Source organism: Oceanobacter sp. 3_MG-2023 (assembly GCF_030688925.1).
Taxonomy (GTDB): Bacteria; Pseudomonadota; Gammaproteobacteria; order Pseudomonadales; family Oceanobacteraceae; genus Oceanobacter.
Genome location: NZ_JAUYVX010000001.1, coordinates 345,470 through 437,624, shown reverse-complemented (window position 1 = coordinate 437,624; position 92,155 = coordinate 345,470). Strand labels below are relative to the sequence as shown.

Here is a 92,155-nt window from a genome sequence, read left to right as displayed (position 1 = left end):
GGCGTGTTTACTCGGCTGTTCGACAGCAGTGGCAACGCCGTCAGCGGCGATGTGCAGGTCAATACCACCACCAGTGGCTATCAGGATCACTCCTCCATCGCCGCCATGGATGACGGCGGCTTTGCCGTGGTGTGGACATCAGACAGCGATCAGGATGGTGACGGCAGCGGCATCTTCTTACGGTTGTTCGACAGCAGTGCCAGCGCCATCACGGCCGAAATCCAGGTCAACAGCTACACCACGGGTGCTCAATTCGATGCCAACGTCACCGTGCTGGACAACGGCAACCTGTTGGTGAGCTGGACCTCAGACAACCAGGATGGCTCCGAAGGGGGCGTTTACGGCCAGACCTTCGATACCGATGGCAATGCCATTGGCAGCGAGTTCCTGATTAACAGCAGCACCGATGGCAACCAAAACGAATCCGACAGCAGCGCTCTCGCGCTTCTGAGTATCGACGAAAACAGCGGTACCGGGCAGGTGGTGTATACCGCCACAGCCACTGATACCGGCGATATCTCCGATGGCGTGACTTTCTCGCTCTCGGGCGATGATGCCGCCCTGTTCAGCATCGACAGCAGCACCGGCGAAGTGACTCTGTTGGCCGATCCCGACTACGAAACCCAATCCAGCTACAGCTTTACCGTCACCGCTACCGATGGAGCCGGTAACCATACCGACCAAGCGGTTACCCTTGATGTCAACGATCTGGACGAAATAGCCCCTGAAGCCAGTATTGTGTTATCGCCCGCGACAGCACAGCTGGAAGCGCTGGGTAATACCACTGGGGATGATAAGTATCCTCAAATCACTGCCGTGGGTAGCGATGGTGCCTATGTGGTGACCTGGTACGGGGCCGATAGTGGCGGTGATGATTCGATCTTTGTGCAAGCGTTTAACGCTGATGGCTCCTTCAATGGCACCAGGGTACAGCTGGAAGCACTGGGTAATACCACCAGTAGTGATCAGTACCCTCAAATCACCGCGGTGGGCAGTGATGGTGCCTATGTGGTGACCTGGTCCGGGACTGATGGCGGCGGTGATGAGTCGATCTTTGTTCAAGCCTTTGATGCTGACGGTTCCTTCAATGGCACCAGGGTACAGCTGGAAGCACTGAATAATACCACTGGTCATGACTATGAACCGCAAATCACCGCGGTAGGCACTGATGGCGCCTATGTGGTGATCTGGTACGGATTTGATAGCGACGGTGATTTGTCGATCTTTGTGCAGGCGTTTGATGCTTACGGCTCCTTCAACGGTGACACAGTACAGCTGGAAGCGCCGGGTAATACCACCGGTGATGACTATGATCCGCAAATCATCGCCGTGGGCAGTGATGGCGACTATGTAGTGACCTGGTACGGAAGGGATAGCGGCGGTGATAATTCGATTTTTGTTCAAGCCTTTAACGCCGATGGTTCCGTCAATAGTGACACAGTACGGCTGGGTGCTGGTCTGAACCCTCAAATCACCGCGGTGGGCACTGATGGCGACTATGTAGTGACCTGGTACGGAGCCAGCGGCGGTGATTGGTCTATCTTTGTGCAAGCCATTAATGCCGATGGTTCCGTCAACGGCACCACGGTACAGCTGGAAGAGCCAGGTCATGACAGAAGAAGTCCCCAAATCACCGCCGTGGGCAGTGCTGGCGCCTATGTGGTGACCTGGTACGGTGATGATAGCGACGGTGACTATTCGATCTTTGTGCAAGCGTTTAATGCCAATGGTTCCTTCAACGGTGACACAGTACAGCTGGAAGCGCCGGGTCATACCACTGGTTATGACTATCTTCCTCAAATCACCGCCGTGGGCACTGATGGTGCCTATGTGGTGACCTGGTTCGGTGATGATAGCGACGGTGATTTTTCGATCTTTGTGCAAGCGTTTAACGCCGATGGTTCTTTCAACGGTGACACAGTACAGCTGGAAGCGCTGGGTAAGACCAGTGGGTATGATGAGTTTCCTCAAATCACTGCCGTGGGCACTGATGGCGCCTATGTGGTGACCTGGTACGGTGATGATAGTGACGGTGACACTTCGATCTTTGTGCAGGCATTTAATGCCGATGGCACACTGGTGATGGATAGCACCTATGAAACAGGGGAGTTGATCACACTACAAAGCAATGAAGCGGGTACGGTGTATTTGGTGAGCGATACAGTGGCCGTGGCCACTGAGGCCGATATTCTTTCTGCAGACGGTAGTTTGTGGACCCAGGCCGTTGCCACGGCTGATGCCAGTGTAGCGGTTGATAGCAGTGGCCTGGCTGGCGGCAATTATACGGCCTATGCCGTCGACAGTGCCGGTAACATATCGCAGGCCGCGGATGAAACCGTCACTCTGGTTGATACCAGTACGGTGGTGTTTGATCTGGTAAACGGCAGTTCGTCAGATCACAGTGGCCGGACGTTTGAGGAAGATACCAGCTATACCATTTACATCCGGGTGGATTCTTCGACAGAGGTCTTGAATACCGATTCAAGTGAGTGGGGCAGCTGGGCCAATGCAGAGGCTCTTGGCAGTGATGATCAGGTGGTCTTGGTCGGGTCGGGGATTGCGGTACTGGGTGCTAATAATTCGGCGGTTGCTTCTTTCAGTTCTCCCGGAGATAGCATGGCGGTGTGGGGGTCGGCTTTCTCATTGCAGGAGTCGGGTTTTGTTTTCCGCTGGGCGGACCATGCATTATCCGGTTCGGTATCGTTGTGGGATGGAAGGTGGAGTGATCTGAATGAGGGGCGGTCTCTGAATGAAGTCTACCTGACGACCATGCCAATGAGCGTTATGACATCACAGGGGTTGGTCTGATGCTGACAGGACATTCGTTAGCAGATGCGGGTGATGGCGCAGCCATTGCCCGGCTTCGGGCTTTGGTTGACGATCAGCACTATGAGCACCTGCTGCAACAGGTTAAGGGCTTGTTACTGCAGGCACCGGACGATGATGCCTTGCAAGTACTGCAGGCGCTGGCCTATGCACAACTGGGGAATCACTCCGAGGCGGAGCGTTTGATCGCTGGCCCGGCTGCTCGTGTTGCGAGTTTGACGGAGGATGTTCAAACGGACCTGGCGGCAGTGTGGTTGCTGTTGGGCCATATTGAGGTTGCTTGTGAACGTCTGGAGTCAGTGCTTGAGCAAGAACCACAACAGGATCTGGCATTGGCCCGGCTGGCCTTTGGTCGGGTTCAGCAAGGTCGTATGGAAGATGCCATTGCGTATTATCGGCAATCATTGCTGCTCAAACCTGAGCGTTTTTCGTTATGTCAGGCACTGGCCTCGTTGTATTTGCAACAACAACAGTGGCCGGAAGCCCAGCAGATGCTGGATCAGGCCATTGCCGGATTACAGGCCGCTTGTGAGCGCTTGCCGGATAGCGCTCTGCATGGCACAACAGCCCGTTTGCGAGGGCTTCAGCTTGAGCTGTGGCTGGCCAGTGGTGAGCCACAGCGAGCCGAGGCCTGGCTGCAACAGGCGGGACAGGATCTGTCGGAATCAGAATGGCTGGTGCTGGTATCGGGCTATGCCCGTTTATTGGCTGGTCAAGAACGCCATGATGATGCCGAAGCCCAGTTACGTTTGGGGCTGAAAGTTTATCCTGAAGCGTTGACACTGGTGTCGCAATTGGCGGAACTGCTCTGTGTGCGGGGGCGTATTGCCCAGGCCGGATGGCTGCTGCAGAAGGCGTTGCGGGTGGCGGCGGACAAGCAGTTACCACGGGCGGGGTTGTGGGTTCAGCTGGGGCAAACCCTGTTGATGACGGCGCCGGAGAAAGCACATGAAGCGGCCACTAAAGCTCTGGAACTAGTGGCCGTGGAAGAGCCAACCGAGTGGTTAACTGAGGTGGACGGGGCCGTCGAGTCGTTGCATCACACGGCATTACACTGGCGAATTCCCTTGATGGGACGTGCCCGTCATTTGCAGGCGATGGCAGATTTACAGCGGCAGCATTATGACGAGGCAGAACATGCGTTGCGCCAATTGTTGCTGGATTTTCCAGACTACACTGCGGCCATGCAAGGGTTGGCGCAGCTGGCGATGCAATTAGGGCGGGTCGATGATGCCATTGACTGGTATGAGCGTATCCAGCGGTTTGACCCGGCTGCGGGTTTTGCCGGGCTGGTCAATGCCCACCGTTTCCCTGAAGACGAGAACACCTTGCATCGGCTGGAGAAGCTGGCACAGCGGCCCGGTCTGTCTGGGTCGGTATCAACGTCCTTGTTGTTCCAGCTGGCTACGGCCTGGGAAAAACGGGGTAATTACGACAAGGCATTGGCGTTGGTTCGACAGGCCAACGAAGCCAGCAAGCTGCATATTCCTTACGACCCGGTTGCCCATCGGCAGCAGTGCGCACGTATTCGTTACGCTTTTTCGCGCAGTTTTTTCCAGCATCGGCAGTTGTATGGTGGTCAGCCTTATGGGCACCCCTCTTCGGCGCCGGTGTTTGTGGTCGGTATGCCGCGCTCTGGTACCACTCTGGTTGAGCAGATGCTGGCCAGCCATAGTGAAATCTGGGGGGCGGGTGAGTTGGGGGTTATTCCCCAGCGTATCCGGGGGCTGAATAATTGGGAGCGTCATATCGGTTCTGGCAGGCGCTATCCGGATTGTGTTGATGATCTGACGCCTTATGTTTGCCATGGTATTGCCGAGGGTATTTTGCAAGAACTGTTCGATCTGGCTCAGGCTGACAAGCCGGATGCCCGGTTTGTGATCGATAAATTGCCACATAATTTTGAACATATTGGTCTGATCAAATTCCTTTTCCCTAACGCCCGTATTATTTCGGTACGACGAGACCCGCGTGATATTGCTCTGTCCAACTATTTTATTGATTTCCAGGCCAAGCACGGTGGTATGGGCTTCGCCTATGACCTGCGTTGGATTGGCGAGCAACTGGCAGACCATAACCTGCTGATGCAGCACTGGCATGGGCTGTTTGGAGATGGCATTCTGGAGCTGCAATACGAACAGCTGTTGCAGGACCCGGAAGGACAGGCGCGGCGAATGCTGGAATATATTGGTGTGGCGTGGGAGCCACAAGTGCTGGCGTACAGTGATCTCGAACGGCCGGTGAAAACCGCCAGTGTATGGCAAGTACGGCAACCGATTTATCAGACCTCAAAAGCCAAATGGAAACATTACGCCAATCAGCTTGGGCCTTTGACTGAAGGCACCAATGCCAAAATCATCTGGGATGAGATTTCGATGCTGTCGTTGCCGGAGCCGGGCTTTTTGAGCGCGGCAGTGGCGTTGTATCACGCAGATGATCTGGATGGCGCAGAAAGGAGCTGCAAAAAAATGCTGTACCATAATCCACAACATGCGGCCTGCCAGTACCTGGTGGGGCTGATTTATTGCCGCAAGGGCCATCTTCAGGACGGTATCGGTCTGATGCGTCAGGCGTTACAGCGGGTGCCATGGCAGCGAGCCTGGCAACATAACCTGGTTCTGGCGCTGATGTTGTCGGGCCAGAAAGAAGAAGCGGCTGCTATCCGTGAACAGCTGGGGCGTCGCTCATTGTCGCCGTTTGGTCCGTTGGATGAACCCCAGGACTGGGTTGATGGCGATTTGCCGGAACAGGCTTGGTAATGGCGGATACATTCAGAAAATATCGTGCCCTTTTACTGATTTGCAGTGGGCTGTTGTTCGCCGTTACGCATTCCGTGGCGGCCGAAACCAGCCAGTATCGCGGTATTTGGGGGGCGATTGAAGCGGCGCTGAAATTTCATCCGGCCATTGCCGGTCAACAAGCCTCGCTGGAAGCCAGCAGCTGGGGTGAGCAAGCGGCCAGGTCCGGGCGCTTACCCAACCTGTCGCTTTCGGCCGATAACCTCTATGACGATGATCTGGCCACGGTGACGCTCCAGCAGCCGTTGCTGACTTTTGGCAAGTTGAGCAGTGCCATTGAGCTGGCGCAGGCCGAAAGGCGAGCTGAGGATGTTGGCCTGTTGCAGATTCGTCGAGATCTGGTTGAAGCAACCAGTCAGGCTTATATTGCGATTGATGCCTTGCGTCGGCAGTTGCACATTGCCCAGCAGAACACCCGAGATCATCAGCAGCTGTACGACCGTATTGAACGACGTCGCGATGGCGGTCTGGCATCGGATGCCGATGTGCAGCTGGCGTTGGGACGTTTGTTGTGGGCGCAGTCGACGGAGCAGAATTATCAGGGGCAGCTGGCCGTTGCGGAGACGTCATTGCTGGCATTGACCCAGGTGCCGGTAGATTCGACGGAGGCGGTACCGGAACAGGGCTGGCTGCCAGGGAATGAGCAGCAGATCCAGTACGATGCCTTACAAACCAGTGCCGATCTGCAGTACCAGAGAGAGCAGGTTGTGATTGCGGACAAGACAGCCAATCAGCAACGATACAGCTCGATGCCGACCTTGTACCTTCAGCTTGAGCGCGATATGCCTAACCAGACCAGCGATGAAGATGATGACCAGATGCGCTCGGGGTTATCGCTGGAAGCCAGTTTTGCCGGTCTGGGGGTCAGCAATTATGCCCAGACCAAAGCGGCGGTGGCCAGTAAACGGGCGGCCGAACAGTCATTGTATGTGACCGAAGTGAATTTGCGCCAGCAGGTGAGCTCGCTGCTGCTGAACCGGCAAATGCAGCAGCTTTTGCAGCATTCTCAAGAGCTGACGGTCGATGCGTTGAAACAAACTCTGGATTCTTTTGTGCGTCAGTACGAAACCGGTCGCAAGACCTGGCTGGAAGTGCTTAACGCCCAGCGGGAATGGGTTTATGGGCAGCTGGAGCTGGCAACCATTAAATCGACCTTGCTTGATGCATCACTGCAGCTGGCCAGTATGGCGGGTTATCTGGATGAGCGTAGCGGGGTTCCTGCTCTGGCACCAGAGCCCGTCACGCCGGTACCGAAACCGATGCCAATCAATAGATACCACTGATTTGTTTCAGACTGCTCTGAGGGCAGCCCGGAATGCCAAAACATTTGAAAATAACGCGTGGACACGATGTCAGATATTGAACAATCTACAGGGCCTTCTGCGGAGGACGATATAGGCAAATCCTTGCCTCTCAGTCTGTTGCAACGGCTGTTGTTGTTAATCCAGGTCAGTGTTGCACCGGGGAAGCTGGAGCAGGCCTGGAGTGCCAATACACAGGGCATCATGGGGCCGGTGTCGCTACCTCAGCGCATTCAGTTGTTGGCGCAAGCATTACAACTACGAGGGTTGCGGGTGGCGCAATTACGCTGGGCGCGGATGGATCAGCGGCGGCTGCCGGCCTTGATGCATTGGCAAGGAGAATGGTGGCTGGCAGAACGCCAGTTGCTGGAACAGCCAACCACCAGCGCATCGTCTCAGGCAGAGGATTCCGCTCCGGTCGACTGGCCAGAGGATGGTGTGGTACCGGCAAGCCATGAGATTTCTCTGACCGGTGTGGACGGTGTGGCGCATTTGCATGCACCGGAGGTGCTGGAAGACGGGGTGGTGCTCTGGCTGGACAATCCCGCCGCCAAGGCGCAAGAAAAAATCTCGCTGACGGGGAGTCGGTCCATCCGTCTGGTGGTGGCGGCGCTGTTGCGCCGTCGTCGCTGGATTGGTCATGTGGTGGTTGCCACTCTGGTAATCAATCTGATGGCGGTTGCGACATCTCTGTTTGCCATGCAGGTGTATGACCGGGTGGTACCGACCCTGGCCTGGGCTACCTTGTGGACTCTGGTGGTCGGGATGGTGATTGTGCTGTTGCTGGACTGGGGCTTGAAAATTTTGCGTGGACGGGTGCTCGACAGCGTCGCCTGTGAGGTCGATCAGAGGGTCAGTCAACAGGTGTTTGATCACCTTTTACACTTGCAGATGGATACCCGGCCACGCAGCTTGGGAACCATCGCTGCGCAAGTCAGTGGCCTGGAGTCGGTGCGTCATTTCTTTTCATCCGGGGTGTTTTTTACCCTGGTTGATACGCCGTTTGCACTGCTGTTTATAGTGTTTATCGCCATGATTGGTGGTCCTGTAGCCTGGGTGTATACGGCGCTGTTACCGGTGGCGGTGTTACTGGGCTGGCTGGGTCAACGCAGCATGCGGCGCTTGATGAAAGACGAAATGCAGCGCAGTAATGAGCGTCAGGGGCTGCTGGTCGATAGCATTCAGGGAGCCGAGACCATTCGGGCTGCGAATGCCAGTTGGCGTTTTTCTGAAATCTGGCAATCCATCAGTGAAACCGTGGCCGGGTTTGGTATTCAGCATAAAGCGCTGAATAACCTGATCCAGCTGACGACTGCCAGTCTGTCACAAGTCGCTTATGTGGCGGCTGTTGTGGTCGGGGTTTATGAAGTGGCTGAGGGACATATGACGATCGGGGCGATGATCGCATGCAGTATTCTGGGCGGGCGGGTGATTGCTCCGGTCAGTCAGGCGGTGCGTTATATGGCGCAGTGGGAAAATGTGCAGCAGTCGCTGAAAATGGTGGATCAGGTGCTGGATCTGGATACCGAGCGACGGGCAGAGCAATCGCTGCTGATGCCGTCGGAGCCTCCGGCGGAGATCGCGTTGCAAGCGGTGAGTTTTTCTTATCCGGATTCGCCGGTGTTGCAACTGGATGTCGGCTCATTGTCGCTCAAGGCCGGGGATCGGGTGGCGGTGGTGGGTCAAATCGGTTCGGGCAAGTCGACCTTGCTGAAAATACTGGCCGGTCTTTATCGGCCGTCCGCTGGTCGGGTGCGGCTGGGGCAAGGTGATCTGTGGGAAATGGACCCGGCGATTGTTGCCCAACAGGTCGGGTATTTGCCGCAGTCGGTGCATTTGTTCAAGGGGTCTTTGCGTTCCAATCTGATATTGGGTGGTGCCATCGCCGATGGTCATTTATTGGAAGTGGCCCAGCAACTGGGGATTGATCGTATTGCCGCCGATAGCCCCTACAGTATGGACTTGCCGATCAGTGAAGGTGGCGATGGTCTGTCGGGAGGTCAGAAGCAGCTGGTCGGTATGGCCCGGGTGGTGTTGGCCCGGCCAACCATCTGGTTGCTGGATGAGCCGACGGCGTCGCTGGATCCGGATACCGAACAACAGGTATTAACAGCGCTGGAATCCCATCTCAAGCCTTCTGATATTCTGGTGGTATCGACGCACAAGCCAGCATTGGCCTCACGGCTGGCGCGTCGCGTGTTGCTGATGCAGCAGGGTCGGATTGTCCGGGATGACAGCCCGGAAGCTATTTTCCAGCGCCAGCGAGCGCCATCCGGTACGGCTCGTCGACCACCGGCAGGAGGCCCGATCAATGTTATCTGATAGCTTGATGGACGATCGTGATGCCAGTCGTGCCCAGCGGCTGGCGCGTTATCACCTGGATCGTAGTGGCTGGATCGTTTGGTTGATTGCGGCCACCTTTGTGGTGTTTATTGGTTGGGCCATTGAATTCCAGATCGATGAGGTGACCCGTGCGAATGGCGAGGTGATTGCCTCCAGCCGGGTACAAATTATCCAGTCGGTTGATGGTGGTGTGATCCGCAGCATCCAGGTGCGTGAAGGTGACCGGGTTCAGGCTGGCCAGGTGATTGCCGAGCTGGACGAAACCCGGGTTCGGGCCAGTGTGGGGGAAATGCGGGCACGGCTGGCGGGCTTGTTGGCCAAAGCAACCCGGTTGCGGGCAGAAGTGACCGGGAAACCTGAATTGGTCTTCCCACCGTTTCTGGAAATGTTTGATGAACAGAAACAGGTTGAACTGGCATTGTTTGAGCAGCGTCGTGATGGCCTGAAAGCCGAACTCGCCAACCTGACCCGGGCAGTGGAGCTGGCACAGGAAGATGCAGCTCTGGTGGCTAGGCTGCAGCACAGTGGTGATGTAAACCGCTCCGAGGTGATCCGCACCCAGCGTGCAATCAACGAGGCAGAGAACAAATTGCTCAGTCGTCGTAATCGCTTTTTTGAAGATGCCAGCGAAGAGTTGACGACTGCCGAGGACGAAATGGCACAAACCTCCGAAGTGCTGACCCAGCGACAACAGCAGTTGAATGACAGTGTGTTTCGGTCCAAGGTCGACGGTATCGTCAAAAACGTACGGGTCACTACCATCGGTGGTGTGTTGCGCGCCGGTGAGGAGTTGATGCAAATCGTTCCGGTGAATGACGAACTGATTGTGGAAGCCAAGATCAGTCCGACCGATATTTCCCGCGTTGAAATAGGGCAGCTGGCGACGGTGCGGTTTGATCCGTTTGATTACACGATTTACGGCGGCGTTGAAGGCAGCGTGGTGTATGTCAGTGCGGATACCCTCAAGGAAGAAAGCGGTGATAACGTTGATATTTATTATCGGGTGCATGTGCGTTTGGCAATGCATGACGGCAAGGTGCGCAGTTTGATTGGGCGGCAGTTGGAAATTCTGCCAGGCATGACTGCTCGCGTGGATATTCGTGCGGGTGAACGCAGTCTGATGGAATACTTGCTGAAGCCGTTGCGTAAAACCTTGACCGAATCCCTGGGTGAGCGGTGATTCGCCATTGGAATGGGAACGGATAGCCTTGATGGCCAGCCTGCATCGCCCGGCTGCTTTGCAGTGATCAACCACAGTTTGGTACGCAGGGTGCCACTCGGTCACTGTCTATTGATTTAAAAAACTGAATAAAAGTTTTGAATAATTGATTTAAAAAATCAAAAGACTTGATACAAACTGCAAATCTACCCATAAATAATCGAACATGACAGCAGAGGCAGTGCATGATTATGCTCTGCTGCCGTGGTTATCGATGCATTGCCCGGCCACTTCCCAACGATGAAGCAAGGAGAAAATAATAATGGCAGGTTTCGATAAAGTCGTAGGCAGCTACGAAGAAGCAATGGCAGGGCTCGAAGATGGCATGACCATCATCGCCGGTGGTTTTGGTTTGTGTGGCATCCCTGAAAACCTGATTGCGGAAGTCAAACGCAAAGGCAGCCGTCATCTGACCATCGTCTCCAATAACTGTGGGGTCGACGGATTTGGTCTGGGTGTGTTGCTGGAAGACAAGCAGGTCAAAAAAATGATCTCGTCATACGTTGGCGAAAACGCCATGTTTGAACAGCAGTTGCTGAACGGCGAGCTGGAGGTTGAGCTGACGCCACAAGGTACATTGGCTGAAAAAATGCGTGCCGGTGGGGCTGGTATTCCGGCGTTTTATACGGCTACCGGGGTGGGTACTCCAGTAGCCGAAGGCAAGGAAGTGCGTGAGTTTAATGGCCGTGAATATTTGTTGGAAGAATCCATTCGCGGCGATTTTGCCATCGTCAAAGGCTGGAAAGCCGACCGTTATGGCAATGTGATGTACCGTCATACTGCACAGAACTTTAATCCGATGGCAGCCACTGCGGGAAAGATCACTGTGGTTGAAGTCGAGGAATTGGTAGAAGTGGGTGAGCTGGAGCCTTCGCAGATACATACACCGGGTATTTATGTGAATCGTCTGATTGTTGGCAGCTTTGAAAAACGTATCGAAAAACGAACGCTATCTGACAGCTGATTCGACGACTTAACCCATTAATAACAGGTGATGATCATGGCCCTTACTCGTGAACAAATGGCACAGCGTGTAGCCCGCGAATTGCAAGATGGATTTTATGTCAACCTGGGCATCGGCATTCCGACGCTGGTGGCCAACTATGTCCCAGATGGGATGGAAGTGATGCTGCAATCCGAAAATGGCTTGCTGGGCATGGGACGCTTTCCGACCGAAGCCGAGCTGGATGCGGATATGATCAATGCCGGGAAACAAACGGTAACGGCGGCGCCCGGGGCGTCTATTTTCAGCTCGGCGGAATCCTTTGCCATGATCCGTGGTGGTCATGTGGATTTGACGGTGCTGGGGGCTTTTGAAGTGGATATCAATGGCAATATTGCTTCCTGGATGATCCCCGGCAAGCTGATCAAGGGAATGGGGGGTGCGATGGATCTGGTGGCTGGTGCGGATAACATCATTGTTACCATGACCCATGCTTCCAAACATGGTGAGTCCAAGTTATTGCCTGCGTGCAGCTTGCCGCTGACGGGCAAGGGGTGCATCAAAAAAGTACTGACTGACCTGGCCTGGCTTGAAATTGAAGACGGAGCCTTTCATTTGAAAGAGCGTGCCCCTGGCGTGTCGGTAGAAGAAATTGTTGAGAAAACGGCGGGCAAGCTGGTTGTACCAGACGACGTGCCGGAAATGCAGTTTTAGGCACTGCCGGATTCTGGCTGGAGCGAACCGGCTGGCCGGTCTGTGACGATCATCCGTATCACTGCTATCAGTAGTAACACCCAGCCCGGCATATGACCGGGCTGGGTGCGTATAGACATTGCTGTCTCTGCCGGGTATTAACTGACGGCCAGAATCACACTGTCGGGGCTGAAGGTTGCATAAACCGGCAGGTTCATGGCCAGTGCCAGGTCGTCAGCCTGCTGGTTGCTGACGGCGGCAACCACACTTTTTCCACTGGGTAAATCAACCCGGACTTCCGTACTTTGTTCTCCGCGGATCAGATCTGCTACCACCCCGGCAAAACAGTTGCGCTGCTCGACAGATTGGGTGTGAACACTGGCATAGGAGGTTTTGACCAGTGCAAACAATTCGAGACCAAGCCGCAAGTCGAGGTTTTCTGCACTTTCGTTGGTAACGATGGCGACGATCTCGGTGTGATCGTCAAGTCTCATCCGCACTTCACAATTAACCATCCCTTGTATCAAGGCTGTTACGACGCCATGAAACTGGTTGCGGGCACTGGTGCGCATCGAGAAACGGTTCATCATGCGGTGAAACTGCTGCATATCGCCAAGGCTGTTGTTCATCCGATCCAGCAGGCTCTGGTACTCGGCTTCAACAGTGCGATAGAGCGTGATTAATGCACGACCTTGTTCGGTCAAATGGCTACCACCACCACGACGGCCACCCACCTCCCGAATAACCAGAGGTTCATCGCACAGGTTATTCATGGCATTGACAGCATCCCATGCTCCTTTGTATGACAACCCCATTTCCTGGGCGGCTTTTTGAATTGTTCCATGGCGAGCAATGGCCTCGAGCAATATCACTCGTTTTTCTGCCAATAACGAGCCTTCATCAGTATCAAGCAGGATTCGTCCAACCAGTTGCATGCTGGATCTCCTTGTCATTTGTATGGTTATTTCTCGAGTATACCTCTGACGGAAAAGAAAAGGAGTGCCGTTGTAACACGGATGCCACTTTTAGTGGCAGTGATGGCTAGATTGAGGGGATGTTTGATTCCGTTAGGTAGCTTGTCTATATACTGACACAGTCAGTACCAGGCTCAAGCTGTGAGTTTTCCGCCCTTACCCCGCATGTTGAGCGCTAGCGGCCGTTCTTGCCGTCGATATCAAACCAACCACTGACTGTTACTGGCTTTTTGTTGATTTTGTTTTATATAAAAAATCATAGTGTATATTTTTCAAGTTATTGATTTTAAATGTAATTATTTGTTGTTGATATTTTTATATGGTTTTGAACTATTGATTACAATTGTCAGCTATTGAACAACCATGACGTTTTGAAGTCGGCTGCTGTGAGCTGTTGCTATCTGAGTGATTTTGAGAAATATCTTTAAAATCAAATAGTTATGCTTGGCGTTGAAGGATGGCTCGTTCTGCTTTTCTCTGGTACGTGCATTGCTCCTGGTTTTCGTTGTGTAGTTTTAGGTTATTTATTGTATCCGGTGCTGACTTTGCTGATTATTTTTCAATTTTCGTGATGTGTATGGGGATGCCAATGGTGTCCCTGGGCGAGAACCTGGTTCTGTTTGGCTGTCGGCATCTGGTTTGGCGATAGATCCCTGATGCGACTTTTTCACAGTGATTAATCAGGAGTCATAAGATGAATGTTTCAGATGGCAGTACGTGTTTTTATCGTGTTACCAGCCCGGTGTCGGTACCGCTTGCACCGCTGACCTGGGCTGTACTGATGGTGCTTTCAACCCGGTGTGCTCTGGTGGTGGCAGAAGATAAAACAACCGTGGATACCCACTTGCCGACTGAAGTTGAAGACGCGATTGTGGTTGTGGGGCAACAGGAGGCCGCTATGTGGTATCCGTCAGATCAGGCGGCATCACAACGAACCGTAAGCCAAGAGGAGCTGGATATGTTTGCCGCACCGGGGGCAGGCAGCCCTTACAGTGCTGTGTCGGCATTGCCGGGAGTACAGGCAGAAACCGTCGACCCTTTTGGCTTTGGCAATCTGATGGGCGGGAACAAGGGGTTAAGGGTGCGCGGGGTGAATGCCTCTCATGGTGCCAATGGTACCGTCGAGGGAGTGGCGGTGACCGGCATGGGACCTGGACCTGGTTACTTGTGGATGTTCGAGCAGGAAAATATCGCCAGTGTGTCGCTGCACCAGGGGCCGGTACCTGCCGATCAGGTCGATCTGTTTAATAATTTTGGGGCGCTGGATACCCGGCTGTATTGGCCCAATATCGATCCTGAGGTGCAACTGTCCTACAGTGCCGGTAGTGACGATCTGGTGCGCTGGTTTGCTCGGGCAGACTCGGGTGCCATGAATTTTGGTGGCCGGGTGATGGCATCGCTATCAAAATCCAGTGCTGATCAATGGCGAGGCCCAGGTCAGGCTGCTGACCAGAATAATATCAGTCTGGCCGGAGAGCAGCAGTTTGGGGCCTTGACTGCCCGGCTGTGGTACACCCGGAGTGAGGGAGAGCAACATGCTTACCGGGCCTTGAGTGCTGAGCAGGCGAATGATTTGGAGCAGTGGTATGACTATGCCTATAGCTCGGACCCGGAAGACCTGCATCTTTATTACGATCATAACCGTCAGCAGTTCAACAGCGACCTGTGGTTGCTGGAGGCTCGTTATCAGCTGTCTGACCAGAGTTATATCAGTGTCCAGCCTTATCAGAGTAACGAAGAGGGTGATTATTGGTCGGCGACCAGCTCCGGCATGATCCGGAACTGGTCGATTGATCATAAGGCCCGCGGGGTGCGGACAGAGTGGGTCCGCGAGGTGAAGGATACGCGTCTGAGTGTGGGGCACTGGTATATGACAATGGAACCGCCAGGGCCGCCAACAGCCTGGAAAATGTACCAGCCACAAGCGGATGGCAGTCTGATGTTTAGCAAGTGGTCTCTATTGGCCAAGGTGACGAATGAGCACCAGATGAACAGTGTTTGGACTCAGCTGGATCGCTCGCTGGGGAGTTGGCACTGGTCAGCCGGGCTGCGCTATGTGCGTGAAACCCTGGTCAGCCTGGATTACTACAATACCGATGGTCTTGGGGATGTGTCTTATGCAGCAGCGCTGCAACAATCGAGTGGCCCGATGGCGGATCGTAGTGTTGATGGTTTTGATCTGGATGTCTGGTTGCCTGTAGCCGGATTGAGTTATCGCTGGAATGACGACTGGTTATCGAGAATTCATGTTGGCCGTTCGATGGGAGCGCCGTCGTTTTCATCCTGGAATCAATTCCAGTCCAATTATTCCACTTTTGCTGCCGCGGGGTTGACGGCCCAGGACGTGATGGATAAGCAGCGTATCGAAACCCAGGACGGGATTGATCTGGGGCTGACCTGGACGTCGCGGTTTCACTATATGGATCTGACGGTGTATTACGCCCGCTTCCGCAATAAAGGCATCAGCTATTACGACCCGGATGTAGCTGTTGTGTATTCGCAGAATGTGGGGGATGGGCATCAGCAAGGATTGCAGTTCGCCGGTGGTCTGGAAGTGACACCAGAGTTGAATTTGTTGGCCAATCTGGCCTGGACACACGCCGTTCTTGATAAGGATGTGCTGGGCAGTGGCGGCACGGTGATGGATGTGTCGGGTAACCAGTTGCCCGATGTACCGGTATGGACTGGTGCACTGGGCGCCCGTTGGGAGCAAGACCGCTGGTTTGCGACATCGATGCTACGTTATGTCGGCCAGCGTTATGCTGATTCCGGTCATGAAGAGTCGGTGCCCGGTTATGCCCGTGTCGATATGGGTGCTGGTTATCAGTTGCCATTGGCCAGTGGTGATCTGTCGGTGGATGTAAATGTGGTCAATCTGACGGACAAGCGCTATATCGGCCGGATTAATGCCTCGGATGTGCAAAGTACTGGCTCATATACCTATTACTCTGGTGCGCCGCGTTCATATCTGATGACGTTGGCTTATATCTGGTAATTACTGGCAATAGCGGATCTGGCTGGCTGTCTTTGGATGGCTGGCCAGAGAGGCCTGGTGGCTGTTTCAGGTATTGCCCCAGGCCATGATGATAATGCGGCTTGCTGGTTAGCAAACAAGTGTATTGTGGTGTTTGGTTTATTCTCGTTAGGTGGTTTGTCTATATGATTACAGGTGGTGGGTTTTGTCACAGAACACCTTGGGTCATCGAGTTTATAAAATAAATAAAAATCAATAGCTTAGTATTTTTTCCATGATGGTATCAGCCTTGCTCTGTCTTTATATATGAAGTTTGTATTAATATAAACATGAGCAGTAGGATGACCAGTGTCTCACCTCTTGTGGGCTGGCTTCTTGGTGTTCTGACAGGAGGCAAGCGATGAATAAACAAAGTGTTGACCAGGCCGTCTCGCTGATGGCTGACCGGGTAGTGGCCATCCATCATGATCAATGCAATATCAGCTGGCTGGCCAGTAATGATGGATGTTGGTTAGAGCAACAGGTATTGGCAGGGAAATGGTCGATGTCTCAGAGCAGCCAGCCTTGCAGTCATCAGTCTGTCTGTGTACGGAGTGATCTGGTGGCACGCTGGACCGACGTTTTTTTCTGAGGCCAGCATATCGGGATCTTGCTAACCGTGACGTTGGGTTGGCGGAGTGACCAGGGTGAGCGATAGCGCTGTTACCGGTCTGCTGTGATGGTCTGGTTGTTGATGGTTCGTGACATTTTCAGGTGTTGGTCATAGCATGCCTTGGCATTGACGCGAGGGCTGAATGTCACAACTTACTGATTATCAACAACAGGTTGTTCAACACGTCGACGGCCACGCCCGAGTGGTGGCCGTTGCGGGTGCGGGTAAAACCACCACACTGACGCATTTTATTGCTGCGCGATTACAGGCCGGCGTATCGTCTCGCCGTATGCTGGTGCTGATGTATAACAAGGCGGCCCAGCAGGAGTTCCAACAGCGTTTATTTCGCCGTTTACCGGATCAAGCGGTACCGGAAGTACGCACTTTTCACTCGTTGGGATTGCGTATTTATCACAAGTTGATTGAACTGGAACAGTTGCCTGCTTTTGAGCGTAAATTGTTGGGAGATAGCGAAGTTGAAGGTCAGGTGTGGCGTTTGTTACAGCAATTGGCCGACGGCGACACCCGGCAGGAAATCCTGTCGCAACGAAAAAAATGGGTTGAGCCAGCGGTCGGTTTTATCGACCTGGTGAAATCCGGGCTGGCGCCTCCTCAGGCGGTTTATGAAGAGCTCGATTTACCCCCTCAGTGTCGTATGTTTATTGAGTTGTTTGAACGTTTTGAAGACTGGCGCAAACAGCAACGGCGTATTGGATTTTCCGACATGCTGTACGACCCGGTGATGCATCTGCGGCAAAATCCGGAAGCGGCGCGTTATTTTGGCGGCCATATGCAATGGATTCTGGTGGACGAATACCAGGATATCAACGGTATTCAGCAGCATTTGCTGGAACTGCTCCATGCTGGCCGGGGGTCGATGATGGTTATTGGTGATCCAGACCAGACGATTTATGAATTTCGTGGCTCACGGCCAGAATTTATTGTCAGTGGCTTTGCTAGCCAGTTGGGAAACGTCACTACGTATCAGTTACCGGAAACCTTTCGGTATGGACATCGGCTGTCGTTGATGGCGAATCATCTGATTCACCATAACCGGCAGCGAGACCCGGTGATGGGATTGTCCCACATATCCACTCCGGCCACCCAGGTACAGTTGCACAGCTGCTCTGCCAATGCGGAAGCGCATCAGGTTCTGACGCTGGTGCGGCAGTGCCTGGAAACCATGCCAGCCCATCAGATTGCTGTGATCCATCGTCTTTGGGCCTTGTGTGCGCCGATTGAACTGGCCTTGTTGCAGGCGGGTATTCCCTATCAGCTGGATCATTCTCTCTCGGTACTGGAGCGCTGGGAGCTGGAAATCTTCTGGCTGTTACTGGAAATTGCCGCAGGCCGTTTTGGGGATCGCAGCCGGGAGCAGCGCCGCTCGGGCTGGTTGCAGATACTGACTACGCCGTTTCCCAAGGTACGCAGGGCGGTTCTGGAAGATATGGCCGATACGCTGGCGACGCACCGCGAGCACTTTGGCATTGCGTTACAGCAAGCGATTCCCGATACCCTGAGTCACTGGCAAAAAGCGCAGCTGCACGCACGGGCCGAGGTGCTCGACAGTGCCGAGCATGTGGTGGTACCGGTGCAGCGATTGCTGAACGCTTATATCGATACGACTGAATTGGAAAAAGGCATTGAAGACAGTGCTTTTTCTGCTCAACAGGTGGAAGACCGGTTACAAACCATCCGGGCGTTTGTGCGTTTTATGGCCGACTCCGGCGTGAACTCGAACGAAGCCCTGGAATTGCTGTTGGAACTGAGGGATCGCGCCCGGGCCCAGTCCCGTGAGCGACACGCCGGGGTCAGGCTGACGTCTATCCATAAAAGCAAGGGGCTGGAATGGCCGGTGGTGATTATTCCCGGCCTGAATGGCCATTACTTCCCGTACCGGCCAGAAGGCGAATTCAGCACTCCGGCCAGCGAGGAAAGTGAGCGGCGGCTGTTGTATGTCGCCATGACCCGCGCCATTCATCAATTACATCTGCTGGTGCCACTGCGATTGGTGCCGTCATCTTCGGGGCGTAAAGGGTCAGATGAGCGCCCTTCGTTACGGGAAAAGCCCAGCCCTTTTACGAGTGAACTGAATGTCAGTCGCAGTGATCAAGTGGCCAGTGCCCTGGAGCAAGGGCAATCCCGCCTGGTGTTGGAAGGCGAGGTAGCCAGCTGGCTGCCGGCGTATCTGGCAGCACAACCGGCGCCGGTTGTGCTGGAGGTGAAGCCGTCCCGGGTACAGCCTGGGGTTCGCGGTGGTAACCGGTCGTTGCGCGATCCGGCCAAACCCACTGTGACCGGACAGCCACTGCCACGACTGGTGCATGCCCGCCTGGGAGCCGGTACGGTGATGGAGCAGGATGAACAGTATCTGATTATTCAGTTTGATGGCGAACGGACAACTCGGCGCCTGGATCGGGTATTTGCCGAGCCGCATATCCAGTGGTTGCATTGATAATCAGATCCGTCGGGTGGCGTTGCGGGCTGATGGAATCTGTGCTTTTGGCGGCCGCACCCGTCACCGACTGGCACTCAGCGGGGCAGTTGTTATACTGGGGGCCCATTTCGTAGAGAACGACTTTGGTCGCCGCTGGTTTCCAACGTCGCATCCTGTCGCCTTTGCGTAGAATTCACTGCCCTTAATCAGGGACAAAAAACGGACAATCATCATGACAATTGCCCAGCACAAAGTCGTTTCCATTCATTATAAAGTGGTTGACGTTGCTTCTGGAGAAACTATTGATTCTTCTGAAGGCGCAGCGCCAATGACTTACCTTCACGGTGCCCAGAACATCATTCCTGGCCTGGAAGCGGCGTTGGACGGCAAAAAAGTCGGCGACGAACTGGAAGTCACCGTAGAAGCCGCTAATGCTTACGGTGAATACAGCGAAGACCGTGTGCAGAAAGTTCCGCGTGATGCTTTTACCGGTGTTGATCAAATTGAACCTGGCATGGCATTTACAGCACAAACTGCACAAGGCCCGGTTAATCTGATTGTTACTGAAGTGGAAGAAGCAGAAGTAACGGTTGATGCCAACCACCCGCTGGCAGGCAAGGACCTGGCGTTCAGCGTAACGGTTGAATCCGTACGTGATGCCAGTGAAGAAGAACTGGAACATGGCCATGTACATGGCGCAGAAGGCCACCAGCACTAAGCTGATGCATTCTGCAACATAAAAACGGGCTGCCTTGGCAGCCCGTTTTGCTTTTCTGCTTTTTTCCTTCCTGGTATTGCCTGGCCTAGCGAGTCAATGCAGTCGACATGGAAAAGTCGAGCGGTTCGGGTGACCAGATCGCCAGCTCTGGCGCATAGTCCAGGGTACCGGCAACGCCGATATCAACCGCTTCCTTGCTGGTCAGCAAAGACATCAGGCTGCTGGCCATATCCGCAAAGCTCAGTGACAGTGGAATAACCAACTGCTGCTGACTGTTTTTTTCCAGGTTGGCTGGCTGCACCGAGCCGGATGCCAATGCGCTGTTGGCGGCAGTTACCTGATAATCCAGCCCTTTCAGATCAATCCCGAAGCCATTGGGGTTTTCAACATCAACGGTCAGTTGCAGCTCCATGCCACGCCAGCTCAAATCCGCAACACTGGCGCTGGCCAGGCTGATTTTAGGACGTTGCGGGATCGGCAGGGTCGTGGTGTAGCTGGCGGGCAGGCTGATGTCTCCCAGTACCGGCAAATTAAACAGCAGGGCAGTATCAATTTGACAGGTTACTTCATCCTGGTCGGCAACCGCTTTGACAGCGTTATAAAGATCGCTGTAGCTGAAGCTGATGGGGAGCTGGGTGGTTGTGGTTTCGTTGGCGCTCAGGGTGAGGTCGGTGTCAGTTTGGTTGACGGTGGCCAAAGCATGATCTTCTACCGACATGGTCATGGTCAGACCGCTGGCGGGAATTGAAAAGCTGTTCGGGTTGGTAACATCCAGCGAGACCAGCAAGTCGGCTTGTTCCAGCCCCAAGGACTGGATCGACAGGCCACTGATCGTGGCGCTGGGTTTGTCGGCGGCGGTCAAGCTCTCTTTCAGAGCGGCACAGCCACTTAGCAGAATCAGGCCAGTGGCGGTCAGCGTAGGTAAAATCGGGTTCATAGGCACTCCAGTCTGCACATATTCAAGAGGTGCAGTGTAAGGCAAACCGGCGGTTAATGCAGGATCCCGATAGCTTTATGTGCTCTGGGGTATGATCGAAAGCAAATCAGAGGCAGTGTGAATAAAAATCACCTGAAAAAATGCTGATTGTTTTGTTGATAGGCTTGGTGAATGACAACGGAGCTGCGACAATAACCGGTCATTTGCTGCCGGATTGCTGTCGTGAACCTTGATCGCATAGATTTGAACCTGCTGGTGTATCTGGATGTACTGCTGCGTGAGGGCAGTGTGACCCGGGCGGCGCAACAGCTTGGTATTACTCAGCCAGCCATGTCCAATGGTCTGCGCCGCCTGCGTGATCTGTTTAGTGATCCGTTGCTGGTGCGTACTTCCGATGGTATGACGGCAACGGAACGGGCTCGTGAGCTGCAGCCGATGATCCGCAAAGCGCTGGCGGAACTGGAAGCTGCGCTGCAACCGCTGGGCGAATTTGATGCCCACAGCAGTAATCGGGTTTTTCGCCTGATGGTCAGTGATTATGCAGAGTCAACGCTGATTCCTGAGCTGGTCAAGCGCCTGCGGGAAGTAGCCCCGAACGTGATTCTTGATGTGTTGACGCCATCGGATGTGACCTTCAAGGATGTCGAAGCGGGCAAGGTTGATATGGCCATCAACCGTTTTGATGATATGCCGCAATCGTTCCACCAGATGACGCTGTGGCAAGACGACTTTGTCTGCCTGGTGAATCATGGCCACCCGTTGGCCGAAAAATTTGATCTGGAAGCCTACGTCGCCAGTAATCATATCTGGGTGTCTAAAACCGGTATGGGCGCCGGGGTAGGGATAGACCCTGAGAAAGTGGTTCGCCTTGGTTGGGTCGATAACGCGCTGGCCAAGTTGGGTTATAAACGGCGCATTTCGGTATTTACCCGCCATTATCAAATGCCCGCCTTGCTGGCTCACAATAACGATCTGGTGGCGACCTTGCCGCGTAAAGTGGCGGATATGCAGGCGGAATCAGCATCCTTGCTGGTGGTGCCACCGCCGTTCCCAATCCCGCCATTTGAGTTGAAAATGGCCTGGTCACCGCTGGTGCAGCATCATCAGGCGCATCGCTGGTTACGTCGTATTATTGTGGATGTGGCCCAGCATTGCTGAATCACATCCGTCGCAGATAGCCTCAGACGGCGCTTAAACGCATGCTCAGGCAGTGGCTTTCCCCAGTGGCCAGATTGACCCAGTCATCGGCGGCATTGGCTGTCTCAATACAGAGCATGGTTTGCCAGGCAGCATCGTCAAACTGGCTCAGGCGTTGGGCTTTTTCAATCCAGGGGTTCCAGACAATGGTGCTGTGGCTGCCACGGCTGTGAATCAGTAACGTGCGCTGCGGTGTAACCAGACGCAAGGGCGTTGCCTGCTGCAGATAGATACGGTCGGTTTCTCCCTGGAAGACGACTGCCCCTTGTTGCTGCTTGCGTTGCCAGCCAGTCATGGTGTCAATATACGAGTGTCCTGCCAGCCCGTCGATACGGGTGGTATGGATGTCTGGTGTCGGCAAGTAGGTGTGTAACGCCTGACTGAACGCCAGGGTGGAGCGTCCGGTGTTGGTGGTGATCAACTGCATTTCCAGGCTGTCGGGGGTCATAATCCAGCGCGCTGTGAGCTCGGCGTTGCCTTGCCAGACCGACTGGATGCAATGGCTTTGGGGTAACGTCAGTTCGATTTCGATACGGTCGGCGGCTTCATACAGCCGGGACAGCGTCCAGCGATTGGTTCGGGCAAAGCCGTGAGCGGGTGGTTGTCTTCCGGCGATGGCATCCCGGACTTCGGGCGGGTTTTTATCGGCGTTGCCAAACCAGGGCCAGCAGATTGGAATACCGCCGCGCAATGAGACTCCTTGCCGGTATTCTGCGGTTGGGCTGAGCCAGATCCAGGAGGTATCGTCCGTGGGGCAAAAGGAGAGCAGTTGCGCTCCTTGTGGCAGCAGGCTGGCACTGAACCCGGGGTGTTGAATTACGATGCAGGGCAGCTCGCCGCGTTGCTCGAAATGGCAAAAGGCACTGGTTGAAAGACGTTCTTTTAATGACCGGTTCTGATGTTGGCGCATGGCTTACCTTGCAGAAATCGCTAGAATGGCGGGTTGCACCCAATAATGAGTGTGATTTCTTTCTACTGTACCGGATTATTTTGTGTGAACAAAAGCCAACTTAAGCCCTGTTTGCTGGCGCTGCTGGATCAGGAAATCGAGGTTGCCCTGGCCGCTGCCCGGACAGCCCAGGAAAGTGCCGCACATGAGGGTAACAAACCCGAAAACCAGTACGATACCCTGAGTCTGGAAGCGGCATATCTGGCTCATGGGCAGTCGGAACGTATTCTGGCGTTGCAGCAGGAGCGTATCCAGATCGCTCGTTGGGCGGTGCCGCTGTTCGGCAATGGCGAGGAAGAAGATGCACCGTTGGCGCTGGGAACTCTGATCGGGCTGGAACCCGCTGATTCGCTGGGCAGCACGACGGCAGACAGACGCCGCTGGTTTTGGCTGACCCCTGTCGGTGGCAGAACCTTGTCGCTGGAGGGCGAGACGGTGCAGTTGTTGTCGATCTCGGCGCCACTGGCCAAACGCTTGCTGACCCTGGGGCTGGAAGATGAGCTGCTGTTGGGCTCGGGTCGCTGGCGTATTGTGGTGCTGAGTTGACATTGTTGCTGTTACGGGAATCTTGGTTCTGAGAATCATTCTCGTGTTTTTCAGGCAGGGCGTTACACTGTTTGTCTGTCACCTTGGTTGGGTACACTGATCAAGTCCGTCTGTTTTTTATCTGGAGCGGTAATGTCTCGTCCTTCTCCCCGTGAATTGGTGGTTCATTCGTCATCACGCCTGACGACTAATATGCAACGGCTGGTCTTTTCCGGCGATGCGCTGGCCGATTTTCCGGTCGACAGTGCCAGTGGTTATATCAAATTGATGTTTACCGCCGATGGTCAGCCGCTGACCCCGGCAACGGCGCTGGAAGGCCAGCGGCCTCTGATGCGGACCTATACGGTGCGGGCCTTTGACCCGGACAAGTTCCAGCTTACGGTTGATTGCGCCTTGCATAACCATGGCCCCCAACCGGCAGGACCTGCCGCCAGCTGGGCTGCACGTGCCCAGCCAGGTGAGCGGATTCTGGTGGGTGGCCCAGGCCCAACCAAGCTGATTGATAACAGCGCCGACTGGTATTTCCTGGCTGGAGATATGACGGCTCTGCCAGCAATCAGCTGCAACCTCGAGCAATTGCCAGCAGAGGCTCGGGGTTATGCCGTGATTGAGATTGCCTCTGCCGAAGACCGTCAATCACTCGAATGTCCGGCCGGGGTTGAGGTGATCTGGGTAGTAGATGAAACAAGCCCGGAACTGGCGCAGGCTGAATCCATGGCAACGTCAAGCGCTCTGCTGCAGCGAGTGGTGGCGGCTGAATGGTTGCCCGGTCGTGTTGCTGTGTGGGCGGCGTGTGAGTTTCATAAAATGAAGGCATTGCGGCGGTATTTTCGGCAGCAACGCCAGACTGGGCGCAAGGAAACCTATATCAGCAGCTATTGGAAGTTGGGACGTAGCGAGGATGAGCACAAGGTCGACAAGCGTGCCGACCAGGCTCTTGTGGATGCGGCAGGCACCACACCCTGATACTTGGCCATGCGCCGTGTGAACGGTGGCTAACGGCTGTAATATAGCGTAAAGCTTGCCTTGTCGATGGCATGGGCATTCAGCATAAAGCCAATCAGCGCAGCACTGGCATCCGCCGGGATATCGAGGCTGGGCTGGTCGAGGGCAAACAGGGTAAATTGATAACGGTGGGGCTGGTCTCCCGCTGGTGGGCAAGCACCACCGTAAGCATGGCTACCGTAGTCATTACGCCCTTGCTGGGCAGAGGCCGGCATCAAAGGTGAATGCATGCTGCCAGCCCCTGCTTCCAGGGAACGACTGTCGGCAGGCAGGTTGAATACTTGCCAATGCCACCAGCCCGAGCCTGTCGGGGCGTCCGGGTCGTACAGGGTGATGGCGAAGCTTTGTGTCTCTTCCGGTGGATGAAACCACTCCAATGGCGGGGAAATATTGTCGCCGGTGCAGCCAAAACCAGAATACAGGTGTTGAATATCGAAGCGAGACTCCGGTTCTATGGTCGGGCTGCGAAAGTCAAAATGGCTGCCATCAGATCTGGCTGCCAGTGATGTTGCTGCGATGCTCAATCCGCCTATCATCGCCAGTGCTACTTTTTTCTTCTTATAGTTACTGGAATCACTCAACATGGTGTTCTCCCTTCGTTGAATCCATCGACAAGGCAATTGGCGTGCCTGTTCCTTTGATCATATGTCATCAAGCATTTACATACTATTTCGGCAAATGGCATAGACAAACTCGATTTTTTCGAAAAACAGTCTACTTTAGGAGGAGTGAAGTAAAGAAATAGCGTACGAAAGTCGCTGATTATTGTGATCGTGACAAGAATCTCAGAATAAATGACCGATTCCGCTTGAACTGTCACGTAGTATTACTAATATGCGCCATAAATTGTAAAGAACACACACATTGTTCACTTTGGAGAGAAATATGTTGACCAAACCATTATTGGTAGCCATGGCTGTTGCGAGCGCAACAATGGCACACGCCGACAAGGAAATGTACGTTACGGGTGGTATCGGATACGTTGAAAACGAAATTTATGACGAGCTGACTACCAGAACCGGTCATAACGTCAATGATTCCTGGACCAACGAAGTATCCCTGGGTTACATGGTTCTGCCTGCGCTGGCAGCAGAAGCATCCCTGACTTTCCCGTCGTTCTTGCAAGGTGATATGAAACCAGATGTATCACAGTATCAACTGAAAGGGTTGTACTTCTTTGGTGAGCGTCCCCTGAAACCTTACCTGACAGCAGGTTATGGTATCGAAATCCTTGATGTACCCCAGGATGGTGCACTCGATCGTAAAACCCATGTATTCAGCTGGGGTGGTGGTGTGCAGTATGACCTGAATGATGAGCTGTTTGGCCGTGCCGAGCTGCATATTGATGAAATGACCGATGAAGGCAATGAGCACGGTGTGTTCATGATGGAAATTGGTTATCGCTTTGGTAGTGGCATGACTCGCACCAAAGAAACCATCGTTGAAGAATTCAAGCCAGTTGAGCCTGTTGTCGTAGAGCCGGTTATCGAAGAGCCAGTCATTGAAGAACCTGTGGTTGAAGAAGTAAAACCAGTGGTGATTCCTGAGCCAGCAGATAGCGATAACGATGGGGTTATCGATGACAATGACGAGTGTATGGACACGCTTGCCGGCGCCAACGTGAATGCCAAGGGTTGTGCTGTATTTGAAGGCAATCTGCACGGTGTTAACTTTGAAAGTGGCAGCACTCGTTTGACTGCCAACGCCCGTACCATTCTGGATAACGCAGCCGCTGAACTGCGCAACTACCCGGATGCCATGGTAGAAATCGCGGCATACACAGATAGCCAGGGTGCTGAAGCATTCAACCTGCGTCTGAGCCAACAACGTGCAGACTCCGTTCGTAACTACCTGATCGGTAAAGGTCTGAGCGCGGATCAGTTGACTGCCCGTGGTTACGGTGAAGCCAGCCCGATTGCCAGCAATGTGACTGCTGCTGGTCGTGCAGAAAACCGTCGTGTTGAACTGAGCGTCAAGTAAGTCTGAAAGCACCAGTGGCACTTTGCCGCTGGTGCTTGTCTGTTTTTCTCCTGCCTGTATCCGGCCTGTTCTGGCTGCTGTTTTCCTTCTGACTGTTTTCTTGACAACGATATTGTTGCTGTTGCTGGATTCTGTTTCGCCAGATCTTCCTGTTTGTTTTGCTTTTGCTTTTATGGATCACGACAGTTGTTCGTTATTGACCGGACGTTTTCTGTGCGTTTGTGGTGGCAGGGGGTGTGCTCCGTTATGTAGCTGTGAACATTGTGAGCCAGCATTGGTGGAAATATTGACCCCCCGGAATCGTATACGCATTCTTTGCGGCGCCCGAATCCGGAAAAAACAATAACAAGACGGGGGTGACCATGTCTGATAGAGCCTTTCAGTGGGCTGGGGCAGAGTTTTGGCTGCTGGAACAAGTTCAGTTTTGTCTGCAACATCAACTGAATGCTTCACTGCAAACTTCCCACCATGGCGAAATTATTGTCGCGGGTGGTGCGCAGCGTTTTATTGAACATGATATTCCTGAGTGCGTGACCCGTCATTTCAGCCCATCCAGTAGTTTCAAGCACCGCAGCTTGTCTGCCGATGACCCGATGGCACTGCAAGCGCTGATTGGACGGCCGGTCAGGGAACTGCTCTGGCGTTGTGGCTGGCAAGCCTGGCATGGTGAGCCACTGCCTGGAGCTTGTCCTGATTGCTGTGGACGCATGGTGCTGATGCCTGATGACAGCCTGTTTGATGCGGTGGTTGAGACAGAAGGTCCTGTTATTCGGCAGCTGGCCTGGTTGTTATCGCGTCAGGCGATGACTGCTCGACAACTGGCCAACCGGTCTGGCGCGCCCGCAGCTCTGGCAGAGCGTTTTTTTGCAGCTGCAGAGTGTGCCGGGCTGTTGGAATAAATAAACCTGGCTGTTCGCTTGCTGTTCGGTATTGTTCCCGGCGCCGTAGTGAATGGCCATCCTCGCTATATTTCCCTGTTCTGTTTGTGACTTTGCTGTCAAGGTTGTAAATAACGACTGGCAGTGGTGTGTTTCCTGATGAATTTCCTCTGATAACAGCACGGTGTGAGTGCCGTTATTCATGGCGCTTGATTATCGCCGGCAGGGTAGCTCCGTGTTCTGACGACTATTACCGGCAATACCTGTGGGTGGATGTTGGGGTATTTGTTAGCATCGGCTGCGGGGTATTCGCTGGATCGACAGTAACAGATAACGGGAGTGGCAGGTGCAAGTGATGGTTAGGTATTCAGAGCGTATAACAGCGATTCTGACTCTGTTGGTTATCCTGGCAGGAAGTAGCGCTTTGGCGGGTTGCATGACCACGACGGTCAGCAGTCGATCCGGTTTTGAAGTGCCGACGGCCGGGCCTGAAACCCGTGGCATCGTACGTATGCTGTTTGCTGGTGATATTCAGCCGGCCATCCGCATTTTGCCTCACTACCCCGACAAGGAATTCAGACGTGGCAAAGAGGGGCGGGTTGTCATTGAGTTTACGATTCTGTCAAACGGCCAGGTTGGCCTGTTGCGGCTGATTGAATCCAGTGGCGAATCCTTCGCAGAAGCCGCCGGGCAATCCATGAGCAGCGTGCTGTTTCAGCCCCGATATGCGGGTCAGGTAATCAGAGTTGAAGTGCAGTTCATGATTCTCCGAACGGATACCTCAGACTAGGCTGCTTATGAACAGACACGGCCGATGGCCATTGTTTTTAACGTTATGGATTGCGTCTCTGAAGCGGTCGTTTGCCGGGATGATTGGCGTGCTGCTGGTCGGTTGCTGTGGTTATGCTTCGTGCCAGGCGGACTCAATCCGGCCACTGGATGCCAGACAACAGCAGGCCGTTACCGATGAAATCCTGATGATGTTGTACCAAGGAAAGGATAAGCAGCTACAAGCTGCCAGCGATAGCCTGTTGGCGCAAGGTCCCCGGTTAACTCCACCGCTGCAGCGGCTGGCGCAATATGCCCGTGTCCGGTTTCTACTGGCGGAAGGCCAGCCGGATAGCCTGAGTGATGCCATGGATGTGTCATCAGGAATGGCGATTACCCACGGCGACCTGGCAGAAGGCCAGTTTGGCTTGGGCCTGCTGGCCCGACTGGATGTGATCCTGGCTGCGAGACAGCTGGGCGTCAAACCGGAATTACAGGTGTTTCTGCTGCAGACTTTGCAGCAGGCACTGGCGGATGCTGGCGGAGTGACGGAGCGTGAGACATCCAATCTGATGGCTTCTGTGCAAGTCATGGTGTGGATGGCGCAGTGGCAAGCCGGTGAGACGGTCGAAATGGTGAGGTTGTCGCAGCGGATTCCCCTGGATTCTCCCTGGTATGTGACGGCTCTGGTGTTAAGGGCGGTGCAGCCTTTGCTGCCGCTTGCCAGTGGCAGCAGAGATTGGTTGCAAGCGCTCTCTGCCACCACGACTGGATGGGTCGCAGATCCGGTCAGACTGGATCTGTTCCATCTGGATCAGGCGATGTTGCAGTTGCAGGTGCTGAATACCATGGGGGGAGCGTCGATGCGGCCGGTGTTGTTGCAGGCGTTATCCTTGCGATTACAGCAGCATATTGACGCTGTGCGGCAATGGCAGCACCCCGAGCGTCTGGAGCAATTGTTACAGCACTGGTTGGGACAAGGAATGATGCCGGACAGCGCCGAAGCGGATGAACGTTTTCGTGCGTTTGTGGGGTGTCCGGCAGCCGGATTGATTGCTGCTGGGCGTCATGACAGTGGGCACTGCCAGAGTCTGCCGCTCCGTTATTTGAACCAGGCTGTACGGTCCCAGACGTTGCGTGCAGCCTGGGTCGATCGTCAGGAGTCGCAGGGGTTGCGAACACGCCTGGCAGCCCTGGCAGAGGTAACACAGCGGCTGGTGCCTGACGCTCGGGTATTGGTGGCCGGAGCGGCAGATGACAGCCGCACTGAGACGGTCAGTGAAGACAATGGCGAAGGGCTGGAGGATGAGACCCTGTTGCGTGGCAGGCAGGCGGCCTATCAGTCACAGGCAGATTACTACTATCAATTGTCACAGCGACACGTGTATCTGAGTTTGTTGGTGTACCTGGCAGAGGAGCATCAGCGTTTGGCCAGTTATCTTCAGGTTGTGCAACAACAACAGGCGGAGCTGGTACAGTAAAAATCGGAATTATACCGTTATCTTTCTGGCGCTGGTTTTGAAGTTCTTGTTTTGCTTGTTCTGCGATTATTTGTTTGTTACCCGGGATTGGGGCTATGGGGCTAAGTGCTCTGCAAAGGCATACCGGACCTGTGTGGTATGCCGATGCAGAGCGACCGCCTGTTACTGGCGGTCGGTCAAGTCAATAACCCACTATTTGCCAGCTGGCTGGGTGATGGTGATTTCTGGCAGATCCGGCATGTCGATGGTCATTTTTTCGCTTGGAGCCAGGATAAAAGCTTCTCCGGTTACGACCGCTTTATCATTCTGGTTGGTGATGGTGGTGTCGATAACAACCTGGTTACGATCCCGCTTTTCTTTTACCGTCAGTGTCACGGTGACGGTATCTCCAATCATGATCGGGCGTTTGAACTGGGCATTCTGGCCCAGATAAATTGTGCCTGGCCCTGGCAGTTCCATTCCCAGAGCGGCTGAAATCAGAGCGCCGGAGTACATGCCGTGGGCGATTTGGCCTTTGAACTGGGTGGTCGCGGCAAAAACCGGATCAAGGTGGAGAGGGTTGTGGTCACCAGAGACGATGGCAAACAGCTGCAGATCGCGCTCATCAATGGTGTGGGTGCGCTGGCAGCTGTCGCCGATGTTCAGTTCTTCGTAGGTGCGATTGGTGATGGTTTCCATGATATACATCCGATGTCAGAGGTGAAAAATGACCAGTTCTGGTCGTTGGAATATAAGTGGACGGCAAGAGTGTAACGTGAAATCCAGCGCTCAATGCACCATTCACAGGTCATTTGCCATGCTATTGATCAGGATCACTTACTGCTGTTGATCCCGGTAGAGTGGATCAACCCAAGTGGTTTTGTAGCCATGCCAGCAGGTCAGACTGCACTTGCCCGGCATTGGTTTCATTCAGCATTTCATGGCGTCCGCCAGGGTATAACAGCGTGCTGATCTGATCATGGCCGCTGCGATGTAAGGCATGGTCGAGCGCTCGGATACCTCGGCCATATTGACCGACCGGGTCCTGATCGCCAGATAACAATAAGACAGGCAGCTGCGGTGGGATCGATGCCAGTGCGTTCTCCCGGGTGATGTTTGTCAGAGCGGTGAACAGGTTTTGCCAGAAGCCGGCGCTGCAATCAAAGCCGCACAAGGGATCGGTACGGTATTGCTGGCGCTGGTTGGCGTCGCGTGTCAGCCAGTCCCAGCGGCCAGAAGCCTGTTTGATCTGCTGGTTGTATCCGGCAAAGGCCAGTGCCCCGAGTAACGCTGAGGGTTTTTCCGCGGTATGCCAGTGTGCAATGACAGAGGCAACGATGTAACCCAGTTGGCAGCGCCAGCGTGCAGGGTAACCACTGCCCGATAATACCAAGCCTGCCAGACCTTCCACAGGGTGCATCGCTGTTGTTAATACCACAAACGATCCCATGGAGTGACCCAGCAAAATAACCGGGGTCGATTCCGGCAGTGTGGCCAGAGCTATCTGGCGAGCCTGGTTGGCATCGTTGATCAGTTGTTGCCAGCCGGTGCTGGTGTGGTGATGGCCGACGGGCAGGTGGCCGAGCGGCTGACGTTCTCCATGACCTTGATGATTATGTGCCAGCACAGCGTAACCGGATGCAGCCAGTTTGCGGATCAAGGGTTGATAACGGCGCCAGTGTTCTGCCATGCCGTGATATATCTGGATCAGGGCCGTTGGCTCAGTGCCCGGCATAAACAGCTGGGCAGCAAATGTCTGACCGCTATCACTGGCTATACTGAAAGTATGCGCAGGGCTGACATCGTTCATGAAATATTCCTTTCCGTCGATAGTTGTCCCGGTTCGTGATTGTGTGGCAATCAAAAGCGGGGCGAAATGGTCGTGCAGGCGGCTGCAGGTTGTCTATATTGTACTATCCACGGGCCAGAACGGTATCGAATCGGTAATTTGGCATTGATTTGGGAAACAGTTTTTTGCCTGAAATTCAAAAGATGGTTACAATTCCAGATTCTGACTCACTAATTGTTTATGACGCGCTCCGCATTCTGAGCGTTATCGCGAAATAAACGAGCAGACAACGACGTATAAGAATAACCAATGTTGGGGTGTAAGGGGGCGGTATGAACGAGCAGTTCTTCCAGGAACGCTATCCGGAAAATTATCCAGGCACGATTGATGCCGATAAATACAATTCAGTCATCGAGCTGTTTGATCGCTTTGTGAAAAAATTTGCTGATCGTCCTGCTTTTATGTGCCTGGGACATACGCTGAGCTACCAGGACTTGGATGTATTGAGTGCACAATTTGCCAGCTATCTGCAGCATGAGCTGGGTTTGCAGCCTGGTGAACGTATTGCCATTCAATTGCCAAATATTTTGCAGTACCCCATTGTGGTTTTTGGTGCCATGCGGGCAGGGCTGGTGGTTGTGAACACCAATCCACTCTACACCGAGCGGGAAATGGAGCACCAGTTCAACGACTCTGGAGCCAAGGCGCTGGTGGTGCTGGCTAATATGGCCGACAAGGCCGAAAAGATACTCAGTGATACGGGGATCCAGCACGTTATTGTCACGGAGGTGGCCGATTTGCATCCAGGGTTAAAACGGATGCTGATCAATGGCATGGTGAAGTACGTCAAGAAACAGGTGCCGGACTATCATTTGCCCGGTGCGGTGACATTGCGGGCGGCCCTGGCGAAAGGTGCAAAGCGCCCTTGTCAGCCGTATCCGTCTGCCGGCAATGATGTGGCGGTGCTGCAATACACCGGCGGTACCACCGGGGTGGCCAAAGGCGCGATGCTGACGCACCGAAACCTGATCGCCAATATGTTGCAGTGTCATGGCTTGTTTGTGATGGCATTGGATGAAGGGGTGGAGAGGGTGGTAGCACCGCTACCGCTGTACCATATTTACGCCTTTACGGTGCATTGTATGGTGCTGCTTGAAACCGGGAACTGTTCTTTGCTGATTCCTAATCCCAGAGATATTCCAGGGTTTGTCAAAACCCTGCAGCAGCACCGGTTTTCAGCGTTTGTGGGCTTGAATACCCTGTTTGTGGCCATGTGTAATCAGGAAAAATTCCGGCAACTGGATTTTTCTGGCCTTAAATTGACGATCTCCGGTGGCATGGCGTTGACCACAACCGCTGCCGAACAATGGAAAAAAGTCACCGGTAATGATATTGCCGAGGGTTACGGCATGACAGAAACGTCACCGGTGGTGTCGTTTAATCCGCCAGGACATATCCAGCTGGGCAGTATTGGTATGCCGGTGTCGAGTACCCTCTGCATTACCGTGGATGATGATGGCCATGAGTTGCCGTTGGGAGAACGGGGCGAGTTGTGCGTTAAAGGGCCACAGGTCATGAAAGGCTACTGGAAACGGGAAGCGGCGACCGATGAGGCATTTTTGCCAGGGGCTGATGGTTTGCCTGTCCGTGAATGGCTGCGCACTGGGGATATTGCCGTGATCCAGGATGATGGCTATATGCGTATTGTGGATCGCAAGAAAGACATGATTATTGTCTCCGGCTTTAATGTGTATCCGAACGAGGTTGAAGATGTTATTGCCGATCACCCCGAGGTGATGGAAGTGGCTGCTATTGGTGTGCCGGATCTGAAAAGCTCAGAAGCCGTCAAGGTCTTTGTTGTGGTGAAGTCTGAACTCAGTGAGGCGGATTTGCGCCACTGGTGCAAAGAGCGTCTGACCAATTACAAGGTACCTAAATATGTGGAATTCCGTACTGAATTACCAAAAACCAATGTTGGTAAAATACTCCGGCGTGAGCTGAGAGCAGAAGAGCTTGCCCAGTCCCGCTGAAGAAGGTGCTCGGCTGGTATGATGGCTAACTAAAAAGCGGATAAGGGAGAAACCCTTATCCGCTTTTTTATGCGGGTCTGAGCCGCGATGGAGGCTTCAGAATGGCTGGCTCAGGACTGGTCCGGGCGTTCTTCCCCAACAATAATCGCTTCATACTGGCTGGTGATCTTATCCAGCTTTACCAGTAATGTTTCAGTCACTTCCTGAATATGTGGCACATCCTTACGCTTGTCGGCACTGTCCTGAAACAGTTTGAACGTCGCTTTGGATGCCATCCAGAAGGATGCAGCGGCTTCCAGCGATGCCGCCAGTTGTGGCGTGGTCAGACGGGAATGCATCAACTCACGCAGGGTGTGATCAAACAGCGCAATGGTGGCGTCGAGATCGTAATGGATCCAGTCGTTGTCATAGCCCCAGTAAATAGCCACACAGTTTCTGGCAATTCGTTGGGATAGCATACGCTGTCTGCCTGCGAGGTAGGCCATTTTGGCGATGTTATCGCCTTCATGTTCTGCCTTGCTGCGGGCAATATCATCACAGAGGGCGAGCAAGCGGTCATTATCTTGCATCAGGTTGCCAACCAGATTGAGGTCTGGCTGTGCCAGAATCTGGGGTTGGTGGATATCCCAAATGGCCTGCGTGTTGGCCAACAGCTTCTGCATCGCTTCGTCGTGATCTTCTTTTTTCAGTTGTTCCAGACGCTGGTTAAACAGCATGACGCTCACATCGCGCTGGCTGTGGGCCGAACGAGTACTCACCCCTGCGCCAAGCATCAGATGATCTTTCATCATCCTCTGGCTAAGCATGATCAGACTGCCTGTTATAGCCACAACACTATTGGCTCTGTTAGCGGTGTAGTTGTTCTTTTTAGGTCGTTTGATCCAGAAAAACCAGATCAACACAACAATGAAGATCAGAAGCATTTGAATTCCTCCGCGAATTCTCTTCATGTGCCGTTTGGTCTTGACTACCAGGAGGGCTGGCGTTTGCCAACCTGGAGAAATAACAGTCAGGTGGTTTGATTGCTCTACAATGCAGCAAAAAATGATCTTATCGAAGGCCTGAGTCAATGAATGATTTCATCTGAGGTCATTTCGAACGTTAACTTTTTTTGTGGCCTGCCTTCTATCGCAACATGGCGGTATAGGTCTGATTTTTTGTCTAGTACATGACCGACCCCGGCGCAAAATATCACTTTACATCAGGATGAGTAGGCCTGGATTGTTACATGCACCTGAGATGCTGGAATACCCCGGTTGTTTCTCAGGATGGATGTAATGCCTAGTCTTACATATCTTTACTGTATTTTGATGCTTGTTGTGTCTCTTGTTGGGCAATGGATTTCTTGTCAGAAACCACCTTGCCAGCGCCGATGTATCGATGCCCAAAAGAACCTTTGCTGCTTACAAGGATAGTGGAATTATTCACTGGTCGGCTTAATTTTGTACGAAATGAGTGCTGGGTCTGATTTTGTAATTATCTTTGGGTGATGTGGTATTTTTCTGCTACCAGTAGCTGTAAAGAAGCTTCAAATGTTTGTTTTTTAATTAAAATTTAATAATTTTTATATGTTTTTGTCATATTTTCAGGTTAGTCCGGCTGTTTTATACAGCATCGGAATTAACAGAGTAAGAATTATAATAAGAATAAGACGCCTTTTTGGTTGGTGTTGTCTCGATGTGGGTGTTTTCTGTTGCTGTACTGAGAAGGCAGGGAAATCCTGCCGTGATTGGCGCGGACTGTTTGTGACGAAGCAAGGCGGGATGACCGGTTGCGTCATGAACTGTCAGTGTTGACTGCTATGAGGCGATGTGACGCGCATCGCCATAATGAGTGGTAATGCTGTGACAGGTGATGACAGGTGATGCTGCAAGTGGATGGTAGCTGGCTGAACCCCTGAATCGATTCGCTATCGTATGGTTTTTGCTTTGCTGATATAGTCCGGCGCTATCAAACAGGTGTTGGGCTGCTCTGACGGCTTAACGTAATTGGGAATCCGGTGTGAGTCCGGAACTGTACCCGCAACTGTAATTCTGTGGCCGTGATGGGCCAGGAAAAGTCAGATACCTCCCTGGAATGGTTCTCTGCCCTGTCTCGACTAACGTCGTGTACGGGTGAATGAATGATTCAGTCTCTTGAATTTTGTTCGTGCGGGAAGACACGAACCATCTCCTTTCCCTGTGGATGCACATGTCGGCACGGTGTTGATGGTCTTGCTTCGTACGGCTTACTTTTGTCGGATATCTCCATGGTTGGTTGTTCCGGTCTGGCGGTCAATAAGCTGGTGCTCACGATTGATCAACAGCCGATTCTGAAACAGATCTCTTTTGCGTTAAAGCGTGGCTCGGTACTGGGCGTGCTGGGCCCTAACGGGGCGGGCAAAACCAGTTTGCTGCTGGCGTTGTCCGGTCAGTTGTCTGGTGCCGGTACTGTGTGCTGGCGTGACCAATTGGTCGCGGATTACCGCTTGAGTCAACGGGCGCGGCGGATTGCTGTTGTGCATCAGCTTAATGATACGGTGTTTGCGCTCAGCCTGCGGCAAATGGTACGCATGGGATTATTGCCGCATCAGTCCTGGTTGGGGCGACAGACCCAGGAGGACGACCAATGTATCGAACAAGCGTTAGATCGTGTTGGTCTGGCGACAAAAGCCGATCAGGTGTTTGCCTCTTTGTCTGGTGGCGAACAGCAGCGCGGCTTGATTGCCCGGGCACTGGTGCAACGGGCAGAACTGATTGTTCTCGATGAACCGGTCAATCATCTGGATGTGTATTACCAGCACGATGTGCTGGCTTTGCTGGGGCAATTGGCTCGGGATAACGGCCTGACCGTGGTGATGAGTTTGCACGATCTTAATCTGTCGGCACATTACTGCGACCAGTTGTTGTTATTGGATCATGGCGAACAAGTGGCTTATGGCACACCGTCGCAGGTATTGGAGCCTGGGCGTTTGCAGCAGGTATTTCGTTTGCCTTGTGCGGTACGTCACGATGCCGGAGCGTTGCGGGTCGATTTTTCACCACCAGCACCGATGGCTCAGACCGTCGCACCGACGGGGCAGGATCAAGCCATATGAGATATCGCTGGATAATCCTGATCGCGGTGGCGTTGTTGTCGCCGTTGGCGGCGTTGTTTTTTGGGTCTGCCGACCTGCCTTTTAATACCGTTTGGCGTTGTCTCGCCGGTTTGCCGGTCGATCCTCTGGACCAATTGATCTTTACTGACCTGCGGTTGCCGCGGGTTGCTGCAGGCGTATTGGTTGGTGCTGGATTGGCCATTGCCGGTGCCTCATTACAGAACGTAACCCGTAACGGCCTTGCTGATCCTTATCTGTTTGGTGTAGTCGCCGGTGCCGGCTTGGGGGCCAGTGTGGTCACCGTGTTGATGGGTACGATGCTGTCACAGCAGCCGTTGCTGGCCTGGCTGCTGGGCTGGTTGCCGGTCGGCACGGCCTTGCCGTTGGCCGCGTTTGGTGGTGCCTTGTTTGCGGTGATGCTGGTTCAGGTTCTGGCTATTACTTCGTTCGCCCGCAGTTCCGAGCAGTTGTTGTTGGGCGGGGTGGCGATTTCGTTGATGCTGGGTTCACTCACCCATTTTATTCTGTTTATCGGTGAGCCTTTTGCTGCCAACAAGGTGCTGTTCTGGCTGATGGGCAGCCTGGGGCGGGTTGAAAGCAGTCAATTATGGCTGTTGTTCCCTGTGGTGTTGGTCAGCAGTGGTGTACTGCTGCTGCTTGGGCGTCATTTTGATGCCATGTTGCTGGGGGATGACAACGCTCGCACGCTGGGAGTGGATGCCGTACGCCTACGGGCGCTGGCACTGGTGATCTGTGCTGCCTTGACCGCTGCAGTCGTGGCGTATTGTGGTGGTATCGGTTTTGTTGGCCTGATGATTCCCCATATTGTGCGACGCTGGCTGGGCGTTACGACCCGAACGCTGATCGCAGGCTGTTTGTTGCTCGGCAGTACCTTTCTGGTTTGGGTGGATGTGATTGCCCGTTCGGCAGTCGCCAGCCAGGAAATTCCCATCGGTATTATTACCTCTGCTTTGGGCAGCGTCTTTTTTCTGTTGGTTATGCGTCAGCGGCTGGCCTGATCAGAACTGACTGGAGTTTCGTTTATTTATGCATACGGTTTCTTTTGATATTCCAGCACTCGGACAGGCTGGTCAGGCGCAGATACAACAACGGATTGATCAGAAAACCAAACCTCCGGGGGCGTTGGGGGCGTTGGAAGTACTGGCCGCCCAACTGGCCCAGATCCAGCAACTGGATGGCGGCGACGAGGAAATCCGGATCACCCGGCCAACCATGCTGGTGTTTGCTGCTGACCATGGTATTGCTCGTCATCCCGTCAGTATTGCCCCTCAGGCTGTTACCAGACAAATGGTGCTGAATTTTCTGGCTGGTGGGGCGGCTATCAACTGCTTTTGTCAATCCAGTGATATGGCCTTGCAAGTGATTGATGCCGGAGTGATTCAGCCGCTGGAAGCTGATCATCGGTCACTGTTACGGCGTCGGGTTGGCCTGGGTAGTGCCGATTTTTCGGCCCAGCCAGCCATGACGGCAGAGCAGTACCAGCGCGCGTTATACCTGGGTGCAGACGTGGCCCGCGAGGTGATTGCCCAAGGCAGTAATGTGCTGGGGCTGGGTGAGATGGGTATTGGGAATACCAGCTCCGCCTCCGCGTTACTGGCACTGGCAGAAAACCTGGCAGTCGAGCAAGTCATTGGCCGGGGGACGGGCATTAATGATGATCAGCTGTTGCTCAAGAGTGAACTGGTGGGCCGGGGTGTGCAGCGGGTTCGGGCAGCGTATGCCGATGCCAGTCCGGCGGTTGCATTGCAGGAAGTGGGTGGTTTTGAAATCGTCCAGATCGTTGGAGCCATACTGGCGGCGGCGGCGCAACGGACGGTCATTCTGGTGGATGGCTTTATTGTCACGGTTGCAGCGCTACTGGCCTGTCGGATGGAACCCGGCTGTCGGGACTATATGGTGTTCTGCCATCATTCTGCGGAACCGGCACATCGTTTGGCGCTGCAGGCCCTGGAAGCCAACCCCTTGCTGGATCTTGGGCTGAGACTGGGAGAAGGCACCGGCGCCGCTTTGGCATTACCCTTGTTGCGGGCCGCGGCAGGTTTTTATAACCAGATGGCCAGCTTTGCCAGCGCCGGGGTCGAGGTCTGATGTCGAGTCTTCTGATGCAGTTACGCCAGCATTGGCAGTTATTACAGTTGGCAATCGGGTTTTTGACCCGATTGCCAATGAGTAGTCAGTTGCTATATAGCCCTGACAGAATGCACAGTGCCTTGGGTTACTTTCCGTTGGTGGGGTGGCTGCTGGGGTTGTTATTGATGCCGGTGTATCTGCTGGCAGAAGCCGGGTTAGGTATGGCTCCAGCGGTATGTGTGCTGTTGATAACCAGCCTGTTATTGACCGGTGCCTTGCACGAAGATGGCCTGGCGGATTGTTTTGATGGCTTTTATGGGGGCCTGGATCAGCCTCACAAACTCCGTATTCTCAAAGACAGCCGACTGGGCACGTATGGCAGCAGTGCGCTGTTGTTGGCGTTGCTGTTCAAGTACCTGTTGCTGGTCGCCCTGGCAGAACAGGGCGAATTGCTACTGGCGTTATTGATTGGTTATCCCTTGTCGCGGGCGATGGCGATTACCCATGCCCAGGATTTGCCGTATGTATCGGCACCGGGAACCAGTAAAAGCGACCCACTGGCGCACCCCATGAACACCGCCTTGTTGATGCAGGTACTGGTGACGGGAGCGGCGGGACTGCTGTGGTTGCCGTTCTGGTCGGCATGGGTGCTGGTGATTGCAGTTGTGGTCATGCGATGGTGGCTGAAACGTTGGATGAGCAAACATCTGTACGGTTTTACGGGAGATAGCCTCGGTGCTGCCCAGCAATTGCAGGAGTTGCTGATTTATAGCGTTTTGCTGGCCCTTGCGAATGGCGGGCAACTGGCATGATTCATTTGATACTGGGAGGCGCTCGCTCGGGCAAATCCCGCTACGGCCTGTCTGTTGCCAATGATCTGGCAGCCCGGCAACAGGTGAACAAATATTTTGTCGCCACTGCCACGTCATTCGACGATGAAATGCAGCATCGGATTGAGCGGCACCAGCAGGAGCGAGGAAAGGATTGGCCGCTGGCCGAAGTCCCGCTGGCGTTGCCTGAGTATTTGGCGCAGCAGTCCGGCCCGGGTGTGATGCTGGTGGACTGCCTGACGTTATGGCTAAACAACCAGTTTTATCATTTTCCTGAGCAGGATTTCCCCGCCTTGTTTCAGTCGTTGACCGAGGCATTACAACAGTGCCCGTTGGATGTGGTGCTGATTGCCAATGAAATCGGTTTGGGCGTGATACCGGCTGGCGATGTCAGTCGAAGGTTTGTCGATCAGGCCGGCTGGCTAAATCAGGCAGTGGCGGCAATCGCCGACCGGGTCACGCTGGTAGTGGCTGGTATTCCCGTGATTGTAAAGGAGGTGCAAGCATGACAACCGATATAACAACAGGCGATACGATTATTGACCTGGTTCGACACGGTGCCGTGGACGGTGAGGCGGCCTTGTATGGCCGTTTTGATATCGCACTCAGCCCCGTCGGTTGGCGGCAGCTGGAACAGGCATTGGCCGCGATTACTGCTGCGGATACAAGCATAGACGCGATCATTAGCTCTCCACTACAGCGATGTCAGGCGTTTGCTGCTCACTGGGCGCAACAACAAGGAATGGCGCTGGATATTGTTCCGGCGTTGCGGGAGTACGATTTTGGCGATTGGGACGGCATTCCATTTACCACCCTGTTTGGTCCCCCGGAAGATAACCCGGATGGCTGGAGCGAACTGGAAGCCTTTGCCCAGTTTCCGGCCGGAAATCCACCACCGGGAGGCGAACGCATCGAACAGGTGTACGAACGGGTGGTACAGGGCTGGCAGCAAATAACGGAGCAGCATGGGGGGCAGCATGTGGTAGTGATGTGCCACGGTGCTGTGATTCGCCTGATTCTGGGTTACTTGCTACCGGTCGACTGGCGGGATGGCAACTGGTATTCCTCGCTGGCGATTCATTATGGCAGTCGCACCCGTATCCGCCTTTCGCCGCACCTTGACGTGGCACCGGTGGTGGAGTGTATCGGCTGGTTGCCTGCAGGCAGTGAGCCGTGCTGAATCATACCTGGCGATCCCCGGACACACTGATGGTGCAAGGCACCACCTCGGATGCCGGTAAAAGCTTGCTGGTGGCGGGCCTGTGCCGTTGTTTCCACAACCTTGGTATCGCGGTGGCGCCGTTCAAACCACAAAATATGGCTCTGAACAGTGCCGTGACCGCGTCCGGGGGTGAAATTGGCCGGGCTCAGGCACTCCAGGCCAAAGCCGCACGACTGGTACCCCATGTCGATATGAATCCGGTGCTGCTCAAACCCCATTCAGACACCGGAGCCCAGGTCATTATTCATGGCAAGGCCATTACCGATATGGAAGCCGCGGCCTATCACGATTACAAGACCACCGCGATGACCGCGGTACTGGCATCCCACCAGCGCTTGCAGCAGCAGTACGAACTGATTGTGGTGGAAGGGGCGGGCAGTCCGGCAGAAATCAATTTGCGCGACCGGGATATTGCCAATATGGGGTTCGCTGAAGCCGTTGACTGCCCGGTGATTATTATTGCCGATATTGATCGGGGCGGCGTGTTTGCCCAGCTGGTGGGGACATTGGAGCTGTTATCTGAGACCGAACAGCAGCGGGTGGTGGGCTTTGTGATCAACAGGTTTCGCGGAGATATCGGGTTGTTGCAACCGGGCCTGGACTGGCTGCAACAACGCACGGGCAAACCGGTGCTGGGTGTCTTGCCTTACCTTATGAACCTTGGTGCTGCGGCAGAAGATGCCATCGACACCGAGCAGCAACTTGATCACACCGACATTCGCTTGCGGGTACGAGTGCCGGTGCTGTCGCGTATCAGTAATCACACCGATTTTGACATGCTGCGCCAGCACCCCCAGGTAGACTTTGCTTATGTCGGGCCAGGGCAGCCATTAACTGGCGCTGATCTGATTATTTTGCCCGGCAGTAAAAACGTCCGGGCCGAACTGGACCTGTTACGTAAGGGGCGTTGGGCCGGCGATATCGCCCGCCATCTGCGATATGGCGGCAAGGTGATGGGTATTTGTGCAGGCTATCAGCTGTTAGGGGAAGCCATTCATGATCCCGAAGGTGTCGAAGGCCCGGAGGGCAGTGCAACAGGCCTGGGTTATCTGCCGATTGCAACACGGCTGTTCCCGGACAAATCCCTCACCAACGATCATGGCCAGTTGCTGTTGTATGACGACCATCACCAGATTGTAGCGCCGCCGATGCGGGTGCCAGTGACCGGTTATCAAATACACGTCGGACAGAGTCATTATCTTGAGCCATCGACGGCCCGGCCATTTGCACAACTGGATTCCGGCAAGAACCAACTGGACGGCTGTTATAGCGCCGACGATCAGGTGGCTGGAACCTATCTGCATGGGGTTTTTGATACGCCATCTGCCTTGCAGTTCATTCTGGCCTGGGCCGGTGCCAGCACTGACCGGATTGACGATTATCAGCAACAACAGGAGCAGGCGCTGGATCGTATTGCCGCTGCCTGTGCCGAACATCTTGATATCCCGGCGTTGCTGGCGTTTAGCTCGGCATCCAGGCCCCAAGTACCCACTCAAGAAAACAGCCAAGAAAACAGCCATCATCCACTATCAGGGAGCAACCCGTGAGCCAGCCACTCGATAAAAATGCAGCACACAAAGCCAAAATGCAGCAACAGCAAGCCACCGTCGCCGAACGGGTCAAGGCTGCACAGGAAAAACGCGGCACACTGATCGTGATCACCGGTAATGGCAAGGGCAAGTCCACGTCCGGCTTTGGCACCATTGTGCGGGCACTGGGCTACGACTATAAAACAGCCGTTGTACAGTACGTTAAAGGCACCTGGCCCTGTGGCGAACGAGATCTGCTACAACAACTGGGGGTGCCGTTTCATGTGATGGGGACCGGGTTTACCTGGGATACTCAGGATCGGGAAAAAGACATTGCCGCGGCACAAGAAGCCTGGGCGGCCAGCAAGGTATTTCTGGCGGACCCGGATATTCATGTGCTGTTGCTAGATGAACTGACCTATATGCTCAGTTTCGAGTACCTGGATATTGACGAGGTTCTCGACGCTCTGGCCAATCGTCCGGTTGAACAAACCGTGGTGATTACCGGTCGGGATGCGCATCCCCGGTTGATTGAACTGGCCGATACCGTCAGTGAAGTACAGCCGGTCAAACATGCGTTTGACGCCGGTATCAAGGCCCGTAAAGGAGTCGATTGGTGAGGTTGGTTCATGGTATTGGCGGGCTCTGGCTGGCCACGGTCTTGGCGGTGCAGACCGCACCCGCCATGTCAGCCGGGACAGCACCTCAAGCTGCTTCGGTGACGCCTGCCACTGCTGTGGCCGCCGACCGCCAGCGGTTGCGTATTATTGCGCTGGCGCCACATATCGTAGAGCTGCTTTATGCCATTGGTGCCGGTGAACAGATTATCGGCACCACCGAATACGCCAACTACCCTGAGGCGGCCAATCACATTCCCCGAGTGGGGTCGTACGCTGGTTTGCAGATTGAAAAAATCCTGCAAATGAAACCGGATCTGATCATCGTCTGGGGCACCGGGAACCCGTTACCGGATCTGGAGCGACTGCAGCACTATGGTCTGCCCGTGGTGTATTCCGATGTAACCCGGCTGGATGATGTGGCCAGCGAGTTGCGCCACTTTGGCCAGCTCACCGGCCATGAAAAGCGTGCCGAGCAGCAAGCGCTGGCGTATGAGCAACGCTTGCAGCAATTACGCCATCGCTTTGCAGGTAAAGCTCCGGTGCGCGTGTTTTACGAACTCTGGTCGCGACCGCTGACCACGGTGGCGGGTAACGCCTGGCCACAGCAACAGTTGATCCTGTGCGGTGCACACAACCCTTTTGCCAGTCTGGATCAGGATTACCCCGGTGTTGGTCTGGAACAGGTGATTGTGTCGGCTCCGGAAGTCATTATCCAGCCAAGCCACAATACAAACGACAACAGCAATATTGACGCTGATGCGGTTAACTGGAGTCGCTGGCCAACTATTCCAGCGGTGAAAAACCAGCAAATGATTCATCCGAATGCCGACAAGTTACACCGCATGACGCCACGGGCGCTGGATGAAATTCAAGTGCTGTGTGAACAGATCGATCGTGCCCGATAAAACCGTCGGCATAAAAACACTTTTTCGTGATGACAGGCCTGATCACGGCCTGTCCCAGTCGTAGTAATCTCGGTCAGTCTGTTACTTATGAGAATGACTGCCTATGACCCGTTCCCACACTGAAGCACTGATTTTCAACTACTACCAAGCGTTTAATCAACGCGATATGACGACCTTTCTGGATTTGCTGACGGCGGATGTGATCCACGATATCAACCAGAGCGAACGAGAAATTGGCAAGGAAGCCTTTGCGCGCTTTATGGAGCGAATGAACCGGCACTACCAGGAAACGCTGAAAGATATTGTGATTCTCAGCAGCCCCGACGGCGAACGTGCCGCAGCTGAATTTGTGGTGCATGGCGAATACCTGCTCACGGATGATGGCTTGCCCGCCGCCAATGGCCAGCGTTATGTATTGCCTGCCGGGGCGTTTTTTGATGTTCAGAATGGCAAAATTGCCCGCGTCAGCAGCTACTACAACCTCGACGACTGGATTCGCCAGGTCACCGAGGTGGCTGCAGACTGATGTGCTTCAGGGCTTGCTGCGCCTGGGGCGGGTCAGCCGGGTACGTTTGAGGTGCCAGTCAGGGATAACAGGATTCTGCCAGGAAGGCCTAAAATACGGCCAGAATGCAGCGGATATTGTGCTGGCATGAAAATATCCGCTGCGGTGCCTGTGCCGGTTTCTGAATCATTCCAGTGACTGGCCGTGACAGGTTGGACTGGTCTCGATACAAGCGGCCTTGCTGGTTGAAATTACCGTCTGCCTTCTGGCGCTGACACGTCGTATAATGGCTGTTTGATTTCCCTCATATTCGCTGTTTTCAGGATCGCTTTTGTCTTCCGACCATTCTTCAGTCCCCACCTCTGACCAGGCTGTAACCGCCGATTCACACCCTGCTGCCATTGATGCGCGGGCCTTGCACCAGGCGATCGACCATTGTCTGATCCGGGATCGCCTGCGCTTGCGGCGGCAGTTGAAAGAGTTGCTGGCCAGTCAACGACGGCAACAGCCGTTTGAGTCTGCACTGGCGACATTGCTGTCACGTATCGAAACCAGTCAGCAGCGGGTGGCGCAACGCAGTGATCCGGTGCGCTTGAGTTATCCGGATTTACCGGTTTCGGAGCGCAAGGATGAGATTCTTTCAGCCATCAAGAACCATCAGGTGGTGGTGATTGCCGGTGAGACCGGGTCGGGTAAGACCACACAGTTACCCAAAATCTGTCTGGAAGCCGGATTGGGGCGTTATGGTCGTATTGGCCACACCCAGCCGCGCCGGCTGGCGGCCCGGTCGGTGGCGCAGCGTATCGCGGATGAACTGAGTGTCGAGCTCGGGTCGCTGGTCGGCTTCCAGATTCGTTTTACCGATCAGAGCAGCGACCAGACGCGCGTCAAGTTAATGACCGATGGCATTCTGCTGGCGCAAACCCAGCATGACCGCTTCCTCAATGAATACGATGTCATCATTATCGACGAAGCCCATGAGCGCAGTCTGAATATCGATTTTCTGATGGGCTACCTGAAAAACCTGCTGCCCAAACGGCCTGATCTGAAGCTGGTGATCACCTCGGCGACCATTGATGTCGAACGCTTCTCGGCTCATTTTGGCGATGCGCCTGTGATTCAGGTGTCCGGTCGAACCTATCCGGTCGAGACCCGTTACCGGCCATTGGTACGGGAATCGGAAGAGGAGGCTGATCGCACCTTGTTCGAAGGGGTGCATGATGCCTTGACCGAATTGCGTAACGAGGACAAAAAAGGCGGTGCTCCTGGGGATGTCCTGGTGTTTTTACCCGGCGAGCGAGAGATCCGGGAGTGTGCTGAATATTTACGGCGTGCCAGTTTGCCCGCTACGGATATTCTGCCGCTGTACGCCCGTCTGAGTGGTTCCGACCAGCAGCGGATATTCAAACCCCATGGTGGGCGTCGAGTGGTATTGGCTACCAACGTTGCTGAAACCTCGCTGACGGTGCCAGGTATTCGTTATGTGGTGGATGCCGGTGTCGCCCGTATCAGCCGCTACAGCTACAAAAGCAAGGTACAGCGTTTGCCGGTAGAGGCGATTTCGCAGGCCAGCGCCAATCAGCGTGCCGGTCGTTGTGGCCGAACCTCGCCGGGCATCTGTATCCGTCTGTATGAAGAGAGTGACTTTTTGGGGCGGGATGAATTTACCGACCCTGAAATTCGCCGCACCAATCTGGCGGCAGTGATTTTGCAGATGTTGCATCTGGGGCTGGGGCGGTTGCAGGATTTCCCGTTTGTCGATCCACCGGATGAGCGGTTTATCAAGGATGGCTTTACCCTGCTGCAAGAGCTGGAGGCAGTCGATAAACAACACAAGCTGACTGCTTTGGGGCGGCAGATGGGCCGTTTACCGACCGATCCGCGTTTGTCCCGCATGATGCTGGAAGCCCAGAAGCAAGGTGCATTAACGGAAGTGCTGATTATAGCGGCGGCGCTGACGGTGCAAGACCCGCGTGAGCGACCGCAGGATAAACAACAGCAGGCCGATGAAAAGCATCGCCTCTGGCAAGATGAAGACTCAGACTTTGTGGCATTGGTGAATCTTTGGAATGCCTACGAAGAGCAACGCCAGGAGCTGACCCAGAACCAGCTTCGCAAGTGGTGCAGCAAGCATTTTCTCAACTATATGCGCATGCGCGAGTGGCGCGATACCCATCGTCAGCTGCATTTGCTGTGCAAGGATCTTGGCCTGACCGAAAACAGTCAGGTGGCCAGTTACGAGTCGCTGCACAAATCGTTGTTGGCGGGCATGTTGAGCCAGATCGGTTTTAAAAGTGAAGGCCAGGAATATCTGGGTGCCCGTAACCGCAAGCTGTTTGTTTTTCCGGCGTCGAGCCAGCACAAGAAAAAGCCGAAATGGATGATGGCGGCGGAGCTGGTGGAAACCAGCCGGTTGTTTGCCCGTACCGTGGCCAAGATCGAACCGGCCTGGATTGAGGAAATCGGCAAACCCTTGCTCAAATACCAATATTTTGAGCCGCATTGGCATGAGAAGCGTGGCCAGGTGGTGGCGTTTGAACAGAGCACCCTGTATGGCCTGATCGTTAATCCGCGCAAACGGGTGAATTATGCCCTCAGTCATCCACGGGAAGCCTGGGAAATACTGATTCTGGAAGGTCTGGTCGGACAGAAGATCCGTACTCGGGCGGATTTCTTGCAGCACAATATCGACCTGATTGCCGAGGTGACCGAATACGAAGAGAAATCCCGCCGTCGTGATCTGGTGATTGATGACAACTTCCTGATCGATTTTTATCAGGCACGTTTGCCCGAAGAGGTGGTGACTACCCGGCATCTGGAACGCTGGTACAGCAAAGCGACTGAGGCGCAACAAAGCGCTCTCAAACTGACCCGGGAACAACTCTTGAGTGATGCCGCCGCCGGTATTACTGATCGGGACTTTCCGGCAGAGCTGGAGTGGCAGGGGCTGCAATTTCCACTGAGTTACAAGTTTGCACCCGGTGCCATGGATGATGGGGTCTCGCTCAGTGTTCCCGTGGCGATGTTACAGCAGGTGCCTTCCGCTCAAGTGGAGTGGCTGGTGCCCGGATTTATTGCCGAAAAAGTAGCGCTGATCATCAAGGGCCTGCCCAAAGCCATCCGCAAATTGTTTGTTCCGGTACCGAATACCGTTGAAGATTTCCTGCAAGGGGCGCATGCCAGCAAAGGCAGTTTGTATTCTTTATTGTGTGCCTACCTGAACCGGACAGCCCGGCCCCGTATTGAAGTAGATACCTTGAGGGCGATTGAGTTACCTGCGCATATGCTGATGAATATCCAGGTGCTGGAAGACGGCAAGTTGATGGCGGAGAGTCGTGATCTGGAGGCATTAAAAACCGATCTGAATGAACTCAGCAAGCGTCAGATGCAAGGCTTGGTGAAGCATGAGCTGCAGCGGGAAAACGTCCAGCGTTGGGATTTTGGCGATTTGCCCGAAGCCACTCAGTCTGAGATCAACGGTTTGCAAGTACGGGCATTCCCGTGCCTGAAAGTGGACAACGAGCAGCTGCAGCTGACCGTGGAAGCGGATGCCGATGCTGCCCGGCGCAGTCATCGACGTGGGTTGGTGACCCTGTTCCGGCAATCGCTGAGCGAACAGGAGCGGCTGTTAAAAAACCGCATCCAGAAAAGTATGAACAACCGCTGGTTGCAGGCCAAGGGAATGGGTACCCAACAGTCCCTGACCAACGAATTGGTCGAAGCCGCTTTCCAGCAGGTGTTTGTTCCGTTGGATGAGCCATTGCCTTATAAAGAGAGTGATTTTCAGCAACGCTTGTTACGTCGAGCGACATTGGTAGAGCACGGTGAGCAGCTACTGGCGCAATTTATCGAATGGCTTGCCCTGCGACATAAAATCCTCAAGAGCATGAGTGGGGCTGTCAGCCTGGATCGCGCCATGGCCTACAGCGATATCAAGGTGAATCTGGAGCGTTTGCTGCAACCCGGCTTTATGCTCGATGCCAGCTGGAAGCGGCTGACATGTTTTACCCGCTACCTTAAAGCCATGGAATATCGCATCGAGAAACTGCAGGGCAACTTGCCTCGTGATCGTCTGGGCATGAAAGAATACGCCTCGGTTTATGAGCCTTTTGTGAAGTTCACTGAAGGTATGGTGCTGGATGAACCATCGGAACTGACGGATTTTCGCTGGTTGTTGGAGGAGTTCCGGGTGTCGCTGTTTGCCCAGCCGCTAGGCACCCAGGAAGCGGTGTCGTTAAAACGGCTTGATAAACGTTGGCAAGAGTTGACAAGTTAGTGGCTGGGCGCTCTGGTGAGGACAGCGATTGGTCATTATGATGGTTGTCTTTGTTTATGGAACAGGCCGGTATTGAGATGCGGCTTTTTTCCATGCCTGCAAGCTGTTTTAATACCGCCCAAATGGATTGAGGGGATCATGATGAAGCTTCTTCTTGCGACGTTGCTCTTGACGTTGGCCAGCACTGGCCAAGCGGCCAGCGCTGATGACAATCTGGACCCGTGGGAGGGCTTTAACCGTCGGGTTTTTGCATTCAACGAGGTGATGGATAAATACGTGCTGAAGCCGACAGCTCAAGCGTACCAGTATGTGACACCACAAAGTGTGGATGATTCGGTGAGCAATTTTTTCTCCAACATTGGCGATGTGCTGGTGGTGGTGAATGACCTGGGCCAGCTCAAATTGACTCAGGCGGCGTCGGATACTGGCCGTTTTCTGGTTAACAGCACGGTCGGTTTCTTTGGCTTCTTTGATGTCGCAACCCATATTGGCCTCAGAAAACACAATGAAGACTTTGGCCAGACGCTGGGGTATTGGGGAGTTGGCACCGGCCCGTATCTGATGCTGCCGCTCCTTGGACCAAGCAACTTGCGCGATACCGGTGGTTTGGTGATGCACTGGGGGAGTGGCCTGACCAGTTCCAGGATAGGCGACAGCGTCACTGAAGACTACTCGATGATCGCCTTGCAGGCTGTTGATTTGCGCGCCGACCTGATTTCCTCAGAAGGCCTGATTACGGGCGATCGGTATATATTCTTGCGCAGTTTTTATGTGCAACGGCGGGAATATCTGGTGAATGACGGTGTGGCGGCCGATAGCTTTGAAGATGATTTTGACGATTTTGACGACGAAGAATGGGATGACGATTGGGATGAAGACTGGGACGAAGGTTGGGATAAGGAAGACCAAGACCCGGCATCCACTGGCGAAACCTATTCGATGTGATATTGAGTTGATGCTGATGTGATGGATCGGTAAAACCAAAAAGCCCCGGTGATAGATAAACACCGGGGCTTTTTTTATGCTCGACTTTTTACATCCTTACATCCTTACATCCTTACATCGTTTTTCCAGCGCTTTGCCGGGCGCTGTTTTTCGGTACCGTCTTGCGAGCAAGGCATGACGGCGGAATTATTGCCCGCGTTTGGGCAATACGTTTTTAAGCTTGTCGTACATGGTCAGAATCGCTGTTTCAGTTTCGTCCCAGCTGATGCAGCCGTCAGTGACGGACTGACCGTATTCCAGCTCATCCAGGTTGGCCGGAATATTCTGGCGACCGTGCTTGATGTTGGATTCCACCATCAGACCGATAATGGACTGGTTGCCATCCAGGATCTGGTTGGTGACGTTTTCCATAACCAGTGGTTGCAAGGCCGGGTTTTTGCTGGAGTTTTCGTGCGAGCAGTCAATCATGATGTTTTGTGCCAGCCCGGCTTTCTCCAGCGCCTGTTCAGCCAGGGAAACATTGACGGAATCATAGTTTGGCTTGCCACCACCACCGCGCAAAACAATATGGCCATACGGGTTGCCCTGGGTCGTCACAATGGCTACCGAACCTTGCTGGTTAATACCGAGGAAGCGATGCGGATTGGCGACCGACATCAAGGCGTTGGTCGCGACTGACAGGCTGCCATCGGTGCCGTTCTTGAAGCCGACCGAAGAAGACAGGCCGGAAGCCATTTCGCGGTGAGTCTGGGATTCCGTGGTGCGGGCACCAATGGCAGACCAGGTGATCAGGTCTTGCAGGTACTGCGGAGAAATCGGATCGAGTGCCTCGGTAGACAGCGGCAGACCCATTTCAGACAGGTCTTGCAGCAAGCGCCGGGCAATGTGCAAGCCTTCTTCAATCTTGAAACTGTCGTTCATGTAAGGGTCGTTGATCAGACCTTTCCAGCCAACGGTTGTACGGGGTTTTTCAAAATAAACACGCATCACCAGATACAGGGTATCGCCGACTTTTTCAGACAGCGCTTTCAGGCGTGTGGCGTAATCTTTGGCGGCATCGACGTCATGGATTGAGCAGGGGCCAATAACAATAAAAATGCGATTGTCCTTGCGATCCAGAATATCACGAATCACCTGGCGGCCTTGTTGTACACAGCTGACGGCGGCTTCGGAAATAGGCATTTCCTGTTTGAGCTGATCGGGGGTGATCAGGGTGGTAATCGACTCGATGTTCAAGTCTTCGACACGGTTGTCTGTCATAAAAATCCTGATGATGGTTGACGCTTGTATGTTGGGCCAGATCGCTCGACGGTCAGTATAGCCAGCTCTGCTAAAGCGGGCGGCACTTTGGGCGGTGGCGCTGTTATAATTGAGTGATTATGACAAATACAGCTCAAAAAGCACATTCAGCAAATGAAACAGGTGTATTACGCATGGGGCTGCCGATGTGGTTTTTGCCGCAATGGAAAGGGCAATTGCTCTCAGCCGATCAATCCAGCGCCAGTGCCCTGGCAGAATACAGCCAGGTCTTTCGCTCGATTGAGGGCAATACGACGTTTTATGGTTTGCCTGAGGCGGCGCGGCTACGGCAGTGGCTGGACCTGACAACAGAAGACTTTCGTTTTTGCTTCAAGCTGCCTCGGGCAATCAGTCATGCACCGGATATTCAGGTGGCTTTGCGAGGCTTGCCAGGGCGAGACCTTGCGGCTTTTCTGGAAGTGATCCTGACCCATGCTCCCGACAAACTGGGTGTGTTGATGTTGCAGCTTCCCGGACGCTTGGGTGCCGACCGTGCCGGAGCTGTTCTGGAATCTCTGGATTATTTGCTGGGTGGTCATTTCAGTGGCGGTCAGGGCAGCGGACTGACATTGGATATTGCCGTGGAATGCCGGCATCCGTCGTTTTTTGACAAAACCCATCATGAGCCCCGATGGTTGCGGGCGTTGGCCGATCGCCAGATTGACCGGGTCGTGTTTGATACTCGGGGCCTGATGGCAGATAAGGGCTCGTCTGCAGCGCTACTGGATGCCCAGCGTAAAAAGCCAGCCATGCCAGTACACCCGATCGCGACAGGGCGTTGCCCGGTGGTGCGTTTTATCGGCCATCCTCGTTATGAAGACAATCAGCGCTATTTCCAGCAATGGCACAAGAAGTTGAGCCAATGGCAGCAGCAGGGCAAGTCGCCCTATGTTTTCTGGCATACCGTGGGTAATCACGATGTGCCGCAGCTGCATCGGCGGTTGCTGCAAGAGTACTGGCAGCAGTCAGTTGTCTGGCCCGGAGAAAGTGGCATTCATCAGACCGCGGATTTATGGGGCTGATGTGCAGGTACAGGGTTTGGCCCAGGCCTGGCAAGGCTGATGGTTCAGAACAGCGCGTATTTAAGGCCCAGTCCAAACAGCAGGCTGGCCAACAAGCTGCGCAAAACATTTTCCGGGATATGTCGGGCCAGACGGCTGGATACCTGAATCGCCGGGATAGAGCCAATCAGCAGAGCGCCCAACAGCATAAAGTCAACATGCCCCATATACATATGTATCAAACCGGCTGCCAGTGTCAGGGGGACAGCGTGAGCGAGATCCGTACCCACCACATTGGTTGAGCGCAGCGCAGGGTACAGAATCATCAGGATCGCAGTACCAATGGCACCGGCGCCTACCGACGACAAGGTGACCAATACACCAAGAACAACCCCCATGGCGATGGTTAAATGACCAATGCGGGCAGGGTTGTCGCCAAGCAGGCGGTTGGACCAGTACTGGATCGTGGTGCGAAAAACGATGGCACAGGCCGTGAACAGCAGCATGGCACCCAGCACGCTGGTCAGAATATGGCTATATTGCTCTGGGTTATCAAAGAGCTGGTTCAGTATTACACCGGTGATCAAGGCGGAGGTTATACTACCCAGTGCCAGTTTGCGCATAATGCCCCAGTTCACATGGCCCTGCTTGTGATGCGATATTGCGCCAGAGACCTTGGTGATTGAGGCGTACATCAGATCGGTACCAATCGCGATATGGGCAGGAAAACCAAACAGCAGCAGCAGAGGAGTCATCAGCGCGCCGCCGCCGATGCCTGTCAGGCCAACAATAAAACCAACGCCAGCGCCGGCGAGGATATATAACAGAAAGTCCATGTTTGAGGTCTACACTGCCGAGAACGGAAAGAGGATGTGATGGTACTCTAACCGAGCACCTTCTATACTTAAAAAGAATATTTGATTATATTTTTATAACTGAATTTCTGGGGAGGTAGCATGAAGCTACAGCAGCTTAAATACATATGGGAAGTAGCCCACCACGATCTGAATGTGTCTGCCACCGCTCAGGTGTTGTACACCTCGCAGCCAGGTATCAGCAAGCAGATTCGTCTGTTGGAAGATGAGCTGGGCGTTGAGATTTTTGCTCGCAGTGGCAAGCACCTGACGCGGGTTACCCCTGCCGGTGAAGAAATTCTTGCGGTAGCCGGAGAAATCCTGCGCAAAGTCGAAGGTATCAAGCAAGTTGCCCAGGAATTTAGCGATGAAACCAAAGGCTCCCTGACGCTAGCTACCACGCATACCCAGGCCCGTTATGCCTTGCCAGGAGTGATCAGCGTCTTTATGAAGCAGTATCCTGATGTGGCGCTGCATATGAACCAGGGGACGCCAATGCAGATTGCAGAGATGGCGGCCAATGGTACCGTCGACTTTGCCATTGCGACGGAAGGCATGGAGCTGTTCAGTGATCTGGTAATGATGCCGTGTTATCGCTGGAATCGCAGCATACTGGTACCTGCAGATCATCCATTGGCGCAGTGCCAACAGCTGACGCTGGAGCAGGTCGCCAATTATCCGTTGGTAACATACGTCTTTGGTTTTACTGGGCGTTCCAAGCTGGATGAGGCTTTTAAAAGTCGAGGGCTGACACCGAGAGTGGCGTTTACTGCCGCGGATGCCGATGTGATCAAAACCTACGTACGGTTAGGGGTTGGTGTTGGCATTATTGCCAGTATGGCGCTTGATCCAGTGCAGGACAAAGATCTGGTCGCGATTGATGCCAGCCATTTGTTTGCGCCCAGTGTGACCAAGATCGGTTTCCGAAAAGGTACCTTCCTGCGTGGTTTTATGTATGACTTTATTGCCGGGTTTGCGCCACATTTGACGCGAGAGCTGGTGGATGCGGCGGCACAATGTGGCAGTAAACACGATGTGGAAGACGTATTTGATGGGATCAAGCTGCCGGACGTCTGACCGTAGCCGGTAGGGGTGACCCGCCGGGGTTGGCAAGCTGTCTGGCAGGCAAGCCGTTTACACCGTTACAGCACTGAGGCACTGAGGCACTGAGGCTGTAATCGCGGGGTAGCGCATGGGTGCCAGGCCCTGATGGAACTGGCAACCGCAGTGCGCAAGCCTCCGCCTGGGTGGAGAGTCGTTATCCCTTGCTGATGATATTGGCGCTGTGCAGGCCACATTCCTTATGGGTTTCTTCTTCCCACCACCAGCGACCTTCCCGCTCGTGCTGGTTGGGTAGTACCGGGCGTGTACAGGGCTGGCAGCCGATACTGACAAAACCACGGCTATGCAGCGGGTTGTATGGCACATCAAACATCTTGATGTATTCCCACACCTGCGCGGATGTCCAGTGGGTTAACGGGTTGTACTTGATTAACTCCCCCTGGCGGCCGGGTGATGCATCAACCTCGATCATTTCGATATTGCTGCGAGTACCGGGGCTCTGGTCACGGCGTTGGCCAGTGATCCAGGCATCCAGGGTGGCCAGTTTGTTTTTTAACGGCTGGATTTTACGAATCCCGCAACACTCTTTATGGCCGTCTTCGAAAAAACTGAACATGCCCTTGTCGGAGGTAAACTCCTGCAGTGCCTGCTGGTCCGGCGTTTGTACCTGGATCTTGATGCCATAGTGCTTGCGTACGGCTTCGATAAATTCATAGGTTTCAGGGTGCAGGCGGCCGGTGTCGAGAGTGAATACCTGAACATCCCGGCGAAGCTTGACGGCCATATCGATCAGCACCACATCCTCGGCACCACTGAACGACACGGCAATGGCGTCGTGCTGTTCAAGGGCGTAGCGAATCAGGTCTTTGGGGCGCTGGCTAGCATACTCTGCATTAAGTTGGGTGAAGTCTGTCATCTGGCTGAACCGCTAATTACTGGAAGTTTGGTTAAATGGTAGCACGCCACTTTTAGGTCAAAAAATACTAATAAAGAATATTGTTATTTCATTATGGTTATAAAGTCAGTGTTTTTAAGCTGCGCGCCGTTAAGGCTCAATACCATCAGTTGGCGGTAGCGTGGCAGGGTGCTGGTAATCATTTAACCAGAAGGAATTCTGTTATTTTGTCCTTGCTCTTAAAAGCTAACAGATCGTTGTTGAACCTTAAACCTCCGTTCCCCCCGGCGGTTGTGTTATAGCAGGCAACTGGCTAGAGTACGGCGGCTGAAAATACCCCGAAAAACTTCCTCGAATCGCGGAGATATCATGGAAATCGCATGTTTGGACCTTGAAGGTGTTCTGGTTCCTGAAATCTGGATTGAATTTGCCAATAAAACCGGGATTGAGGCGCTTAAAGCCACAACCCGTGATATTCCTGACTACGACGTGCTGATGCAGCAACGTCTGGGTTTATTGAAACAGCATGGTTTGAAAATCCAGGATATTCAGGACGTGATAGCGACCCTGTCGCCACTGGAAGGGGCTGCGGAGTTTGTTGACTGGCTGCGTGAGCGTTTTCAGGTAATTATTCTGTCCGATACGTTTTATGAGTTTTCCCAGCCATTAATGCGTCAGCTGGGTTTTCCAACGCTGTTTTGCCACCGCCTGATTACGGACGAAGCCGGTAACGTTGTGGATTATAAATTGCGTCAGGCCGATCCCAAGCGGCAATCGATCCGGGCCTTGCAAACCATCTACTACCGCACCATTGCGGCCGGTGACTCCTACAACGACACCACCATGCTGGCTGAAGCGGATGCTGGCATTCTGTTTCATGCACCGCAAAATGTGATTGACGAATTTCCGCAATTTCCAGCAGTGCATACGTATGACGATTTGAAAAAGGCGTTTATCAAAGCCAGTAATCGTGAACTAAGTCTCTGATCCTGATGTGATTTAATGCATGCATGGTCAAGTATTGTATTTGATGTCATGTATCCACTGTAATACGTATTGAGCGATTGGCGGATTGTCCGTCAATCGTTCATCGGTTTTGTCGTAATGGGCGGTAAGGGTGTGTTGAATAGCCAATACATCTTTTTAGGTCAGCCAAAACAGTGTAATTTGACGATGACATTCATGGGCAGGTACCGCTGACAGCCAGAATGACAATTAAATCGGGAAGTTATTACAGTCGCGACTATACTAGGCGTTCGTGACAGTGTGTTTTTTAAGAAAGCTACGTTATTCAAGATAAAATCTGGTTGGATGTCGTTTTTGCCATGGTGGCCAGAGCATCTTCAGGGATTTTCCAGTACTTGTAATTCCTTTGCTGATAAGTGATAAACGGGTTCTGAATATGTATCAGCAATGGCTGATTTTAAGTATGACCAACAGGCAATGGCGGGAGAATCCAGTCAGGAACTCCAAGAGAGAAACTGTCAGATGGTTGCTGGCATTTGTGCTGTGTGGGCTTGCCCCAACCGTCCTGGCTGATAACGTGGTGATTTCCACCGGGCAATCGCATCTGGAAGATCACAAAACCTACGATCAGACTCCAATGACCTCTTCCGGCAGCAGTACGGTGACGCAGCATTCGTCAAGCGCCGGTCAATCGTCTGCTGCCAGCCGTTCTCCGGTAATCCGCTCCGCCGCCAAGGCGCCGGCCGCTGCGCCGGTCAAAACAACAAAACCGGTCGCCAAAGAAAAGAACACCACGACCACGACGGTCACCTCGACTCTCAAAACAGCAACTGCCAGCAACCTGCCAGCCGCTGCGGTAAGAATCGAAGAACAACGCCGCAGCAGTTTTGCTTTGCCGGTTCCTTCGCAGGAGCTGACGGGTGTTGCCCGTACCGAAACGGCCGACACCCCCAGTGGTCATGGTGAAGGGCAAGAGCATGGTGGCAGTGCCGCTGTTGCAGAAGACGAGTTGATGGAAATTCTCGCTGGCAGCGTAGAAGTCGGTGCCGGGAGTGATAGCTCGCCAGAAATTACCCAGCAGGTAGTTAATCCACCAGCGGTCAGTGCTCAGGTGGTCAGTCCGCAAATGACCAGTCAACAAATGACCAGTCCGCAAATGGCAGTGCCACAGGAAGTTGTTCCTCATGTGGCGGAAATACAGCAACACAGTGCCCCGGTAATCAAGTTGCTACCGACGGATCAGGTCAATCAGTTACAGTCCCGGCGGCGGGTTCAGCCCCAGGAAGCTGCCGGTATGGTGGAGGTGCCGGCGGCAAATCATAGTGGGCGCGTCGTGGTCAAGGAGGAAGTGAATTACCGGCCACCGGCTGAAGTAACGTATTTGCCTCCGCAACCACTGGAAGCAGACCGCCATCTAGGTGCTGCTGATACCACTCGATCATCCGTTCCTGCGGCCAGGGTATCTCCGGGTTATACCCGTTCCAATGTGGTTGAGGTCGCGCCAATGCCGACGTCTGAACTGGTTTCCAGAAACAGCTCCGGCAGTACCGGAGTGTCACACCGTCAAGGTGTAAAGAATATTGGTTCCCGCTCCCGGTCGGTTAGTAGCAATACAACCCAAGGGTACACCCGGTCAGAAATTATCGAAGTGGTGCCGATTCCTGCTTCGGCACTGGTTTCCAAAAAGACGGTTCGGGATACCGGGACAGTCCAGCGCTCAGTCCCGGCTTATGTGGCCCCCAAGGCATCGTCTGGCAAGAGTGTGGCTGGTGTGAGCAGCTCTAAAACCCTTGCCACCAAACCTGCGGTGACCAGTCAGCGGGTATTGCCAACGCCGTCCAGCAGTCTGACGCTGAACAAAACAAAGCCGGTGGTCAAGTCGCCTGCGGTGAATCAGGCAGCGACATCATCGGTCAAGACCACCAAAAAAGTACCGGCGGACTTTCCGCGCTGGAATGCCAATCGTGATCTGAATAATCCCGATGCCGAACCTGCGGCGACAACAACCAGTAAAGCCAGGAAAACACCAGCGGCTGCACCCCCTGCCAAGTCACAAGACGAGGCCAAGGCTGAGTCCGCTGTTGTGGCCAAGGCGGTAACCGTGGTCGAACCGAGGGAGCCGGCCAAAGCGGCGGCACCAGCGAAGTCGACCACACCAATCCGGTCAGTCAAGCCAGCCAAAACAACGGCAGCCAAAAAATCGTCGACCACCAGCACCGGTACGACCGTGATCAGCAAGCAGGATGCGGTAATGAACATCAAGACGCGTGAAAGTGGTGGGCAGGTAATATACCGGATCGATCAGTAGCCATGGCTGATGATCGGTCTGGTTGGCTCTGAACGATGATGTCAGCCGATGGTATCCAGCAGCGCCTGAACCTTGCTGTATAACTCGTCGTATTCCCCTGTTGCGGTAGAATCCTTGACCACGCCGCCACCGGCCCAGCATTCTGCCCCCGTTGTGGTCGCCACGACCGAGCGGATCAGAATATTGAAATCAGTTTCCCCCTGATCACTGAAGTAACCAAAAGAACCGCAGTACAGGCCACGGCTATCGGGTTCCAGTTCCTGGATGATTTCCAGTGCCCGTTTTTTGGGTGCGCCAGTGATAGAGCCACCAGGAAAAGCACTTAATACAGCCTGCAACGGTGAAATATCCGCTTTCAGCTGTGCCTGAATGGTGCTGACCATATGGTGGACATTGGCATGGGATTCAATATCAAACAGCTTGTCGACCTGAACACTGCCGGTGCGCGCGGATTGCCCCAGGTCATTACGTAACAGATCCACAATCATCAGGTTTTCCGCCTGATTTTTTTGACTGTCGGCCAGCCACTGGCGATTGGCCTGGTCTTCGCTGGCGGTTTTCCCCCGGGGGGCGGTGCCCTTGATCGGGCTGGTGGTCATCTGGCGTTGGCGGATACGCATAAAACGCTCCGGACTGACACTGAACAGCGTCAGGAACTGGCTCCGGAAATAGCAAGAAAACGGCGCATCAAAATGCTCCAGCAATCCGGCTGGTGCCGCATCGGTCAGATCGTTTTGACAGCGAAAAGGCATGGTCAGATTCACCTGATACACATCACCGGAAAGGATGTAATCCTGCACCTGATTGAATGCCTGTTCATACTCGCGGGCATTCCAGCGGGCTTGCCAATCGGGTTTGTCTGGTTGTTGGAGCTGAAGAGCGGTGTCGTGAGTACTTTGTTGCTCAAGCGCTTGCTGTAACTGCGTAATCAGCTCGTGACGGTATTGGCCAGTCAGAGGTTGTGGGCTGCGAAGGGTGACGGTGTCTGCGTTGAAGTCGAGTAGCAGGCTATGGGGATAATAATGAAATTCTGCCAGTGGTGGTTGTGCCGGTGTCGACTGCGTCGCCGATGGCTGCATGCCCGCTACCGTCTGATGACAGGCATCAAAGGAGAAATACCCCATCCAGCCACTGATAAAACCACTGTTGTCGGAACGGTCCGTCGGGTTTGTTGATGGTGCTTGCCCTGTTTCCAGAGTGCGTTGCAGTTGCTGCCATTGTGATGCACTGCGAGCCGACAGGGTGCGGCTCGGAGCCCAGGCCAGTACGGCCCAGCGTTGAGAGTGCGACTGGCCACTGCTGCCGCTGTACAATAAGGCAGCCCCGGGGAGTTGATGGCAGCAGAACAAGAGTGATCGGGCTGAAAAGGGCAGTCCGGTGGCGTGAGATGCGGCCGGTATGGGCGTGCTGGACATGAGAGCGAAGGATTCCCGATCGGTCGGTGGATAAAATAGCGGCGTATTATCCGGCGCATGGTGTCCGATTCACAACCCCTGGCATTGCTATAACCTGCTGGTTAGACTGGCGCTGTCGTCTTTGGGCAGCCTTTGCCTGCCCGTCGAGCCCTTCTGAACCTATTATTCTGTCAGTTTTAAGGCTAATTGTGGAAAAGCACCCCGTTAATCTTCGTACCACCCGTGTTAATCAACATGCACTGCTGTTGCAATCGACATCGCCATCAACATCTCAGGCCGGGCACCGGCGTCTGGTGTTGCTGCACGGTGCCGGTATCGCCGGGGAACTGACCTGGACGTATGTGGCTAATTATCTGGATGGTTGGAGTGAAATATTGATTCCGGATTTTGCCGGGATGGGCAAGTCGTCCTTTATCGATTGCGACAAGCCAACCATTAACGATTATGCGCAACAAATTGAAGAATTGCTGACAGCGCTGGATTGGTGGGATACCGATCTGGTTGGGTATTCTTTTGGCGGTATGGTGGCGACAGAATTGGTCAAGCGGCATGCGTTTGGGTTGCTGTATTTGCTTGAACCGGCGCTATTGTCTGGTGACGATGCCGCTGGCCTGCAAGATAAAGAAGCGCGCTATGCGGCATTGGCGCAACGTTTCCGGCAAGGGGATGACGGCGCGTATCGGGATTTCCTCGATGTGGTGTCGCCCAATCGCCGACGTAATCCGACAGCAGATAAAGTAGCCATGAAGCGTTTGCAGGCCAATCGTCCGGGGTTGAGCCAGGCTCTGGGAGCCGTCAGTGAATCGCTGGGACGTCAACAGGCTTATTACCTCGACTGGACATCACCACTGCCGGGTATGAGTCTGGTGGGCGAATTGAGTGCCCCGGAGATGAAACAGCGGCAGTTACGGCTGGAGCAGCAAAGCAGCGACTGGATCGCCCAGGGGGTCGCCGGGGCGGACCACAGTCTGGTGTTTACTCATCCCAAGCAGGTGGCGCGGCTGATGAATGATCGTCTGGCGCTGGCGTTGTTGTCATAGCGTAGCGGGTCAGACGTCATACCGGTTTGATCCGTCGCGCACCCTGAATGTCTTGTTCTTCAGGAACGTAGCTTCCGTTGCATGCCCGTCTTGGCCAGAATCCGGGTGGAAATTTCCTCGATCGACTTGTCTGTGGTGCTGATAAAGGGGATTTGTTCGCGCTGGTACAGGGTTTCGACCTCGTCCACTTCGTGATAACACTGCTTCAGGGAAGAATAACGGCTGTTGGCGCGGCGCTCATTACGAATCACCGACAGACGATCAGGATCAATGGTCAATCCAAACAGCTTTTTGCGATACGGCTCAAGGCTTTTGGGGAGTCGTAAATCGGCCATGTCTTCTTCGGTCAGTGGGTAGTTGGCCGCCTTGATGCCATATTGCATCGCCAGATAAAGACAAGTAGGGGTTTTGCCGCAACGGGAAACCCCCACCAGAATCACATCGGCGGTTTTGTATTGGCGGGTACGGGCGCCGTCGTCGTTATCCAGTGCGAAGTTGACGGCGTCGATGCGAGACAGGTAACTGGTGTTCTTGGCAGAGTGGGACATCCCCACGCTGTAGGAAGAATCTTCCCCTAGCGCCTGTTCCAATGGTTTCAGGAAAGCATCAAAGATATCGATCTTCAGGCCATTGGCGGTATCGATGACATGCTGGATGGACTTGTCGATGACGGTATCAAAAATAATCGCTGGCTGGCCGCTCTTGATTGCATCAGCATTAATCAGGGCAACCGCTTGTTCGGCTTTGACGATGCTGTCGATGTAGGGCAGGGTGACACACTCGAATTCAATCTTCTCAAATTGTGCCAGCAGGCTATTGCCCAGCATCTCGGCGGTGATGCCGGTGCCATCAGAAATAAAGTAGGCGTATCGCTTCATATGGAAATTTGTTCTACCTGCACTTAGTATTACGCGCGCTTGCTACGGCCCGATTTGAGTCACTGAGTATACGAATAACCGCAGACGATGATCTGCATCAGTAGACTGTTATGATAATGAACCATATCGGTACGCTGGATGGTCCGGAAGCAGCATAAAAAGGGTTATCTGAACCCGTAATCACCGAAACCCAAAAACGGTGTTCTTACCGTCGAGGTCACCACTGGTGGCGTCGATGAGTTCAGCAGGCTCATAAAGCACGCGATGGTACAGGAGAACAACATTGACTGACTATGTACTTTGGTTTGATCAGGTAGGTATGGCAGATGTGGACCGGGTTGGTGGCAAAAATGCCTCGCTCGGAGAAATGATCAGCCACCTGGCCAGTTCTGGCGTTACCGTGCCGGGTGGTTTTGCCACCAGTGCCGACGCCTATCGGGAATTTCTTTCCTATCAGGGACTGGATGATCGTATCAATGCCGCATTGTCCGATCTGGATGTGGATGATGTACGGGCACTGGCAGAAACCGGTGCTGCCATTCGTAGCTGGATTCTGGCGGCGCCGTTACCACCGGCGCTGGAGTCTGCTATCCGGACAGCGTACGACACGCTGCAAGGCGATAATGACCAGATAGCGGCTGCAGTGCGCTCGTCGGCCACAGCAGAAGACCTGCCAGACGCCTCCTTTGCTGGTCAGCAGGAAACCCATCTGAATATCGTGGGGATTGATAACGTTCTGCATGCGGTTCGGGATGTCTTTGCCTCATTGTTTAATGACCGGGCGATTGCCTACCGGGTACATCAGGGCTTTGATCACAGCGCGATTGCCCTGTCGGCCGGTGTGCAGCGCATGGTGCGCAGCGAGACCGCCAGCAGTGGTGTGATGTTCTCGATTGATACCGAGTCCGGTTTTGATCAGGTGGTGTTTATTACTGCATCATACGGCCTCGGTGAAACCGTGGTGCAAGGGGCAGTAAACCCGGATGAGTTCTACATCCACAAACACAATCTGCGTGAAGGCCGTCCCTCTATATTACGTCGCAATCTCGGTGCCAAAGCCATCAAGATGGTATACAACGCTTCGGCCAGTGTTGGCCAGTCAGTTGAAACCTTGCGGGTGGATCGTGAGTTGCGGCAGCAGTTTTCCATTACCGATACCGAAGCCGAAGCACTGGCACGCATGGCGCTGACCATCGAAGAGCACTATGGCCGGCCGATGGATATCGAATGGGCCAAGGATGGGGATGACGGCAAGTTGTACGTGGTGCAGGCGCGACCGGAAACGGTCAAGAGCCGCACCAGCAAAACCGTGATGGAGCGCTACCTGCTGAAAGAAACCGGCACGGTGCTGGCCGAAGGACGCAGTATTGGCCACCGGATTGGCTCCGGGCCGGTTCGGGTCCTGAACGATATCGACGATATGGATCAGATCCGGGAAGGGGATGTACTGGTTGCCGATATGACCGACCCGGATTGGGAACCGATCATGAAACGCTCGTCAGCCATTGTTACCAACCGGGGTGGGCGGACTTGCCATGCCGCGATTATTGCGCGTGAACTGGGCATTCCGGCGGTGGTCGGTTGTGAAGACGCTACCGAGCGACTGAAAGATGGCCAGCCGGTCACGGTATCCTGCGCCGAGGGCGATACAGGTTATGTTTACGATGGTGCACTGGATTTTGATATCCGCACCAACAGCGTGGACTCAATGCCGGAGCTGCCGTTCAAAATCATGATGAACGTAGGCAATCCCGACCGGGCCTTTGATTTCCAGGAGCTGCCAAACGCCGGGGTTGGTCTGGCGCGGCTGGAATTTATTATCAATCGCATGATCGGTGTGCACCCCAAGGCCTTGCTGAATTTCGACAACCTGCCCGAAGACCTCAAGCCTACGGTACAACGCCGTTTTGCCGGCTATCCGGGGCCGGTCGACTTTTACGTCGAAAAGCTGGTGGAAGGGATTTCAACACTGGCCGCCGCGTTCTGGCCCAAGCGGGTAATCGTGCGCTTGTCAGACTTCAAATCAAACGAGTACGCCAACCTGATTGGTGGCCGTTTGTACGAGCCGGAAGAAGAAAACCCGATGCTGGGCTTCCGTGGTGCTTCCCGTTATATCTCGAAAAATTTCCGCGATTGTTTTGAGCTGGAATGCCGGGCCATGCACAAGGTGCGGGATGAGATGGGCTTTACCAATGTCGAGATCATGGTGCCCTTTGTACGCACCCCTGGTGAAGCGGAGCAAGTCGTTAACTTGTTGAAAGACAACGGCCTGGAGCGCGGCAAGAACGGCCTCAAGCTGATTATGATGTGTGAGCTGCCGGCCAATGCCATTCTCGCCGACGAGTTTTTACAGCACTTTGATGGTTTCTCGATCGGTTCCAATGATTTGACCCAGCTGACACTCGGACTGGATCGGGATTCCGGTATTATTGCCCATCTGTTTGATGAGCGTAACCCGGCGATCAAGGTGCTGCTGGAAAAGGCCATTCAGGCATGTAAACGACAAGGTAAATACGTGGGCATTTGTGGCCAGGGGCCATCAGATCATCCGGATTTTGCCCGCTGGTTGATGGAACATGGCATCGACAGCGTGTCGTTGAACCCGGACTCTGTTATGGATACCTGGTTCTTCCTCGCGGACAAGTCACATTAATGTCCAAACGGGCTGCCATTCTTATCTTACCGCAATGAGTACCCGGTCGCTGGTGATCGGAGCTTTGGAGATATTCCCGCATGAAAAGCAGCAGTGCGCTGTTTCCGGTAACCCTGGCCAGGGCTGATAACCTGGCCGGTTTTACCGATGATGTTTATCTGGTCAAGCACAACCTTGATCAGGATCGCAGTGTCGAAGTGGCGGTAACACACCTGTCCCCCGGCAGTTATGAAACATCTCCAGACCGTGATGGCCGTCGTCCACCGGTTGTGCTGCTGCATGGCTCGTTTACCAATCGCAGTTTCTGGCTGACCGCCGATGGTGACGGCCTGGCTGCCTGGCTGGTGCGGCAGGGGTTTGATGTCTGGTTGATGGAGCAGCGGGGTCATGGATTGTCGCCACGCAATATCGAATACACGGACAATACGGCGCAACAGTACGCCTGTTACGATGTGCCCGCCGTCAATGATTTTGTCTGTGAAAAAACCGGAGAATACCCGGCCTGGATCGGACACTCCTTGGGTGGAGTGGTGCTGGCAACTGCGATTGCAGCGGCCAAATTACACCCGGACAACTGCGCCGGTGTGGTGTCGTTTGGTGCCCAGGTGCTGAAACGCCCCTGGTATTTGTGGATGCCATTAGGGGCATTAAGTTTACGGACGCTGATGTCCATCAAGGGTGAGCTGGACGGTCTCAAGGTCGGCATTGGCCCCGAAAATGAACCGGCCGGTATCGTGAATGAATACCTGGCACGACAGGCTATTTTTGGCAAATGGCAACTGACAGCAGCCAAACAACCATTGTTGCCCGCCTGGCGACAGGCCAGGGTGCCGTTGCGCATGTTTGCCGGTGTCGCTGATCGTGTTGATCCGCTCACCTGCTGCCGTCGTTTTTACGAACACTACGGTTCCGACGCAGGCGTGGAAGTGCCCAAATCCATGACGGTGCTGGGTACCGATAGCGGTTTTAGTGAAGATTATGATCACTCCGGCATGGTCAACAGCCCGACAGCCTGTCATGAAGTCTGGCCATTGGTGGGCGACTGGCTGGGTAATCTGCATGCCTTGCCGGGGAATCCAGTCGTTAATCACTCGTTATTACTTGAATGATTCTTGCTTGCTATCAGCCCAAAGTGGTCTGGACGACAGTGCCCTGTATGGTGTTTGATAGCCAACACACTTAACAGGAGACCACTTGTATGACTGATTATCTGACCCCCGATCTGTGCGATGAATATCCTGAACTGATCGAAGTGGTTGAACCTATGTTCAACAATTATGGCGGCCATGACAGCTTTGGTGGCGAGATTGTGACCATCAAAGCCTTTGAGGATAACTCCAAGGTCCGTGAGCTGGTAGCCACTGACGGCAAGGGCAAGGTACTGGTTGTCGACGGTGGTGGTTCACTGCGCCACGCCATGCTGGGCGATATGCTGGCAGAAAAAGCCGCTAACAACGGCTGGGAAGGCATTATTATTAATGGCTGTATTCGTGATGTTGATGCCATTATGGAAACCGCACTGGGTGTTCAGGCATTGGCGACCCATCCACTCAAAACCGACAAGCGTGGCCTGGGTGATGTGAACGTTGAGGTCAAATTTGGCGGCGTTGTATTCAAACCCGGCTGCTTTGTCTATGCCGATAACAACGGCATTATTGTTTCTCCCAAAGCATTGTCGATGCCAGCTGAATAAGTACCCTGCTGACTGGGAAATCAGTCGCCTCCGCTGCGTGGCCCGGTTTGGCCGGGGCATGCAGGTTGGGGCATGCAGGTTGGGGCATGAGGTTGGGAGAAAAAAGAGTGGGTAGAGGGAGAGAGAGGCTGGAAGTGTGGAGCTGTCAAGCGTACGAATAAACACTAATAAACCAATAAAAAGTACAGCCTGAATTCAGCATATCAATAAATCATTGCTGGCAAATCCTGGCGACTGCAAATAAACAATCATGCAATAAAAACAATCAATATCTGGTGCTGATGCATACCGGTTTTCTGGCGTTCTGCAAAATCACAATATCAGAACCGGGTGCAGGATTAATGTTGGTTTTATTTGGTATTCATAAAATATCATCAATGGAGATAATATGTTTCGTGAGCTATAGATGTCCCCTTTACCTTAAAGGCAGCAAGACTGATGAGATTTTGTCGATTGCTGAAATAAAGCGTATATCTGTTGACCCCGAATAAAGAGCGTATTCAAAACCCTGTGTAAGGCTGTTCAGTGTTCTGGGTCAGTCACTGGTCGCGCTACCCATCCAGATACGCGTCGATGCTGCCACTCAAAATGGATGCTCAGCTGCAACAGCGTGAGGTTCCAGTTCTGCCCCTTGATTCTATCTGCCGCTGCCGCCCCATCATGCCTCAGCACACGCTGCAGTCGATGTGGAGCGACAAGCAAGTGGAGCCTGGCGACAAGGTGACACCAAACGGGTCATCGTCACCGATTGCATACAAAATCGTTTTCTGAACAAATATTCTGGCCTTTTTTTAGCCAGATTATGCATTTTCGTATACAATATTAGCCTAAAGTCTATTGTTAATCTCCTTCAAGGGCCTTATTGTGAGCACATCCCAATCGATTGTAGACAATCTGATGGCAGACCCTCAAACACTCGCAGATAAGGTTTTTTCAGAACTCACCACCGCCATTGTGCGGGGAGAGCTGAAGCCGGGTGTACGAGTGTCGGAGCAAATGCTGGTGCAGAAGTACGGCGGTAGCCGTGCGCCGATGCGTGAAGCCATTCAGAAACTGGAAGCCCGGCACCTGGTTGTGCGTATTCCCCATGCCGGAGCCAGGGTAGTGTCGTTATCGTTGGCGGAGCTGCGCGATATCTATGAAGTCCGGGTTGAACTGGAAAGCATGGCTTGCCGTCTCGCCGCCGAGCGGATGACGGACGACGAAATTGCTGAGTTACAAACCTTGCTGAATGAACACGCGGCATCGATTGAGGCTGAGCAAGGGCAGAGTTATTACCAGAAAGCCGGTGATCTCGACCTGCATTACCGGCTGATTCGTGGCAGCAAGAATGAACGCTTGCAGCAAATGTTATACGGCGAGTTGTATCACCTGGTGCGTATGTACCGCTATCAAACCAGTACCAGTACCGAGCGCCCATTACAGGCTCTGCAGGAACACCAACGTATCGTTGAAGCCATCGCAGCACGTGATGCCGAGTTGGCTGAACTGTTGATGCGACGTCATATCCAGACGTCGCTTCTTAATCTTGAACGACTTATGGCAGAAGAGGAGGGTCAATGATGACTCCAGGACAAAAATTTCGTCAGGCACTGGCGGAAAACAAACCATTACAGATTGTGGGCACCATCAATGCTTATAGCGCCATGATGGCTGAACGTATCGGACACAAGGCAATTTACCTGTCCGGTGGTGGTGTGGCGAATGCCTCTTATGGTCTGCCAGATCTGGGTATGACGTCGCTGAACGACGTGATCGCCGATGTTAGCCGTATTACGGCAGCCTCTTCTTTGCCATTGCTGGTGGATATTGATACCGGTTGGGGTGGCGCGTTTAACATTGCCCGCACTATCCAGCAGATGGAAAAAGCCGGTGCCGCTGCGGTTCACCTGGAAGACCAGGTAGCCCAGAAACGTTGTGGTCATCGTCCGAACAAGGAAATTGTTTCGGTTGAAGAAATGACCGACCGTATCCGTGCGGCGGTTGATGCCCGTACCGATCCTGATTTCTTCATCATGGCCCGTACCGATGCCTTTGCCCAGGAAGGTCTGGAAGCGGCGCTGGAACGTGCCAAAGCCTATGTGGCTGCAGGTGCGGATGGCATTTTTGCGGAAGCAATCAAAACCGAAGAACATTACCGTGCCTTCTCTGAAGCGCTGGGTGATGTGCCAGTACTGGCGAACATTACCGAGTTCGGTCAAACCGAATTGTGGAACCGTGAGCAGCTGGGTGAATGGGGCGCTGCCATGGTGCTGTACCCACTGAGTGCGTTCCGTGCCATGAACAAGGCAGCAGAAACGGTATATACCAGCATTCTTGAAAACGGTGATCAGCGCGCAGTTGTCGACATGATGCAGACCCGTATGGATCTTTACTCTTACTTGAACTACCACGATTTTGAACAGAAGCTGGACCAGCTGTTCTCTGAAGGTAAAAACAAGTAAGCCTCCGGCTGACCCAATAATAACACCAGATCTACACCTGTACGTATCGCGTTACTGCGGCCACAACACAACGGATATTGGCTGTTGGCGCGATACGGCATACCACCGCTACAGGTGTGGCAACTGACCAGTTTCGATGGAGCATAATGATGGCTGAAGCAAAAAAACTGAGTGGCGCAGGCTTGCGCGGACAATCTGCCGGTGAAACGGCACTGTGTACCGTAGGTAAAAGCGGTGCCGGTCTGACCTACCGTGGTTACGATATCAAGGAATTGGCCGACAAGGCCCAGTTTGAAGAAGTCGCTTATTTGTTGCTGTACGGCAAATTGCCTAATCAGGCAGAGCTGGACGGTTACAAAGCCAAATTGAAAAGCCTGCGTGGCTTGCCCGACGCCTTGAAAACCGTACTGGAACAGATTCCAGCTGACGCTCACCCAATGGATGTGATGCGGACCGGTTGTTCGATGCTGGGTAATCTGGAAACCGAAACCGATTTTTCCCAGGCCCACGACAGCATTGATCGCATGCTGGCGGTTTTCCCTGGCATGATCAACTACTGGTACAACTTTACCCATAACGATGGTTTGCGTATCGAGGTAGAGACCGAGGCCGACAGCATTGGTGAACAGTTCCTGTGGACCCTGCACAACAAAAAACCTGATCCAATGCATGTGGATGTGATGCACGCGTCACTGATCGTGTATGCAGAACACGAATTTAATGCTTCGACGTTTACTGCCCGCGTGTGTGCTTCCACCCTGAGCGATATTCACAGCTGTGTGACCGCTGCCATTGGTTCCCTGCGTGGGCCACTGCATGGTGGTGCCAACGAAGCGGCCATGGACATGATCGAGCAATGGCGTTCAGCCGATGAAGCAGAAGAAGCCATCATGGGTATGCTGGCGCGCAAAGACAAGATCATGGGCTTTGGTCACGCGATTTACAGAGAGTGTGACCCGCGTAATGCCATCATCAAGGAATGGTCACAAAAACTGGCTGAACTGGTCAATGACAAGCATCTGTACGCTGTTTCCGAGCGTGTTGAAGCGGTGATGTGGCGCGAGAAAAAACTGTTCTGCAACGCGGATTTCTTCCACGCCTCGGCTTACAGCTTTATGGGTATCCCAACCAAGTTGTTTACACCTATCTTTGTGTGTTCACGGGCTTCTGGCTGGTGTGCTCATGTTATGGAACAGCGTGCCAACAACCGGATTATCCGTCCATCTGCAGACTACTCCGGCCCGGAAAGCGCCGAATGGGTTGATATATCTGAACGCAGTTGATTGTTGTGATGAGCAGGTGATGGATGCTGGCCATAGAGCTGTCCATTCGCCACAAGCCGGGTGCCTGAAACCAGTGTGTTGAAGGCACCTGACGTGTTGGGCCAAGCAATGCTGCTGCCTGAAGTCACAACCAAATTACAACAACCGGTTGTTGTCCGACAGCCGGAAGAGAGAACACCATGAATACTGAATTCCGTAAAAACCTGCCTGGTACCGACCTCGATTATTTCGATACTCGTGCAGCTGTTGATGCGATCCAGCCTGGGGCCTATGCCAAGCTGCCGTACACTTCCCGCGTGTTGGCGGAACAACTGGTTCGTCGTTGTGACCCTGCCGACCTGACCGCTTCCCTGACACAGCTGATCGAACGCAAGCGTGACCTGGATTTTCCATGGTACCCGGCACGAGTCGTGTGTCACGATATTCTCGGTCAGACGGCGCTGGTCGACTTGGCGGGTTTGCGTGATGCCATTGCTGACCAGGGAGGCGACCCGGCCAAAGTGAATCCGGTTGTGCCAACCCAGTTGATTGTTGACCACTCGCTGGCAGTTGAAGCCGCAGGTTTTGACCCGGATGCCTTCGAGAAAAACCGGGCGATTGAAGATCGTCGTAACGCTGACCGCTTCCACTTTATTGAGTGGACCAAAACCGCTTTCAAAAACGTCGATGTGATCCCGGCCGGTAACGGCATCATGCACCAGATCAATCTGGAAAAGATGTCGCCAGTGATTCAGGCCCGTGAAGATGACAACGGCAAGCTGGTGGCTTTCCCGGATACCTGTGTCGGGACCGATTCCCACACACCACACGTGGATGCGCTGGGCGTTATCGCGATTGGTGTTGGTGGTCTGGAAGCCGAAACCGTGATGCTGGGCTTGCCATCCATGATGCGCCTGCCAGACATTACCGGGGTTGAGCTGATTGGCAAACGTCAGCCCGGGATTACCGCTACCGATATTGTTCTGGCGTTAACCGAATTCCTGCGCAAGGAACGGGTAGTCGGTGCCTATGTTGAGTTCTTCGGTGCTGGTGCCGCCAGCCTGTCCATTGGTGACCGTGCCACGATCTCTAACATGTGTCCTGAGTTTGGTGCCACCGCTGCGATGTTCTACATCGATTCCCAAACCATTGATTACCTGAAACTGACCGGGCGTGAGCCTGAGCAAGTCGCACTGGTTGAGCAATACGCCAAAGAGACCGGCTTGTGGGCGGATGCGCTGGTCGACGCTGAATACGAGCGCGTGCTGCAGTTTGATTTGTCCTCTGTGGTTCGTAACATGGCTGGCCCGTCCAACCCGCATCGTCGTTTGCCAACCTCGGATCTGACCGAACGCGGTATCGCCGATGAAGGCAAACTGGCTGCTGGCAAGCAGGAAGAAGCCGATGGCCTGATGCCGGATGGCGCGGTGATTATTGCGGCGATTACTTCGTGTACCAATACATCGAACCCTCGCAACGTGGTTGCAGCGGCATTGTTGGCGAAAAAAGCCAATGAATTGGGCCTGACACGCAAGCCCTGGGTGAAAAGCTCGTTTGCACCAGGTTCCAAGGTTGCCAAACTGTATCTGGAAGAAGCTGGCTTGCTGACTGAGCTGGAAAAACTCGGCTTCGGTATCGTGGCTTATGCCTGCACGACCTGTAACGGCATGTCGGGTGCACTGGACCCAGCGATTCAGCAAGAAATTATCGACCGTGACCTGTACGCCACCGCAGTACTGTCGGGTAACCGTAACTTTGATGGTCGTATCCATCCGTATGCCAAGCAGGCTTTCCTGGCGTCACCCCCACTGGTTGTGGCCTATGCGATTGCCGGTACGGTGCGTTTTGATATCGAGCACGATGCCCTGGCCGTGGTTGATGGCAAGGAAATTACCCTGAAAGACCTGTGGCCATCAGATGAAGAAATTGATGCCATCGTTGCCTCCGCGGTTAAGCCGGAGCAGTTCAAGCAAGTCTATATCCCGATGTTTGATCTGGGTGAAATCGAACAAGCCGAGAGCCCACTGTACGACTGGCGTCCAATGTCGACCTATATCCGTCGTCCTCCTTATTGGGAAGGTGCCCTGGCGGGTGAACGCAGCATGAAAGACATGCGTCCTCTGGCGGTGCTGGGTGACAACATCACTACCGATCACCTGTCGCCATCCAATGCGATTCAGGCACACAGTGCGGCCGGTGAATACTGCGCCAAAATGGGCTTGCCGGAAGAAGATTTCAACAGCTATGCAACGCACCGTGGCGATCACCTGACGGCGCAGCGTGCGACATTCGCCAACCCGAAATTGCTGAACGAAATGTGTCGTGACGAGCAGGGTGACGTGATTCAGGGGTCTCTGGCGCGGGTTGAGCCGGAAGGCGAACAAATGCGTATGTGGGAAGCGATTGAAACCTACATGAACCGCAAACAGCCGCTGATTATTGTGGCGGGTGCTGATTATGGTCAGGGTTCTTCCCGTGACTGGGCCGCCAAAGGCGTTCGTCTGGCAGGCGTGGAAGTGATCGTCGCAGAAGGTTTCGAGCGTATTCACCGGACTAACCTGGTGGGTATGGGAGTATTACCGGTGGAATTCAAGCCGGGTACCACTCGTCTGACCCTGGGTCTGGATGGCACCGAAACCTACACCATCAAAGGCGATATTTCTCCACGCAGTGAGCTGATCCTTGAAGTGACTCGCCGTAGTGGTGAGGTGGTTGAGGTACCGGTGACCTGTCGTCTGGATACCGCAACGGAAGTACGTGTTTATAACGCCGGTGGCGTATTGCAAATGTTTGCCAAGGACTTCCTCGGACAGGAATAAGCGGCAAACTCCGTAGCCGCTGGTTGCCCCTGAAAACAAGAGGCCGCCAGCGGTTCGTTTTGTCCAGAACCGATTTATAGACATGGCCGGTGCCTGTTTCCCGGTACCGGCTCATCAAGGAGACCATATGGCCCACGTTCCTCAAATTAAAATTCCGGCGACCTATATTCGTGGTGGGACATCAAAAGGTGTGTTTTTTCGCCGCCAGGATTTACCGCCTGCCGCTCAGGAGCCGGGTGAAGCCCGTGACAAGATTCTGCAGCGTGTGATTGGTAGCCCGGATCCTTACGGTCAGCAGATCGATGGTATGGGGGGCGCTACTTCCAGCACCTCGAAAACCGTTATCGTGGATAAAAGCACCCAGCCAGACCATGATGTGGATTATTTGTTTGGTCAGGTAGCCATCAATAAAGCATTTGTCGACTGGTCGGGTAACTGTGGCAACCTGACGGCAGCGGTGGGTGCCTTTGCCATTATGTCCGGTTTTGTGGATGCCGGGCGGATTCCGGAAAACGGCGTCTGTACGGTACGTATCTGGCAGAAAAACATCAGTAAAACCATTATTGCCCATGTGCCCATCACGGCGGGAGAAGTACAGGAAACCGGTGACTTTGAGCTGGATGGAGTGACCTTCCCGGCGGCAGAAGTCGAAGTGGAATTCATGGATCCGGCCGATGGCGAAGGCTCGATGTTCCCAACCGGCAACCTGGTCGACGACCTGGAAGTACCGGGTATCGGAACCTTCAAGGCAACCATGATCAATGCCGGTATTCCGACTATTTTTGTCAATGCTGCGGATATTGGTTACACCGGTACCGAGTTGCAAAAAGACATCAACAGCGATGCTGAAGCACTGGCACGTTTTGAAACCATGCGGGCCTGGGGTGCGGTCAAAATGGGATTGATTAACGATATCTCAGAAGCAGCCGCTCGCCAGCACACTCCCAAAATTGCATTTGTGGCCCCTGCGACAGCGTATGTCTCGTCCAGTGGCAAGCAGATTGAGGCCGACGCCATTGATGTCTGTGTCCGTGCCTTGTCGATGGGTAAATTGCACCATGCCATGATGGGAACGGCATCGGTGGCCATTGCTACTGCGGCGGCAGTGCCCGGCACGCTGGTGAATCTGGCAGCCGGTGGTGTCGAGCGTGACGCGGTTATTTTTGGGCACCCGTCCGGTACCTTGCGAGTCGGTGCTGCGGCAGAGCTGGTGGATGGTGAATGGCGTGCCCAAAAGGCCGTGATGAGTCGTTCCGCTCGCGTATTGATGGAAGGTTTTGTCCGTATCCCCGGGGATACGTTTTAGCTGCCGGGCAGGCCATTAAAGCCTGCCGGGTTTGTAGCTGAAGACAGCAGGAGTCCCTGTGACCTGCGTTCACGATGCTCCTCGCGGAACGCAGTTTTTTGCCCTCGGTCTTAGCCAGGCCGGGGGCATTTTTATGGCTGGTCGGTACTGGCCAGCAGGCTTTGATATTTGCTCATCAGGTTTTCGATCAACACAATGTCGAAGGTATCGATGGCGGCGAGCAGGTTGCTGGCAATTTCAGTCAGTGAGGTGATGCCTTCTGCGGTCGATAACTGCTGCAATGCCTGGGCAAACTGGCCGATGTCTTTCAGGTTGTGGGTATGACGGGCCTGCTCGTAAAGCGGCATCAATTGGTCCTTGATGCTCACCAGTACGCTGCTGTCGGGAGGGTTCGACAAGGGTAAGGGTGTGGTATCGGTGGTGGTATTGGCTGTTGCCGGTGTGTCCGGGCGGTTGTTTTCGTCTCTGGTGGCGAGGAACTGCTTCAGCGTCTTGATCAGTTCACGCTGCAAGACCGGTTTTTGCAAATGGTCGTCAAAGCGTTGCAAATCCGGTGCAGATTCTCCCCCTTGTAATACTGATGCTGTCAGTGCAACCACCGGCAGGCCCGGGTAACGCTTGTGCAGGATTCGGGTGGCTTCATAGCCGTCCATTACCGGCATGCGGATATCCATCAACACCAGATCCGGCGGTGACAAGGCGACGGCATCGAGGGCTTCCTGGCCGTTGGCTGCGGTGAGAATCTGGATCTGTGAGTGCTCAAAAATACGGGCAATCAGTTCGCGGTTATTGTCGATGTCATCAACCACCAGAATGCTGCAGGGTTCAAAATCATCGATCCGGAGGCGACCAAGGTTTTGTCCCGGCTCCGTCCGGTCAGCGGTTTCAACTGATGCGATGTCGATACCAACCAGTTTGAGGGTAAATGTTGATCCCTGGCCGGGGCTGCTGGTGACGGAGATGCTCCCTCCCATACGTTCAATCAGGCGTTGGGATATGGCCAGCCCCAGCCCGGTGCCACCGGCGTGGCGGCTGTCGAGTTGTTCAAACTCGGTGAAAATGGCCTGAATCTGGTCCTGCTCAATGCCTATGCCGGTATCACTGATGGTGATTTCAAGGTCGACCTTGCTGAGGTGATCGTCGATGTGCAAGGTGCGTGAGGTGAGTGTGATGGCACCCTGATGGGTGAACTTGACGGCATTACCCACCAGATTGATCAGGATTTGTCGCAGGCGGACATCGTCGAGTAATAAAAAAAGCGGTAATCGGGTATCGGTGTTGACGACCAGATTCAGTCCCTTGGTGGTGACTGCGAGAGAGAAAAACTGGGCGATTTCATCAATCAGAACATTCACATTGGTGGGCGCCTTGGTTATCGCCATCTTGCCGGATTCGATTTTCGACAGATCCAGAATGTCATTGATCAGTTGCAGTAATGAGCTGCTGGCTTTGTGTACGGTGTCGACATAAGAGCGCAGGCGAGGCTGGTCGAGCTGCTCACTCAACAGCTCGGTAAAGCCGATAATTGCGTTCATGGGGGTGCGGATTTCATGGCTCATATTGGCGAGAAATTCCGACTTGGCGCGGTTGGCGACTTCGGCCTTGTCGCGGGCGCGGGCCAGTTCAGCGGTGAGCCGTTTCTGCTCTGAAATATCTTTCAGTACGGCATAAATGGCTGGCTGGCCTTCGTAGTGAATGCGCGTCAGGGAAATATCAAGCCAGCGTTGGGTACCATCCTGACGGCGAATCATCAGTTCCAGGTGAAAGGTGCCATTGTTGAGACAGGTCGCAAAGGCCCGGGTGATCACCTCTTCAGACTCGCGGCCATCGGGCTGGGTTAATGGCGTGGCATTGGCGAGTGTCATGCCGTCGATATTGCGGCCGTTGCGATAACCCAGCAGTCGTTCGGTGGCGTGGTTGTGGGCGATACACTGGCCAAACTGAAAGATCAGATTGCCTTCGGTGGCTTCCTTGAACAGGGTTTTGAAGTTGTCACGTTCGGTTTGCAAGGCCTGCTCGGTCTGTTTGCGCTGCTCGACTTCCTTGCTCAGGCGGCGGTTCCAGTAAATGCTGATAATGATGTAGAGGATGAAAACGGCAACAACACTGGCAACCAGCTGATAGTTGATGCGTTCGGCAAACTGGATATTTGACCATTGGTTGAGAACGGACAGCCGGTCGGCATCACTGAGTTTGATTCCGGTGGCCAAGATAGCCGACATCAACTCCGGTGACTGGCGGTTTACCATAATGGCGGGTTGAATTGTCACGCTGGTTTTACCCACCACTTTGAGATGACGGAAGTTCTCCAGCCGCAGCAGGTGATTGGCTTGTATCAGAGGCATGGTCACGGCGTCGAGTTGCCCGGCTTCGAGCATGTCCAGCAGCTGGGTAGGGGAGTCGATATGGGTCAGCAATAAACCGGGAATCCGCTTGCCCAACAGTTGGTCAAAACTGGCAGATGCCAGTATTCCTACTCGCAAGCGGCTGAGCTGCTGTTCGTCATCGATAAACGCCGCGTCCTCGGTCATCAGAATAACGACCGGAGTTTCCAGTAGCGTTGCGACCGCTCGATAGTCGTCATTGAGTGCAGAATCGTTGAGATCGCAGATAATGATATCGGCATGATGGTCGGAGGGATTGGGCGCAAAGCGAATATCCAGAGCCTTGCCGACCCGGCTGAAATATTCACCCGCGATGCCACCGATTTGTTCTCCTTCGGTGATCACCAGAGGAGGCAGGAAGTGGGCATCAACAGTGACTTGCGGGTGCTGCTGTAGCCATTCGATTTCATGGCGCGACAATAATAGCTGATGATTGCTGCTTGGGTGGTCAGGCAACCAGGTTTGTGACAGGGCACTGATATCTGCAGCGGATATTTCCAGCAACGCCTTGTCGATAATACCTTGCAGGATTGGCTGTGAACGAGGCACGGCCATATGCAGGTTCACGGCATCATAAGGCACCAGTGGCTTGATATTGATGATGCCCTGACGGCTGAGTTTGTAATGCATTACCGCGTAGATATCGATCAGCAAGTCGGCCTGGCCTTCCAGTATCATGCGGATGGCTTCATCCAGATTGGATACGGTGAGAATGGTGAGGTCGGGGTAAAGAGCCCGGATGCTTTCATCCAGAGCGAAGTCGGCAGGCATGACCAGACGCTGTTTCATCAGCATCTCTTTGCTGGCGCCCACCAGATCGCTGTGACCAAAAAAATACTCACTTAAACGCAGGTAAGGCTTGGTGAAGTGCAAATATTCTTGCCGCGCAGGGGTGTGGACCAGGGAAGGCAAGATCAGAATCTCGCCGGAACGGGCATCACGCAGCAAGCTGGACCAGTCATCGATACGATAATCGGGCTGGATGCCGACTGAGGCCAGAATATTGCTGATCAGGCGTTGGGAAATGCCATCTGGATTGCCGTTGTAGTCTACAAAGTCAAAAGGGGCCCAGTTACGCTCGACCGCCACCGTGACGGTGGGGTGGGCATCGATCCAGGCTTGTTCTTCCGGAGTGAGTTCGAATCCGGCCACGACCGTTGAGGACAGTAATAGCGTCAACAGCAGGAGCAGGGTTCTGCCGTTCCTGAGCCAGCTGGCTTGTTGCCAGTGGCTACACTTCTGCAAGCGCAATGAATTGATCCAGGTTGTCCCGAAACAGCTCGACCAGATAAGGGTCAAAATGGGTGCCGCTGTTATTGATAATGTAGGCGGTGGTGTCTGCCATGGTCCAGGCCGGTTTGTAGATGCGCTGGTGGGACAGGGCGTCGAAGACGTCGGCCAGAGCCACAATGCGGCCATAGATATGAATATCATGGCCTTTGAGGCCCAGCGGGTAGCCGCTGCCATCCCAGCGTTCATGATGTTGCCAGGCGATGGTATCCGCAGCCTTGAGAATACGACGGGGCGAGTTCTTGAGGAAATTATGGGCACAGGTGGTGTGGGTTTTCATGGTGTCGTATTCCTCTGCCGTCAGTTTTCCGGGCTTGTGAAGAATCGCTTCAGGCACAAAGACCTTGCCGATATCGTGCATCGGGGAAGCGTGGAAGATAATGACGGCATCTTCTTCGGTCAGGCTGTTGTGCAGCTGTGCCAGCAGTTGCGAGTATTCGGCCACACGTTTGATATGGCGGCCGGTTTCATCGGAAGTGAACTCCATCAGCTCGGTGAGGATATGGATCATTTCCAGCTGGGTTTGCTCCAGCTCGGAGAGTAGGCGTTTTTCGGTCAGCTCTACTTTTTGACGCAGGCTGATATTGTGCTTTTGCAGCAGCGCTTTGGCAGTATGCAGCTCCAGATGAGTGCGCACCCGGGCGAGCAATTCGGCGGCATGAAAGGGTTTGATGATGTAGTCGACCCCTCCAAGCTCGAAGCCCTTGACCACTGAATCGACATCCGCCCGTGCGGTGAGAAAGATAATGGGGATGTCCCGATGCTTGAGGTCTTTGCGGATGCGTGTGCAGACATCAAAGCCATCCAGATCGGGCATCATGACATCGAGTAAAATCAGGTCAAAAGACTGGGTTCGCAATAAAGCGAGGGCATCGTTACCCGACATGGCGTAAGACAGTTCGTAGTTGTCTTCACGCAGGATATTCATGGCGACCTGAATGTTGTTGGCGACGTCATCGACAACCAGGATACGTGAAGGCTGATCCACAGGTTCCTCTACCTCGTCCTTATCTGAACATCGTTTAAAACTAGCACGTAGCGGGGCAGGAGAGAATGTTATTGGTCGAAATCTTGGTTGCTATTGGACATATCGGCAAGATTGGCGCAGTTGTGTCCGAATTCGTGTGGTTGCACCGGCTTGGCTGGAGAGGGAGTATCGATTGATGGTGAAATTCAAAAGGCCTGCACGATGGCAGGCCTTTTGAGTAGAAAGCCAGCGGACTTTGGGGAGTCCGCCTGTTTTCGTCTATTGTCCAGAAATCAGGAGGATTTCGGATCTTTGGTGGTTGCGGTGTCGTCAGTGGCGGTTGTTTCCGCCGGTGTGACTGCAACCTTGCTGTCAGCTGCTGTGTCGTTGGTTTCGGTCGTGGTTTCTGCGACAGGTTTGGCTGGCGCAGGATCATCGACTGTCACTTCGGCTTCTGTTTTCACTTCAGCTTCTGTTTTTACTTCAGCTTCTGTTTTCACTTCAGCTTCTGTTTTTACTTCGGCTTCTGTTTTCACTTCAGCTTCTGTTTTTACTTCAGCTTCTTTAGCCTCAACAACCTCAGCGGCAGCGACTGGTTCAGCGGCAAGTACTGGTTCCTCTGCAGGCGTGGTGGCTGAAGTCTCTGTCGTATCCAGCGGTTTGGCTGCTGTTTCTGACTCGGTTTTAACGTCACCCTGGTTGCGAGGATCATTCGGCGCACGGTAGTTTTGGCGACGGTTACGACGGCGGCGAGGCGCTGTCTGTTCCTTCGTGGTGTCTGCCGCTGGCGGTGTTTCCACTGCGACCGTCGCTTCTGGCGTGGCGGTTGTCTCGGTTGCTGGAGCAGTTTTGGCTTCCGTCACTTCGGCGGTCACGGTCTCGGTGACGGCTTCTTTGGCTTCTGTTTTGACTGGCTCTGGTTGCTCAGCAGTGTCAACCGGTGCCGGGGCGCTGGCTGTTGCCGGAGCCGGTTCCGGGGTTGATGTTTCGGTTTTCGCGTTGTTATCCGGCTGCTCTGTTGCTGCAGATTCGGATGTGTTGTCGCGGTTTGAGCGATTACGGCTACGACGGCGACGGCGGGGACGGGTTTCTTCGGTCGTCTCTGCTTTTTCTGGCGTCGGGGCTGCTTCCGCTTGCGGAGCGGGTTCAGCTGCTGCGTCAGTGGCCGGGGTGTCCGTGGTTTCAGACGGCGTGGTAACCGCAGTGTCTGTTGCATCAGCGCTGGTATCGACAGCAGTAGCGGTCTTGTCGTCGGTAGCCGCAGTGGCTGCAACGTTACTCTCGGTCGCTGTGCTTTCTGCAACCTTGGTTTCAGTTTCAGCTTCTGGTGCCGTGGTTTCGGTCGCTACCGTGTCAGCGCTTGCCGTTTCTACTGCTGTTGTGGTTTCTGTTGTTGTCGTTTCTGCTGCTGCTTCAGTTTGGCGATCTTCATTACGGCTGCGACGACGACGACGTGAACGGCGTGGTGATTTTTCTTCACTGCCGGACTCATTGCTGCTGTCGGTTGCCGTGGTTGAGGAGCTGGCATTACGGCTCGCAGGTGCGATGGACTGCTTTTCTCCTTCTTCTGCACCTGGTTTTGGCGCTTCACGACGGAACTCACTGCTGCCACGACTGCGGTCACGACGTGGACGACGACGATTGTTCGACGAGGTCTCTGTTGCCGAGCTGTTGGTTGTGTTGTTGTCGGTCGTTTCCTGCGGGGTGCTGGTGGCCTCTTTGGTGGCCTTGTCCGTTACCTGCTCGGATGTTTTTTCAATGTTTTTGTCGGTAACCGCGGTGTTGCTGCTGTCTTCCGGACGTTCGCGACGACGGTTACGGCTACGGCTGCGGTTGTTTTCCCGGTTGGATGAATCGTTGTCCGGGTTGCCGGACTGGCGTTCTTCGCGACGTGGGCGACTGGCTCGCTCTTCGTTGCGGTTGTTACGCGGCTTGTCGTTATCCGTTTGGCTGTCGTTGCTGTCGGTATTACCAGCGTTGTTGCGACGACGACGGCCACCATTACCGGAGCGTTCTTCGCTACGGGAGGACTCTGAACGGCGGCGATTGGTGCTGCTACTGCTGCGATTGCTATTGGCCGCTGCTGGTGTGGATGGCGTGGCTGCCGGTGCTGCTGTTTTGGCCGCCGGGCTGCTGGTAGTGCTACTGTTGCCGGAATCGCCACCAAACAGGCCAGACAGGAAAGACGCCACTTTCTCTATCATGCCCGGGTTGTTATTGGCGGCCGGCGCGGCAGCAACCGGGGTGGCGGCTGGAGCTGCTGCAGCTGGTTCTGGTACAGCGGTGGTGGTTACTGGCTTGGCGTGAACCACACCTTTAACGGCTGCCTGTTGGGTTTTGGCTGTTTCTTTGAGATTGGTGTCGATGCCGTATTCCGGTTCGACTTCATCAAAGCGGTGCTCGTAGGAAACCTCTCCTACCAGGGTGTCATCTGGACGCAGGCGCAGGACTTCAAAATGCGGCGTGTCCATGTTCGGATTTGGCAAAACGACAACACGGTTACCGTGACGGCTTTCGATGGCGTCAATCAGTTTGCGTTTTTCGTTCAGCAAGAAGCTGGCGACCGATACCGGCACAATGGCACGTACCTGGCCAGTGTTTTCCTTGGCGGCTTCTTCTTCAATCAGGCGCAGAATGGACAGGCCAGTGGACTGGATGTCACGGATAACACCGGTGCCGTTACAGCGTGGGCAAACGTGGCCACTGGTTTCTTCCAGTGACGGGCGTAGGCGCTGACGAGACATTTCCATCAATCCAAAGCGGGAAATACGGCCAACCTGAACGCGGGCGCGATCCATTTCGAGGGCTTTTTTCAGGCGTGTTTCGACTTCACGCTGATGCTTGTTGGAGAGCATGTCGATAAAGTCGATAACAACCAGGCCACCCATGTCACGCAGACGCAGCTGGCGCGCAATTTCATCGGCAGCTTCGAGGTTGGTATTGAAGGCTGTGTCTTCAATATCGCTGCCTTTGGTGGCGCGTGAGGAGTTGATATCGATCGATACCAGTGCTTCGGTCGGGTCGATAACAATCGAGCCACCGGCAGGCAGCTTGACTTCACGCTGGAAGGCGCTTTCGATCTGGGTTTCGATCTGGTAACGGTTAAACAGCGGCACGCTGTCGTCGTAGCGCTTGAACTTGTTCTGATAGTGCGGCATGACTTGCTGCACAAAACCAAGGGCTTCGGCATAGGCGGCATCGGTGTCGATCAGCACTTCGCCTACGTCTTGACGCAGGTAGTCGCGAATCGCACGAATGATCACGTTGCTTTCTTGCAGCAGCAGGGAAGGGGCTTTGACTTCGTTGTAGGCGCGTTGAATGGCATCCCACAGTTGCACCAGGTAGTCGAGATCCCATTGCAGTTCCTGACCGCTGCGGCCAATACCGGCAGTACGGACGATCACGCCCATTTTGTCGGGAACCGTGACGTCTTTCATGGCTTCACGCAGTTCGGTACGCTCATCCCCTTCGATACGGCGGGAAATACCACCGGCACGAGGATTGTTGGGCATCAATACCAGATAACGACCTGCCAGGCTGACCTGGGTCGTCAAGGCTGCACCTTTGTTGCCGCGTTCTTCTTTATCGACCTGGACGATGATTTCCTGGCCTTCGCGCAGGACGTCCTTGATGTTGATACGGCCAGGGCCGGGATCGCGGGCAAAGTATTCTTTGGAGATTTCCTTTAACGGCAAAAAGCCGTGTCGCTCGGCACCAAAATCCACAAATGCTGCTTCAAGGCTGGGCTCTATTCGAGTGATCCGGCCTTTGTAGATGTTGGATTTTTTCTGTTCGCGAGCACCGGATTCAATGTCCAGATCGTAGAGTTTTTGGCCGTCTACCAGGGCTACGCGCAACTCTTCAGGTTGAGTCGCGTTAATCAGCATTCTTTTCATGCAGTACAAATTGCTCAGTAGGGCAACGTACTCTGATGGCAATTCCAGTCGTTGATATGACTGGCCAATACCAAAATTTTTATGGGTGCTTTGCTTTATCCTGCCAGCACCGCGCAATGACTGCCCGGTCTGTCTCAGTGTGTAAGCATAGGGGCCTTCGTTGAGGCTCCGACACGTCAGGTTGCTGTCTGTTGTCACTCTGGGCAGTTGGCCACGCTGCGGCAGGGGTATTAGCGCTGCGGGAGGTGGCTTGCATCAGAGTGTTGCCCGGACCGGTTTGTGGTCTGGTATCGGCAACACCGTCCATAATTTGATAATGCGAGATCGCCCGCAGGTCGCTGCGTGGTTTATCTCACCGGGCGGCGCCAATATGGTTGATCGTACAGGGCGAGGTTTGGCGGACGTTTTGTGTGTCCGGGGACTCTGCTGGCCGGGGCTGGGGCAAGTTGCCTGCAGCTATCTCACTGACCCGTCAAGTCCGACGCTCGTTTATACGACCTGTTATACTGGCAAGCCTGCCGTGTTAAATCTTGCGAAGAGTTTTGTTGCTGACTCTTCTTCTTCTATACTCGCCGCTTTCGATGTTGGCGATACTTGCATCGGTCAAAATGTTTGTGTAAGACCCGAATGCCGCTGGAATATAGCAACAAAGTATGAAGTCAGCAAAGTATTAGATTCTCTGTCGCGGTAATGTGACACTCAATTCTCTTTAAATCCGGCGCTTGTTGCAGCAATCACGCCGGTGGTTACCCTGAATATATGGCAAAGTTTGAAATAGATACCACCAAGGTGTCGTTGCTGGAAGTGACGACGGATAACGATGGCCAGCGTGTCGATAATTTTTTGATGGCGGTGCTGGGAAAGGTACCGCGAGCGCTGGTGTATCGCATTATCCGCAAGGGCGAGGTCCGGGTTAACAAGGGAAGAGTAAAGGCCGACTCTCGTGTGGCCGCGGGTGATGTTGTACGTATTCCTCCGGTGCGTTTGCCCCAGGAACAGGCGGTTGGTCATGCTTCGGCAGATCTGCTGGCGGGGCTGAAAAAAGCCATTGTTTATGAAGACGATGCCCTGATTGCCATTAACAAGCCGCATGGTTTGGCGGTGCATGGCGGCAGTGGCGTCAATCTGGGGCTGATTGAAGCCATGCGGCAGTTGTATCCGGATCACAGCTTTCTGGAGCTGGTGCACCGGCTCGATCGGGATACGTCCGGTATTATCATGATTGCGCGCAAACGATCGGCGCTGGTAGCGTTGCAGAAAATGCTGGTGAACAAAGTCGGTATCCGGAAGCGTTATCTGGCTCTGGTGCACGGTCATTGGCCTTTGTCTGTTACTGAGGTGAAGGCACCGCTAAAAAAATCCGAGCGCCAGTCCGGTGAGCGCATTATGTTGGTGGATGCCGAAGGCAAGGCCTCGCATACCCGCTACCGGTTGTTGTCGAGCGGCCCGCATTATTCCTTGCTGGAAGCGGAACCTGTCACCGGTCGAACCCATCAGATTCGGGTTCATTGCCAGTTTCAGGGGTTTGCCATTGCCGGGGATGAAAAATATCGGGATCGTGCACAAGTGGCGATCGATCAGCAGCATGGGGTCCGGCGGTTGTTTTTACATGCCTTGCGACTGGAGTTTCGCCATCCATTAACCGGAGAGGCGTTGTCGCTGACCGCACCTCCGAATGCAGATTTTGAGCGACTACTTATAAAGGAAGGCTGTGGTTATGAGCTATGACCTCATTGTTTTTGATTGGGATGGTACGCTGGCTGATTCCACGGGGCGGATTGTGGACAGTATGCAGCGGGCAGGACGGATTATCGGCTTGCCTCCGGTCACGGATGCCCAGGTGCAGAATATTATTGGCCTGGGATTGCCTGAAGCCATTACAACACTATGGCCAGCTATTGATGAGCAGAACATGGCGGCGATGAAAGAGTGTTACGCCCGTCATTTTGTCTCAGACAGTCCGGTGGCGATGGGGTTGTTTGCCGGGGCAGAAACGATGTTGGCACGCTTGCAGGAGCAAGGCATATTGTTGGCCGTTGCGACAGGTAAAAGTCGGCGGGGGCTGGATCGTATTCTGGATGATCTGACGTTGCGGCACCGGTTTGCTGCCACCCGTTGCGCCGATGAAACCTGCTCCAAGCCCGATCCGCTGATGCTGCAGGAAATTCTGGCGCAATTGAGAATTCCAGCATCGAGGGCGTTAATGGTGGGAGATACCACCTATGATCTTGATATGGCCAATGCTGCCGGAATGGCATGTGTGGCCATGAGTCACGGTGCTCACGATGAAGTGGCCTTGTCTGCTTGTCGGCCCTTGGTGATGTGTCATAACATCGCCGGGCTTGATGCCTGGCTTGCCCGGCATTTATCAACGGCTGGTAAATAAAGTTGTCTGTATGTTGTCACTGAATAAATTGGAAGTCATGCATGAATCGTCCTGAAGACAGCAGTAAAGAGTGGAAGTTGATCAGCAAGTTGGTGATGGACTTGCAAAAGGAACAGCGACGGTCACGCCGTTGGGGAATATTTTTTCGGGTACTGATGTTCAGCTATCTGTTTGTTGTGCTGTGGATGTTCCGTACACCACTGGAAGATGCAGCAGCAGGGGGTAGTGCTGGCGGCGAGCCATTTGCGGCGGTAGTTGAAGTCACAGGTGCTATTGCGGCAGACAAGGAAGCCAGTGCCGATGCGCTGATCAGTGGGATTCGCAAAGCATTTGAAGATCAGGATGCCCTTGGATTGATTCTGCGCATCAACTCACCCGGGGGAAGCCCGGTACAGGCCGGTTATGTGTATGACGAGATCAAGCGCCTGAAAGAAACCCGCCCGGATTTTCCAGTGTATGCCGTGATCGTAGACCTGGGTGCTTCCGGGGCTTATTACATTGCCGCTGCCGCCGATGAAATTTATGCCGACAAGGCCAGCCTGGTTGGCTCTATTGGTGTGGTGGGTTCCGGCTTTGGTTTTGTGGATGTAATGGACAAACTGGGGGTTGAGCGCAGAAGCTACACCGCCGGGGAGCACAAGGGGTTTTTGGATCCATTCTTGCCGGAGCGTGCTGATGAGCGTGAATTCTGGGAAGGCGTTTTGGCAGTTACCCATAAACAGTTTGTTGAGCAGGTGCGCAACGGCCGTGGCGATCGTCTGAAAGAAACCCCGGATATGTTCAGTGGTTTGATCTGGTCTGGCGAACAAGCACTGGAGATGGGGCTGATTGACGGCCTGTCATCTACCAGCCAGCTGGCACGAGAACAGTTGGATACCGAAACCCTGGTCAACTTCACCTTGCGGCCCAACCGTTTTGAAGAGCTGGTTGGACGCCTGGGAGCCAGTATGGGTCGTGGGCTTTCCAGTGTTTTTGTCGATCAGGGTATTACGCTGCGCTGATACTGGCGTTGGTTAATCAAATAATTTTGACAACAGGAGGCGAGATACCTATTATCTCGCGCACTATGGCAGAGGCACAAATACCCCACCGGGTTGATGCACCTAAACTTGTTGAACATAATCAACAGTTTAAGGCGGCAATCAACAGTTCCGATCTTCCTCGTCTGAACGAAGCCGTCGATCAGTGTCTGGCACCGATCGACTGCGTTATTTCTTTCGAAAAAGATGCTGAACGTTTTCGTATGATTGTGGGTAGTTGTTCTACTCGTGTCGCCATGACTTGCCAGCGTTGTCTGGGGAGAGTGGAGATAGCGGTTGGTAGTCAGTTTTCACTGGGTTTGGTTTTTAATGACGAGCAGGCGAGAAATTTGCCTAAACGTCTTGAACCTGTGGAAATGGACGAAAATGGCGTGATCGACCTGTGGTCGGTGTTGGAAGACGAAGTGCTGTTGGCACTGCCTGCTTTTCCAACCCATCCCGAGTCCGAATGTCAGATTCAGCAGCCCGAGCCTGAAGACATAATCAGTAACGAAAAGCGGCCCAACCCGTTTGACGTTTTGGCACAGCTCAAACAGAAATAGTGTAGGAGCCAATCATGGCTGTTCAGAAAAACAAAGTAACTCGATCCAAGCGTGGCATGCGTCGTTCACACGATGCACTGGATACTGCTTCAGTAGCCCTGACCACAGATCCAACCACGGGTGAAATTCACCGTCGTCACCATGTGAGCGATGATGGTTTCTATCGTGGTAAAAAAGTTGTGGAGACTGGCACCAACTAAGATGTTAACCATCGCGGTAGATGCCATGGGCGGGGACTTAGGTCCCCGCGCTGCGTTTTATGGCTGCAAAAACCTGCTTGGCAAGCATCGGCAAGTCAGGGTGATGCTGTTTGTTGAGCAAGGCTGGGTTGGTGAAGCCACCCGGAGCACGGCAGAGTTTTCTGACCGTATCAGGATTGTAGGTTGCGGTACCAGTATCGCGGCTGATGAAAACCCTTCTGTAGTACTTAAAAAGCGCCAGTCTTCATCCATGGTGATGGCTCTGTGTGCGTATCGCGATGGTGAAGTGCAAGGTGTGTTGTCAGTTGGCAGCACGGGTGCACTGATGATTCTTTCTCGCCGCTTGTTGGGTGTACTTCCTGGTATCGATCGTCCTGCTCTGGCAACGCAAATCCCGACCCGTGGCAAACCTTTGTTGCTGTTGGATCTGGGGGCTTCTCTGGGAGCTACCTCGTCGCAGCTGGTGCAGTTTGCTGTGCTGGGGGTGGCCTGGTGCCGTTCCATGAAAATAGAGCGGCCGGATGTGGGCTTGCTGAATGTTGGTCATGAGTCTGGCAAAGGCACGGCGGATATCCGTACTGCCGATTCGATACTCAGCTGTTTGTTGCCTGAGAACTACGCCGGTTTTTATGAAGGCGATGATCTGTATCGTGGTGATCTGGATGTCATGGTCTGTGATGGTTTTACCGGTAATATCGCGCTGAAAACCAGTGAAGGGTTGACCGACTGGCTCACCCAGATGGTAAAAGACGAACTCAAGCAGCATTGGGTGTTGCGGCTGGTGTCGCCCTTGTTGCGGCAGGCGTTCAAGCGTATTCACAAACGTATTGCACCCACCCGACATGGCGGTGCCATGTTGTTGGGAATTGATGGTGTGGTGGTGAAAACCCACGGTAAATCTGATATATCTACTTATGAATTTGCCATGGGGTATTTGGTCGAGCAGGCCATAAATCATGACCGTGAGGCACTAATCAGGCAGATTTTGCCCATGCAAGAGGCGATTGCCTGAAACAAATTCATTAAAATTGTGCCAATTGGGTGTTTACTGGAGCGAGCGAGAATCCTACTATGGCGCCGCTTCCGGGTTATTGGACACCGTATTTGTTTTGAATCAGTGTGCTTTGGCCTCTGGAACCGGTTTCCAACTGGTATCAATACATGCCCGCTACAACAACGGCAGCTAACCGATTTGGTGATTGATAATATGACAGAAGTAATCGCAATTTTCCCCGGTCAGGGTGCTCAGCAAGTGGGTATGCTGGCGGATTTGGCCGCAGAATACAGCCTGATCGGTGATACCTTTGCAGAAGCCTCGGAAGCGCTTGGGTTCGATCTTTGGGCGTTGACCCAGGATGGCCCGGCGGAAACACTCAACCAGACCTATAATGCCCAGCCAGCCTTGCTGACGTCCAGTGTTGCCCTGTTGCGCTTGATTCAGACTCATTGCCCTGCGTTGCAAATTGTTGCCGCGGCCGGTCATTCGTTGGGTGAATATTCGGCGCTGGTCGCCGCTGATGCGATTGATTTTGTTGATGCTGTCCGTCTGGTACGGCAGCGAGGCCAGCTGATGGAGCAAGCCGTTCCTGCCGGTCAGGGCGGCATGGCCGCGATTCTGGGGCTGGATGAAGCCACTCTGCGTCAGGTTTGTGACGATGCCAAACCAGCTGGAGTGGTCGAACCGGCCAATTTTAATGCACCTGGCCAGATTGTTATTGCCGGTGATATGGCTGGTATTGAAAAAGCCATCGAGCTGGCCAAGGCAGCCGGTGCCAAACGGGCTTTGCCATTGGCGGTGAGTGGCCCGTTTCACTCCAGTCTGATGCGGGCAGCGGCACAGAATTTCAAAGGTGCTCTGGCCGACGTCAACTGGCGGGCGACGGAATTTCCGGTGTATCACAACGTTGACAATGAACCGGCACCCTTGGCGGAAATGCAAGAAAAATTGCTGGATCAGTTGTACAGCCCGGTTGACTGGACGGGTGCGATTGCTGCAGTACGCAGCAAAGCGGATGTGGCGATTGAATTTGGTCCTGGCAAGGTATTGGCAGGGCTCAACAAGCGTATCGATAAAACCCTGACAACCTGTGGTACTGGTGATCTTGCCAGCGCCCAGGCAGTCATGGCCATGATTCAAGGACAATAAGCATGACAGACAAGGCACTGGCACTGGTTACTGGCGCATCCCGGGGTATTGGGCGAGCGGTGGCCGAGCGCCTGGCAGGCAAAGGATACAAGGTCATCGGCACGGCGACCAGTGAGTCGGGTGCAGCGGCTATTCGTGAGGCATTACAAGTAATTGATGCCGACAACGATGCCGTGGTGCTGAATATTTCAGATGCAGAACAGACCAGTGAGGCCCTCAAGGCGCTGGTTGCTGAGCATGGTACGCCCGCAGTACTGGTGAATAACGCCGGTATTACTCGCGACAACCTGTTTCTGCGTATGAGCGACGATGAGTGGCATGCGGTGATCAATACCAACCTGACCGGCGTGTTCCGTGTCTGTAAGGCACTGGTCAAACCGATGATCAAGGCGAGAGCCGGTGCCATTATTAATATCAGCTCCATTATCGGCACTACCGGTAATGCGGGTCAGGCTAACTATGCAGCGGCCAAGGCCGGTCTGGAAGGCTTTTCCCGTTCTCTGGCACAGGAAGTGGCCAGTCGCAACATCACGGTTAATTGTGTTGCACCGGGTTTTATCAAAACAGACATGACGGACGTCTTGCCTGAAGCCCAAAAAGAAGCCATCCTGTCGTCCATTCCAAGCAAGCGCTTGGGGCGGCCAGACGAGATTGCCAGTGCTGTTGCCTTTTTGGCCAGTGACGAAGCGAAATACATTACAGGCCAGACCATTCATGTGAATGGCGGTATGAATATGGGTTAGGGTCGCACTGACCTTCGAAACACTGAAACGGTAGGAAAAAACATGAGCAATATCGAAGAACGCGTAAAAAAAATCGTCTGCGAACAGCTGGGCGTTAAAGAAGACGAAGTGAAAGCAGCTTCTTCTTTCGTTAATGACTTGGGTGCAGATTCTCTGGACACTGTAGAGCTGGTAATGGCTCTGGAAGAAGAATTTGAGACTGAGATTCCAGACGAAGATGCCGAGAAGCTGACTACCGTTCAGGAAGCAATCGACTACATCGTTGCGAATCTGTAATAATCGCGACGTCTGAAAGCCGCCTCTTCGGACGCGGCTTTTTTTGTGTCTGAGACGGGGAAACGAAAACAGTGATGACGAAACGACGCGTAGTGGTAACGGGCCTGGGAACTGTTAACCCAATGGGTCTGGACGTGGCGACAACCTGGCAAGCAGTGTGTCAGGGCAAATCCGGCATCGGACCGGTAACGCATTTTGATGCCAGCAGCTATTCAACCCGAATTGTCGGGTCAGTAAAAGACTTCGATGTAACCAGTGTTATGTCGGCCAAGGAAGCACGCAAACTCGACCCGTTCTTGCAATACGCAATGGTGGCAGCCGAACAAGCGATGCAGGATGCCGGATTTCCTGAAGATCTCGATCGCACACGCTTCGGTGTTGCCGTTGGTTCAGGAATTGGTGGACTGAACACCATTGAGCAGAATTACCAGCAACTGACCAAAAGCGGTCCTCGCCGGGTGTCACCTTTCCTGGTGCCCGCTGCGGTGATTAATATGGCGTCGGGCAATATTGCCATTCGTCATGGCCTGCAGGGCCCTAATTTTGCTATTACGACCGCCTGTACCACAGGTACCCACAATATCGGTTACGCCGCCCGGACGATTGCGTACGGCGATGCCGACCTGATGCTGGCAGGAGGCACAGAAGGTGCGTCTTCTCCGCTGGGTATGGCTGGTTTTGCGGCGGCAAGAGCCATGAGCACCCATAACGACGAGCCGGAAAAAGCCAGTCGCCCATGGGATAAAGACCGTGACGGTTTTGTACTGAGTGATGGCGCAGCGATTCTGGTGCTGGAATCACTGGAACATGCCCAGGCACGTGGTGCTCATATTTATGCCGAACTGATCGGATTGGGCATGAGCGATGACGCCTACCATGTGACCAGTCCACCGGTAGACGGTTCAGGTGCGTGCACCGCGATGACCAATGCGCTGCGAGATGGCGGTGTGACACCAGATCAGGTGGACTATATCAACGCGCACGGCACATCGACGCAAGTGGGTGATATTGCCGAAACCAACGCCATCAAGACGCTGTTTGGGGATCATGCCTACAAACTGGCGGTGTCATCGACCAAATCCATGACTGGCCACTTGTTGGGTGCGGCAGGGGCGATTGAAGCCATGTTCACCATTTTGACGATTCAGGATGGCATCATCCCGCCGACAATCAATCTTGACAATCCGGATGACGGTTGCGATCTGGATTATGTGCCGCATACCGCCCGCAAGGCTGATGTGTCGATTGCACTGTCCAACTCCTTTGGTTTTGGCGGCACTAACGGCAGCTTGCTATTCTCGCGTTTTAACGGCTAAGACCAGTGACCAGGGTACTTTGTCGATTGGCGGGTCAGTGGCAGGACGATTGGCCTGCCACTGACCGAGGCCTGCACTATGGCGACGGTTTGTTCGAAACCATGCGCCTGTCCGCTGGCCGTATTCCTTTATGGCCATTGCATCAGGCCCGGCTACAGGCCGGGATAACGGCGCTGCGCTTCCCGTCAGCCACCATGGACGACGTCTTGCAAGCACTGGCGACGCTGCCCGAGCCTCAACGGCTGGATCGTTACTCGGCGGTCAAACTGCTGCTGAGTCGTGGCACTGGGCCGCGAGGTTATGCCATCCCCGAACCGACAGCGATCAATCTGCAGCTGCACCTGTTTGATGCCCCCCAGTGGCGCTGGAGCGGGTTGTCGGCTGAGTGCCCTGGGTTGACCATTGGAGTGAACCCGGTACGGCTTGGGCGGCAGCCCCGGCTGGCCGGATTAAAACACCTGAATCGGCTTGAGCAGGTGTTGGCCCGGGCAGAATTCCAGCCAGGCTGGGATGAAAGCCTGATGCTGGACGATCAGGAACAGGTGATAGAAGGATGTTATTCCAATCTGATAATCCGTCGTGGTGGGCAATGGTTGACGCCGTCACTGGCGACATCCGGTGTCAATGGCGTGGTGCGGCAGTGGTTGCTGCAACAGCTGGATGTCACCGTCACTGGCTTGTCGCTGGATGACATCAAACAGGCCGATGCGCTGTTTATGAGCAACAGCCTGATGGGGGTTGTGCCGGTGGCCCGAATGGACACGACAAGCTATGCCCCAACCTCTGAAGCATTGGATGTCATGCGGGCGTTGCAGACCAGACTGGAGAGTCTTTTTTGAAAAAAATATTGGCGTTGATCGCTACCTTGCCAGTACTGCTGCTGGCTTTGAGCCTGGCGGTCTGGACGTTACCTGCCAGCAATGATGACCTTGTCCGTATCGAGATCAAGGCGGGGGATACCCTGACTGGCAAAGCCCGACAATGGGAAGCCGATGGGTGGCTGCCTTCGGCCTTGCTGTTACGTATCCAGGCCCGAGTATTAAATAAACAACACTTGCGCGCCGGGGAGTACGATGTTCCGCCACAGCTGACTGGCCCGGAGTTGCTCGCCTGGCTTGAAACCGCCGAAGCGGTCACCTATCGGGTACGGCTGATTGAAGGCACCCGTCTGGTGGATGCATTGGCCAATATCGCCAGCGCCAACAAGCTCAAGCAGGATATCCAGCCACTGACGCCAGAACAGGTTGGGCAATATCTTGGTATTGATGGCAACCCCGAAGGCTGGTTGTATCCGGACACCTATGTTTATCCCAGTGGCGCATTAGCCTCTTCGGTCATTACCCAAGCCTACCAGCGTATGCAAAACCAGTTACAGGAGGCATGGAGCCAGCGAGACAAGGATCTGCCGTACAGTACGCCCTATCAGGCACTGGTGATGGCCTCGATTGTTGAAAAAGAAACCGCCGTGGCCTCCGAGCGTCCTCAAATAGCCGGTGTCTTTGTGCGGCGCTTGCGTAAAGGCATGCGACTGGAAACCGACCCCACGGTGATCTACGGCCTTGGAACGGACTTCTCCGGCAATCTGCGCAAACGCCATCTGCTGGATCGCAGCAACGTCTACAACACCTATCGCAACCATGGCTTGCCGCCCAGCCCGA

Annotated in this window: 71 protein-coding genes and 1 riboswitch (1 of these 72 only partly in view); of the genes, 56 read left to right on the top strand and 15 right to left on the bottom strand. The window is 54.0% G+C overall.

The window, feature by feature from the left end; all coding sequences use genetic code 11:
• The 7 genes from Q8W32_RS01915 to Q8W32_RS01885 all read left to right on the top strand — a co-directional run.
• Nucleotides 1-2,808: cadherin domain-containing protein (locus Q8W32_RS01915; protein WP_305413426.1), on the top strand; the 2,808-nt coding region annotated here is incomplete at its 5' end.
• Nucleotides 2,808-5,585, top strand: coding sequence for a tetratricopeptide repeat-containing sulfotransferase family protein (locus Q8W32_RS01910; protein WP_305413425.1), 2,778 nt, complete (start codon nucleotides 2,808-2,810; stop codon nucleotides 5,583-5,585). The genes Q8W32_RS01915 and Q8W32_RS01910, both read left to right, overlap by 1 nt.
• Nucleotides 5,585-6,907: a TolC family protein gene (locus Q8W32_RS01905; RefSeq protein WP_303431399.1), complete on the top strand. Its 1,323-nt coding sequence runs from the start codon at nucleotides 5,585-5,587 to the stop codon at nucleotides 6,905-6,907. The genes Q8W32_RS01910 and Q8W32_RS01905 overlap by 1 nt, the downstream gene beginning before the upstream one ends.
• A gap of 66 nt (nucleotides 6,908-6,973) precedes the next feature.
• A complete protein-coding gene (locus Q8W32_RS01900; RefSeq protein WP_305413424.1) occupies nucleotides 6,974-9,247 on the top strand; it encodes a peptidase domain-containing ABC transporter in 2,274 nt (757 codons plus the stop codon).
• Nucleotides 9,237-10,448, top strand: a complete 1,212-nt coding sequence (locus Q8W32_RS01895; RefSeq protein WP_305413423.1) for an HlyD family type I secretion periplasmic adaptor subunit — start codon at nucleotides 9,237-9,239, stop codon at nucleotides 10,446-10,448. The genes Q8W32_RS01900 and Q8W32_RS01895 overlap by 11 nt, the downstream gene beginning before the upstream one ends.
• A gap of 301 nt (nucleotides 10,449-10,749) precedes the next feature.
• Nucleotides 10,750-11,451 carry a CoA transferase subunit A gene (locus tag Q8W32_RS01890; RefSeq protein WP_305413421.1) on the top strand — a complete coding sequence of 234 codons (702 nt, stop codon included), beginning with the start codon at nucleotides 10,750-10,752 and terminating at the stop codon, nucleotides 11,449-11,451.
• Between the two features lie 36 nt (nucleotides 11,452-11,487).
• Nucleotides 11,488-12,144, top strand: coding sequence for a CoA transferase subunit B (locus Q8W32_RS01885; RefSeq protein WP_303431403.1), 657 nt, complete (start codon nucleotides 11,488-11,490; stop codon nucleotides 12,142-12,144).
• A 137-nt stretch (nucleotides 12,145-12,281) separates the two neighbouring features.
• On the opposite strand, the gene Q8W32_RS01880 is transcribed toward Q8W32_RS01885, so the two are convergent.
• The gene (locus tag Q8W32_RS01880) at nucleotides 12,282-13,058 is read right to left on the bottom strand and encodes a TOBE domain-containing protein (protein ID WP_305413419.1); all 777 of its coding nucleotides are present in this window, start codon (nucleotides 13,056-13,058) and stop codon (nucleotides 12,282-12,284) included.
• Between the two features lie 733 nt (nucleotides 13,059-13,791).
• Here Q8W32_RS01880 and Q8W32_RS01875 point away from each other — a divergent pair.
• From Q8W32_RS01875 to slyD, 4 genes are all read left to right on the top strand, one after another.
• A complete protein-coding gene (locus Q8W32_RS01875; protein WP_305413418.1) occupies nucleotides 13,792-16,092 on the top strand; it encodes a TonB-dependent receptor in 2,301 nt (766 codons plus the stop codon).
• Nucleotides 16,093-16,471: 379 nt separating this feature from the next.
• The gene (locus Q8W32_RS01870; protein ID WP_303431408.1) at nucleotides 16,472-16,702 is read left to right on the top strand and encodes a hypothetical protein; all 231 of its coding nucleotides are present in this window, start codon (nucleotides 16,472-16,474) and stop codon (nucleotides 16,700-16,702) included.
• A 163-nt stretch (nucleotides 16,703-16,865) separates the two neighbouring features.
• A complete protein-coding gene (locus Q8W32_RS01865; protein WP_305413417.1) occupies nucleotides 16,866-19,178 on the top strand; it encodes an ATP-dependent helicase in 2,313 nt (770 codons plus the stop codon).
• Between the two features lie 214 nt (nucleotides 19,179-19,392).
• Complete coding sequence (gene slyD / locus Q8W32_RS01860) at nucleotides 19,393-19,878, top strand: peptidylprolyl isomerase (protein WP_303431410.1); 486 nt, start codon at nucleotides 19,393-19,395, stop codon at nucleotides 19,876-19,878.
• An 85-nt stretch (nucleotides 19,879-19,963) separates the two neighbouring features.
• Here the strand turns inward: slyD and Q8W32_RS01855 are convergent, their stop codons facing one another.
• Nucleotides 19,964-20,815, bottom strand: a complete 852-nt coding sequence (locus Q8W32_RS01855) for an LEA type 2 family protein (protein WP_305413416.1) — start codon at nucleotides 20,813-20,815, stop codon at nucleotides 19,964-19,966.
• Between the two features lie 222 nt (nucleotides 20,816-21,037).
• On the opposite strand from Q8W32_RS01855, the gene Q8W32_RS01850 reads away from it, so the two are divergent.
• The gene (locus tag Q8W32_RS01850) at nucleotides 21,038-21,973 is read left to right on the top strand and encodes a LysR family transcriptional regulator (RefSeq protein ID WP_303431413.1); all 936 of its coding nucleotides are present in this window, start codon (nucleotides 21,038-21,040) and stop codon (nucleotides 21,971-21,973) included.
• A gap of 22 nt (nucleotides 21,974-21,995) precedes the next feature.
• Here the strand turns inward: Q8W32_RS01850 and Q8W32_RS01845 are convergent, their stop codons facing one another.
• Nucleotides 21,996-22,922: a D-hexose-6-phosphate mutarotase gene (locus Q8W32_RS01845; RefSeq protein ID WP_305413414.1), complete on the bottom strand. Its 927-nt coding sequence runs from the start codon at nucleotides 22,920-22,922 to the stop codon at nucleotides 21,996-21,998.
• Nucleotides 22,923-23,006: 84 nt separating this feature from the next.
• On the opposite strand from Q8W32_RS01845, the gene Q8W32_RS01840 reads away from it, so the two are divergent.
• Both Q8W32_RS01840 and Q8W32_RS01835 read left to right on the top strand, forming a co-directional pair.
• Nucleotides 23,007-23,507 (top strand): hypothetical protein, encoded by a 501-nt coding sequence (locus Q8W32_RS01840; RefSeq protein ID WP_305413413.1) that lies wholly within the window; start codon nucleotides 23,007-23,009, stop codon nucleotides 23,505-23,507.
• A 132-nt stretch (nucleotides 23,508-23,639) separates the two neighbouring features.
• A complete protein-coding gene (locus tag Q8W32_RS01835; RefSeq protein ID WP_303431418.1) occupies nucleotides 23,640-24,473 on the top strand; it encodes a siderophore-interacting protein in 834 nt (277 codons plus the stop codon).
• A gap of 29 nt (nucleotides 24,474-24,502) precedes the next feature.
• On the opposite strand, the gene Q8W32_RS01830 is transcribed toward Q8W32_RS01835, so the two are convergent.
• Nucleotides 24,503-25,096, bottom strand: a complete 594-nt coding sequence (locus Q8W32_RS01830) for a YbhB/YbcL family Raf kinase inhibitor-like protein (protein WP_303431419.1) — start codon at nucleotides 25,094-25,096, stop codon at nucleotides 24,503-24,505.
• Nucleotides 25,097-25,397: 301 nt separating this feature from the next.
• On the opposite strand from Q8W32_RS01830, the gene Q8W32_RS01825 reads away from it, so the two are divergent.
• From Q8W32_RS01825 to Q8W32_RS01810, 4 genes are all read left to right on the top strand, one after another.
• Nucleotides 25,398-26,492 (top strand): OmpA family protein, encoded by a 1,095-nt coding sequence (locus Q8W32_RS01825; RefSeq protein WP_303431420.1) that lies wholly within the window; start codon nucleotides 25,398-25,400, stop codon nucleotides 26,490-26,492.
• Between the two features lie 362 nt (nucleotides 26,493-26,854).
• A complete protein-coding gene (locus tag Q8W32_RS01820) occupies nucleotides 26,855-27,391 on the top strand; it encodes a hypothetical protein (RefSeq protein ID WP_303431421.1) in 537 nt (178 codons plus the stop codon).
• A gap of 334 nt (nucleotides 27,392-27,725) precedes the next feature.
• The gene (locus tag Q8W32_RS01815; RefSeq protein ID WP_303431423.1) at nucleotides 27,726-28,160 is read left to right on the top strand and encodes an energy transducer TonB; all 435 of its coding nucleotides are present in this window, start codon (nucleotides 27,726-27,728) and stop codon (nucleotides 28,158-28,160) included.
• A 79-nt stretch (nucleotides 28,161-28,239) separates the two neighbouring features.
• Nucleotides 28,240-29,619, top strand: coding sequence for a hypothetical protein (locus Q8W32_RS01810; RefSeq protein WP_305413410.1), 1,380 nt, complete (start codon nucleotides 28,240-28,242; stop codon nucleotides 29,617-29,619).
• A 192-nt stretch (nucleotides 29,620-29,811) separates the two neighbouring features.
• Here Q8W32_RS01810 and Q8W32_RS01805 read toward each other — a convergent pair whose 3' ends face one another.
• Both Q8W32_RS01805 and Q8W32_RS01800 read right to left on the bottom strand, forming a co-directional pair.
• Nucleotides 29,812-30,297: a MaoC/PaaZ C-terminal domain-containing protein gene (locus tag Q8W32_RS01805; RefSeq protein WP_305413408.1), complete on the bottom strand. Its 486-nt coding sequence runs from the start codon at nucleotides 30,295-30,297 to the stop codon at nucleotides 29,812-29,814.
• A 166-nt stretch (nucleotides 30,298-30,463) separates the two neighbouring features.
• Nucleotides 30,464-31,408, bottom strand: a complete 945-nt coding sequence (locus tag Q8W32_RS01800) for an alpha/beta fold hydrolase (protein ID WP_303431427.1) — start codon at nucleotides 31,406-31,408, stop codon at nucleotides 30,464-30,466.
• Between the two features lie 311 nt (nucleotides 31,409-31,719).
• Between Q8W32_RS01800 and Q8W32_RS01795 the strand changes: the two genes are divergently transcribed.
• A complete protein-coding gene (locus tag Q8W32_RS01795) occupies nucleotides 31,720-33,417 on the top strand; it encodes an AMP-binding protein (protein ID WP_305413407.1) in 1,698 nt (565 codons plus the stop codon).
• A 110-nt stretch (nucleotides 33,418-33,527) separates the two neighbouring features.
• Here Q8W32_RS01795 and Q8W32_RS01790 read toward each other — a convergent pair whose 3' ends face one another.
• Complete coding sequence (locus Q8W32_RS01790; protein WP_303431430.1) at nucleotides 33,528-34,340, bottom strand: type IV pili methyl-accepting chemotaxis transducer N-terminal domain-containing protein; 813 nt, start codon at nucleotides 34,338-34,340, stop codon at nucleotides 33,528-33,530.
• A 1,016-nt stretch (nucleotides 34,341-35,356) separates the two neighbouring features.
• Nucleotides 35,357-35,507, top strand: a riboswitch (cobalamin riboswitch).
• Nucleotides 35,508-35,665: 158 nt separating this feature from the next.
• On the opposite strand from Q8W32_RS01790, the gene Q8W32_RS01785 reads away from it, so the two are divergent.
• The 12 genes from Q8W32_RS01785 (at nucleotide 35,666) to Q8W32_RS01730 (ending at nucleotide 49,416) form a co-directional block, all read left to right on the top strand.
• The gene (locus Q8W32_RS01785) at nucleotides 35,666-36,493 is read left to right on the top strand and encodes an ABC transporter ATP-binding protein (RefSeq protein WP_303431431.1); all 828 of its coding nucleotides are present in this window, start codon (nucleotides 35,666-35,668) and stop codon (nucleotides 36,491-36,493) included.
• Nucleotides 36,490-37,512: an iron ABC transporter permease gene (locus Q8W32_RS01780; RefSeq protein WP_303431432.1), complete on the top strand. Its 1,023-nt coding sequence runs from the start codon at nucleotides 36,490-36,492 to the stop codon at nucleotides 37,510-37,512. Before Q8W32_RS01785 ends, Q8W32_RS01780 begins: the two co-directional genes overlap by 4 nt.
• A gap of 28 nt (nucleotides 37,513-37,540) precedes the next feature.
• Complete coding sequence (cobT, locus tag Q8W32_RS01775) at nucleotides 37,541-38,602, top strand: nicotinate-nucleotide--dimethylbenzimidazole phosphoribosyltransferase (protein WP_305413406.1); 1,062 nt, start codon at nucleotides 37,541-37,543, stop codon at nucleotides 38,600-38,602.
• Nucleotides 38,602-39,396, top strand: a complete 795-nt coding sequence (gene cobS, locus Q8W32_RS01770; RefSeq protein WP_305413405.1) for an adenosylcobinamide-GDP ribazoletransferase — start codon at nucleotides 38,602-38,604, stop codon at nucleotides 39,394-39,396. Before cobT ends, cobS begins: the two co-directional genes overlap by 1 nt.
• Nucleotides 39,393-39,923 (top strand): bifunctional adenosylcobinamide kinase/adenosylcobinamide-phosphate guanylyltransferase, encoded by a 531-nt coding sequence (gene cobU, locus Q8W32_RS01765; protein WP_305413404.1) that lies wholly within the window; start codon nucleotides 39,393-39,395, stop codon nucleotides 39,921-39,923. The genes cobS and cobU overlap by 4 nt, the downstream gene beginning before the upstream one ends.
• Nucleotides 39,920-40,594 (top strand): histidine phosphatase family protein, encoded by a 675-nt coding sequence (locus tag Q8W32_RS01760; protein ID WP_305413403.1) that lies wholly within the window; start codon nucleotides 39,920-39,922, stop codon nucleotides 40,592-40,594. Before cobU ends, Q8W32_RS01760 begins: the two co-directional genes overlap by 4 nt.
• A 29-nt stretch (nucleotides 40,595-40,623) precedes the next feature.
• Nucleotides 40,624-42,183, top strand: a complete 1,560-nt coding sequence (locus Q8W32_RS01755; protein ID WP_305413434.1) for a cobyric acid synthase — start codon at nucleotides 40,624-40,626, stop codon at nucleotides 42,181-42,183.
• Nucleotides 42,180-42,785 (top strand): cob(I)yrinic acid a,c-diamide adenosyltransferase, encoded by a 606-nt coding sequence (gene cobO, locus Q8W32_RS01750; protein WP_370693664.1) that lies wholly within the window; start codon nucleotides 42,180-42,182, stop codon nucleotides 42,783-42,785. Before Q8W32_RS01755 ends, cobO begins: the two co-directional genes overlap by 4 nt.
• Nucleotides 42,782-43,690 carry a cobalamin-binding protein gene (locus tag Q8W32_RS01745; protein WP_305413401.1) on the top strand — a complete coding sequence of 303 codons (909 nt, stop codon included), beginning with the start codon at nucleotides 42,782-42,784 and terminating at the stop codon, nucleotides 43,688-43,690. Before cobO ends, Q8W32_RS01745 begins: the two co-directional genes overlap by 4 nt.
• Nucleotides 43,691-43,793: 103 nt before the next feature.
• Nucleotides 43,794-44,216 (top strand): ketosteroid isomerase-related protein, encoded by a 423-nt coding sequence (locus tag Q8W32_RS01740; protein WP_305413400.1) that lies wholly within the window; start codon nucleotides 43,794-43,796, stop codon nucleotides 44,214-44,216.
• Between the two features lie 310 nt (nucleotides 44,217-44,526).
• The gene (gene hrpA / locus Q8W32_RS01735; protein ID WP_305413399.1) at nucleotides 44,527-48,471 is read left to right on the top strand and encodes an ATP-dependent RNA helicase HrpA; all 3,945 of its coding nucleotides are present in this window, start codon (nucleotides 44,527-44,529) and stop codon (nucleotides 48,469-48,471) included.
• Nucleotides 48,472-48,609: 138 nt separating this feature from the next.
• Nucleotides 48,610-49,416, top strand: coding sequence for a VacJ family lipoprotein (locus Q8W32_RS01730; RefSeq protein ID WP_305413398.1), 807 nt, complete (start codon nucleotides 48,610-48,612; stop codon nucleotides 49,414-49,416).
• A gap of 186 nt (nucleotides 49,417-49,602) precedes the next feature.
• Here Q8W32_RS01730 and Q8W32_RS01725 read toward each other — a convergent pair whose 3' ends face one another.
• Nucleotides 49,603-50,676, bottom strand: coding sequence for a 3-deoxy-7-phosphoheptulonate synthase (locus Q8W32_RS01725; RefSeq protein WP_303431443.1), 1,074 nt, complete (start codon nucleotides 50,674-50,676; stop codon nucleotides 49,603-49,605).
• Nucleotides 50,677-50,795: 119 nt separating this feature from the next.
• On the opposite strand from Q8W32_RS01725, the gene Q8W32_RS01720 reads away from it, so the two are divergent.
• Complete coding sequence (locus tag Q8W32_RS01720; RefSeq protein ID WP_305413395.1) at nucleotides 50,796-51,737, top strand: DUF72 domain-containing protein; 942 nt, start codon at nucleotides 50,796-50,798, stop codon at nucleotides 51,735-51,737.
• Between the two features lie 44 nt (nucleotides 51,738-51,781).
• Here the strand turns inward: Q8W32_RS01720 and Q8W32_RS01715 are convergent, their stop codons facing one another.
• Nucleotides 51,782-52,552: a sulfite exporter TauE/SafE family protein gene (locus tag Q8W32_RS01715; RefSeq protein ID WP_303431445.1), complete on the bottom strand. Its 771-nt coding sequence runs from the start codon at nucleotides 52,550-52,552 to the stop codon at nucleotides 51,782-51,784.
• A 120-nt stretch (nucleotides 52,553-52,672) separates the two neighbouring features.
• Between Q8W32_RS01715 and cysB the strand changes: the two genes are divergently transcribed.
• Nucleotides 52,673-53,647, top strand: a complete 975-nt coding sequence (gene cysB, locus Q8W32_RS01710; protein WP_303431446.1) for an HTH-type transcriptional regulator CysB — start codon at nucleotides 52,673-52,675, stop codon at nucleotides 53,645-53,647.
• A gap of 181 nt (nucleotides 53,648-53,828) precedes the next feature.
• On the opposite strand, the gene Q8W32_RS01705 is transcribed toward cysB, so the two are convergent.
• Entirely contained in the window at nucleotides 53,829-54,548 is a 720-nt protein-coding gene (locus Q8W32_RS01705) for a phosphoadenylyl-sulfate reductase (RefSeq protein ID WP_303431447.1), read from the bottom strand.
• 348 nt (nucleotides 54,549-54,896) lie between these two features.
• Here Q8W32_RS01705 and thrH point away from each other — a divergent pair, with 348 nt between their 5' ends.
• A complete protein-coding gene (thrH, locus tag Q8W32_RS01700; protein ID WP_303431448.1) occupies nucleotides 54,897-55,514 on the top strand; it encodes a bifunctional phosphoserine phosphatase/homoserine phosphotransferase ThrH in 618 nt (205 codons plus the stop codon).
• Between the two features lie 556 nt (nucleotides 55,515-56,070).
• Entirely contained in the window at nucleotides 56,071-57,801 is a 1,731-nt protein-coding gene (locus tag Q8W32_RS01695; RefSeq protein WP_305413393.1) for a hypothetical protein, read from the top strand.
• A 41-nt stretch (nucleotides 57,802-57,842) separates the two neighbouring features.
• Here Q8W32_RS01695 and Q8W32_RS01690 read toward each other — a convergent pair whose 3' ends face one another.
• Nucleotides 57,843-59,216 carry an anthranilate synthase component I family protein gene (locus tag Q8W32_RS01690; RefSeq protein WP_305413392.1) on the bottom strand — a complete coding sequence of 458 codons (1,374 nt, stop codon included), beginning with the start codon at nucleotides 59,214-59,216 and terminating at the stop codon, nucleotides 57,843-57,845.
• A 188-nt stretch (nucleotides 59,217-59,404) separates the two neighbouring features.
• Between Q8W32_RS01690 and Q8W32_RS01685 the strand changes: the two genes are divergently transcribed.
• Nucleotides 59,405-60,256: an alpha/beta fold hydrolase gene (locus Q8W32_RS01685; RefSeq protein ID WP_303431451.1), complete on the top strand. Its 852-nt coding sequence runs from the start codon at nucleotides 59,405-59,407 to the stop codon at nucleotides 60,254-60,256.
• 59 nt (nucleotides 60,257-60,315) lie between these two features.
• Here the strand turns inward: Q8W32_RS01685 and Q8W32_RS01680 are convergent, their stop codons facing one another.
• A complete protein-coding gene (locus Q8W32_RS01680) occupies nucleotides 60,316-61,134 on the bottom strand; it encodes a pyruvate, water dikinase regulatory protein (protein WP_303431452.1) in 819 nt (272 codons plus the stop codon).
• Between the two features lie 283 nt (nucleotides 61,135-61,417).
• Here Q8W32_RS01680 and ppsA point away from each other — a divergent pair, with 283 nt between their 5' ends.
• From ppsA to prpF, 8 genes are all read left to right on the top strand, one after another.
• Complete coding sequence (gene ppsA / locus Q8W32_RS01675; RefSeq protein WP_303431453.1) at nucleotides 61,418-63,787, top strand: phosphoenolpyruvate synthase; 2,370 nt, start codon at nucleotides 61,418-61,420, stop codon at nucleotides 63,785-63,787.
• 80 nt (nucleotides 63,788-63,867) lie between these two features.
• Entirely contained in the window at nucleotides 63,868-64,896 is a 1,029-nt protein-coding gene (locus Q8W32_RS01670; protein WP_303431455.1) for an alpha/beta fold hydrolase, read from the top strand.
• An 89-nt stretch (nucleotides 64,897-64,985) separates the two neighbouring features.
• Nucleotides 64,986-65,480 carry a ribonuclease E activity regulator RraA gene (rraA, locus tag Q8W32_RS01665; RefSeq protein WP_305413390.1) on the top strand — a complete coding sequence of 165 codons (495 nt, stop codon included), beginning with the start codon at nucleotides 64,986-64,988 and terminating at the stop codon, nucleotides 65,478-65,480.
• A gap of 864 nt (nucleotides 65,481-66,344) precedes the next feature.
• Nucleotides 66,345-67,043: a GntR family transcriptional regulator gene (locus Q8W32_RS01660; protein ID WP_368501352.1), complete on the top strand. Its 699-nt coding sequence runs from the start codon at nucleotides 66,345-66,347 to the stop codon at nucleotides 67,041-67,043.
• Nucleotides 67,043-67,924 carry a methylisocitrate lyase gene (gene prpB, locus Q8W32_RS01655; RefSeq protein WP_303431716.1) on the top strand — a complete coding sequence of 294 codons (882 nt, stop codon included), beginning with the start codon at nucleotides 67,043-67,045 and terminating at the stop codon, nucleotides 67,922-67,924. The genes Q8W32_RS01660 and prpB overlap by 1 nt, the downstream gene beginning before the upstream one ends.
• A 149-nt stretch (nucleotides 67,925-68,073) precedes the next feature.
• A complete protein-coding gene (gene prpC, locus Q8W32_RS01650; RefSeq protein WP_303431458.1) occupies nucleotides 68,074-69,207 on the top strand; it encodes a 2-methylcitrate synthase in 1,134 nt (377 codons plus the stop codon).
• Nucleotides 69,208-69,386: 179 nt separating this feature from the next.
• Nucleotides 69,387-72,005 (top strand): Fe/S-dependent 2-methylisocitrate dehydratase AcnD, encoded by a 2,619-nt coding sequence (acnD, locus tag Q8W32_RS01645; protein ID WP_303431460.1) that lies wholly within the window; start codon nucleotides 69,387-69,389, stop codon nucleotides 72,003-72,005.
• 127 nt (nucleotides 72,006-72,132) lie between these two features.
• A complete protein-coding gene (gene prpF, locus Q8W32_RS01640; RefSeq protein ID WP_303431461.1) occupies nucleotides 72,133-73,311 on the top strand; it encodes a 2-methylaconitate cis-trans isomerase PrpF in 1,179 nt (392 codons plus the stop codon).
• A gap of 131 nt (nucleotides 73,312-73,442) precedes the next feature.
• Here prpF and Q8W32_RS01635 read toward each other — a convergent pair whose 3' ends face one another.
• From Q8W32_RS01635 to rne, 3 genes are all read right to left on the bottom strand, one after another.
• Nucleotides 73,443-76,946, bottom strand: a complete 3,504-nt coding sequence (locus Q8W32_RS01635; RefSeq protein ID WP_305413389.1) for a transporter substrate-binding domain-containing protein — start codon at nucleotides 76,944-76,946, stop codon at nucleotides 73,443-73,445.
• Nucleotides 76,927-77,973, bottom strand: a complete 1,047-nt coding sequence (locus tag Q8W32_RS01630) for an HD domain-containing phosphohydrolase (RefSeq protein WP_303431463.1) — start codon at nucleotides 77,971-77,973, stop codon at nucleotides 76,927-76,929. Before Q8W32_RS01630 ends, Q8W32_RS01635 begins: the two co-directional genes overlap by 20 nt.
• A 272-nt stretch (nucleotides 77,974-78,245) precedes the next feature.
• The gene (rne, locus tag Q8W32_RS01625; RefSeq protein ID WP_305413387.1) at nucleotides 78,246-81,848 is read right to left on the bottom strand and encodes a ribonuclease E; all 3,603 of its coding nucleotides are present in this window, start codon (nucleotides 81,846-81,848) and stop codon (nucleotides 78,246-78,248) included.
• 759 nt (nucleotides 81,849-82,607) lie between these two features.
• On the opposite strand from rne, the gene Q8W32_RS01620 reads away from it, so the two are divergent.
• From Q8W32_RS01620 to mltG, 12 genes are all read left to right on the top strand, one after another.
• The gene (locus Q8W32_RS01620) at nucleotides 82,608-83,576 is read left to right on the top strand and encodes an RluA family pseudouridine synthase (RefSeq protein ID WP_303431465.1); all 969 of its coding nucleotides are present in this window, start codon (nucleotides 82,608-82,610) and stop codon (nucleotides 83,574-83,576) included.
• Nucleotides 83,566-84,234, top strand: a complete 669-nt coding sequence (locus tag Q8W32_RS01615) for an HAD family hydrolase (protein WP_303431466.1) — start codon at nucleotides 83,566-83,568, stop codon at nucleotides 84,232-84,234. The genes Q8W32_RS01620 and Q8W32_RS01615 overlap by 11 nt, the downstream gene beginning before the upstream one ends.
• Nucleotides 84,235-84,275: 41 nt before the next feature.
• Complete coding sequence (locus tag Q8W32_RS01610; protein WP_303431467.1) at nucleotides 84,276-85,235, top strand: S49 family peptidase; 960 nt, start codon at nucleotides 84,276-84,278, stop codon at nucleotides 85,233-85,235.
• An 8-nt stretch (nucleotides 85,236-85,243) separates the two neighbouring features.
• On the top strand, nucleotides 85,244-85,816 hold the full coding sequence (locus tag Q8W32_RS01605; protein WP_303431469.1) for a YceD family protein: 573 nt from the start codon (nucleotides 85,244-85,246) through the stop codon (nucleotides 85,814-85,816).
• Between the two features lie 14 nt (nucleotides 85,817-85,830).
• A complete protein-coding gene (rpmF, locus tag Q8W32_RS01600; protein WP_303431471.1) occupies nucleotides 85,831-86,016 on the top strand; it encodes a 50S ribosomal protein L32 in 186 nt (61 codons plus the stop codon).
• Nucleotide 86,017: 1 nt separating this feature from the next.
• On the top strand, nucleotides 86,018-87,028 hold the full coding sequence (gene plsX / locus Q8W32_RS01595; protein ID WP_305413384.1) for a phosphate acyltransferase PlsX: 1,011 nt from the start codon (nucleotides 86,018-86,020) through the stop codon (nucleotides 87,026-87,028).
• Nucleotides 87,029-87,223: 195 nt separating this feature from the next.
• Nucleotides 87,224-88,162: an ACP S-malonyltransferase gene (gene fabD / locus Q8W32_RS01590; protein WP_305413382.1), complete on the top strand. Its 939-nt coding sequence runs from the start codon at nucleotides 87,224-87,226 to the stop codon at nucleotides 88,160-88,162.
• A 2-nt stretch (nucleotides 88,163-88,164) separates the two neighbouring features.
• Nucleotides 88,165-88,905 carry a 3-oxoacyl-ACP reductase FabG gene (gene fabG, locus Q8W32_RS01585; protein ID WP_305413380.1) on the top strand — a complete coding sequence of 247 codons (741 nt, stop codon included), beginning with the start codon at nucleotides 88,165-88,167 and terminating at the stop codon, nucleotides 88,903-88,905.
• A gap of 42 nt (nucleotides 88,906-88,947) precedes the next feature.
• Nucleotides 88,948-89,181 (top strand): acyl carrier protein, encoded by a 234-nt coding sequence (gene acpP / locus Q8W32_RS01580; protein ID WP_303431478.1) that lies wholly within the window; start codon nucleotides 88,948-88,950, stop codon nucleotides 89,179-89,181.
• 74 nt (nucleotides 89,182-89,255) lie between these two features.
• Nucleotides 89,256-90,497 carry a beta-ketoacyl-ACP synthase II gene (fabF, locus tag Q8W32_RS01575; RefSeq protein WP_303431480.1) on the top strand — a complete coding sequence of 414 codons (1,242 nt, stop codon included), beginning with the start codon at nucleotides 89,256-89,258 and terminating at the stop codon, nucleotides 90,495-90,497.
• A 5-nt stretch (nucleotides 90,498-90,502) separates the two neighbouring features.
• Nucleotides 90,503-91,336 carry an aminodeoxychorismate lyase gene (gene pabC, locus Q8W32_RS01570; protein ID WP_305413379.1) on the top strand — a complete coding sequence of 278 codons (834 nt, stop codon included), beginning with the start codon at nucleotides 90,503-90,505 and terminating at the stop codon, nucleotides 91,334-91,336.
• Nucleotides 91,333-92,155, top strand: partial view of an endolytic transglycosylase MltG gene (gene mltG / locus Q8W32_RS01565; RefSeq protein ID WP_305413378.1) — the 5' portion only. 233 nt of this gene lie beyond the right edge of the window; only the first 823 of its 1,056 coding nucleotides appear in the window; it begins with the start codon at nucleotides 91,333-91,335; the stop codon falls past the right edge of the window. The genes pabC and mltG overlap by 4 nt, the downstream gene beginning before the upstream one ends.

Excerpts from the sequence above, each read along its gene's own strand:
- Q8W32_RS01910 (WP_305413425.1), top strand. The coding sequence starts at position 2,808 with ATGCTGACAGGACATTCGTTAGCAGATGCGGGTGATGGCGCAGCCATT.
- Q8W32_RS01905 (WP_303431399.1), top strand. The coding sequence starts at position 5,585 with ATGGCGGATACATTCAGAAAATATCGTGCCCTTTTACTGATTTGCAGT.
- Q8W32_RS01900 (WP_305413424.1), top strand. The coding sequence starts at position 6,974 with ATGTCAGATATTGAACAATCTACAGGGCCTTCTGCGGAGGACGATATA.
- Q8W32_RS01895 (WP_305413423.1), top strand. The coding sequence starts at position 9,237 with ATGTTATCTGATAGCTTGATGGACGATCGTGATGCCAGTCGTGCCCAG.
- Q8W32_RS01890 (WP_305413421.1), top strand. The coding sequence starts at position 10,750 with ATGGCAGGTTTCGATAAAGTCGTAGGCAGCTACGAAGAAGCAATGGCA.
- Q8W32_RS01885 (WP_303431403.1), top strand. The coding sequence starts at position 11,488 with ATGGCCCTTACTCGTGAACAAATGGCACAGCGTGTAGCCCGCGAATTG.
- Q8W32_RS01880 (WP_305413419.1), bottom strand. The coding sequence starts at position 13,058 with ATGCAACTGGTTGGACGAATCCTGCTTGATACTGATGAAGGCTCGTTA.
- Q8W32_RS01875 (WP_305413418.1), top strand. The coding sequence starts at position 13,792 with ATGAATGTTTCAGATGGCAGTACGTGTTTTTATCGTGTTACCAGCCCG.
- Q8W32_RS01870 (WP_303431408.1), top strand. The coding sequence starts at position 16,472 with ATGAATAAACAAAGTGTTGACCAGGCCGTCTCGCTGATGGCTGACCGG.
- Q8W32_RS01865 (WP_305413417.1), top strand. The coding sequence starts at position 16,866 with ATGTCACAACTTACTGATTATCAACAACAGGTTGTTCAACACGTCGAC.
- slyD (WP_303431410.1), top strand. The coding sequence starts at position 19,393 with ATGACAATTGCCCAGCACAAAGTCGTTTCCATTCATTATAAAGTGGTT.
- Q8W32_RS01855 (WP_305413416.1), bottom strand. The coding sequence starts at position 20,815 with ATGAACCCGATTTTACCTACGCTGACCGCCACTGGCCTGATTCTGCTA.
- Q8W32_RS01845 (WP_305413414.1), bottom strand. The coding sequence starts at position 22,922 with ATGCGCCAACATCAGAACCGGTCATTAAAAGAACGTCTTTCAACCAGT.
- Q8W32_RS01835 (WP_303431418.1), top strand. The coding sequence starts at position 23,640 with ATGTCTCGTCCTTCTCCCCGTGAATTGGTGGTTCATTCGTCATCACGC.
- Q8W32_RS01830 (WP_303431419.1), bottom strand. The coding sequence starts at position 25,096 with ATGTTGAGTGATTCCAGTAACTATAAGAAGAAAAAAGTAGCACTGGCG.
- Q8W32_RS01825 (WP_303431420.1), top strand. The coding sequence starts at position 25,398 with ATGTTGACCAAACCATTATTGGTAGCCATGGCTGTTGCGAGCGCAACA.
- Q8W32_RS01820 (WP_303431421.1), top strand. The coding sequence starts at position 26,855 with ATGTCTGATAGAGCCTTTCAGTGGGCTGGGGCAGAGTTTTGGCTGCTG.
- Q8W32_RS01815 (WP_303431423.1), top strand. The coding sequence starts at position 27,726 with ATGGTTAGGTATTCAGAGCGTATAACAGCGATTCTGACTCTGTTGGTT.
- Q8W32_RS01810 (WP_305413410.1), top strand. The coding sequence starts at position 28,240 with ATGATTGGCGTGCTGCTGGTCGGTTGCTGTGGTTATGCTTCGTGCCAG.
- Q8W32_RS01805 (WP_305413408.1), bottom strand. The coding sequence starts at position 30,297 with ATGGAAACCATCACCAATCGCACCTACGAAGAACTGAACATCGGCGAC.
- Q8W32_RS01800 (WP_303431427.1), bottom strand. The coding sequence starts at position 31,408 with ATGAACGATGTCAGCCCTGCGCATACTTTCAGTATAGCCAGTGATAGC.
- Q8W32_RS01795 (WP_305413407.1), top strand. The coding sequence starts at position 31,720 with ATGAACGAGCAGTTCTTCCAGGAACGCTATCCGGAAAATTATCCAGGC.
- Q8W32_RS01790 (WP_303431430.1), bottom strand. The coding sequence starts at position 34,340 with ATGCTTCTGATCTTCATTGTTGTGTTGATCTGGTTTTTCTGGATCAAA.
- Q8W32_RS01785 (WP_303431431.1), top strand. The coding sequence starts at position 35,666 with ATGGTTGGTTGTTCCGGTCTGGCGGTCAATAAGCTGGTGCTCACGATT.
- Q8W32_RS01780 (WP_303431432.1), top strand. The coding sequence starts at position 36,490 with ATGAGATATCGCTGGATAATCCTGATCGCGGTGGCGTTGTTGTCGCCG.
- cobT (WP_305413406.1), top strand. The coding sequence starts at position 37,541 with ATGCATACGGTTTCTTTTGATATTCCAGCACTCGGACAGGCTGGTCAG.
- cobS (WP_305413405.1), top strand. The coding sequence starts at position 38,602 with ATGTCGAGTCTTCTGATGCAGTTACGCCAGCATTGGCAGTTATTACAG.
- cobU (WP_305413404.1), top strand. The coding sequence starts at position 39,393 with ATGATTCATTTGATACTGGGAGGCGCTCGCTCGGGCAAATCCCGCTAC.
- Q8W32_RS01760 (WP_305413403.1), top strand. The coding sequence starts at position 39,920 with ATGACAACCGATATAACAACAGGCGATACGATTATTGACCTGGTTCGA.
- Q8W32_RS01755 (WP_305413434.1), top strand. The coding sequence starts at position 40,624 with ATGGTGCAAGGCACCACCTCGGATGCCGGTAAAAGCTTGCTGGTGGCG.
- Q8W32_RS01740 (WP_305413400.1), top strand. The coding sequence starts at position 43,794 with ATGACCCGTTCCCACACTGAAGCACTGATTTTCAACTACTACCAAGCG.
- Q8W32_RS01730 (WP_305413398.1), top strand. The coding sequence starts at position 48,610 with ATGATGAAGCTTCTTCTTGCGACGTTGCTCTTGACGTTGGCCAGCACT.
- Q8W32_RS01725 (WP_303431443.1), bottom strand. The coding sequence starts at position 50,676 with ATGACAGACAACCGTGTCGAAGACTTGAACATCGAGTCGATTACCACC.
- Q8W32_RS01720 (WP_305413395.1), top strand. The coding sequence starts at position 50,796 with ATGACAAATACAGCTCAAAAAGCACATTCAGCAAATGAAACAGGTGTA.
- Q8W32_RS01715 (WP_303431445.1), bottom strand. The coding sequence starts at position 52,552 with ATGGACTTTCTGTTATATATCCTCGCCGGCGCTGGCGTTGGTTTTATT.
- cysB (WP_303431446.1), top strand. The coding sequence starts at position 52,673 with ATGAAGCTACAGCAGCTTAAATACATATGGGAAGTAGCCCACCACGAT.
- Q8W32_RS01705 (WP_303431447.1), bottom strand. The coding sequence starts at position 54,548 with ATGACAGACTTCACCCAACTTAATGCAGAGTATGCTAGCCAGCGCCCC.
- thrH (WP_303431448.1), top strand. The coding sequence starts at position 54,897 with ATGGAAATCGCATGTTTGGACCTTGAAGGTGTTCTGGTTCCTGAAATC.
- Q8W32_RS01690 (WP_305413392.1), bottom strand. The coding sequence starts at position 59,216 with ATGTCCAGCACGCCCATACCGGCCGCATCTCACGCCACCGGACTGCCC.
- Q8W32_RS01680 (WP_303431452.1), bottom strand. The coding sequence starts at position 61,134 with ATGAAGCGATACGCCTACTTTATTTCTGATGGCACCGGCATCACCGCC.
- Q8W32_RS01670 (WP_303431455.1), top strand. The coding sequence starts at position 63,868 with ATGAAAAGCAGCAGTGCGCTGTTTCCGGTAACCCTGGCCAGGGCTGAT.
- rraA (WP_305413390.1), top strand. The coding sequence starts at position 64,986 with ATGACTGATTATCTGACCCCCGATCTGTGCGATGAATATCCTGAACTG.
- prpB (WP_303431716.1), top strand. The coding sequence starts at position 67,043 with ATGACTCCAGGACAAAAATTTCGTCAGGCACTGGCGGAAAACAAACCA.
- prpC (WP_303431458.1), top strand. The coding sequence starts at position 68,074 with ATGGCTGAAGCAAAAAAACTGAGTGGCGCAGGCTTGCGCGGACAATCT.
- acnD (WP_303431460.1), top strand. The coding sequence starts at position 69,387 with ATGAATACTGAATTCCGTAAAAACCTGCCTGGTACCGACCTCGATTAT.
- prpF (WP_303431461.1), top strand. The coding sequence starts at position 72,133 with ATGGCCCACGTTCCTCAAATTAAAATTCCGGCGACCTATATTCGTGGT.
- rne (WP_305413387.1), bottom strand. The coding sequence starts at position 81,848 with ATGAAAAGAATGCTGATTAACGCGACTCAACCTGAAGAGTTGCGCGTA.
- Q8W32_RS01620 (WP_303431465.1), top strand. The coding sequence starts at position 82,608 with ATGGCAAAGTTTGAAATAGATACCACCAAGGTGTCGTTGCTGGAAGTG.
- Q8W32_RS01615 (WP_303431466.1), top strand. The coding sequence starts at position 83,566 with ATGAGCTATGACCTCATTGTTTTTGATTGGGATGGTACGCTGGCTGAT.
- Q8W32_RS01610 (WP_303431467.1), top strand. The coding sequence starts at position 84,276 with ATGAATCGTCCTGAAGACAGCAGTAAAGAGTGGAAGTTGATCAGCAAG.
- rpmF (WP_303431471.1), top strand. The coding sequence starts at position 85,831 with ATGGCTGTTCAGAAAAACAAAGTAACTCGATCCAAGCGTGGCATGCGT.
- plsX (WP_305413384.1), top strand. The coding sequence starts at position 86,018 with ATGTTAACCATCGCGGTAGATGCCATGGGCGGGGACTTAGGTCCCCGC.
- fabD (WP_305413382.1), top strand. The coding sequence starts at position 87,224 with ATGACAGAAGTAATCGCAATTTTCCCCGGTCAGGGTGCTCAGCAAGTG.
- fabG (WP_305413380.1), top strand. The coding sequence starts at position 88,165 with ATGACAGACAAGGCACTGGCACTGGTTACTGGCGCATCCCGGGGTATT.
- acpP (WP_303431478.1), top strand. The coding sequence starts at position 88,948 with ATGAGCAATATCGAAGAACGCGTAAAAAAAATCGTCTGCGAACAGCTG.
- fabF (WP_303431480.1), top strand. The coding sequence starts at position 89,256 with ATGACGAAACGACGCGTAGTGGTAACGGGCCTGGGAACTGTTAACCCA.